The organism is Flavobacterium sp. CG_9.1 (assembly GCF_015751645.1).
GTDB classification, from domain to species: Bacteria; Bacteroidota; Bacteroidia; order Flavobacteriales; family Flavobacteriaceae; genus Flavobacterium; species Flavobacterium xanthum.
Genome location: NZ_JADOVC010000013.1, coordinates 1 through 105,029 on the forward strand (window position 1 = coordinate 1; position 105,029 = coordinate 105,029).

Annotated in this window: 88 protein-coding genes, 1 tRNA gene and 2 pseudogenes; 54 read left to right on the top strand and 37 right to left on the bottom strand. The window is 32.9% G+C overall.

Features of this window, described 5'->3' with window-relative positions; translation table 11 throughout:
- The first annotated feature begins 526 nt into the window (after positions 1-526).
- Entirely contained in the window at positions 527-4,813 is a 4,287-nt protein-coding gene (locus IWX83_RS08575; RefSeq protein WP_196829035.1) for a PKD domain-containing protein, read from the top strand.
- A 17-nt stretch (positions 4,814-4,830) separates the two neighbouring features.
- Positions 4,831-5,832 (top strand): PorP/SprF family type IX secretion system membrane protein, encoded by a 1,002-nt coding sequence (locus IWX83_RS08580; protein ID WP_196829037.1) that lies wholly within the window; start codon positions 4,831-4,833, stop codon positions 5,830-5,832.
- A gap of 113 nt (positions 5,833-5,945) precedes the next feature.
- Here IWX83_RS08580 and IWX83_RS08585 read toward each other — a convergent pair whose 3' ends face one another.
- The gene (locus IWX83_RS08585; RefSeq protein ID WP_196829039.1) at positions 5,946-6,815 is read right to left on the bottom strand and encodes a DUF808 domain-containing protein; all 870 of its coding nucleotides are present in this window, start codon (positions 6,813-6,815) and stop codon (positions 5,946-5,948) included.
- A 200-nt stretch (positions 6,816-7,015) separates the two neighbouring features.
- Between IWX83_RS08585 and IWX83_RS17210 the strand changes: the two are divergent.
- Positions 7,016-7,476, top strand: a pseudogene (locus IWX83_RS17210) (OsmC family protein).
- A 139-nt stretch (positions 7,477-7,615) separates the two neighbouring features.
- Here IWX83_RS17210 and clpB read toward each other — a convergent pair.
- A complete protein-coding gene (clpB, locus tag IWX83_RS08590; RefSeq protein WP_196829041.1) occupies positions 7,616-10,219 on the bottom strand; it encodes an ATP-dependent chaperone ClpB in 2,604 nt (867 codons plus the stop codon).
- A 143-nt stretch (positions 10,220-10,362) separates the two neighbouring features.
- Between clpB and ytxJ the strand changes: the two genes are divergently transcribed.
- The 6 genes from ytxJ to IWX83_RS08620 all read left to right on the top strand — a co-directional run bounded on the left by ytxJ (position 10,363) and on the right by IWX83_RS08620 (position 16,548).
- On the top strand, positions 10,363-10,752 hold the full coding sequence (gene ytxJ / locus IWX83_RS08595) for a bacillithiol system redox-active protein YtxJ (protein WP_196829043.1): 390 nt from the start codon (positions 10,363-10,365) through the stop codon (positions 10,750-10,752).
- A 431-nt stretch (positions 10,753-11,183) separates the two neighbouring features.
- Entirely contained in the window at positions 11,184-12,323 is a 1,140-nt protein-coding gene (egtB, locus tag IWX83_RS08600) for an ergothioneine biosynthesis protein EgtB (RefSeq protein WP_196829045.1), read from the top strand.
- A gap of 15 nt (positions 12,324-12,338) precedes the next feature.
- Positions 12,339-12,620 carry a DUF427 domain-containing protein gene (locus tag IWX83_RS08605; protein ID WP_196829047.1) on the top strand — a complete coding sequence of 94 codons (282 nt, stop codon included), beginning with the start codon at positions 12,339-12,341 and terminating at the stop codon, positions 12,618-12,620.
- A gap of 20 nt (positions 12,621-12,640) precedes the next feature.
- On the top strand, positions 12,641-14,008 hold the full coding sequence (locus tag IWX83_RS08610) for a mercuric reductase (RefSeq protein WP_196829049.1): 1,368 nt from the start codon (positions 12,641-12,643) through the stop codon (positions 14,006-14,008).
- A gap of 4 nt (positions 14,009-14,012) precedes the next feature.
- Positions 14,013-15,506, top strand: a complete 1,494-nt coding sequence (locus tag IWX83_RS08615) for a BCCT family transporter (RefSeq protein WP_196829051.1) — start codon at positions 14,013-14,015, stop codon at positions 15,504-15,506.
- Positions 15,507-15,555: 49 nt separating this feature from the next.
- Entirely contained in the window at positions 15,556-16,548 is a 993-nt protein-coding gene (locus IWX83_RS08620; protein ID WP_231379899.1) for an L-histidine N(alpha)-methyltransferase, read from the top strand.
- A 246-nt stretch (positions 16,549-16,794) separates the two neighbouring features.
- On the opposite strand, the gene argH is transcribed toward IWX83_RS08620, so the two are convergent.
- From argH to IWX83_RS08675, 11 genes are all read right to left on the bottom strand, one after another.
- On the bottom strand, positions 16,795-18,075 hold the full coding sequence (gene argH / locus IWX83_RS08625) for an argininosuccinate lyase (RefSeq protein ID WP_196829053.1): 1,281 nt from the start codon (positions 18,073-18,075) through the stop codon (positions 16,795-16,797).
- A 145-nt stretch (positions 18,076-18,220) separates the two neighbouring features.
- Positions 18,221-19,291: a M20 family metallo-hydrolase gene (locus IWX83_RS08630; protein WP_196829054.1), complete on the bottom strand. Its 1,071-nt coding sequence runs from the start codon at positions 19,289-19,291 to the stop codon at positions 18,221-18,223.
- An 84-nt stretch (positions 19,292-19,375) separates the two neighbouring features.
- Positions 19,376-20,161, bottom strand: coding sequence for an acetylglutamate kinase (gene argB / locus IWX83_RS08635; protein ID WP_196829056.1), 786 nt, complete (start codon positions 20,159-20,161; stop codon positions 19,376-19,378).
- A complete protein-coding gene (locus tag IWX83_RS08640) occupies positions 20,151-21,098 on the bottom strand; it encodes an N-acetylornithine carbamoyltransferase (RefSeq protein ID WP_196829058.1) in 948 nt (315 codons plus the stop codon). The genes argB and IWX83_RS08640 overlap by 11 nt, the downstream gene beginning before the upstream one ends.
- 57 nt (positions 21,099-21,155) lie before the next feature.
- Positions 21,156-21,917 (bottom strand): glutamate 5-kinase, encoded by a 762-nt coding sequence (gene proB / locus IWX83_RS08645; protein ID WP_196829060.1) that lies wholly within the window; start codon positions 21,915-21,917, stop codon positions 21,156-21,158.
- 143 nt (positions 21,918-22,060) lie between these two features.
- Positions 22,061-23,257: a glutamate-5-semialdehyde dehydrogenase gene (locus tag IWX83_RS08650; protein ID WP_196829062.1), complete on the bottom strand. Its 1,197-nt coding sequence runs from the start codon at positions 23,255-23,257 to the stop codon at positions 22,061-22,063.
- 64 nt (positions 23,258-23,321) lie between these two features.
- A complete protein-coding gene (locus IWX83_RS08655; protein ID WP_196829064.1) occupies positions 23,322-24,461 on the bottom strand; it encodes an aspartate aminotransferase family protein in 1,140 nt (379 codons plus the stop codon).
- A gap of 130 nt (positions 24,462-24,591) precedes the next feature.
- Complete coding sequence (gene argC / locus IWX83_RS08660) at positions 24,592-25,569, bottom strand: N-acetyl-gamma-glutamyl-phosphate reductase (protein ID WP_196829066.1); 978 nt, start codon at positions 25,567-25,569, stop codon at positions 24,592-24,594.
- Positions 25,570-25,825: 256 nt separating this feature from the next.
- Complete coding sequence (locus IWX83_RS08665) at positions 25,826-27,019, bottom strand: argininosuccinate synthase (protein WP_196829068.1); 1,194 nt, start codon at positions 27,017-27,019, stop codon at positions 25,826-25,828.
- 155 nt (positions 27,020-27,174) lie between these two features.
- Complete coding sequence (locus IWX83_RS08670; RefSeq protein ID WP_073354163.1) at positions 27,175-27,792, bottom strand: GNAT family N-acetyltransferase; 618 nt, start codon at positions 27,790-27,792, stop codon at positions 27,175-27,177.
- A 478-nt stretch (positions 27,793-28,270) separates the two neighbouring features.
- Positions 28,271-29,455: a hypothetical protein gene (locus tag IWX83_RS08675; RefSeq protein ID WP_196829069.1), complete on the bottom strand. Its 1,185-nt coding sequence runs from the start codon at positions 29,453-29,455 to the stop codon at positions 28,271-28,273.
- Between the two features lie 342 nt (positions 29,456-29,797).
- Between IWX83_RS08675 and IWX83_RS08680 the strand changes: the two genes are divergently transcribed.
- Positions 29,798-30,145, top strand: a complete 348-nt coding sequence (locus IWX83_RS08680; RefSeq protein ID WP_196829071.1) for an SdpI family protein — start codon at positions 29,798-29,800, stop codon at positions 30,143-30,145.
- Between the two features lie 105 nt (positions 30,146-30,250).
- Here IWX83_RS08680 and fahA read toward each other — a convergent pair whose 3' ends face one another.
- Positions 30,251-31,534, bottom strand: a complete 1,284-nt coding sequence (gene fahA / locus IWX83_RS08685) for a fumarylacetoacetase (protein WP_073354158.1) — start codon at positions 31,532-31,534, stop codon at positions 30,251-30,253.
- 108 nt (positions 31,535-31,642) lie between these two features.
- Between fahA and glyA the strand changes: the two genes are divergently transcribed.
- The 8 genes from glyA to IWX83_RS08725 all read left to right on the top strand — a co-directional run bounded on the left by glyA (position 31,643) and on the right by IWX83_RS08725 (position 39,034).
- A complete protein-coding gene (gene glyA, locus IWX83_RS08690; protein ID WP_073354156.1) occupies positions 31,643-32,917 on the top strand; it encodes a serine hydroxymethyltransferase in 1,275 nt (424 codons plus the stop codon).
- Between the two features lie 159 nt (positions 32,918-33,076).
- Positions 33,077-33,670 carry a tRNA-(ms[2]io[6]A)-hydroxylase gene (locus IWX83_RS08695; protein WP_073354155.1) on the top strand — a complete coding sequence of 198 codons (594 nt, stop codon included), beginning with the start codon at positions 33,077-33,079 and terminating at the stop codon, positions 33,668-33,670.
- A 176-nt stretch (positions 33,671-33,846) separates the two neighbouring features.
- A complete protein-coding gene (locus IWX83_RS08700) occupies positions 33,847-34,413 on the top strand; it encodes an AraC family transcriptional regulator (protein ID WP_073354153.1) in 567 nt (188 codons plus the stop codon).
- A gap of 22 nt (positions 34,414-34,435) precedes the next feature.
- Positions 34,436-34,888 carry a response regulator gene (locus tag IWX83_RS08705; RefSeq protein ID WP_175542105.1) on the top strand — a complete coding sequence of 151 codons (453 nt, stop codon included), beginning with the start codon at positions 34,436-34,438 and terminating at the stop codon, positions 34,886-34,888.
- 478 nt (positions 34,889-35,366) lie between these two features.
- Positions 35,367-35,867 carry a GNAT family N-acetyltransferase gene (locus tag IWX83_RS08710; RefSeq protein ID WP_196829073.1) on the top strand — a complete coding sequence of 167 codons (501 nt, stop codon included), beginning with the start codon at positions 35,367-35,369 and terminating at the stop codon, positions 35,865-35,867.
- A gap of 133 nt (positions 35,868-36,000) precedes the next feature.
- Positions 36,001-37,095, top strand: coding sequence for an efflux RND transporter periplasmic adaptor subunit (locus IWX83_RS08715; RefSeq protein WP_196829075.1), 1,095 nt, complete (start codon positions 36,001-36,003; stop codon positions 37,093-37,095).
- On the top strand, positions 37,095-38,351 hold the full coding sequence (locus tag IWX83_RS08720; protein ID WP_073354149.1) for an FtsX-like permease family protein: 1,257 nt from the start codon (positions 37,095-37,097) through the stop codon (positions 38,349-38,351). Before IWX83_RS08715 ends, IWX83_RS08720 begins: the two co-directional genes overlap by 1 nt.
- Positions 38,352-38,353: 2 nt before the next feature.
- On the top strand, positions 38,354-39,034 hold the full coding sequence (locus IWX83_RS08725; RefSeq protein WP_073354147.1) for an ABC transporter ATP-binding protein: 681 nt from the start codon (positions 38,354-38,356) through the stop codon (positions 39,032-39,034).
- Between the two features lie 6 nt (positions 39,035-39,040).
- Here IWX83_RS08725 and IWX83_RS08730 read toward each other — a convergent pair whose 3' ends face one another.
- From IWX83_RS08730 to IWX83_RS08745, 4 genes are all read right to left on the bottom strand, one after another.
- On the bottom strand, positions 39,041-39,610 hold the full coding sequence (locus IWX83_RS08730) for a pentapeptide repeat-containing protein (RefSeq protein WP_073354145.1): 570 nt from the start codon (positions 39,608-39,610) through the stop codon (positions 39,041-39,043).
- Between the two features lie 101 nt (positions 39,611-39,711).
- Positions 39,712-40,146 (bottom strand): DUF6526 family protein, encoded by a 435-nt coding sequence (locus tag IWX83_RS08735; RefSeq protein WP_073354143.1) that lies wholly within the window; start codon positions 40,144-40,146, stop codon positions 39,712-39,714.
- Between the two features lie 60 nt (positions 40,147-40,206).
- Positions 40,207-42,039 carry an adenylate/guanylate cyclase domain-containing protein gene (locus IWX83_RS08740; protein ID WP_231379901.1) on the bottom strand — a complete coding sequence of 611 codons (1,833 nt, stop codon included), beginning with the start codon at positions 42,037-42,039 and terminating at the stop codon, positions 40,207-40,209.
- Positions 42,040-42,113: 74 nt separating this feature from the next.
- On the bottom strand, positions 42,114-42,557 hold the full coding sequence (locus tag IWX83_RS08745; protein WP_073354140.1) for a hypothetical protein: 444 nt from the start codon (positions 42,555-42,557) through the stop codon (positions 42,114-42,116).
- Positions 42,558-42,927: 370 nt separating this feature from the next.
- On the opposite strand from IWX83_RS08745, the gene IWX83_RS08750 reads away from it, so the two are divergent.
- The gene (locus IWX83_RS08750; RefSeq protein WP_073354138.1) at positions 42,928-43,818 is read left to right on the top strand and encodes a YitT family protein; all 891 of its coding nucleotides are present in this window, start codon (positions 42,928-42,930) and stop codon (positions 43,816-43,818) included.
- Between the two features lie 128 nt (positions 43,819-43,946).
- A complete protein-coding gene (locus tag IWX83_RS08755) occupies positions 43,947-44,990 on the top strand; it encodes an NAD(P)-dependent alcohol dehydrogenase (RefSeq protein ID WP_073354137.1) in 1,044 nt (347 codons plus the stop codon).
- A 299-nt stretch (positions 44,991-45,289) separates the two neighbouring features.
- On the opposite strand, the gene IWX83_RS08760 is transcribed toward IWX83_RS08755, so the two are convergent.
- From IWX83_RS08760 to IWX83_RS08780, 5 genes and pseudogenes are all read right to left on the bottom strand, one after another.
- Positions 45,290-45,370 (bottom strand) — tRNA-Tyr (locus IWX83_RS08760).
- A 174-nt stretch (positions 45,371-45,544) separates the two neighbouring features.
- A pseudogene (locus IWX83_RS08765) lies at positions 45,545-45,931 on the bottom strand (TlpA family protein disulfide reductase); the annotation flags it as partial.
- A gap of 18 nt (positions 45,932-45,949) precedes the next feature.
- On the bottom strand, positions 45,950-46,708 hold the full coding sequence (locus tag IWX83_RS08770) for a DUF4369 domain-containing protein (protein WP_073354134.1): 759 nt from the start codon (positions 46,706-46,708) through the stop codon (positions 45,950-45,952).
- A 453-nt stretch (positions 46,709-47,161) separates the two neighbouring features.
- On the bottom strand, positions 47,162-47,602 hold the full coding sequence (locus IWX83_RS08775) for a KTSC domain-containing protein (RefSeq protein WP_073354133.1): 441 nt from the start codon (positions 47,600-47,602) through the stop codon (positions 47,162-47,164).
- A 173-nt stretch (positions 47,603-47,775) separates the two neighbouring features.
- Complete coding sequence (locus tag IWX83_RS08780; protein ID WP_073354131.1) at positions 47,776-48,021, bottom strand: hypothetical protein; 246 nt, start codon at positions 48,019-48,021, stop codon at positions 47,776-47,778.
- Between the two features lie 90 nt (positions 48,022-48,111).
- Between IWX83_RS08780 and IWX83_RS08785 the strand changes: the two genes are divergently transcribed.
- Entirely contained in the window at positions 48,112-48,657 is a 546-nt protein-coding gene (locus tag IWX83_RS08785) for a hypothetical protein (protein WP_196829079.1), read from the top strand.
- A gap of 58 nt (positions 48,658-48,715) precedes the next feature.
- Here the strand turns inward: IWX83_RS08785 and IWX83_RS08790 are convergent, their stop codons facing one another.
- Both IWX83_RS08790 and IWX83_RS08795 read right to left on the bottom strand, forming a co-directional pair.
- Positions 48,716-49,111, bottom strand: a complete 396-nt coding sequence (locus IWX83_RS08790; protein ID WP_073354128.1) for a response regulator — start codon at positions 49,109-49,111, stop codon at positions 48,716-48,718.
- Positions 49,108-51,951 (bottom strand): PAS domain S-box protein, encoded by a 2,844-nt coding sequence (locus IWX83_RS08795; protein WP_196829081.1) that lies wholly within the window; start codon positions 51,949-51,951, stop codon positions 49,108-49,110. The genes IWX83_RS08790 and IWX83_RS08795 overlap by 4 nt, the downstream gene beginning before the upstream one ends.
- 367 nt (positions 51,952-52,318) lie before the next feature.
- On the opposite strand from IWX83_RS08795, the gene IWX83_RS08800 reads away from it, so the two are divergent.
- The 15 genes from IWX83_RS08800 (at position 52,319) to IWX83_RS08870 (ending at position 69,581) form a co-directional block, all read left to right on the top strand.
- Positions 52,319-52,471: a hypothetical protein gene (locus IWX83_RS08800; RefSeq protein ID WP_139255648.1), complete on the top strand. Its 153-nt coding sequence runs from the start codon at positions 52,319-52,321 to the stop codon at positions 52,469-52,471.
- 11 nt (positions 52,472-52,482) lie between these two features.
- Positions 52,483-52,725, top strand: a complete 243-nt coding sequence (locus IWX83_RS08805) for a hypothetical protein (protein WP_196829083.1) — start codon at positions 52,483-52,485, stop codon at positions 52,723-52,725.
- Positions 52,726-52,732: 7 nt separating this feature from the next.
- Positions 52,733-53,122 (top strand): YchJ family protein, encoded by a 390-nt coding sequence (locus tag IWX83_RS08810; protein ID WP_196829084.1) that lies wholly within the window; start codon positions 52,733-52,735, stop codon positions 53,120-53,122.
- A 133-nt stretch (positions 53,123-53,255) separates the two neighbouring features.
- The gene (locus IWX83_RS08815; protein WP_196829086.1) at positions 53,256-54,374 is read left to right on the top strand and encodes a VWA domain-containing protein; all 1,119 of its coding nucleotides are present in this window, start codon (positions 53,256-53,258) and stop codon (positions 54,372-54,374) included.
- 125 nt (positions 54,375-54,499) lie between these two features.
- The gene (locus tag IWX83_RS08820; protein ID WP_196829088.1) at positions 54,500-55,963 is read left to right on the top strand and encodes an AAA family ATPase; all 1,464 of its coding nucleotides are present in this window, start codon (positions 54,500-54,502) and stop codon (positions 55,961-55,963) included.
- A gap of 719 nt (positions 55,964-56,682) precedes the next feature.
- Positions 56,683-57,963: an oligosaccharide flippase family protein gene (locus tag IWX83_RS08825; RefSeq protein WP_196829090.1), complete on the top strand. Its 1,281-nt coding sequence runs from the start codon at positions 56,683-56,685 to the stop codon at positions 57,961-57,963.
- A gap of 3 nt (positions 57,964-57,966) precedes the next feature.
- The gene (locus IWX83_RS08830) at positions 57,967-59,241 is read left to right on the top strand and encodes an O-antigen ligase family protein (RefSeq protein ID WP_073354120.1); all 1,275 of its coding nucleotides are present in this window, start codon (positions 57,967-57,969) and stop codon (positions 59,239-59,241) included.
- A gap of 109 nt (positions 59,242-59,350) precedes the next feature.
- Complete coding sequence (locus IWX83_RS08835) at positions 59,351-60,430, top strand: glycosyltransferase family 4 protein (RefSeq protein WP_196829092.1); 1,080 nt, start codon at positions 59,351-59,353, stop codon at positions 60,428-60,430.
- Between the two features lie 133 nt (positions 60,431-60,563).
- Positions 60,564-61,484 carry a glycosyltransferase gene (locus IWX83_RS08840; protein ID WP_073354115.1) on the top strand — a complete coding sequence of 307 codons (921 nt, stop codon included), beginning with the start codon at positions 60,564-60,566 and terminating at the stop codon, positions 61,482-61,484.
- A 38-nt stretch (positions 61,485-61,522) separates the two neighbouring features.
- Complete coding sequence (locus IWX83_RS08845) at positions 61,523-62,644, top strand: glycosyltransferase family 1 protein (RefSeq protein ID WP_084129625.1); 1,122 nt, start codon at positions 61,523-61,525, stop codon at positions 62,642-62,644.
- A complete protein-coding gene (locus tag IWX83_RS08850) occupies positions 62,641-63,735 on the top strand; it encodes a DUF1972 domain-containing protein (RefSeq protein ID WP_196829094.1) in 1,095 nt (364 codons plus the stop codon). Before IWX83_RS08845 ends, IWX83_RS08850 begins: the two co-directional genes overlap by 4 nt.
- Positions 63,736-64,284: 549 nt before the next feature.
- Entirely contained in the window at positions 64,285-65,433 is a 1,149-nt protein-coding gene (locus IWX83_RS08855) for a glycosyltransferase family 4 protein (protein WP_196829096.1), read from the top strand.
- A 46-nt stretch (positions 65,434-65,479) separates the two neighbouring features.
- Positions 65,480-66,235 (top strand): polysaccharide biosynthesis/export family protein, encoded by a 756-nt coding sequence (locus IWX83_RS08860; protein ID WP_196829098.1) that lies wholly within the window; start codon positions 65,480-65,482, stop codon positions 66,233-66,235.
- A gap of 18 nt (positions 66,236-66,253) precedes the next feature.
- Entirely contained in the window at positions 66,254-68,611 is a 2,358-nt protein-coding gene (locus IWX83_RS08865; protein WP_196829100.1) for a tyrosine-protein kinase, read from the top strand.
- Between the two features lie 376 nt (positions 68,612-68,987).
- On the top strand, positions 68,988-69,581 hold the full coding sequence (locus IWX83_RS08870; protein ID WP_196829102.1) for a 2OG-Fe(II) oxygenase family protein: 594 nt from the start codon (positions 68,988-68,990) through the stop codon (positions 69,579-69,581).
- A gap of 189 nt (positions 69,582-69,770) precedes the next feature.
- Here IWX83_RS08870 and IWX83_RS08875 read toward each other — a convergent pair whose 3' ends face one another.
- The gene (locus IWX83_RS08875; RefSeq protein WP_196829103.1) at positions 69,771-70,766 is read right to left on the bottom strand and encodes a metal-dependent hydrolase; all 996 of its coding nucleotides are present in this window, start codon (positions 70,764-70,766) and stop codon (positions 69,771-69,773) included.
- 257 nt (positions 70,767-71,023) lie between these two features.
- Between IWX83_RS08875 and IWX83_RS08880 the strand changes: the two genes are divergently transcribed.
- Complete coding sequence (locus tag IWX83_RS08880; protein WP_196829105.1) at positions 71,024-71,878, top strand: EamA/RhaT family transporter; 855 nt, start codon at positions 71,024-71,026, stop codon at positions 71,876-71,878.
- An 84-nt stretch (positions 71,879-71,962) separates the two neighbouring features.
- Here IWX83_RS08880 and IWX83_RS08885 read toward each other — a convergent pair whose 3' ends face one another.
- Both IWX83_RS08885 and IWX83_RS08890 read right to left on the bottom strand, forming a co-directional pair.
- Positions 71,963-72,676, bottom strand: coding sequence for a GYF domain-containing protein (locus tag IWX83_RS08885; protein WP_196829107.1), 714 nt, complete (start codon positions 72,674-72,676; stop codon positions 71,963-71,965).
- A 132-nt stretch (positions 72,677-72,808) separates the two neighbouring features.
- Positions 72,809-73,957, bottom strand: coding sequence for a saccharopine dehydrogenase family protein (locus tag IWX83_RS08890; RefSeq protein ID WP_196829109.1), 1,149 nt, complete (start codon positions 73,955-73,957; stop codon positions 72,809-72,811).
- Positions 73,958-74,506: 549 nt separating this feature from the next.
- Here IWX83_RS08890 and IWX83_RS08895 point away from each other — a divergent pair.
- A complete protein-coding gene (locus IWX83_RS08895; RefSeq protein WP_196829111.1) occupies positions 74,507-75,154 on the top strand; it encodes an SOS response-associated peptidase in 648 nt (215 codons plus the stop codon).
- Positions 75,155-75,240: 86 nt separating this feature from the next.
- Here IWX83_RS08895 and IWX83_RS08900 read toward each other — a convergent pair whose 3' ends face one another.
- Together IWX83_RS08900 and IWX83_RS08905 are read right to left on the bottom strand one after the other, a co-directional pair.
- Positions 75,241-76,341 (bottom strand): Fic family protein, encoded by a 1,101-nt coding sequence (locus IWX83_RS08900; protein ID WP_196829113.1) that lies wholly within the window; start codon positions 76,339-76,341, stop codon positions 75,241-75,243.
- 393 nt (positions 76,342-76,734) lie between these two features.
- Positions 76,735-77,637 (bottom strand): transposase, encoded by a 903-nt coding sequence (locus IWX83_RS08905; RefSeq protein ID WP_196829115.1) that lies wholly within the window; start codon positions 77,635-77,637, stop codon positions 76,735-76,737.
- 63 nt (positions 77,638-77,700) lie between these two features.
- On the opposite strand from IWX83_RS08905, the gene IWX83_RS08910 reads away from it, so the two are divergent.
- Positions 77,701-79,887: an ATP-dependent helicase gene (locus tag IWX83_RS08910; RefSeq protein WP_231379903.1), complete on the top strand. Its 2,187-nt coding sequence runs from the start codon at positions 77,701-77,703 to the stop codon at positions 79,885-79,887.
- Between the two features lie 218 nt (positions 79,888-80,105).
- Here IWX83_RS08910 and mnmE read toward each other — a convergent pair whose 3' ends face one another.
- Positions 80,106-81,506, bottom strand: a complete 1,401-nt coding sequence (mnmE, locus tag IWX83_RS08915) for a tRNA uridine-5-carboxymethylaminomethyl(34) synthesis GTPase MnmE (protein WP_196829117.1) — start codon at positions 81,504-81,506, stop codon at positions 80,106-80,108.
- A 177-nt stretch (positions 81,507-81,683) separates the two neighbouring features.
- Here mnmE and IWX83_RS08920 point away from each other — a divergent pair, with 177 nt between their 5' ends.
- The 3 genes from IWX83_RS08920 to IWX83_RS08930 all read left to right on the top strand — a co-directional run bounded on the left by IWX83_RS08920 (position 81,684) and on the right by IWX83_RS08930 (position 85,334).
- Positions 81,684-82,517 (top strand): universal stress protein, encoded by an 834-nt coding sequence (locus IWX83_RS08920; RefSeq protein ID WP_196829119.1) that lies wholly within the window; start codon positions 81,684-81,686, stop codon positions 82,515-82,517.
- 92 nt (positions 82,518-82,609) lie between these two features.
- The gene (locus tag IWX83_RS08925) at positions 82,610-83,443 is read left to right on the top strand and encodes a universal stress protein (protein ID WP_073354949.1); all 834 of its coding nucleotides are present in this window, start codon (positions 82,610-82,612) and stop codon (positions 83,441-83,443) included.
- Positions 83,444-83,561: 118 nt separating this feature from the next.
- Positions 83,562-85,334: a DNA mismatch repair protein gene (locus IWX83_RS08930; RefSeq protein ID WP_196829121.1), complete on the top strand. Its 1,773-nt coding sequence runs from the start codon at positions 83,562-83,564 to the stop codon at positions 85,332-85,334.
- A 249-nt stretch (positions 85,335-85,583) separates the two neighbouring features.
- Here the strand turns inward: IWX83_RS08930 and dnaN are convergent, their stop codons facing one another.
- The 5 genes from dnaN to IWX83_RS08955 all read right to left on the bottom strand — a co-directional run bounded on the left by dnaN (position 85,584) and on the right by IWX83_RS08955 (position 90,673).
- A complete protein-coding gene (dnaN, locus tag IWX83_RS08935) occupies positions 85,584-86,702 on the bottom strand; it encodes a DNA polymerase III subunit beta (RefSeq protein WP_073354952.1) in 1,119 nt (372 codons plus the stop codon).
- A gap of 290 nt (positions 86,703-86,992) precedes the next feature.
- Positions 86,993-88,678 carry a gliding motility-associated ABC transporter substrate-binding protein GldG gene (gldG, locus tag IWX83_RS08940; RefSeq protein ID WP_196829123.1) on the bottom strand — a complete coding sequence of 562 codons (1,686 nt, stop codon included), beginning with the start codon at positions 88,676-88,678 and terminating at the stop codon, positions 86,993-86,995.
- Positions 88,678-89,403, bottom strand: coding sequence for a gliding motility-associated ABC transporter permease subunit GldF (gene gldF, locus IWX83_RS08945; RefSeq protein ID WP_196829125.1), 726 nt, complete (start codon positions 89,401-89,403; stop codon positions 88,678-88,680). Before gldF ends, gldG begins: the two co-directional genes overlap by 1 nt.
- An 82-nt stretch (positions 89,404-89,485) precedes the next feature.
- Positions 89,486-89,782, bottom strand: coding sequence for a putative quinol monooxygenase (locus tag IWX83_RS08950; RefSeq protein WP_196829126.1), 297 nt, complete (start codon positions 89,780-89,782; stop codon positions 89,486-89,488).
- A 63-nt stretch (positions 89,783-89,845) separates the two neighbouring features.
- A complete protein-coding gene (locus IWX83_RS08955) occupies positions 89,846-90,673 on the bottom strand; it encodes an S-adenosyl-l-methionine hydroxide adenosyltransferase family protein (protein ID WP_073354959.1) in 828 nt (275 codons plus the stop codon).
- Positions 90,674-90,855: 182 nt separating this feature from the next.
- Between IWX83_RS08955 and IWX83_RS08960 the strand changes: the two genes are divergently transcribed.
- The 5 genes from IWX83_RS08960 to IWX83_RS08980 all read left to right on the top strand — a co-directional run bounded on the left by IWX83_RS08960 (position 90,856) and on the right by IWX83_RS08980 (position 96,511).
- The gene (locus tag IWX83_RS08960; RefSeq protein WP_196829128.1) at positions 90,856-91,806 is read left to right on the top strand and encodes a PhoH family protein; all 951 of its coding nucleotides are present in this window, start codon (positions 90,856-90,858) and stop codon (positions 91,804-91,806) included.
- 188 nt (positions 91,807-91,994) lie between these two features.
- On the top strand, positions 91,995-92,810 hold the full coding sequence (locus IWX83_RS08965) for a Cof-type HAD-IIB family hydrolase (protein ID WP_196829130.1): 816 nt from the start codon (positions 91,995-91,997) through the stop codon (positions 92,808-92,810).
- A gap of 48 nt (positions 92,811-92,858) precedes the next feature.
- Positions 92,859-95,207, top strand: a complete 2,349-nt coding sequence (locus IWX83_RS08970; protein WP_196829132.1) for a prolyl oligopeptidase family serine peptidase — start codon at positions 92,859-92,861, stop codon at positions 95,205-95,207.
- A gap of 114 nt (positions 95,208-95,321) precedes the next feature.
- Positions 95,322-96,275, top strand: a complete 954-nt coding sequence (locus IWX83_RS08975) for a phosphoribosylaminoimidazolesuccinocarboxamide synthase (RefSeq protein WP_196829134.1) — start codon at positions 95,322-95,324, stop codon at positions 96,273-96,275.
- 59 nt (positions 96,276-96,334) lie between these two features.
- Positions 96,335-96,511, top strand: a complete 177-nt coding sequence (locus tag IWX83_RS08980; RefSeq protein ID WP_175547763.1) for a hypothetical protein — start codon at positions 96,335-96,337, stop codon at positions 96,509-96,511.
- A gap of 680 nt (positions 96,512-97,191) precedes the next feature.
- Here IWX83_RS08980 and IWX83_RS08985 read toward each other — a convergent pair.
- Positions 97,192-98,283: a M42 family metallopeptidase gene (locus IWX83_RS08985; protein ID WP_196829136.1), complete on the bottom strand. Its 1,092-nt coding sequence runs from the start codon at positions 98,281-98,283 to the stop codon at positions 97,192-97,194.
- A 755-nt stretch (positions 98,284-99,038) separates the two neighbouring features.
- Here IWX83_RS08985 and IWX83_RS08990 point away from each other — a divergent pair.
- The 7 genes from IWX83_RS08990 (at position 99,039) to IWX83_RS09020 (ending at position 104,878) form a co-directional block, all read left to right on the top strand.
- A complete protein-coding gene (locus IWX83_RS08990) occupies positions 99,039-99,617 on the top strand; it encodes a hypothetical protein (RefSeq protein ID WP_196829138.1) in 579 nt (192 codons plus the stop codon).
- 254 nt (positions 99,618-99,871) lie between these two features.
- Entirely contained in the window at positions 99,872-100,177 is a 306-nt protein-coding gene (locus tag IWX83_RS08995; protein WP_196829140.1) for a hypothetical protein, read from the top strand.
- 328 nt (positions 100,178-100,505) lie between these two features.
- Positions 100,506-101,825, top strand: coding sequence for a hypothetical protein (locus IWX83_RS09000; RefSeq protein ID WP_196829142.1), 1,320 nt, complete (start codon positions 100,506-100,508; stop codon positions 101,823-101,825).
- A 63-nt stretch (positions 101,826-101,888) separates the two neighbouring features.
- Positions 101,889-102,413, top strand: coding sequence for a hypothetical protein (locus tag IWX83_RS09005; RefSeq protein ID WP_196829144.1), 525 nt, complete (start codon positions 101,889-101,891; stop codon positions 102,411-102,413).
- Positions 102,414-102,429: 16 nt separating this feature from the next.
- Entirely contained in the window at positions 102,430-102,909 is a 480-nt protein-coding gene (locus tag IWX83_RS09010) for a hypothetical protein (RefSeq protein ID WP_196829146.1), read from the top strand.
- A 7-nt stretch (positions 102,910-102,916) separates the two neighbouring features.
- Positions 102,917-103,885, top strand: a complete 969-nt coding sequence (locus IWX83_RS09015) for a DUF6175 family protein (RefSeq protein ID WP_196829148.1) — start codon at positions 102,917-102,919, stop codon at positions 103,883-103,885.
- A gap of 21 nt (positions 103,886-103,906) precedes the next feature.
- Positions 103,907-104,878, top strand: a complete 972-nt coding sequence (locus tag IWX83_RS09020) for a hypothetical protein (RefSeq protein ID WP_196829150.1) — start codon at positions 103,907-103,909, stop codon at positions 104,876-104,878.
- Positions 104,879-105,029 lie beyond the last annotated feature (151 nt).

A 105,029-nucleotide genomic window follows, 5' to 3' on the forward strand; every position in this document is an offset into this window, starting at 1 on the left:
AATATGTCTGCAATCAAGTAAATGAAGGGGCTAAGAAAGTAATTAACCAAAACAAAATCATATTTAAACCTGACTTATTTTCTCAATAAAAAAAAAAGACTCAACAAATACAATACCTAACAAAGTATTTTTAAGTTTTATTCAAAACTTTCGGATAGCAGTGATTTAATTTTTATAAAGAATTGAAAATATTGTCAATTGAAAATAGCGATAAAGTTATCAGCTACTCAGAAAAATAGAATTTAGATTGAAACAAGTGTGTTTAATGGGTTTGTTGTAACGTAATATGGACAATTGCGTGTGTATTGCTATCTTTTTTACTTATAAGATATGTATTATAAAAAAAAACTAAATAATATGAATTGAAATCTTCATAAGTTCAAAAAAAAATAGATACTTTTGCGCCATAATTAACGAATTTTATTACGTGAGGAATCTTTATCTTCTAGCACATATCTTTTTTTTATTAGTGGCTGTTTCGGTTTTTGCAAATAGTAAAACAGGTGATCCAAGCCATGACAAAAAAATGCACTCTACAACTTATAAAATTGAATTAGTAGCGCCTGTTGTTACTTTTGTTTATAATAATGATGGTAGTTGTTCTGGTACTCCAATAACATTTACTTCAAGTATAAGTGGCGATGCTCCTTATACTTACCAATGGGATTTTGGAGATGGAGGTGTATCTACTGTTGCTAATCCCACTCATATTTTTACAGCTGTTGGTTGTGGAACTCAAAATTTCAATGTAAAACTAACTGTTACTGATCGCAACGGCGTGAGTACGTCCCTCACAAAAGTTGTTTTGGTAAAGCAAAAGCCAGATTTGAAATTTGTAAATTTAAATCCATCTTCAGGTACAGGTGCTCCTTTCGAAAAATGTGGGGATAATAATTCGGATCCTAGATATACAATTAATGTAGGGAATTCTTCCAGTTCAATTTCATGTATTGCCTCCTATAATATAGAATGGGGAGATGGGACTGTTGAAACAAATGTTACCTTTCCCAGAATGCATACCTATATGCGTTTAGGATCATTTAATATGATTATAACAGCTGTAGGTACTAACGGCTGTACTAATGCAATCACGTATGTAGTTAAAAACTCAAATAATCCAATAGGAGCTCTCATCGCTCCTGGTAATACTACTAATTTTTGTATTCCAGTTGCTCCAATGGATTTTGCTATAGGTTCGTGGGCACTCAATCCTTCAGACACGAATTATACCGTTAATTATGGAGATGGCACCATTCGAAATTATACTCAAGCCCAACTGGAAGCCTCTGTTTATTATAATAGGATCAATCCGTCTGCCTCCCAAAACTTTCCTATTCCGCATACTTTTACACGCTTCAACTGTCCTTCAGGCAACACTGTTGGACTAACCATAACCACTTCCTGTGGTAGTACTTTCCTAACTGCTGGTCCAATCATTATTTTAGATGTGCCTATTGTAGATTTTAGCGTTACTAATATTGCTTGTGCCAATACGTCAGTTTTTTTTAATAATAATACGATTGCAGGATATACTAATGACTGTAGCACATTTAATGTGTATACTTGGAATTTTGGTGATGGAACTCCAATTTCAAGACAGGTCAATCCTAGTCATGTCTTCACAACACCGGGGACGTATACGATTTCATTGTTTGCAGAAACACCTTGTGGTATAGGAAGAACGGTTACCAGAACAATTTGTATAGAGCCTATTTTACAACCGACTTTTACTTTTGCTAGAGCGTGTGCAGGAACAGATTTACAGATCACCAATACCACGGATACGCGACAAAGTTGTGGTACGGAAAGTTATTATTGGGAAATCACTAATTATTTTGAAGGCTTTTGTGGTAAAAGACCTGAGCAATGGTTTTTTACAAATGGTACCAACTCCTTTTCAAAAAATCCAGTGATTAATTTTGTTACGCCTGGGACGTATTATCTTAGATTAAGAAGCCGAAATTCCTGTGGAATCGACCAATATAAAACGGAAATAATTGAGGTTAAGAAAAAGCCAGTTACTACTTTAAATCCCATATCAGATTTTTGTAATTCGGCAACAATTAATCCTGTAGGCACAGTGGTAGAAAGTTGTGCTCCAAGTTCTGAACTGACTTATCTATGGAGTTTTCCAGGTGGAACGCCATCGTCCTCGACCTTACTCAATCCAGGATCCATTAATTATGCTGTAAGTGGAAATTATCAAGCTATTTTTAGTGTTTCTAATAGCTGTGGAACGAAAACTCAAACGAGAAATTTCTCGGTAAATACGGTATTGTCTCCTATCATATCACCAAAATCAGCCGAAATTTGTAGCGGTGGATCATTTCTAATTCGGCCTACTACTAATGGCACTGATAATGTTCCATCCAATACTACTTACACTTGGTCAAACCCTGTTGTGAATCCTTCAGGTTCGGTAAGTGGTGTATCTTCACAAGCATCACCTACAACGAGCATTGGTCAAACATTAATCAACACTACGAATAATCCAGCAACAGTAACGTATACCGTTTCACCTATCGCAGGGAGCTGTTCTGGGCCTAATTTTACGGTTACAGTAACGGTCAATCCATTGATAAATGTGGCTGAAACCATTAAAAACGCAACTTGTTTTGGGTCTGATGATGGTGCCATCAGTATTGCTGTAGCCGGCGGTATCCTTTTTGTAACAGGGCCATCCTATCTTTTTTCATGGACTGGACCTAATGGCTTTACTAGTACGAATCAAGCTATTTCTGGTCTGAAACCAGGTATTTATAATCTAAGAGTTATTGATAATGGTACTTGTCCTTTTACAAGAAGTTACACGGTTAGAGAACCAGATAAATTTAGTTTTTCTGGATTTAAAAATGATATATCTTGTTTTGGATTAAATGATGGAAAGGTTTCATTAACAACTACGGGTGGAACTCTGCCTTATGCCTTTGTATGGACTAGAAATGGAAACCCTCTTGCCACAACTGAGGATCTTAGTAATTTGTCTCCAGGAACGTACAAAGTAACCATTACGGAAGCGAACAATTGTGACACCTTGTCCGAAATTTTTACAATTATTGAGCCACCTTTGTTAGAGGTAGAACTTGTAAGTCAAGTGAATATTTTGTGTTATGGTGATTTTACTGGTGAAATTAATATAGTTACAACAGGCGGTAGAGCTACAGAAGTTGCACCTGGTGCTTTTGATTATAGATACAATTGGTCGGGACCAAATGGATACAGCAATACAAATCAGAATTTACGCAATGTAGCAGCCGGAACTTATAATTTAACAGTTACAGATAATTCTGGCTGTACAGATAACTTGCAAGTAATTTTACTTCAAAATAATGAAATACGGTTAGAGTTTTCAAAAACAGAGATAGCTTGTTACAATGATGCAAATGCTTCGATTACGATTACCAATATTACAGGAGGAATTCCTTTTGCAACAGGCAATCCGTACCAAATAAAATGGAGTAATTTAGGTACGGGACGTGTTCAAAATAATTTATCAGCGGGTACATATACCATCACAATTACAGACGCATTAAACTGTGAAAAAGCTTTTATTATAACCATTGGCAATGCGCCGGTTTTTACGATAAATCCAACTGTAAAGCAGATTTCATGTTTTGGAGCAAAAGACGCTTACATTCGATTGAATCTTATTGGAGGGAAAGCGCCTGTTACTTTAGTTTGGGAAGATGATCCAACCGCTGGTATAGATCGAAATAACATAGGACCCGGAAAATATACTGTAACCATTACAGATGGTAAATTTTGTAAAATTAAAGAAACTTTCCTCATTGTTGAACCTTTAATAATAGAATTACGAGCTGATGTTTCAAATCCTTTAAGTTGTTTGGACGCGAATACTGGAGCAATCAATTTGGTTGTAACTGGCGGCGCGCCTCCATTTACATATTCTTGGTCTAATGGAGCTACAACCGAGGATTTACAGAATCTTCCACCTGAAAATTACACCGTAACGGTAACGGATGCCAAGGGTTGTAAAAAATTGCAATCTTGGAAGATTATTCGATTCGAACAATTGACACCTACCATTGAAGTGCGTACTAATTTTGATTGCGCTACAAAATATGTGAAAGAAACATTTATAGGAAATGTCAAAGGAGGTGTTCCTCCATACCAATTAAGCTGGTCTGATGGTGTAGTTACCGGAGTGAACAATGAAATAATGAACACAAATAATAATGGCTTGATTATTTTTACTGTCACGGATAGCTTTGGTTGCACTGCAAATAGTACCTATAATGTAGCTACACCAGTTCTAGGTATAGCTAATTTCGAAACTAGTTCGTACGGAAATGATGTTTATGGTTTGTATTCAATTTTTGATCCGATACTATTCACCAACCTAGCCACGGGAGATTTTACAAAAATTTCATGGGATTTTGGTGATGGTAATTTTTCCGACGAGGAAAATCCAAAACATATTTATACTAGAGTCGGAACTTACACTATTAAGCAAACGGTTACGTATCCTTTTGGCTGTCAATATGTACATACGGCTACAGTGAATGTTGAAAAGGGGTACAGCCTAATAATGCCAAATGCATTTACGCCTAATAATGACGGTACAAACGATTCATTTGCTCCTGTATTCTTGGGGTTTATAGAAATGACTTTAGCGGTTTATGACTATTGGGGAAGTGTCATCTACAGCGAAACTGGGCAAACTATAAAAGGATGGAACGGGAAGGTTAATGATTTAGATGCTGAAAATGGGAATTACTTTTTTAAACTTAGCGCCAAAACATTTTACAACCACACCATAATCGAAGATGGTGCTTTCACATTAATTAAATAAAAGTAACGAATCCACTAATGAAGATTAAACTATTTATCATACTTATTTTGTGTTTCTTTTACTCCACATTAAGAGCGCAAGATCCCGTTTTTACGCAATATTTTCTAATTCCTGAAACCTTAAATCCAGGTTTTTCAGGCTTCATGGAAACCACCTACACCGGTATAATCCATCGAGAACAGTGGCCGGATTTAGATTTAAAAATTACTACAGACTATGCTTTTATCAATACTTGGAACGAAAGTATGAATAGTGGTTTTGGTATCAGTGTTTTAAATCAAAGAGAAAATGTTACTAATTATAATTTTTCGCAAGTCAATGCGAATTATGCATACCGAGTAAGAATAAGTGATGATTGGGAATTTAGACCTGCTATAGAAGTTGGGTTTGGGCTTAAATCATTTGCATTTCAAAATTTACTATTGGAAGATCAGATTAACATTAGATCAGGGATTATAAATACCAGCTCTATAGATCCACTTTTGTTAAACGATAAAGTTAGCTTTTTTGATGCTACAGCAGGGATGGTTTTTAATACTGAAAATATGTGGATTGGCCTGTCTATGAAGCACTTAAATAAACCAAATATTTCCTTCACTCAAGATGGTAATATACCGTTGAACACCTTTTTCTCTTTAAGCACTGGATATGAATTTTTATTGGCTAATTATATCGATGTTCAATTCTTTCCATATGCGACTAAAATGTTTGTAACTGCTAATTATATGCAACAAGCTCGTTATAATCGCTTGGATATAGGAACATCGATCTTATTCGAGAAAATGTTTTTTGGTGCTACTGCTGTAACGAACCCTGCTAAAAATGGAATCAATAGCCATTTGTTAACATCGGTTAACCTTTTTACCGGCTTGCAATACGATCATCTGCGATTAGGAGTCTCTTATGATTTAAATACTTCTAAAATTGGAAAAACGGGTGGTATTTATGAATTATCGTTAACCTATCAGTTTAACCTAGATAAAAAATGTTTTGGCTGTCCTAACTATACAGGCAGGTAAAGTAAAAGCAAATACTAGTATTTCTAAAAAAAAAAAACACCAGCTGTTGGACTGGTGTTTAGGTACTGTTTATAAAGTGCTGCGCTTCGCAAAACGTGTTTTTTTTGTGCGACTTACTTTTTACTAAAAATCTTTTTGAACACGTTTACGATTCCCAAAACAAGAAATCCAATTACGAGCCCGATTATAAATTCGGTTATAATAGAAGGTATTTGAGGTAAAATATGATGTAAAAAATCGATGTTATGTACAAATATACCTCCTGCTACTAATAATAGGGCAATAGTACCTATAACCGATAAACTTTTGATCACTTTAGGTAACGCTTGTACCATTAAATTTCCTATCGTTTTAGTAAAACTATTCTCCTTGGAGCTCACTTGCATTAGTTTTAAACCAACTTCATCCATTCGTACAATAAGCGCTACAATGCCATAAACTCCTACAGTTGCTATTATCGCAATGATGGAAACTACCACTATTTGAGATGAAATGGGTTTGCCAATGACAGTTCCTAACGCAATAATTACTATTTCTACGGACAAAATAAAATCAGTTACGATGGCTGACTTTATTTTTTCTTTTTCGAATGCTAAAATTTGCTCTTCTGTTAACGGCTCTAATGAAATTTCAGGTTTCAAATGGGCATGTGGAAAGAAGAATTCGTATATTTTTTCGGCGCCTTCATAAGCTAAATAAAGTCCGCCAAGGACTAAGATTATAATTACGGCAATAGGCAAAAATGCACTTAGAAGAAAGGCAATGGGCAAAATGATTACTTTATTAAGGAATGAGCCTTTTGCTATTGCCCAAAGAACGGGTAATTCTCTAGAGGACATAAATCCTGAAGCTTTCTCTGCATTTACAGCTAAATCATCGCCTAGAATTCCAGCTGTTTTTTTTGCTGCAATCTTACTCATAACTGCAACATCATCCATCATTGCAGCGATATCATCTAATAATGCGAAAAAACCTGATGCCATTTTTATTGTTTTAGTAACTGCGGTGAACTATTTTTTTATGGAAAAAATTTTGTTCTAGCGCTTTGCTTGTTTATTCCTGCGAATCTAAAACTTTTTTTAATTACTCTATTTATAAAATGGAGAAATTTTAGTTTCGGTTCACTCAAAACCTTTCTTTTTTAATCGTTCCGTTTTTAGTTACTTTTGAAATAAAAATAATTATGTGGTTCAAACACATTTTTAAAGCCAAATTAAACTGGATTTTTCTAAAAATCAGGAGTCGACCTATTCTAAAAGTCATTCCATATCAATTGCTAGCAAGGCTGTTCTGCTTGTCTCGGCTGCCAAAGCTTTCAAAGGCGATCCTAATTTGTACAATGCTGAAGATCTTTTATTAAGTAGTGTAGTTTCCTGTCACATGATGTCTCACTTATATGTTTGCGGCCAAAACGGTATTGATGTCGTTTTCTATACAGACTAAGCGGAGGTAACTCAGGAGGTTTTGGACGACGGTAGCGTACGTTTTATTGCCATTAAACTGAATCCGAAAGTTTGTATCAGCAGCAAAGAAAAAATTGAACTAGCACTTAGCTTGCATAAAAAAGCAAACTAACTCTGTTTTATAGCCAATTCGTGTAATTTTCCAATTCTGCATTTTCCAACTTGTGAATTTGTAAATTAATTGTAATGCGTTTTTGCGTAGTTTTTTTGGGCTAATTAAAAAACAGCAATTGAATTAGTCAGTTTTTTCCAGAAGAAGTTGGTCATAAAAAAAACCAGCCTTTCGACTGGTTTTCATAAGCTTAAATATTTCTAGATTTTTAATAAATTAATTCCGTTTGATTTCTAAATACTAATTTCCCATCAAAGGCATCAATCAAAACGATGCTTTCCGTGGTTATTTTACCAGATAGAATTTCCTTTGATAATTCATTGAGCACCTCTCTTTGAATGACTCTTTTCACTGGTCTAGCACCAAATTGCGGATCATATCCTTTCTCTGACAAATAAGCGATGGCTTCTGGAGTGGCGTCCATAGTGATGCCTTGCAGTGCTAGCATTTTGGTCACACTTTTCAATTGGAGTCCCACAATTTTGGCAATATTTTCCGTAGTAAGCGGTGTGAACATAACAATTTCATCGATTCGATTGATAAATTCAGGTCGTACGGTTTGTTTCAATAATGCCAATACTTCGATTTTTGCAGCTTCTGTTGCGGCTTCCACACCTCCCTTTAAATTATCAAATTTATCTTGAATAATCTGACTTCCCATGTTAGAAGTCATGATAATGATGGTGTTTTTAAAATCAGCTAATCGTCCTTTGTTATCTGTCAAACGTCCTTCATCCAAAACTTGTAGCAAGATGTTGAACGTGTCTGGATGCGCTTTCTCAATCTCATCAAGCAAAATCACTGAATAGGGTTTTCTACGTACGGCTTCAGTCAATTGCCCACCTTCGTCGTAACCTACATATCCCGGAGGCGCACCAACTAAACGGCTCACACTGTGGCGTTCTTGGTATTCACTCATATCAATTCTGGTCATGGCATTTTCATCATCAAATAAATATTCAGCTAAGGCTTTTGCCAATTCCGTTTTTCCAACCCCAGTTGTGCCTAAGAAAAGGAATGTTCCTACCGGTTTTTTCATGTCTTGTAATCCGGCTCGGCTTCGGCGTACGGCATCACTCACGGCTTCAATAGCTTCTTCTTGACCTACGACTCTGAAATGCAATTCATCCTCCAGTTTCAATAGCTTTTCACGTTCTCCTTGAAGCATTTTCATCACGGGAATTCCGGTCCATTTAGCCACCACTTCGGCGATATCTTCGCGGGTAACTTCTTCTTTAATCAAGGATGTTCCTGACTGGTTTTCTTGCAATTGTTTTACAAGAACGTCTAATCTTTCTTGTGCTTCTTTTATTTTTCCGTATCGAATTTCGGCTACCTTACCATAATCGCCTTCGCGTTCTGCACGTTCTGCTTCGTATTTAAAATCTTCAATTTCAGTTTTAACTCCTTGGATGTTATCGACGACATCTTTCTCAGATTTCCATTTGGCGTAAATTTCGTTCCGATCTTCTTTGAGATTTGCCAAATCCATTCCTAAAATTTTGAGTTTGCTTTCGTCTTTTTCTCGTTTAATAGCTTCGATCTCAATTTCTAATTGCATGATTTTTCGATCTAAAACATCGAGTTCTTCGGGTTTAGAGTTTATTTCCATACGCAGTTTTGAGGCTGCTTCATCCATCAAATCAATTGCTTTATCAGGAAGAAAACGATTCGTAATGTACCGTTGCGATAATTCGACAGCCGCAATAATAGCATCATCTTTTATTTGGACTTTATGATGGGTTTCGTATTTTTCTTTGATACCTCGTAAGATCGAGATAGCACTTTCGGTATCTGGTTCTTCGACAACTATTTTTTGGAAACGTCTTTCGAGTGCTTTGTCTTTTTCAAAATATTTTTGGTATTCGTCCAATGTTGTGGCACCAATAGCACGTAATTCGCCACGAGCCAAGGCGGGTTTCAAAATATTAGCGGCATCCATAGCGCCTTCGCCACCGCCAGCGCCTACTAGCGTGTGGATTTCGTCAATAAATAAAACGATGTCACCTTCGGCAGCAGTTACTTCTTTTACCACAGATTTTAATCGTTCTTCAAATTCTCCTTTGTATTTTGCACCAGCAATTAGAGCGCCCATATCAAGAGAATATACAATTTTGTCTTTTAAATTATCAGGAACATCTCCATCTACAATTCTATGCGCTAATCCTTCGGCAATGGCAGTTTTCCCCACTCCAGGTTCACCCACCAACATTGGATTATTTTTAGTTCTTCGTGTTAGAATTTGCAACACGCGCCGAATCTCCTCGTCCCGACCAATAACAGGATCGAGTTTTCCAGCCCGAGCTAATTCGTTGAGGTTTTTGGCGTATTTGTTTAATGAATTATAGGTTTCTTCGGCAGAGGCAGAAGTTACCCGTTCTCCTTTTCGCAATTCCTCTATTGCAGCTTTCAATCCTTTTCCAGTCACCCCTTGATCTTTCAATATTTGGGCAGCCTTTGTTTTGGAATCAAAAATGGACAAAATCAAATGCTCGACAGAAACGAATTCATCATTCATTTTTTTGGCTATAATTTCCGCTTCATTTAGCGTGGTGTTTGCCGTTCTGGAAAGCATTATTTCGCCACCAGAAACTTTAGGAAAACTCTGAATGGTGCTATCCAATATTTGGAGAAATAAGGGGACATTTACATTGAGTTTTTTCAAAATAAAAGGAGCTACATTCTCATCTACTTCAAAAATGGCTTTAAAAATGTGCTCATTTTCTATTTGTTGCTGGCCATAACTTTGAGCCAATTGTTGCGAAAGTTGAATGGCTTCCTGAGATTTTATTGTAAATTTATTTATGTTCATGATGCTAGATGCTTTGGGGTTATTTGACTAACTTTGTATTCAATAATCAATTTATATTCCATTACAATAATACAGACAAATTGACGGAAATTTCATGATTTTTATCATGTTTTAAAGTCAAAATTTCTTAAAACAAGACAATTATGAGTTTTTTTAAAAATATGTTTACTAGTTCAGATGATAAGGATTCCAATGAAAACAAAATCAACTGGATTGAATTAACTGATTTGGGGCAGTTGAATGAAATTATTACAATTTCGAATGAAAAACCAGTAGCAATTTTCAAACACAGCACGCGTTGTAGCGTGAGCAGAATGGCGTTGAAGCAATTTGAAAAGGAATTTGATTTATCAGATAAAGTTACGCCTTATTTTTTAGACTTAATAGCGCATCGTGATATTTCCAATGAAATTGCAAATCGTTTTGGAGTGACACATCAGTCGCCACAATTGCTTTTGATTAAGGATGGAAAAGCTATTTATACTGTTTCGCACAGCGATATTAATGCGGAAGCTTTAAAAGATAAAGTATAGTTCTTAAAAACTATAGCTAGCAAGCCACGAATTCATTAATTATTAATTTAATTAGTGAATTCGTGGCTTTTTAGATTAAAATTATAATAAACTTCAGTTATTATTTTGCTGTTTAAATCCTTTTTTAAAAAGGTTTTTTTGCATTTAAACGTGTTCTTTTACTTCTATAAATTGTATTGCTATTTCTAAGTAGCTTTAAAAGTATAATCAAATTTTTACAGGCAATAAATTAATCAAATACATGTTCTTCATTATTCTAAAATCTTCGCTTACCAAAATTCCTAAAAACAAAATTTATACACCTTTTCAGAGTTAAACAGTCAGGAAATTAAATCGTAATTATATAAATAATACTTTTAAAAATGTAATTTTAAAGGAGACTTATTGTGTTAACTTACATCTAATTAAGTTAATATGTAATATGGGATCTTATGATTGATCGTTTTTTAAGGATAAGACAAATTTCAGAACAGCTTTGCAAACCTTTACTTATCGAGGATTATTCGCTTCAAGCGAGTGAATTTGTATCTCCTCCAAAATGGCATTTAGCTCATACTACTTGGTTTTGGGAAGAATTTGTGTTGACAAAATATGTCGAAAATTATGTTCTTTACGATGAGGATTTTCATTTTTTATTCAACAGCTATTATAATAATGTAGGTAAACGTGTTTTGCGTCCTGCGCGGGGTTTAATGTCTAGGCCTTCGGTTGCAGAAGTCTATAACTATAGAAAGTATGTCACTGATGCTATGGTCGCTTTTTTAAATACAAATCCAAAGAAAGAGATTTTAGCTATTATCGAAATTGGTATCAATCATGAGGAACAACATCAAGAACTTTTGGTTTACGACATTAAATATATCCTAGGAAACCAACCTACTTTCCCCGTATATCAAGATAGTTTTAAAACTAAAGTTGAAACTCAAGCAGCTGATTTTATCAAGATTAACGCTGGTTTATATGAAATAGGGTATCAAGAACAGGGTTTTTGTTTTGATAATGAGTTAGAGAGTCATAAAGTATATGTAAATGATTTTGAAATTAGTAATACGCTAGTTACCAATCAAGAATATTTAGATTTTATTTTGGCTGGAGGCTATAAAAATTTCAATTTTTGGCATGATGACGGCTGGAGTTGGATAAATAGCAATAAAATTGAAGCGCCGTTATACTGGTACAAAATCGATGGTGAATGGTGGAATTATACTTTGAATGGTTTAGAGAAAGTAGTTCCTGGTGTGCCTGTGATGCATATTAGTTTCTATGAAGCTTTTGCCTATAGCCAATGGAAAGGTTACCGTTTACCAACCGAATTTGAGTGGGAAATTGCCAGTGATAAATTTCAGTGGGGGCAACTTTGGGAATGGACAAATAGTGCCTACTTGGCTTATCCAGGATTTAGTAAAGCACCCGGTGCGCTGGGAGAATACAACGGTAAGTTTATGGTCAATCAAATGATACTTCGAGGTGGATCGGTAGCAACTCCTGAAGGACACAGTCGAAAAACATATCGCAACTTTTTTCCTCCAGATATGCGTTGGCAATTTGGCGGTTTACGATTAGCAAAATAATTAAAAATTACAAGTATGAAAGCAATATTTAATAATATCGTGATTGCTCAAAGTGAGCATCCTGTGGTGATAGAAGGAAATTATTATTTTCCGCTAGAAAGTGTAAATAGTGATTATTTGAGCGAAACGAGTCATCGTTCAACTTGTCCCTGGAAAGGAGAAGCTTCTTATTACACTATAAAAGTTAATGATGAAGTTAGTGAAAACGCGGCTTGGTTTTATAAAAATCCTAAAGATGCGGCTAAGGAAATAAAGAATCATGTAGCATTCTGGAAAAACGTGTCGGTTAAGGAATAGATTTCTAATTTATAATGCAGATGAAAAAGTTTGATTTTATAATTATCGGTAGCGGGCAAGCGGGAGTACCTTTGGCATTTAGCCTATCAAAAAAAGGAACGGTAGCACTTATTGAAAAAAGTTTTTTAGGTGGAACTTGTGTCAACAATGGCTGCGTTCCTACAAAAGCGTATGTGGCCAGCGCACGCAGAATATGGGATAGCTTGCATGGTGAAGAAATGGGAATCGAGATTCCAGCTGGTGCAAAAGCTAATCTTGAGAAAATAAAAGCTCGAAAAGATACTTTGGTAAAAGGTTCCCGAGAAGGAATTGAGAAAAGTATTTCTAGCAATGATAAGATTACTCTTTTTAGAGGTGAAGCTCATTTTATTTCCAATTATGAAATTGCGATTAACGATGATAAAATTACTGCAAAGCAAATCTTTATAAATGTGGGAGCAAGAGCAATTATTCCCAAAGAGTTTTCGAAGGTAGATTATTTAACCAATGTCGAAATTTTAGAGCTAGCAAAATTACCTGAGCATTTAATAATTATTGGTGGCAGCTATATTGGATTGGAATTTGGTCAAATGTTTAAGCGTTTTGGCACCAAAGTAACAATTATTGAAAGCGGGGATCGACTCATTAGTAAGGAAGATGAAAATGTAAGCGACGCAATTGCCACAATTTTACAAGAGGAGAATATAGCAATAGAGTTCAATGCGAAAGAAATAAACGTGACTCAGGATGGTACTAAAATTCTATTAAAAATAAATGGAGCCGATAAAGAAATTACTGGCACTCATTTACTGCTTGCTGTAGGTCGGGCACCAAATACCGATACTTTACAGTTAGAAAACACCTCGATTATGTATGATGAGGAAGGATATATTACCGTAGATGATTATTGCAAAACTAACACAGCAGGTATTTTTGCGATAGGCGACTGTAACGGAAAAGGTGCGTTTACGCATACCTCTTACAATGATTTCCAAATTGTAGAGGAGTACATCCTTGGAGATGAAAAAAGAAAAATTAGTGACAGAATTACTACGTACGGATTGTTTATTGATCCACCATTAGGAAGAGTAGGGATGACAAAAGCCGAAGCTAAGGAGAAAGGTTTCTCTATTTTAATTGGGCAAAGGCCAATGGATAAAATAGGTCGCGCCAAAGAAAAAGGAGAGACAAAAGGGTTTATGGAGGCGATTATTGATGCTAAAACAAATCAGTTTTTAGGAGCTTGCGTTTTAGGTGTTGGTGGTGATGAAATCATTAGTGGAATTACAAATTTAATGTATGCAAAACAACCATACACGATCTTCAGAGATGCAATTCATATTCATCCTACAGTTAGCGAACTTATACCTACCATGTTAGAAGACCTACAACCAACCACTAAAGAATAATATTTTGATTACAAAACTGTATGGTTATATTCGACCCAATAGCTTATTATTTTATGGGTCAATTTTTAGTTTTTTTTTCTTTCTGACTGGTTTATTTGCACCAGCATTTTTAACGCAAGTGTTGAATAAGGTAAACCAAAATTTATTAACTGTCTTTGGCACCTATTATTTATGGGTTGGCTTGATCACCGTTGTTGCAGCTGTAGTTATTTTGTTTCTGCCTTTGCGCAAGCAGCGTTTAGGAGATGAAAAACCCGGTTTTTCTTATTTCAGTTGGGTTGCCCTTTTGTATAGTACTGGCATGGGTTCGGGATTGTTGTTACGAGCAGTTCAAGAGCCAACTTACTATCTCAATAATCCTCCGGTTGCCACCGCTAATAGTAAGGTAACGGCTTTACAATACACTTTTTTTCATTGGGGTTTTACACCTTGGGCTATGTACAGTTTATTTGGTTTGATTGTGGCTTACAATCTTTATGTAAAAAAAGTGCCTAATCTATTAGATGCCATTGTGCCTTATGCTAAAAGTAAAATTGTAAAATACATTGCCTCAATATTCATTATATTGATTACAATAACGGGTGTTATAGCTTCATTAGGATTAGGAACTGCACAAGTTGTGAATGGCATTGAATATACTTTTAAAGTCACTTATGGTACTAATTTTTTATTACTAATGGTTGTTTTTATTGGAATTGTAGCAACCTATTCGGCATTGACAGGAATAAACAAGGTGATCAAATTTTTAGCTGATTTCGATTTTACATTTTCAATTATACTTATGCTGTTTATTGGTTTTTTTCTGAATTTTAACACTTTTTTGTATCAAACTGCTTTAGCTTTTTATAATTATGTAATTCATTTTTTCGAAATGAGCTTGTCATTTGGAAGCTATAAAACTGCCCCGAGCTTTACACAAGAATGGACCGTTTTTTATTGGGCTTTTTGGTTAGCTTGGGTTCCATTCACTGGAATTTTTATCGCTAGAATATCTAAAGGTAGAACAATAAAAGAGTTTTTAATCACCACTATTTTTATTCCAACACTAGCTACCGTAATATGGTTTTCCGTATTTGCAAATTCGGCTTTCGATATAATTACCACAGATGACAATACACAATTTAATGATGTTTTCAGTTCATTATTTGTTTTTTTAGAGCATTTTCCATTTCATTATATTACCTTTTTTATCGCTGGATTATTGGTGCTTATTTCTATAATAAATTCTGTTGATTCGGCCATATTCGTATTAGGAATGTTCAGCGATAATGGAAACGAAAATCCTTCTAAAAAGCATAAACTGGGATGGGGATTTATAATTACAGCTACCGCTATTGGACTTACCGCTATTGGAACTACTGAACTACTTAATGGGATTAGCAATTTATTGGTCATTATGGCTCTGCCTTTTAGCTTTTTATATGGCTATATCATTTTTATGTTTTTTAAAAATACTATTGTAAAGAAAAAAGCGCTCAGTGATAGATACAAGTCTTGAGTTTATACTTTAAGCATTTCTCATTTTTAAAAATTGATATCAAAACCAGATGAAAGAGACAAACACTATGAACAAAATAGAAAATACTAGTACTATGATTGACCAACTTAAAAAAGAAGTTGATCACGGATTAAGCACTGTAGAAAAATTCTTGCCTTCAAAATATTTTTATGATAAATCAGGAGATGCTCTATTTGTAAAAATCATGAATTTACCAGAGTACTATGTAACACGAGCGGAGCATGAAATTTTTAAAACGCAAACCTACGCAATTATAAAAGCTTTGCAACTCGACCCTGATATCTATTTTGACCTAATAGAACTTGGCGCGGGAGATGGTTTAAAAACTAAAGAACTTTTGAGAGAACTAGACCGATTAAACTATAGGTTCGATTACATGCCAGTAGATATTTCGCAAAGCGCTCTAGACAACTTAAAAGTGGATGTAAACAAGGAATTACCTAGCCTATCAATACAGAAAAAACACGGTGATTATTTTGAGGTTTTAGAATTATTAAAAGAAAATAAGCATCCAAAAGTGATTCTGTTTTTAGGATCGAATATTGGAAATATGTCTGATGACGTTGCTACTGATTTTTTGTCGAAATTAAGTGATAATTTACAAAAAAAGGATAAGTTATTTTTAGGAGTGGATTTAATTAAACCGGCCTCCATAGTGCTTCCTGCTTACAATGATAGCCAAGGAATTACAGCGGCTTTTAACCTAAATTTGCTAGATAGAATAAACAGGGAGTTAGAAGCCAATTTTGATTTACAATTTTTTAAACATCAACCTGAGTATAAAGAGAGCGACGGAATTGCTAAAAGTTATTTGGTTAGTACCAAAGCGCAACAGGTTTACATTGCTAAAATCAATAAAAGTTTTGATTTTTTCGAAGGCGAAAAGATATTGATGGAAATATCCAGAAAGTATAATGATAGCATTCTAAACTCCATTTTAAGCAAAACTGATTTTATAATCAAAGGTAGAATAACAGATAGCAAAGCGTATTTTGCTAATTATATTTTAGAACGCAAATAAAAGGGAGAATTGCATAAATGCAGTTGTTAAATTTGCAAGTTGAAAAGCTCTTTTTTTAGTTTAAATGTAATCTAGTTTTACTTTTTTAAAGTTGATTTTGTTTGCTTAACCAAAAAAGTTTTCAAGCGATATATTTTGATTTCGTTTCTATAAATAGCACTCGTAAAATTTAGTTTCGTTTTGAAGTTATAAATGAAAAAAGCACTGTTATTTATAGTGCTTTTTGATATGATGAGGTTATTACTTCTAATAGGCTATCTTCATCTTTTCTTTTATTTCTGTTAAACATAAATTATTGATACTTCCTTCGTGCGTGTGTCTGGTTTCTTTAGGGGCTTCAAAGGTTCCGTTTTTCAGTTGTTCCGCGACCGCCTTGTAAGCATCTCTAAAAGGAATTCCCGCCACAACCATTTCGTTTAAGGAATCTACAGTAAACAAATAATCGTATTTTTTATCAGCCAGAATGTTGTCTTTGACTTTGATGTCTTTGATTGCAAAAATCGCGATATCTAAACACGCTTTCAGGTTTTGGATGGCTGGAAACAATCCTTCTTTCAACAACTGTAAGTCCCTGTGATAGCCACTTGGAAGGTTATTTGTTATTAATGTGATTTCGTATGGTAAGGCTTGAATCTTGTTGCATTTCCCGCGAATCAGTTCAAAAACATCAGGATTTTTCTTGTGAGGCATAATACTTGAACCCGTCGTAAGATGCGAAGGCAAAGTGATAAAATCAAAATTCTGACTCATATACAAACAAACATCCATTGAGAATTTAGACAAAGTTGCTGCGACGGTGCTCATGGCAAAAGCAACTATTTTCTCTGATTTTCCGCGACTCATTTGCGCAGCAACTGAATTGAATTTTAAAGTTTCAAATCCCAATTCTTTTGTGGTGAAAGCTCTGTTGATTGGAAAGGAGCTTCCGTAACCTGCTGCTGAACCTAAGGGATTTTGATCTACAATTTTTAAGGCGGCATTCAACATTGTGATATCATCAATCAATGTCTCAGCATAAGCGGAAAACCACATTCCAAAAGAAGATGGCATTGCAATTTGTAAATGCGTGTATCCTGGCAAAAGCACATTTTGATGCTTTTCAGCCAATTCCATGAGCAAATCAAAAAGACCTTTTACTTGTGATTTAAAGTCTTTTACAACGTCTTTTAGATATAAATTCACATCTACTAATACTTGGTCGTTACGAGAACGAGCGGTGTGAATTTTTTTCCCCGCATCACCTAGTTTTACCGTCAATAGATATTCGATTTTAGAATGTACGTCTTCAAAACTGTCTTCGATTTCGAAATTTCCATTTTCGGCATCTTTTATAATTTCTTCTAAAGCCAAAACCAAAGAAACGGTTTCAGAGTCTGTTAAAAGACCTATTTGGCCTAGCATTTTTGCATGTGCAATAGAACCTAATGCATCATATTTGGCTAGAACTAAATCCAGCTCTCTGTCGTTTCCAACGGTGAAATGTTCGATTTGCTTATCGGTTGGTATTCCTTTTTCCCAAAGTTTCATATATGGATAATTAGATTTTTAGACTTTTTAGATTTTTAGCCCCGATAGTAGTGGAAATCCTTTTATTTTTTTCTTTAAAAAATAAAAGATTGCAACGTATAGCGGGATTAGCTCCTGAAAATAATCAGGATAAATCCAAATTATTTTATTGTTTGAAAAAATCAGTTAGTATTTTGATATACAATTGAATTCCTTCTTCTATTTCGTTTATAAATATAAATTCGTCTGCCGAGTGTGACCGCAGGGTTTCTCCAGGTCCTAATTTCAAGGATTGACAGCTCAAAACCGATTGATCTGAAAGGGTAGGCGAGCCATAAGTAGTTCTTCCCAGTGTAATTCCGGCTTGTACTAATCCGTGTGTAACAGAAATCGAAGATGCGTTTAAAATCATCGAACGCGGATTGATTTCGGCAGTTAAATGTTTTCTCACGGTGTCTAAAATTTCCTGATTGTTGTAACAATCATTCACTCGAATATCGACAACCAGGTGACATTCGGCAGGAACTACATTGTGTTGTTTTCCGGCAGAAACCTGTGTTACGGTCATTTTTACGGGACCTAAAACTGCTGATATTTTTTCGAATTGGTAGCTATTGAACCATTCCATAATAGGTATCGCCTTGTAAATAGGATTGTCAGGATTATGGTGTGCGGCGTGACTGGCGGTACCTTTTAGGATAACATCGAGGACCAATAACCCTTTTTCGGCTACAGCCAATTGCATTAATGTGGGTTCGCCTACAATGGCACAATCCAATGTTGGTAAATGTTTTAGAACGCTGTTTAATCCATTTTTTCCACTACTTTCCTCTTCAGCAGAAGCGACCATGACTATATTGTACGGCAGATTTTCGTCCCAATAAAAATGTACAAAAGTCGCTAAAAGGGATACCAGACAACCGCCGGCGTCATTACTTCCTAGGCCAAACAATTTACCGTCTTTGACAATAGCTTCAAAGGGATTGTTAGTATATCCTTGATTCGGTTTTACCGTATCGTGGTGCGAATTGAGCAAAAGTGTTGGCTTAGACTTGTCAAAATTCTTGTTGTAAGCCCAAACATTATTATTTTCTCTTTCGAAAGGAATATTGTTTTGTTTAAACCAATTTTCGATTAAAAGGGCTGTTTGATCTTCTTCACTTGAAAAGGAAGGCGTTTCAATCAGTGCTTTTAACAGCGAAATGGCTTCTTGTGTAAGGGTTTGTATGTTTTTCATATTTATTTTAGCCACAGATTCACAGATTTTTTAAAATTGACAAAGAAATTTTTTCCAAATCGGTAAGACTTGTGTTTTACTTTTTTATAATTTGATAGTTGTACAAATTTCCGATGCATTATGCAACATCCTGTGATGTCCAATTTTTATTTTTTGAACTCCTTTGGACAAGCTGTTGAAACAGTTGTCTAATTTAGGAATCATACCAGAATGAATCGCTTTTTCGGCTTTTAATTTGGAATACAATTCTTGATTGATGTTTTCAATTACGGAAGAATCATCCTCAGCATCATATAAAACACCGGGTTTTTCGAAGCAATAATTCAAAGTGACATCAAAAACGGTTGCTAAAGCAATGGCTAATTCGCTTGCAATCGTATCCGCATTTGTATTTAATAATTGCCCTTTTCCATCGTGTGTTATTGCACAAAATACAGGAACAATCTCATTTAAAAGCAACGTTTCCAATAATTGGGTATTCACTTTTTTTACATCACCCACAAAACCATAATTGATTGTTGGGTGGTTTCTTTTATTCGATTGAATTAAATTCCCATCTGCCCCAGAAAAACCCATGGCATTGGTTGAATTTGCTTGCAATTGAGCAACGATATTTTTGTTGATTTGACCTGCATAAATCATTACAACTACATCAAGCATAGCGGCATCGGTGATGCGTCTTCCATCAATCATTTGAGGAACTAAACCAATGCTTTCGGCCATTTTAGTAGCTGATTTTCCGCCACCGTGAACCAGTATTTTGTGCCCTTCAATCGCAGCAAAATGAGATAAAAATTGTTTTAATTCCGTTGGATTATCAATAATGTTTCCACCAATTTTAATGATCGATACCGGTTTTTTATTTTCCATTTTCCAATATTTTTTGTAACACTAATTGTACCGCATACGTTCTATTATTGGCTTGTTCAATTACAATTGAATTCTCACTGTCAATCACTTCATCCGTTACAATTACGTTACGTCTTACAGGCAAACAGTGCATAAATTTAGCATTATTGGTCATTTTCATCTTCTCTGCAGTAACAGTCCAATTGGGATCAGAATTTGTAATTTGACCATATTCCTTGTAATTACTCCAGTTTTTCGCATAGATAAAATCGGCGTTTTCAAAAGCCTTATCTTGGTCGTATTCAATCTTGGAATCTTTCGTGATTTCAGGATTCAATTCGTACCCTTCAGGATGCGTAATAACAAAATCAGCTTCTTGTAACTGCATCATTTCCACAAACGAATTGGCAACTGCTTGAGGCAATGCTTTAGGATGTGGTGCCCAAGTTAATACCACTTTTGGTCGGTGCGCTGTTTTGTGTTCGGCCATAGTTATCGCGTCCGCTAAGGATTGCAAGGGATGTCTTGTGGCACTTTCCATATTTACAATTGGGACTGTAGCGTATTTTAAGAATCCAGAAAGTACGGTTTCGGCATTGTCTTTTTCTTTGTCTATCAATCCTGCAAAGGCTCTAATAGCAATAATATCGCAATATTGAGAAACGACTTCAGCGGCTTCCTTAATATGCTCTGATGCACCTGAGTTCATGACAGCACCATCTTCAAATTCTAATGTCCAGCCCTCACTGGTAAAATTCATGACCATAATGTTCATTCCTAAATTCAGCGCGGCTTTTTGGGTACTCAAACGCGTTCTTAAACTGGAATTGAAAAACAACATTCCAAGCGTTTTGTTCTTTCCCAGTTTTTTGTTTTTAAGTGGTTTTTTCTTAATTTTCAAGGCTTGCTTCACCCATTTTTCAAGTGAATCTATATTTTGTATGGATATGTAGTTCATTACAGTTAAGAATTGTGAATTATGAATGATGCGTTGTTTGAAAATTCAATATTCGAATTAAATTATTTTTGTAAAAGGAATTTCATTTTTTAAAGCTTTCAAAATAAAATTGTCATCCAAGCCGTTTACAATCCAAGTTTCAATATTGGCAGCCTTAGCAATTGCCGAAGCTTCAATTTTAGATTGCATACCGCCAGTTCCGTGAGAGGATTTTGAATCGGCAATTTCTTTTTCTAATACTTTTAAATCACTTACCAAGGAAATCGTTTCTGGAACGGCATCATGTAAAGAGTCTTTGGTGTAAATTCCGTTTGTATTAGTGGCAATAATCAGAATATCAACATCTAATAAAACGGCTGTTAAAGCGGCTAATTTATCGTTGTCACCAAAGCGAATCTCATCAGTTGCTACCGTATCATTTTCATTAATAATAGGGATGTAATTATTTTTGACTAAAACGTTGATAGTGTTCACAATGTTGACCTTAGATTGTCCCCTCTCAAAATCCGAATACGAGAGTAAACATTGCGAAATTAGTAATCCTAAATCACTGAAATTCTCATGGTAAATCCGCATCAAATGAGGTTGTCCTATCGAGGCCAGCGCTTGTTTTACAAACACATCTTGGTCTTGATTTTCTAGTTTTACAAATTGTTTGGCTGCAGCAATTGCACCTGAACTTACAATGATAAACTCGTACTCCTCTTGTAAAGCAGCGATTTGTATGCCAATATCCTCAATCTTTCCTCTCGAAATATGATTGGTTTCCTTGGTTAAGGTATTACTACCTATCTTTAATAAAATTCTTTTTTTAGCCATTTTTTTAACCGCAAAGTGCGCAAAGTTAATTTTTAAACTAAACGTTTATAAACGCTAAGTTCGCAAAGTGTTGTGTTAATATTTTGTATTCTTACTTTTTCAATCTGCAATCAAAAATCGTTAATCTTCAATCAAAAATCTTTTTACCTGACTTGCCCATTTCCATAAATATACCACTTATTAGTAACTAAATGTTGCAAGCCAATTGGTCCGCGTTGGTGTAATTTGTCTGTGCTTATCGCCAATTCGCCTCCAAGACCAAATTGTCCTCCATCAGTGAATCGGGTTGAGGCGTTTTGATACACGGCTGCCGTATCTACATTTTCCATAAACTCTTGCGCAATGCTATCATTTTTTGTGATTATCGAAGCAGAATGTCCGCCACAATATTTGTTGATTTTATCAATCGCTTCTTGATCCGAATTGGTTGTTCCAATTACAATTTTGTAATCTAAAAATTCTTCATGCCAAATCAAATCCGACTCAATCTGCGGTATATTACCTATTTTTGAAACGCTTTCATCGCCTAGAACAATGACGTTTCTTAATTGTAATTCGGTGATTACTTTCCTGGCAAATACTTCCCAATTTTCCAGATTAGTATCAATCAACACTTTATCTAAAGCATTACAAACCGATATATTTGAGGTCTTTCCGTTAATAATAATTTGGAGAGCCTGATCTAAATTAGCTTCAGCATTTACATACACAAAATTATTTCCACGACCACTTATAATTACCGGGCAAGTAGCGTGCTTTTTAACAAAAGCGATTAAGTTTTCACCACCACGAGGAACAATTAAGTCGACCTTTTGTGTTGGTTGCTCTAGGAATGCTTGCGTTTCTTCTCGGTTGTAATTCAAATATTCTACCCAGTCAGCAGCAATTTCATTATCCTTTAATGCTTGATGCCATAATTCGATAATTTTTAAATTGGACAGTACAGATTCTTTTCCACCTTTTAGCAGAATTTTGTTACCTGATTTTAAGGCAATTCCTCCCGCTTCAACGGTAACATCTGGTCTGGATTCATAAATAATCAGGATAGTACCAAAAGCGGCTGTTTTATTGCTAATTTTCATACCGTTTTCATGCGTAAAATGAAATCTTTCCACACCAACAGGATCATCTTGATCAGCCAATTGATTCAAGGATAGAATCATATTATCAATCTTTGTATCATCAACTAATAAACGTTTCTCCATTGCCAGGTCATCTCCAGAATAATTACTTAAATCCTGTTGATTTACTGTCTTTAAAATGGCTCTTTCTTCTTCGAGAAGAACTGCCATTCGCTTTAAAACTGCATTTCGCTTTTCTATAGTTAATAGTTTGTTCATACATTTGTTTTAGACGGTCAAAGACCGGTATTCACTTCCTCAAAGTCGGAGACTTTGCGGAGCATTATCGTTTTATTTCTACTAAACTTTCTTTTAAAGCTGTAATGAAAGTATCAATCGCTTCTTTCTTGATTGTCAGTGGTGGTAGGATTCTTAATAAATTTTTATTGCTGGCACTTCCTGTAAAAATATGTTTTTCAAGAATTAGTTTTTTTCGCAAGGCACTTACATCAAAATCAAATTCGACACCCAGCATTAAACCTCTTCCTTTTACCTGGATAACCTCGGGAATGCTTTTTATTTGTTCCTGAAAATAGGCAGAAATAGCGATGGCATTATCCATCAATTTCTCTTTTTCAATAATATCTAAAACGGCTATTCCCGCTGCACAGGACAGATGATTTCCGCCAAAAGTAGTTCCTAACATTCCATATACTGCTGGAATATGATGACCAATTAAAACGCCTCCAATAGGGAATCCATTTCCCATACCTTTTGCAATGGTAATAATATCGGGTTTGATGTTATGATGCTGAAAACCAAAAAACGCACCTGTTCTGCCATACCCAGCTTGAACTTCATCCAAGATTAAAACTACATCATAGGTTTTGCACAATTTTTCTAGCGTTTGAAAAAACGCTGTTGAAGCTTGATCTAAACCGCCAACACCTTGAATGGATTCAATAATGACTGAGGATACATCTCCTTTTTTTAATTCATTTTCCAAAGCAGTAGCATCATCGAATGCTAAGAAAGTAACTTTTTGTTGCTTGTTTAAAGGCGCATTAATTTTTTCATTGTCGGTTACAGCAACCGCTGCAGAAGTTCTTCCGTGGAAAGAGTTTTTGAAGGCAATTACTCTTGATTTACCATTGACAAAAGAAGCTAGTTTCAACGCATTTTCATTGGCCTCAGCTCCAGAACTACACAAGAATAAATCATAGGCTTCGCAGCCGGAAAGTTTTCCAAGCTTAGCTGCTAATTCTTCTTGAATTGGATTTTGAATCGCATTGGAATAAAAGGCCAAATGATCCAATTGATCTTTTAGTTTGGCGACATATTCTGGATGAGTATGACCAACTGAAATGACAGCATGTCCGCCATAAAGGTCTAAATATTCGATTCCTTTGTCATCGGTAATGATGCAATCCAGTCCTTTTACTGGAGTGACATCGTATAAAGGGTAAACGTTAAATAAGTTCATTTTATTAAAATTTAAAGATTTAAAGATTGAAGAATTTAAAGATTTTAGAATAGTCTAAAATTTCAAATTTCTATAATTAGAATTTCATAATTTTTCAATCATTAAATCCTTCAATCTTATAATTTTTTTTTTAAAACCCGCTTGGTTTCAAATATAATCCTGTTGTTTCTTCCAGTCCAAACATCAAATTCATGTTTTGAATCGCTTGGCCAGAAGCACCTTTTACTAAATTATCAACTACGGATGTAATCAATAACCGGTTTCCTTTTTTTAGCAAACTTATAATGCACTTGTTTGTTTGAACCACTTGTTTCATGTTGATTTCAGTTGTAGTGATTGTTACAAATGGTTGGTCTTTGTAAAAATGGTCATATTTTGCAACAACAGCCTCTAAACTTTCTTCTATTGTGGTGTACAATGTGGCAAAAATTCCTCTGGCAAAATCTCCTCTGTTGGGTACAAAAATTAATTCGTTTTTGTAATCGATCTGCAATTGACTGACACTTTGATTTATTTCTCCCAAATGTTGGTGGTCAAATGCTTTGTAATGCGACATATTATTGGATCTCCAACTAAAATGCGTTGTCTCTGAAGGGGAAACTCCAGCGCCAGTGCTTCCTGTTGTAGCATTTATATGAACATCAGTAGTTAGCATTCCGGCTTGCGCTAAAGGCAATAATGCCAATTGAATAGCAGTTGCAAAACAACCTGGATTGGCAATAAACTGAGCGTTTTTAATGGCTTCTTTATTTAATTCTGGTAAACCGTAAACAAACGAATTTCCTTCAAATGTTGCGTCTTTTGTCAAACGAAAATCATTTCCTAAATCGATGATTTTAGTGTGCGCGGCAAATTGATTTTGTTCTAAAAATGATTTGGATTTTCCGTGTCCCAAACAGAGGAAAACAACATTTACAGTAGGATTTACAGTATCAGTAAAATTCATTTGGATATCACCCAACAAATCATGATGTGCCACTGATAACGGTTTTCCAGCATTAGTTGTGCTGTAAACAAAATCAATGGTTGCATGGGGATGAAACATCAATATTCTGATTAATTCCCCTGCTGTATATCCCGAACCACCTATTATTCCAACGTTGATCATACTCTTTATTATTTATTTTAGACCTATATCTCTTTTACTATTCTTCTGCAAGGTTTTTAAATATTTTAAATCAGACCTACAAGTTTTGAGAAAGACCTTGCACGTACAAACTAAATATTCTCAAACTATTTTAGGTAGGCGAGTGCGTGAGGGATAGAAGCGGCATCCTTTTGTGAAGCGTTAGCGGAACAAAAGATACAGCAGATAGCCCGACCCGTAGTTTTTACGGAGGGTCACGCCCAAACACTAAGAATTATTACACGTACGTTTCCTTGTTTACCGATGAAAATATGTTTTGCGCATTGCCTAAAATTTTGATAAATCCTTTAGCATCGTCAGCGGTCCAGGCATTGTTCATTTCGCCATATTGACCAAAACCAGTGTTCATTAAATCATTATCCGACTCGATTCCGTCCAACGTAAAGTGATACGGTTTTAACGCCACGGTCACCGTTCCATTCACTGTTTTTTGTGTGTCTTCCAGAAAAGTTTCGATATTTCGCATCACTGGATCCAGAAATTGACCTTCATGAAATAGCATTCCGTACCAGTTTCCTAGCTGTTCTTTCCAATGCTGTTGCCATTTGCCCAAGGTGTGTTTCTCTAATAAATGGTGTGCTTTGATAATAATTAAGGGTGCAGCAGCTTCAAAACCAACTCTTCCTTTAATCCCAATTATCGTATCGCCAACATGAATGTCTCTCCCAATGGCAAAAGCGCTCGCTAATTTTTCAAGTGCAACAATATTATTTGAGGGTTTATCCTTCTTGCCATTTACGGCAATTAATTCTCCTTTGTTAAATTCTAAAGTCACTTTTTCTTCACCTTCTTTTTGCAATTGTGAGGGATACGCTTCACTAGGCAACGGAAGGTTCGAAGTCAAGGTTTCTTTACCGCCAACACTAGTTCCCCAGAGTCCTTTATTGATTGAATATTGCGCTTTCTCCCAAGAATATTCCACTCCATTTGCCTGTAAATAAGCTACTTCCTCTTGTCTGGATAATTTTAAATCACGAATTGGCGTGATGATTTCAATTTCGGGAGCAATGGTTTGAAAAATTAAATCAAAACGGATTTGGTCATTTCCTGCACCCGTACTTCCGTGAGCAATTGCATCAGCACCAACCGATTTGGCATATTTTATCGCTTCCATAGCTTGAAACACGCGTTCAGCGCTCACAGAGAGTGGATACGTATTGTTTTTTAGCACATTGCCATAAATCAAATACTTGATCGCTTTATCATAATATTTATCTACGATGGTAAGGTTCGTGTGTTGTGCACTTCCTAACTCGTAGGCTCTTTCTTCAATTGCGGCTAGTTCGGCTTCGTCAAATCCTCCTGTATTCATAAGAACGGTATGAACTTGGTATCCTTTTTCGTTCTTCAAATATTTCAGGCAATACGAGGTATCTAATCCTCCACTATAAGCTAATACTACTTTTTTCATAATTATTATTTTTTACCATCCTCTCCCGATGCTTCGTGACCTTCCGAAGGAAGGGAAGCCAAAACTGGCGAAAGAGAATTTTATTTGTTCTTCTACTTAATTTGTTGCTTTTTCTTTCTTGACTCCCTTCTCTTCCGGTAGGATTGGGAAGGGGATTACTTTTCTAAGAAAATAGCTTGTTTAATTTTTTTCAAACGATTCCAAATCCGGACATTAAACGGATGTTTGGGAGGGTCTTTCTGTTTTTCTTTGGGATCATATAACATGCCGGTGCACAAACACATTTTGTTTTCTTTGCTTTTTAGGATTTCATAATTGGTGCAGGTTTGACAACCTTTCCAAAAACTTGGATCATTCGTCAATTCTGAAAAAGGAACGGGCTTATAGCCTAAATCGGAATTGATTTTCATTACCGCTAAACCAGTTGTGATTCCAAATACTTTAGCGTCTGGATATTTCTCTAAGGAATAATCAAAAACAAAGGATTTTATTTTTTTGGCTAAACCTAAATTTCGGTAATCTGGATGTACAATCAGTCCTGAATGAGCCACAAATTTGCCGTGTTGCCAACTTTCGATATAACAAAAACCGGCAAATTTTCCATTATCTAAGGCGATAACCGCATCTTTGGTTTCCATCTTTTTTTTGATGTATTCTGGAGTTCTTTTAGCAATTCCAGTACCTCTTAAAAGGGCGGATAATTCTATAGTTTCGCATATTTCCTGCGAATATTTATAATGTTCTTCCTGAGTTGTTGTGATAGAAATATTCATTTCAAGAGCTGAATTTTGAGTTAAACAAAGAGCAATAGGTTTGTATTTGAAATAAATTTTCAGCAAAAGTTAGTACAATAGACCTATAATCTATTGCATAACAACGAATTGAATAACAATACGATGTTGAAAAATTAATAGTATTTTTTGGATGGATAGCTCCAATAATAAATAGCGGTGATTTCAAAACAAGAAAAAATAAAAAATGAATAAAAATATATCAGAACACTTGAGGAAACTATACTAATAGCATCCGTACTTCGGGAGAAGTACTAGGTCTGTTTGTCCGTGAGATAGGAGTTATATTTAAATTGCTGTTATTCATTGAGCCAAAAGTACACTATTTTTTATAACACAAGACCTATTTTTCTTTTTCTAACAAAATTTTAATGGATTGTTGATTTAATGTAGAACAAAAAAACTCCTTGATCAATTGATTTATCAAGGAGTTCGATGAAAAGATATTTATTTTTGGAGCCTAATTTCTAAATCGGTTTCGGCTTATAATGTCTTTAATTTTAGCTTTCAAGTCTTCTCCGGTATCATAAACCATCTGTTCACTATTAGGAAAAGGAACTGGATTTCTGTCAAAATAAGAGTAGTAATTGTCGTCAGAAGCGCGTCGGTCTCCTTTGTAAGTTGCGTAAATATTCTCAAAAATGAACTCGCTACTGATTGGAAAAGAGTGTAACAATTGATTGCTTCTTAAATTCAAATAGTCAATCTTAGCGGTAATTTGGCACAATTTAAACTGTCTGAATTCATAAATCCTGGCCGTTACGGTTTTAAGATTATCCACCATAACTACTTTTCCTTTTTCGTCAACGACTTCTTTTCCATTCGCGTCAATCAGTTTTTTGACACCATCTTTTATGATGCGTTCTTTCACAAATTCCCTTTCTTTAATTTGCTCTGGTGAAATAAAGATTTGGCGAAAATTGATTACCATTCCATAATCATAATCAATTCCTTTTTGCTTATTGCTGTGGTAAACAGTCCATTTGTCATTTAATCCCAATGTGCTGAAGTCCAATAGATCATTTTGAAGCCGAACAGGAATAATCATGTTGGTTTCATTTTTGGTATACACCGAAACATAATCAGAACCTTTAAATTGTGCTTTTTGCAGCAGCTGTATTACGTTTTTGTAATTTGGATTTATTTGGTTCAAATACTCTAAGTCATCATACGCTTTCCTAAAGTTCATCTTGTCCGTTGTTGCCATTAATTTTTTAGCATTGGCATATAAATACCCTGATAATGCATTTTTGCTATCTATAATTTGATCGTTGTAATTGTCAAACGGAAAAATAGCGTTTCTGCCTTCTCTAAGTAGCTTTAGCGGAAGCAACGGTTTGATGGTTTCCTGCCGTTGATTCAATTGTAAATACATAGTATACATTTTCTCCAATTGCGCTGGATTGGCATCTTTAGCAAGCAAATTTATGGAATTCAAATCCCGTTCTTTTGCTTTGGCGAAAGCCTCTTCTAGCAAATAAACATAGTCTTGTTTGCCTTTTTTATCTTTATTAGTACGCAAATTAGACACTGCATTTTCGATAGCCTGATCATAATTGCCAGAACTTAATAAGTTTTGGATTTGCTTGACACCGCATGCTGAAACAAGGATAAACAAGAATAATAACAGCGTAATTTTTTTCATAAGCATTCCTTTTTAGCAAGTTTGTATCAATTTGTATCTTTCAAAAGTGGTTCAAAAATAAGAAAATTATTAGAGGTTCATAATTTTATTAGTCAAAATATAACGAAAACGATTCTAATTTTAATGGAGCTACTTCCAGCTATTCGTTGCAAGTTTATTGGCATCAGGCTGTTTTTGTAAGCCCTAAAAGGAGCTTCCTTTGGTCGCTCTTTTAGAGCAACAAAAAACAAACCTTCGGCTGCATAAAGCTTTTCGCTGCTATCTGGGCTCTGGGGTGATGAATTAAGTAGTACATTTGGATTGTTGCAAGCGAATTATCGAGAAATACAAAATAAATATTCCATGTTTGAAAACCCTTTATTTTTAATTCCATTTATGACGGGACTGATTTTTACAGTAGTGGGTTTTATTATGCTGAAATTTCCACCAACTAAAATAAATTCGCTGTATGGTTACCGATCGGAAAACGCCATGAAAAGTCAAGAAAGATGGGATTTTGCTCAAAATTATTCCTCAAAAGAAATGATTAAGTTGGGATTACTATTAAGTGCTTGCTGCATTTTTAGTTTCGTAACAAACTTTAATCCTACTACAAATCGGAATATTGGTTTGAGTCTTTTGATTGTAATGGTAATTGCGCTTTTGTTGCGAGTGGAAAGAGCGATCAAGAACAAATTTGGTACGCAATAATAACCAGATTCAACTGATTTTAGCAGGTTATTTTGGTGTATAGTTTAAAATAAAAAACTCCAAAAGTGTACACTTTTGGAGTTTTATTTATAGTTTTTTAGAATTTCATTTTCTAACGAATGGAGGCAGTAGTTTACTGGAAACTTCTCCAAAACCAATTCTTACATGTCCGTTTTGACAAAAACCTTTCATAATAACAGTGTCATTGTCATTGATAAACTTACGTTCTGTTCCATCATTTAGTTTAATTGGGTTTTTTCCTCCCCAAGTAAGTTCTAGCATGGAACCAAAACTATCTGCAGTAGGTCCTGAAATAGTGCCTGAACCCATCATGTCTCCTGAATTTACACGACACCCATTAGAAGTATGATGTGCTAATTGCTGGCTCATTGTCCAGTACATGTATTTAAAATTTGAACGTGAAATTACCGTCGGTTCTGCTTTTTCAGGTTGAATGGCTACTTCTAAATTAATATCAAAAGAATGCTTTCCTTTTTGTTGTAAATAGGGCAGTGGAGTTGGTTCTTGTTTTGGTCCTTTAGTTCTAAATGGTTCCAAAGCATCCATTGTCACAATCCAAGGAGAAATTGAGCTTGCAAAACTCTTAGCTAAGAACGGTCCTAGTGGCACATATTCCCATTTTTGAATATCGCGCGCACTCCAGTCATTCAGTAAAACCATTCCAAAAATATAATCTTCCGCTTCTGTAACGGCTATATTTTCACCCATTATATTGACATCAGTGGTAATAAAAGCGGTTTCCAATTCGAAATCCACTAAACGAGAAGAGCCAAAAACTGGTGTAGTTTCGCCATTTGGTAACGTTTGTCCCATGGGACGGTGAACCGGAATACCAGATGGAACTATTGTAGAACTTCTACCGTGGTATCCCACAGGAATGTGAAGCCAGTTAGGTAGCAATGCATTTTCTGGATCACGAAACATTTTCCCTACATTAGTTGCGTGCTCTTTACTGGAGTAAAAATCAGTGTAATCACCTATCAATACAGGCAACTGCATTTCAACATCCTCTAAATTGAAAATGATAATGTCTTTGTCTTTTGCATTACCTTGTAATTTAGGATTGGTTACATCAAAAATTTCTGCAATTCGATTTCGAACCAAACGCCATGTTTTTTGTCCATCAGAAATAAAGTCATTCAAAGTGTCCTGCATGAACATATCATCGGTCAGTTCAATACCTTCAAAATAATGTAATTGTTGCAAAGCGCCTAAATCAATGGCGAAATCTCCTATTCTAGTCCCTACGGTTACGACGTTTTCTTTTGTAAGAAAAACACCAAACGGAATGTTTTGAATGGGAAAATCACTGTTCGGATCTACTTCAAGCCATGATTTTCTATTGGTATCGTTAGCTGTTATCGGCATATTTTGTTAATTAATTTGTTAAAAAATTACTCGTCAAATATATTATAATCTAACTATTAACCAAACGTTTTTTTGTATTTTTGCATCAAATTAACGAAAATCAAAAAAATGCAACGCGACGAACAAATTTTTGACCTTATTCTGGAAGAACAAGAAAGACAAATTCACGGATTAGAACTTATTGCCTCAGAAAACTTCGTAAGTGACGAAGTAATGGAAGCGGCTGGTTCAGTTTTAACGAACAAATATGCTGAAGGATATCCTGGCAAAAGATACTACGGCGGTTGCGAAGTAGTTGACGTTGTGGAGCAAATTGCAATTGACAGAGCCAAAGAATTATTTGGAGCTGCTTATGCTAATGTGCAGCCTCACTCTGGTTCTCAAGCTAACACAGCGGTTTACCACGCGTGTATTAAACCGGGAGACAAAATTTTAGGTTTTGATTTGTCTCATGGTGGACACTTAACTCACGGTTCTCCAGTGAATTTTTCGGGACGTTTGTATACTCCTTCATTCTATGGTGTAGACAAGGAAACGGGAAGATTAAATTATGATAAAATTCAAGAAATAGCAACAAAAGAACAACCAAAATTGATTATTGCAGGTGCCTCGGCATACTCTCGTGATATGGATTTTGAGCGCTTCAGAGTAATTGCTGATAGTGTTGGAGCTATTTTGTTGGCTGATATTTCGCATCCAGCGGGACTAATTGCCAAAGGTTTGATGAATGATCCATTGCCTCATTGCCACATTGTAACTACTACAACACACAAAACATTACGTGGACCTCGTGGAGGTTTAATCTTGATGGGTAAAGATTTTGAAAATCCATTTGGTTTAACAACTCCAAAAGGCGAAATCAGAATGATGTCTTCTTTATTGGATTTAGCTGTTTTCCCTGGAAATCAAGGAGGTCCATTGATGCACATTATTGCTGCAAAAGCAGTAGCTTTTGGTGAAGCATTGAAAGATGAATTTTTTACCTATGCTTTACAACTGCAAAAAAATGCTAATGCGATGGCAGATGCTTTTGTAAAAAGAGGATACGAAATCATTTCTGGTGGAACGGATAATCACATGATGTTGATTGATTTAAGAAATAAAAATATTTCTGGAAAAGATGCTGAAAATGCATTAGTCAAAGCAGAAATAACAGTTAATAAAAACATGGTTCCCTTTGATGATAAATCTCCATTTGTGACTTCAGGAATTCGTGTAGGAACAGCAGCAATCACCACTCGAGGTCTAGTTGAAGAGGATATGGAAACTATTGTTGCTCTTATCGACAGAGTATTATTGGACCACACTAACGAAGAGGTTATCGAAGCAGTAGCCAATGAAGTAAACGAAATGATGAGCGAAAGAGCTATTTTCGTATACTAATTTTTTTAGTTTAAGGCTTAAGGTTTAAAGTTTAAAGTTTTGGAATCAACAATTATTAAATACTATTAGGTATTTAAATAATGTAATTGGTCTCTAAATTTTAATTTTAAACCTTTTTCTTTAAACCTTAAACTTTTTTAAACTTTAAACAAATTTTCAATGTCTGTACTAAGATTAAAATTACCTACGGATCCTAGATGGGTTAATATTGTAGAAAAAAATATCGAAGAGATCTTAACCGATCACGCTTGGTGTGAACAAAAAGCTGCTACAAATGCCATAACGATTATAACAAACAATTCAGAACATCAAGATTTAGTAAAAGATTTATTGGCTTTAGCCAAAGAAGAAATTGATCATTTTGAGCAAGTACACAACATAATTATCAAACGTGGATTGAAATTAGGACGCGAGCGCAAAGACGATTACGTGAATGAACTGTATTTGTACATGAAAAAAAGTGGTACAGGAAGTAGAGTTTCGGCTTTAGTGGAACGGTTATTGTTTTCCGCTATGATAGAAGCTAGAAGCTGTGAACGATTCAAAGTGCTTTCAGAAAATATTCAAGATGAGGAATTAGCTGTATTTTATAGAGATTTAATGGAAAGTGAAGCAGGACATTATACCACTTTTATTACTTATGCTCGGAAATATGGAGTAGGAATTGATGTAGAAAAACGCTGGAGAGAGTGGCTGGAATTTGAGGAATCGGTTATTGCAAATTATGGTAAAAATGAAACGATTCATGGGTAAGTAAGATAAGTTTTATTTTTAATTAGTCAATTTATACTACTCCTATTCTGAAATTGCGCTTCGCTTGTTGGCTTAATTGTGACTTTCTTTTACTAATATGTATTAAAAGGTATCGATTCGTGATTTTTGGTCTACTTTTATAAAATTTAATTAATGTTCAATAACTTATTCACTTAATGAAGCTCAATTATAATTATGATGGAAATATTGCTTGCAAAAGAATATTAGAAGACCACTTAGATAAATTAAAGATAGAATACCATATTTTAGGCTTAAGTCAAATTGAGATTAATGATGATGTATCCTTAGAGACTTTCGAAAAACTACAGTTGGAACTCGATCAATATGCCATTCACATTATTAATAATCCAAAAGCACAATTGATACAAACCATTAAAGATAGCATTGTCGAAATTATTTATGAAAAAGATAAATTTCCAAGTACGACGATTTCGCAGTATTTATCTGAAAAGCTAGATTTACGATACGGATACATCACCACTCTTTTTTCGGAGTATACTTATACATCAGTCGAGAATTTCATTATAATTCAAAAGATTGAAAGAGCCAAAAAATTAATTTTAGCTGAGAAATTAAGTTTAACAGAGATTTCTTATGAATTGAATTATAGTAGCGTGGCCTATTTATCAACACAATTCAAAAAAGTAACTGGATTAACGCCTTCCATGTTTAAAAGAATAGTGGATAAAAAAAGACTTTTATCAAAGAAAAAGATTAAATAGAATATTCCAAACCATTAATTTTATGATTAATAAAATAGATAGAATTCATATTTTGATTGCAGATGACGACGAAGAGGATTTGCAACTTTTTAATGAAGCTTTAGCCGAACTAAAAATGGACTATAAACTGACCTCGTTTAAAGATGGTAAAGTTTTAATTGATTATCTGGAAAATCTGGAAAATAAGTTGCCTCATATTTTATTCTTGGATTTGAACATGCCTTGTAAAACAGGACATGAATGTCTTAAAGAAATAAGATCAAATTCGCGGTTCATAGATGTTTCCATTGCAATATATTCAACCTCCTCGTCAGAAAAAGATATTGAAGATAGTTTTGTACAAGGCGCTAATATTTATATAAAAAAGCCGAATGATTTTTCTAAACTTAAAAAGGTAATTAAAGACGTAGTAAATATGGACTGGCAGTATCAGTCTTCAGGTTTAAACAAAGAAACCTTTTTTTATAGTTTGTAAATACGAACACATCAAAATTTTAGATTATTTTAAAATTGGCGATGATTCAAAATGGGCTAGGCTATGTAGAAACTTTATAAAATAGTTTTCTGGATGGTAAATTTTATTAAATTCCACTTAATGCTTAAAACTGTTTTTGGTTTATAGTACTTATAAAACTAATTGGATTAGTTCCATATTTTTAGAAGAGAACTAGCGTCAAAAACGAGCACTTTTTTTAAATAAGTGTAAAAATCGAAATGCAAGGATTATAAAATAAGCAGCAAATGTCATTTTTGTGGCGTGTACTTTCAGCGATTGAAATGTGATTCTAAATGGTTAAATTTAAAATTGAGACTAGCAACTTGTAATCGAATTGTCGACCACCAACTTAAGATTTTAAATACCACAGGAAAACCAAATGCAGTTGCAAAATTTTATACTTTCACAACAAAAGCAAAGCTGCTTTAAACTTAATTAATCCGCTACTTCTATTACAATGTTATCAATATCTGAAGCTACTTTTACTGATTTTAAAACGATTCAAGACATCGCAACTAAAACTTGGCCTGTCACCTATGGTAGTATTTTGTCAAAGGAACAGATTCATTATATGCTTGATTTGTTCTATTCCGAAAAAGCTTTACTCGAAAATTTAAACCAAAAAGGACATCTTTTTCTATTGGTAGAGGAAGATGGAGTTTGTCTTGGATTTGCTTCTTATGAACACCGTTATTTAAACCAAGAAGTAACAAGGCTCCATAAAATTTACTTGCTTCCGGAAGCTCAAGGAAAAGGAGCAGGGAAGTTCTTGATTGATACAATTGAAAATTTAGCAAGACAAAATCATTCGGTTGCTATTTCTTTGAATGTCAATAAATTTAACAAAGCACTCTCTTTTTACAAAAAAATAGGTTTTGAAATCGTCGCCGAGGAAGATATTGAGTTAGGGTATGGCGGTTATAAAATGGAAGACTACAAAATGGAAAAAGCGCTGTAGGTTAACGTTTTCTTATTCCTACGCATTTATTTTTGTATGTAATTAGTACCTAAAAAATTTACTTAAAAATAGATAATTTCGTATATTTATAGCAATAATAGACCATAATCTATCAAGTTAAATTAGAAACGAAATGAGTTTTAAATTACGACTACTATTTTACCTACTAGCTTTTAGTTTTGTTTCTTGTTCTAAAGAAGAAACGGAAAAAATTAAGCCAACCATTGGAGAAGTGACCGAAAGTGTCTATGCATCTGGCGTTATCAAAGCGGATGGCCAGTATACTGTTTATTCCACTGTAAACGGAACATTATTAAAAGTAAATGTTGTTGCGGGTCAATCTATTAGCAAAGGACAACGACTATTTGAGTTGGAAAGCGAAAAAGCGGAACTGAACACTGAAAATGCACGACTGGCTTACCAATTAAGTTTAGAAAGCAGCCGCTATATTCAAGATAAAATGGCTGAAATGGAAATGAAAGTTCAGTCTGCTAGAGATAAATTAACGGTAGACGAATCCATTTACCGCCGAAATAAAAATGTCATAAACCAAGGTGGGATTTCAGAAGTTGATTTTGAAAGAATCGAATTAGCGTTTAAAAGTTCGAAAATCAATTATGAATCGACTAAAAAACAATTGACGCAACTTAGAGCTCAATTGAAAAATGATCAAAGTAAAAATGCGATTAACTTACAACTCAATCAAAAATCTCAAAATGATTTCAGTATTAAGAGTGCGTTCTCAGGACAGTTATTTGATGTTTTGGTAAAAGAAGGGGCTTTGGTTACACCTCAAATTGCCTTAGCGATAATAGGTCAAGCCAATTCTTTTTTGTTGGAGTTGGAAGTTGACGAAAATGATATGGTTCGCATACAAACAGGTCAGAAAGTTCTTGTAACGATGGACAGTTACAAAGGAAAAGTTTTTGATGCAATTATTGATAAAATTTATCCCATCATGGATGAGCGTTCCCGTACTTTTAAAATCGAAGCCCATTTCATGAAACCACCTTTAAAACTCTATCCAAATCTTACAGCAGAAGCTAATATTATTATTCAAACCAAGAAAAATACCATTACCATTCCAAAACTGTTCTTAATTGAAGGTAAATATGTTTTAGTAAATAAAGATGAAAAAAGAGCAGTAAAAACAGGTCTGAGCGATTATCAGAAAGTAGAAATAGTATCGGGATTAAATGCGGATGAAATGATTTACAAACCTCAATAATGAACTTTAAACTTATTTTAAATATTGCATTTCATTTGCTTCAAGCTCGTTTAAAGCAAACCATTGTTGCGGCAGTTGGAGTAACTTTTAGCATTGCTATGTTTATTGCTTTAGTGAGTTTTATGAATGGACTCAATGATTTATTAGATGGATTAATGCTCAACAGAACACCACATGTGCTGTTGTATAATGAAATAAAGCCTTCAGAAAATCAACCTATTTTTTTGTCAAAAGAATTTAAGAACAAAACCAATTTTATACGTTCTATAAAACCAAAAGATATTGGTAAGTCCATCTACAACAGCAAAACAATTATAGCTGTTTTAAAAAAAGATACCCGGGTTATAGATGTTGCGCCAAAAGTGACTTCCCCTGTTTTTTTTAATTCTGGAACAATCGAAATCAGTGGTGTAATTAACGGCATTGATGTGCTTTCTGAAGAAAAATTATTTAAAATAAGTGATTATATAGTAGACGGTAATGTGACGGATTTGCTTCAGAACAATAGTATTATTATAGGAAAGGGTTTGTCTGATAAAATGTTACTTTCCAAGGGTGATATAATTAAAATTACCACCTCCAAAGGAAATCTAGCTTCGCTAAAAATCGTTGGTATTTCTGAAATTGGAATTGCGGAGATTGATAATGTAATGAGTTATACCTCATTGGCTACAGCTCAAAAAATAGTGGGAGAATCTACGAATTACATCACGGATATTCAGATAAATTTATACGATAGGACTTCCGCGCCTGCTGTCGCAAAAGAGTTTAGGAATACCTTCAATCTTGATACAATTGATTATCAAACAGCCAATTCTCAGTTTGAAACTGGAAGTACAGTGCGAAGTATTATCTCCTATGCCGTTGGTGTTGTTTTACTTATTGTTGCCGGTTTTGGAATTTATAATATTCTGAACATGATGATTTATGAAAAAATGGATAGTATTGCCATTTTAAAAGCTACAGGATTTTCTGGTAATGATGTGCAATGGATTTTTATTTCACTTTCTATAATTATTGGACTTGCTGGTGGCTTATTTGGTTTATTATTTGGCTATATTTTCTCTTCGATTATCGATATTATTCCATTTGAAACCGCTTCGCTACCTACCGTGAAAACATATCCTATTAATTACAATCCACTGTATTATGGAATTGGGATTACTTTTGCTTTATTCACAACAACTATTGCTGGACTTTTTCCTGCGCTAAAAGCCAGTAAAATAGATCCAGTTGAAATTATCAGGGGAAAATAGAGATGGAAAATAATGTTATATTAGAGACAAAAGGCTTGAGTAAATATTTTTACGATCCCGTAAAATTTCAGGTCTTAAAAGAAATTGAAATGCGTATCAATTATGGTGAATTTGTGTCAATAGTAGGCAAGTCTGGTTGTGGGAAATCGACTTTATTATACTTGCTCTCCACGATGGATACAGCGTACGACGGTCAAATTTACATTCATAACCAACTTGTAACAGGAAAGACAGATCGAGAATTAGCCTTGATCCGAAATGAAAAAATAGGTTTTGTATTTCAGTTTCATTATTTATTGGCAGAATATAATGTTCTAAAAAATGTCATGCTTCCAGGGATGAAATTAGGTAAATATTCAGATCAAGAACTAGAAAATCGTGCGATGAAGCATTTAAAAACGCTCGATATGGAAGATCAAGCACTGAAAATGCCCAATCAGTTAAGCGGTGGTCAAAAGCAACGGGTGGCAATTGCTCGCGCATTGATTAATGATCCTTTGATAATAATGGGGGATGAGCCGACTGGGAATTTAGACAAGAAAAATAGTGACTTGGTATTTGATATTTTTAATAGGCTTACCCAGGAAGAAAATCAGACTTTATTAGTAGTTACACATGACACTGATTTTGCTAATAGGACCACAAGAATTATTACCATGGAAGATGGAAAAATAATTTCTTAAGCAGATTTATTCAACTACAATATCATGTTTGTATAATAATCCTTTCAGCCCTTCTGTAGAAAAAAAAGCTTTCTTTAACTTTGTTATTTTGGGATCAATTGTGTAATTATAGCTAGTTTTAAAATCAGCTTTGTTGGCAATTGCTTTTGCAAATTCGGAACGGTATAAATCACAATTTTCAAAAAGGACTTCAGTTAAATCTGTTCCCATAAAATCTACCGCTATAAGGCTACAATTGATAAAAGAGGTTCCTTTTAGTTTTAGCGTATAAAATTTAGAGAAATCCAAAGTACAATTGTTAAAGGCGATTTCGAAAATTAATTTATCGCACATCGAAAAATTAACGTCTTTGATTATACAACGATTGAAAGTGACGGTTCTAAAAGCTACGTAATTAATTTTTGCATCGCTAAAAACACAATCAGTAAAAGTGCAATCAATAAAAGTTACTGCTACGAAAACACAGCTGGAAAAATTACAATTGGTAAACGTACAGCACTCAAATTCCTTAAAATTGACTTCTTCCTCGCTATAAGTAATCTTACTGTATTCAATATCTAGAAAATATGCTGGCATTTAGGAGTTTTAAATTCGAGTTTGTATGGAGAGAATTTGCAACAAAGTAACAAAATTCTAAACCGTCATTCTGGATAAATTTGTAGTATTATTTTAGAATATTAAACTCTCTCGTAGTCTCCTTTCCAATGTTGAATCGCTTTTTTGATTTCTTTTCCTGAAATATTTTCATTGAGTGCTCTTTGCATTAATGCTATAAACTCCATGTCAGGTGCAAAGCGTAAAGCAAATAATTGATCATCATTTAGTTGATGTTCAAAATCCTCTAATCTTTTGCCTGTTATAGAAAAATAACGGTACCTCATTTCCAAACGTACAATTCGGTTTTGTAGCGTTAGTGCGTAATGTTGTCGTAACATAAAGGCAAGGCAAAAAAGGACTATAAAAATAATGCTGATAAAAGCCCAAAGGAGTTGATCCTGAGTGGTAAAGGTAAAGTAGATGCTGAAACCCAATAAAGTCATAATTATTGGATAATAGACAAAATGATGTGGAGGATAGAACTTAATGTGATTTTTATAGGATTGAGTTTCCATTTTATTTTTTTTTAAAGGTACTCAAAACTAACTATTTTTATAAACTTTAATGATTATAAACTAAAATTCGTTAGGATCATTAAGGACAAGTTCATTTGTGAAGGTATAATTTTTAAGAGAATTCAAAGGATCATTTACAAAGTACATTTTCATCATTCCTTTGTTTTTTACTTCAATTTCCCCTCTGTATTTGCAATCAAAATCATTTTTAATAATGTTATATGTAAAATCGGATATGTTTATTTTTCCAGCTTCTGAGTTAGATTCCATACGGGAGGCGATATTCACAGTATCACCCCAAATGTCGTAAGAGAATTTTTTTATGCCGACCACTCCTGCAACTAAAGGACCTGTATTGATTCCGATGCGAATTTCAAAACGAGTTTGATTCTCTGAATTCACATTTTTTGAAGCTTCTACAAATTGGGCGATTTCCAGTGCTGCAAGTACTATTTTATGAGCATGATCTTTAGTAGGGAAGGGCAGTCCTCCTGCGCACATATAGGCATCCCCAACGGTTTTAATCTTTTCTAAATTGTATTTATCCATTATTGTGTCAAATTTTGAAAAATAAAAATCAATGCTTTCTACTAATTTCTCAGGAGATAAATTTTCAGAATACTTTGTAAATCCTTCAAAATCAGCAAATAAAACGGTAACAGAGTCGAACTTTTTAGCTTGAACTTTTCCGCTTCGTTTTAGTTCAAGCGCAGTTTCTTCCGGGAGAATATTCAAAAGTAATTGGTTAGAACGATTTTTTTCTTCTTCAATAATACCATTCGTTTTTTTAATAAATTTATATCGTCTATAAAAACCTATGGTAATAATTAAGATTAGCAATAAAGAGATTGCTGAAGCATAAATGATATTTTGTTGTTTTTTCTCTTTTAATTTCTGAATTTCTGAATCCTTCTCGAGTAGGTCTACTTCAATTTGCTTTTGGGAAACCTCATAATTTGTCCTTATGTCAGCCATTTGCTGAACGGATTTTAGATTAGTGATACTATCCCGATAAGCAATATGATTTTTATAGAATTTAAGGGATTCTTTTGGGTTTTTGGCTATTTGATAGAGTTCAGAAATTTTTAGATTCGAATTGCTAATTTGTTCCTTTAATCCATATTGTTCTGCCAGTTGCAGACTACGCTTCGCATAACGAAGCGCTGCAGGCCAATTATTCTGCATCAGGTAGATGTCAGACATGCATAACAAATAGTCTGAAATGGCATAATAGTCTTTTAACTCTTCTAGAATATTTATGGCTTTTGTAATGTAAGACTTAGCAAGCTCACTTTTGCCTATTTTGGCATAGACCATTCCAATATTTCCCAAAGTGTATGCCGTGCCACTTGAATAATTAATCTTCTTAAAAATAGCACCAGCCTCTTCAAAATTGGTTAAAGCTAAACCAAATTTTTTGTTCTTCGAATATTCATCTCCAGCGTTCAATAGTGCACTAGCTAGAGATATGGAATCATTGGACTTTCGTAGCAATTGTGTGGACTTATTATAGTAAATTTCGGCATTATTGGAGTTTCCCATTACGGAGTATACATCTGCTATTGCCATGTATGATATTCCTTCTCCATTGATCGACTTCGCTTTAATCGCTGCTTTTCCCCCATTGAAAAAATCGTTTAAAGCTTCGTTTAAATTTCCTATTAGTCTATTTTTAGTCCCTTTTTGATAATATCCTCGATACAGATATAAGTTGTTTTTCTCTAATTTTGATAATGTAATTAATTCATCTGCGTAGTGTATTGATAACTCTAAATTATTCACTTCATTAAATGATAAATTCCGCAGTAATTCTAATTTTTCCGTATTTACAAGTTCATTTGTTTGATAAATTTTCAAAAGGCTATCAGCCACTTTTTGATTCTGAGCCCGCATAATTAAGTTCAGAAAAAGTGAAAAAACAACCAGAAATAAGATTTTGACAAAAATTGTGAGATCTTTTGCAAGTATCATGGGTTTGCCGCTAATTTTGGATCGATTTGGAAAGATTTAAAGGTATTCCCATTGTCATAAATACTAAAATGAATACTGTATTTATCTATTTTGTTAAGCAAATTGGAATCATCTTTAACCTTAGCTGTTATATTGCCTGACCTCCCGCCAGTCCCTTTAATTGTTGATGAATCAAAAAAATTGACATCACTAAAATTTGGTTCATAAACGATGCTGTCAATCGACACTGAAAATCCAGTATCGCTTGTCAAACCTATCCATCTCACATCTTGGTTGATATAAACAGTAGACTTAAAGTCCTCTAAAGTGCCATTTGCAGAACTTCCGGAGTTATCATCTGATAGCGAACATTTAGCATTTATATCAGCTGGAGAAGGGTTATTCATCGTGTAAAGACTATTCGCTTGAACAGTCAATGCAATTACTACTTTTTTGCCCATAATTAATATATTTATTAGTTAATAATATTAATTTAATTAGACCAATTTAGAATGAGGCAGAGCAGTTAAGATATTGATTTTTAGTATTTTGTTCTATTTATTATATCAAATTTAGTTTATTTTTTGCAGATTTTATTCAATTTATCTTGTTTTGATTTGTAGTGGAATGGAGAGAATGTAAAAAATAGGAATCGAATTCTCACAGGAAGGAGTACAATTAAATGGAATCAAAAGCAATCCTATTTATTTAGAGAAGTTAAAAAACACAAATAATTGAATAAATATAAATTACAACTGTTTATTAACCAATTAATTAAGCTTATTTTGTTACTTTAGTAAAGCGAATGGATTATAATTAAAATAAATCCTTATGATTACTGATCACAATTCAATCAACTGGAAAAAAATTTTTTATTTTAAAAATATTATTTTAAATTTAGTAGGAGTAGCCTTGATAACCTTAGCATTAAAGGGATTTATGATACCTAATAAATTTTTGGATGGCGGTATAATTGGTATTGCAATTTTAGTTCATGAAATTACCAAATGGCCTTTTGGGATTTTAGTATTAGTATTTAATATTCCTTTTTTATTTATCGGGAAGCAAATGCTGGGTAAAACTTTTGCTATTCAAAGTTTCCTTACTTTTTTGCTGATTGCTTTAAGTATGACTTTTTTTAATGTTGCTCCCGTCACGTCAGACCCACTATTGATTGCTTTATTTGGTGGTTGTCTTATTGGTGTGGGCATGGGTTTGTGTATTCGTAGTGGTTCGACAGCTGATGGCGTAGAAATAATAGCACTATTGACAACTAAAAAAATTGGTCTCAATGTATCAGAGGTCATTTTCGCCATGAATACGTTATTGTTTCTCGCAGCAGCCTATTCTTTTGGTATTTCTACGGCACTGTATTCTATTGTAACTTATTTTTCAGCTATAAAGTCGCTAGATTATATTTCTCACGGATTAGAGCAGTACACTTCATTACACATCATCTCTTCTAAAAGTGAATTAATAAAATCGTTAATCGTACAAAAGTTAGGAAAAGGAATTACTATTATCAAGGGCGAAAGAGGCTATTTACCAGATAATTTCGACATCAAAAAAGATTGTGATATCATTGTCACTGTAGTTACCCGACTCGAGCTTTTGCGAATCAAGGAGGAAATTAGTAAACTAGATCCCCATGCATTTATGTTTATTCAATACATTAAAGAGGCTAGCGGTGGAATTTTAAGGAATGGCAATAAACACAGCTAATACTCCAGAATGTTGTATCTGCAGCACTTGATCTCAAATTCAAAAAAAACGGAAAGAAGTGGGAATTATATAAAATCTTTAAATCGAGAGCTACAATATATTTCATAATTTTATAAAAAATAATAAATATGATACCAACGAAAGGATACGCAGTAAAAGATTCTAAAACAGATTTAGCTCCTTGGAACTTTGAAAGACGTGAAGTAGGACCGCATGATGTTCAATTTGACATTCAGTTTTGCGGTGTTTGCCATAGTGATCTTCACCAAATAAAAGACGATTGGGGAGGAGCTATTTACCCGATGGTTCCTGGACATGAGATCGTAGGGAAAGTGATAAAAGTAGGTAGCCATGTCAAAAAGTTTAAAATTGGAGATTTAGCTGGTACAGGTTGCTTGGTAGATTCTTGTAGAACCTGTGAAAACTGTCAGGAAGGACTAGAGCAGTTTTGTTTAAATGGAAGTACGGCAACCTATAATGCTTTAGGACAAGATGGAAAAACACCTACTTATGGTGGCTATTCTAACACGATCGTGGTACATGAAGATTTTGTATTACGCGTTTCTGAAAAATTAGATTTAGCCGCTGTAGCACCGTTGCTTTGTGCTGGAATAACAACCTATTCTCCACTGAAGCATTGGAAAGTAGGAAAGGGTCATAAGTTAGCTGTTTTAGGACTAGGTGGGCTAGGACACATGGCTGTTAAATTTGGTGTGGCCTTTGGTGCTGAAGTTACCGTTTTGAGTACGTCTCCCGAAAAAGAAGCAGATGCAAAAAAACTCGGCGCTCACAAGTTTATTGTGACCAAAGATGCAGAACAACTAAAAAGTGCCACTGGATATTTTGATTTTATTCTTGATACTGTTTCTGCGCCACATGATTTAAATTTATATTTGTCCTTATTAAGAGTAAATGGTGTGCATATATGTGTGGGCGTACCACCAACACCTTATGAAATTCATGCTTTTAGCTTAATTGGTGGTAGAAAAAGTCTAGCAGGATCTTTGATTGGCGGTTTGCCTGAAACTCAGGAAATGCTGGATTACTGCGCTGAGAATGGAATTGTTTCAGAAATTGAAATGATTGATATCAAAAATATTAATGATGCTTACGACCGCATGATAAAAGGGGATGTACGGTATCGCTTTGTAATTGATATGGCGACTTTGTAATAGACAGTACGTATCTAACTAAATCCCTATCATTTTTAAATGATAGGGATTTTTTTATGTCGTATCCCTTAAATTCTCTAATACGAGTGAAAACTAATAGAACTACTTAAACTAAATTTCTTTTGGCCACTATAGTAAAAAGTAAATTCCAAATGTGAGAGTGCATAATGACTTAGTAGTAACGGACTATTTAATTTTAAAAGTCATGCAGACAAGTAAGTCAGACAATGACAATCAGGGGCTAATTTTGATTAAGTAGTGCTATAAAAAAAACGCTGCAATTACTTGCAGCGTTTTAGTGGGGAGAGCAGGATTCGAACCTGCGAAGTTTACACAGCAGATTTACAGTCTGCCCTCGTTGGCCGCTTGAGTATCTCCCCAAGACTCAATAAGCATTGCTTATTGTGCTAACCGGGTGCAAATATAGAAACAGTTTTGAAGTTTCCAAACTAAATTTGCACTTAATTTTAGTATTATTTTTAATGTATTGGTATTGAATAAAATATAAAAATCTCCACTAGGGAGATTTTTATATTTTCTATCAAAGAAGTTGTTTATTTTGCTAAAAGTTCTACTATTTTAGCTCGAAGCGCATCACCTCTCAAATCTTTTGCGACTACATGTCCTGAAGCATCTAAAATAAAAGTAGCAGGAATAGATTCCACTTTGTATTGTGCTGCAATGGGTTCATCCCAAAATTTTAAATTTGAAACTTGGTTCCAAGTTAATTTATCTTTTGCAATGGCTTCTTTCCAAGCTTTGGCATCTTTATCTAAAGAAACACCAATAATGTTTAGCCCTTTGCTGTGTAATTCTTTATAAAGTGCTACAACATTTGGGTTTTCTTGACGGCATGGACCACACCAAGATGCCCAGAAATCAATTATTGTTACCTTACCTAAACTTTCTTTTAAAGATATTATTTTTCCTTCCGGATTAGGAGCGGAAAAATCGGCTCTTCATTTACCGTCCGTTGTTGGGGCAGTTGCTCCAACAGCCGCAGGTGCTTTGATTTCAGCTAGTTTAGTTTTGATGGCTAAGCCTGGTTTTGTCTTTTTCAATGACTCCTCTAATCCGTTGTATAATTTTTCAGATTTTGCAACATCAGCTGTTGGGTCATTTAACATTCCTTGAATAATTAAAGCTGAAATAAATGATTTTGGATGCGTTTCAGCATAAGTAACATATTTTGCTTTTGAAGCTACACCAACTTCTTCTTGAATCTTTGCAAATTCTTTCATCAAACCATTGATAACAACAGTATCTTTAGTTTGTTGTGCAGCATTCATAGCTTCCATATTTTTATTTTGAAAATCCATTAGTTTCTTTTGAACTTTAGTGATTTCCTCATTGAAAGTTACATACTCATCATTATTGTAAGTTCCTGATACTTTCGATTTTTGAATACTATCTTTATTAATAGCAATAGTTACTTCGCCATTTTCTAATATAAAAGGTATTTTAGCTTGCGCTCCTTCTAATTGAATAGTGTAAAATGAAGGTTCAGTTATTGTTCCTTTCATTTCAAATTTCCCATTTTCAACTTTTACAGTATCTTTTGGTAACATCATTCCCGTTGCATCTTGTGTTTCTAAGATAATTGTTTTACCATTTTCAATTCCTGTTGCAGTTCCTGAAATGATGTACTCGTCTTTGCCAACTTTGTTACAAGAAATTAAAACAACAGTTGCCGAAAGTAATAGAATTATTTTTTTCATTATTAATTAGTTAATTGAGTTAAGTCTGCAAAAGTATTTAAAAAATATAAAATATAATTCATTTTAGAACCTAAATTTTTGTTATAATTTATAATTATTTATGTATCGTTTAGAATGAATTGATTAGCCAGTTTTAGATGCTGTCCGTTGTTAATAATAACACTTACAACCATTACCAATGGTAGAAGTTACATATTTTAATGGAGCGGTAAAAAAGATTTAATACTGAAAACTGAATCTGTTTTGGTATGATTTGTTCGTTGTTGAATCGGTAAAAACAGCATTTTTTTAAAAGGATCATAAATAGTGATGCCGAAACATTTTAAAAGGTGTCCGTAGTATCAATCGAAGTAAAAATTCTTTAAAAAAGTAATAGTAGAAGAAAAGAAGTGCTTTGAAGTCAAAAAAAAAGCATCCTATTAAGGATGCTTTTAAATTTTATGTGGTAAAGAATTAATCTTGATTGATTGTTTTTCTCCAAGTAAACGAATTCAGAATGTGTCTTTTCGCAAATCTACCAGGAGAATCAGCGTTGACCATTTTTACGTAAGTTGCTTTAGGAACACTTATGTATTCGTAAACACTACCGTTTGAGAAATTGATGATTAATCTTCCTTCAACAAACTTATAGTCTGAAATTGTAGCTGTTGCTATTGTTTCAGTATATTCTGGTAAGTTTAATTTCAATGTTTCAGGATTGATGCTAACCAAGAAATGATAAGCTTCAATGATTTTTTTACTATTTTCTTCAGCAGCTTTCAATCCAGCTTCATCGCCCTGAAATTTATCAGGATGCGCTTCTTTCATCGCATTACGATAAATCGTTTTCAAATCTTTTAGCTCTGCAGTTTTGTCTACATTTAGCAGTTTGCGGTATTCAACTATTTTTTTCATAAATAAGGTAACTACTTGTCTTTTACTATAAAATCAATATAATTTGATTTCAAAATCGACAAATTTTTTGCAAAGGTACACTTTTTTTTATTTTTTTGGTTTATGACCAACAAATTTTAAAAAAAAGTCTTTTCTAAGGGTTGGATTTCAAAGAATTAAAACTCTTAAACAGGCTACTGTTGTGGCTTATTATTTGCTTTATCGAAATTTTTTGATTTTTTTGGATATTTGTTGTGGCTGATATCGCTAGGATTTTCGATGATGGATTTTATAGTTATCCAATCTCCTACAGTATATTTTGTAGCCATTTGGTAGTCTAAAAGATATTGTCCACAAAAAAAGTTGTTATTTTCATCTTTTTCCATGATTCCGGTATAAACCCCTTTTTGCAACATTCTTTCTTCAGAAGCTTTAGTCATAATAATTTTTTTAAAGTAAATCTTGTCGGCAAAGTTAATCAATTATAGTTTGTCTTGCTAGGATTTGCGCTTTCTGATTATCTTTGCTTGATGGAAAAGTTTTTTCGCCCCAACCCAAATTCTTTTAAAAATACTTTTTGTGTATTTAGTGAAATGCCTGTAGAGACTGTCAATGGCATGAAACTGCAATACGATAGTAAGTCGGGAAGTAAGTATTATTATACTAATTTAGGAATGTATCGTGTATCCAATCATTGGGGACGATTAGCAAATAGCAAATGGCGTTTAGAGCCATTAGACCCAGCAACTCCCTCTAAAATTAAATTAGGTTTCGCTCCTTGGGACCACTTTTATCCAGATAATGCTTTGGAAGAACTCTATTATTTAGAAGTAAATTTCTCAAATAAAACCGTTAATTATCAGCATAAAAACAATCCAAACTATGATAAAAAAGCAATTTTGCGAACTAGTTTTGAAACTACCAAGCGCATCAAACAAGTTCGAAATTTACTTACTTTAACGTCGTGGGCTCGATATTTTGATTGTAATGATATTGATCTTTTGAGACAACAAATCATCAATGAACTCCTCTTTACTACTAAAACATTAGAAGAAATAAAAAAAGAATTTCACTGATGTTAGTTCTGACAGTATTGTTTGCTATTTTTTTATGAAGCTTCATTGCATCCTTTTATTAATCATTTGAAGCAATTAATACCAAATCATTTACAGTGATGGGTTTGGAGAGGTATCCTAAAATATTTTCATACGATTTTGATTTGTTTTTATCTTCAATGGCAATCGAGGAACTGACAATATAGACGACGATTTCTTTTTGCAATTTAGGTTTTATAAGTGCCATTGCTTCCATAAATTCCCATCCATCCATTATAGGCATATTGATATCCAATAAAATGATGTCCGGAAGATCACCATTAATTGCTGCAGCATGATGCAAGTTATCAATTACTTCTCTACCATTTTTGAAAGAGGAAATCGCCGAAAACATCGCTGACCTTTGAATTATTTTGTTTACTATAATTTGGTAAATGGCATCATCGTCAACTATCCAGATTGCTTTTTTTGTCATTGAATATAAATTTTAAAGGTAGTTCCAACATTGGGTTCGCTTTCCACAGTAATATTTCCTCCCATCGCATCAATTTGATTTTTGGTTATAAATAGTCCAATTCCTTTGGAATCAGAATTGTTCGTGAAAGTCTTGTACATACCAAAAATTTTGTCAGCGTTTCTCACAAGATCAATACCTATGCCATTATCTGAAATTTGAAGGACTTTCCTTCCGTTATCAACTGCTAAAGAAATGTTTATGCAGGGTTTACGAGAAGGATGCCTGTACCGAATTGAGTTTGAAATGATGTTATAAAGTATACTTTCCAGATAAGCTGGGTTATAATTAATGAAGGTATCCTCAGGTATATCAGATGAAATAGTTACTTCATGACTAGTGATTTGTTCAGAAAGCACACTTTTTACAGTTGTAATATAATGTGCTAAATTCAAAGATTCAGATACTAGTCCAATATTATTTCTAATATTTATGACTTCATTTAAGTGTACCATGGTTTCGTTAAGAGAACCGGAAACGGTTTTTAATAACTGTATCATTTGTTCTCTTTCTTCTTCGGATTCAGAGGATTCAATCAAAGAAACGATAGAGGCGATATTGCTGGTGTGTGATCTTAAATTATGGGAAACAATATAGGAAAAATTCAATAATCTTTTATTTTGTTCGGTGACCATAGTAAAGGATGTATTCAACTCTTTTTCCGCTTCTTTAGTTTTAGTTATGTCAATCATAATACCACGTAAACTAACTGCTTTGCCATTTTCTAAAACTACGTTTACGATGTCTCTGAGCCAAACAATAGAATGGTCTTTAGCAACCATGCGATATTCAAAATCATGGTTTAAATTTTGTTCTGTTTTCAGTTTGCAATAATTCCGAACCCTTTCTAGGTCTTCCGAGTAGATATGATCCTGCCAAAATGTAGGTTCTGCAAGCCATTCCTCAGGCGTATATCCTAATATAGTTTCTACCTTTCTGCTTATAAAATTAAACGAAAAGCTTTTAGCATCGCATTCCCAAACTATTCCGTCAATGGTATTAATTAAAGATTCTACTCTTTGTTTTGTGTCAAGGATAATTTTTTCGCTGGCAATGCGCTCTGTAATATCTTCTGTAGAAACAATGATTCGCTCCAATGATTTTTCATAACCACGGATTGTATTCCATCTTAAATTTACATCTATATTTTCACCTTTTGAATTTTGTACGATGGAATCAATAAAAACTTGTTTTTGGCCTTGCGTAATCGCTACTACTATTTCTACAAAAGCCTTTGCAAAGTCGCAATTTATTAATTTTGGATAGTTAGCGGCTATTTGCTCTTTGGTGTCAACTTGATATAGCTTTAGGCACGAATTATTAACAGCAATAATTTTAACTAAAGAAATACATTTCACCAAAACTTTAGGATGTTTATTAAAGTAGTTAGAAACTATTTCTGGTGCTTTGTTGATCAGATTTAGTTCTTGTAAATAATTTTTCACCTCAGAGAAATCTTTTTCCCATAATGGTATTGGCGAATCTTCGAATAAGCTTTTAAAGCGTATTTCACTTTTCTGAATTAGTTTTTCAGCTTCTTTTTTTAGAGTAATATCTTCAACAATAGAGATATGACTTGTCACTTTGTTATTTTTTTTCAGGAGTGGCGATACTGTAAGATTCACCCAAACAATAGCACCCTCTTTTGTAATGTAGCGTTTTTCGAGTGAATACGCTTTTATTTTTCCATTCCGTAATTTATGAAGATTAATCAGATCTTCTTCTAAATCTTCAGGATGGGTTACGGAATGAAAGGTACGATCTTTCATTTCTTTCTGTGAATAACCTAACAATTGGCAATACTGGTTGTTGATTTCAATAAAAGTTCCTGTAAAGGAATCTATATGAGCAATTCCTACCGCTGCTTGATCGAAAATAGCTCCAAATTTTATTTCAGAGTTCAACAGTTTAGTAGCCTGAATGTTTACTAATGATTGCAATTCTTTAGGTATTTTTAAAAGCGTAAATATTAAGACACCAAAAAGTCCGGCGATAATGATTCCAATGATTCCAGGAATTAAAATTTGAGAATACAGATAATTTTGATTTTTATAGATGATGTGTAACTTCCAATTACCATCTGGAATTTTTATTGAAACGTTATATTTATTTTCAAAATCACTTTTATTAGGTAAATAAAAAATTTCTTTCTGCTTTGCGTGATCATATTTTGAAAATTGAAAATAATATTTTGAATCATCTATATTATTGATACCCGATGATTTTAACAGCGTTTCTAATTTGATTATAACGGCTGAAAAACCCCAAAATTTATTGTTCTTAAAAATTGGAAACCTTCCTACAATTCCCATTCCGCCTTGCTTTAATTTTAAAGGCCCTGCAAAATACATTTTTTGAGTTGCGATTGATTTTAAAGCTTCCTCCTTAAGATAAGGATCCGTTAGAATATTTAAATTCATAGCCGCTTCATTCCCTTTCATGGGATATATGTATTTTATAATTCCTTTTGGAACTAACTGTACCGCATTAATATTAGCATTTGAGGCCATTAGTGTTTTGCCAACACTGTCAAAATTTTCAGGAATCCCGTTGCTATCGATAGTGAGTGCTAAAGTCAGTGTAGTGGTATAACAATTTTTAAGCGATTGTTCAATGTTTTGATGCACGACATGAAGAATCGTGTTCATTTCGTTCTGCTCGTCTTCTTTTATCAATTTATATTGCTGTACTACGATAAAACCGGCAATAAAACTCAAAAATAAGAACGTAATTACTCCCGTTATTTTTGGCCTTTTAAAGAACCATTTGGTCAATTTAGTGTGTTTTTTTTCAGAGTTCATATAGGGAATAATATGTTTTTGATCACTGCATCATTAAAAAACTAAATATATAAAAAAAATGTTCAGGAGGAAACTTTTTGATATTTAGTTATCTCTTTAATTTTCAATGTTTTACATCATTTTTTCTTGCAACGCCAATAATTATGATCTTTTTAATAGTTTTAGAATTCGAATTTCTTTAAAATCATCTTGAAAAATTAGGAATACACATTCTGATTTGGGGAACGAAAATTGACAATCATAGCTAATGCTATTTAAAAGAACAAATTGTCAAATTAAAAACAACTTGAATTTCAATAAATAACCCGAACTTTGCAGGACATTTTTGAATCAAATAATTGAATTCATAATTTTTTAGCGTAAGACCATGAGTAGAAATAACGAAAGAAATATTAAAAAACACAACGACAAATTGCATAAAGCACAAGATAAAGTAAAGCAAGCGGAAATTGTGCGCAAAGAAAAGTTAAAGCAAATTGTAAAGAAGTTTAATGAAAATAACGCTTCGGAGAACAACTAAAAAGACACATCATGGAAATAAATAAATTTGACCAAGTAAAAAGTGGTGTTCAAGAAATAATTGATTTTATAGCTGAAAAAAATGCCAAAGGAGCCAACAATAAATTAGTTGAAGTTAGTGAAGAGCTAGATGAATTACTCGATTTTGCCGAAGAAGATGAAGACCTGATAGAAATAAGTAGGTATCAAGTTTTGTTGAATCAATTACACCAAAGAATAGTAGGACTTAATGGCCAAGCAACAACTTCTCTTTAAAAGTAGCATGCTAAATAGCAACCAGAATACTTGTTTTTGCGGTTTGGGTAAATCCTATCAGGAATGTTGTGAACCCATTATTAATGGCATTCAAAAAGCAACAACAGCTGAATTGTTAATGCGTTCTCGTTATTCGGCCTATGTGACGCATCAAGCTGATTATTTGGTAGCAACAACCCATGTCTCCAAAAGAAGTTCCCATTCTAAATCAGAAATTCTTAATTGGGCGACCAGAAATAAATGGCTTCAATTAGAAATTATATACGTCACCGAATATACGGTGGAGTTCAAAGCCTACTTTTTGGACTCTAAACGGCAGCAGCAAATTCATCATGAACTTTCCTCTTTTAAACTTGAAAATGGAAATTGGTTTTATGTGGATGGAGAATTCATTTGATTTTTTGAGATCACGTTACAAAAAGCATTCTTGGTTCCAAAATTCTACCACATAATTCATATTAAAACGCTTTTAACTAAAAATTAATAAACGTTTGTAAAGAGTCATTTGAAAATAATGTAATTTTAACAATATGAAAAATGACAATAGAAAAGGTTTTTATTTCAAGCAATACGAAGCGCCAAATCAATCTCCGTTTGATAAACTTTTTGGGATTTTCAAGGAATTAATCACGCATACCTCTGGAGATTTTGATGAAGCAATCGATTGGTTGCGAGAATTAGACAAAGAATATAAATTGACGGATGAAAATTACACCATTGATAATTTTATCGAAGATTTAAAGAAAAAAGGATATATCCGTGATGAACTTAAAGAAGATGGAAGTTCAGGAATTGGAATTACATCAAAAACAGAGCGAGCTATTCGGCAGCAGGCTTTAGACACTATTTTTGGGAATTTAAAGCGCAGTGGCAGTGGAAATCACAAGACCAAACATGCCGGAAATGGTGACGAACATACTGGTGCATTTCGCGAATTTCATTTTGGTGATGGACTAGAGCGAATCTCATTGACAGAAAGTTTGCGAAATGCTCAAATCAATAATGGAGTCGACAGTTTTATGCTGACCGAAAATGATTTGGTTGTTGAAGAAACACAATTTAAATCTCAGATGAGCACTGTCTTGATGATTGATATTAGCCACAGTATGATCTTGTATGGTGAAGATAGAATTACACCAGCTAAAAAAGTGGCAATGGCTCTTGCTGAATTAATTACAACACGTTATCCAAAAGATACTTTAGATATATTAGTTTTTGGAAATGATGCTTGGACGATTGCTATTAAAGATTTACCTTATTTAAAAGTAGGACCATTCCACACTAATACAGTAGCAGGCTTGCAACTAGCAATGGACTTACTTCGTAGAAAACGAAATACCAATAAACAAATATTCATGATTACGGATGGGAAACCAAGTTGCGTTCGGGAAAAGGACGGTTCGTATTATATGAACAGCAATGGTCTGGATGAATATATTGTAGATAAATGCTACAGTCAAGCGCAACAAGCCCGTAAATTACACATTCCGATTACTACTTTTATGATTGCTAATGATCCTTATCTACAGCAGTTTGTCAATAAATTTACCGAAGCCAATCAAGGAAAAGCGTTCTATACTGGATTGAAAGGTTTGGGCGAAATGATTTTTGAAGATTATGAAACTAATAGAAAGAAGAGAATTAAATAAAACGGTAGAAACGACTTTAGAGCAAAAAAAATAAAGCGAACAGGATAATTAATCAAGATAATAGATAGCAAGAGCAGGAAAACAATTTTTAAAGTAGTCCCTCTTTCAATCGTTAAATTTCAAACATGAAAATAGAAAATATAAAAACATTAGGCGAATTAAAAAAATCAGGATACGAAAGCAAAAGCATAAAAGATGAATTGCGTTTGAACCTGAGAGAAAAAATCAAATCAGGAAAACCAACATTCGAAGGCGTTCATGGATTTGAAAATACGGTAATTCCAGAGTTGGAGCGCGCCATTTTATCACGTCATAACATCAATTTACTGGGACTTCGTGGTCAAGCCAAAACGAGGTTAGCACGTAAAATGATTGAATTATTAGACGAATACATTCCGTTTGTAGCGGGTTCAGAAATTAATGACGATCCTTTGAAACCAATTTCTCGTTTTGCCAAAAACTTAATTGCCGAAAAAGGGGATGAAACTCCCATTTCTTGGCTGCACAGAAGCGATCGGTTCTTCGAGAAGCTAGCTACGCCAGACGTAACCGTTGCCGATTTAATAGGAGATGTAGATCCGATAAAAGCCGCAAATCTGAAATTATCCTATTCTGATGATCGAGTGATTCACTTTGGGATGATTCCAAGAGCGAATCGCTGTATTTTTGTAATTAATGAATTACCTGATTTACAAGCAAGAATCCAAGTTGCTTTGTTTAATATTTTGCAAGAAGGTGACATTCAAATCCGTGGTTTCAAATTAAGAATGCCCTTGGACATGCAATTTGTCTTTACGGCAAATCCAGAGGATTACACCAATCGTGGAAGTATTGTAACACCATTGAAAGACAGAATTGGTTCTCAAATTTTGACACATTATCCCGATACGATAAAAATTGCGAGAACAATTACAGAGCAAGAAGCTAAATTAGATAAAGTGCAGAATGATATGGTCTATGTTCCTTCATTAGCGAGGGACTTATTGGAACAAATCAGTTTTGAGGCTCGTGAGAGTGAATACATAGACAATAAAAGTGGTGTAAGCGCCAGATTGAGCATTACTGCTTTTGAGAATTTATTAAGTACAGCGGAACGCAGAGCATTGAAATCAGGAGCGGATCTCACTACTTTACGTTTGTCTGATTTTATGGGAATCATCCCTGCGATTACTGGAAAAGTAGAATTAGTATATGAAGGAGAGCAGGAGGGTGCAGCCGTTGTAGCACAGCACTTATTAGGCGATGCAATCCATACCTTTTTTCCAGCTTATTTTCCAAAAATTGAAAAACTGGAAAAGCAAGATGAAAAAACAGCTTATACAGATATCATCGAATGGTTTTTTGCCGAAAGTGGTTTCGAATTACTAGATGATTGTTCTGATGAAGAATATGAAAGAATCTTGGGAAGTATTGTTCCTCTTGAAGTTTTAATCAAGAAATACCAACCTCAACTCGCCAAGGAAGATAAATTTTTCATGAAGGAATTTATACTTTGGGCTTTGGTTGAATACAAAAAACTAAGCAAAGATCGTTTTTCTGAAGGCTATCAGTTTAAAGATATTTACGGAAGTTATATCAGCAAATTATAAACAACCTACGGTTTTTTAACATATAAGTCATTTAAGGAATTGCTATTTTGTAGTTTCTTAAATGACTTATTTGTTTAAAATTAAAATCTTGCTTTTACAATTATACATAGTTTCTCTTCCTTTATTTTATACTTTGGGACTCTTCAAATTCCATCATATTTCCTTTAAATTTATAAATCTCCTTTTATTATTTGTTTATTAAACATATAGACCAATAAACATCTGGATTTGCTATGTTGTTGATAACATGTGTTTTGAGGTACATTTAATTATGTTTGTAGATGTTTTTAAAAAAATAAATACTTACATTTGATAGAGTGTAAAAAATGAAGCATAGTTTTTTAATTAAAAAGTTGACAGCATTTATGTGACTTTCAACTGCGAAGCCGTAAAAGAAATTTTCTATGAATTATTTTTTTAGTAAAATTATCTTTCCCCATTTAATTATTCAGCCATCTTTTCAAAGCAAAGCATAATGAATATTTCAAAAAAATTTTTAGGAATTATCTCAATTATAATTTTAGCATTCTTTTTAATTGCTATGGCTGGATTTGTAATGTTTGCTTAGATTAAGATTTAGAAGTATTTACTTTTTAATGCAGCAATGCGATAGAGTTAAACTGAAAATACCTCGATTTTGTTTTTAAATAATCATTTTATTTATTTAAAAAATTGAAACCTTAGCGTTTGTTGAATTTATAATTAACTAAAAAAAAATAATGATTGAAAAATTAAAAAGAGCGGAGAACAAAAAGTTGTTTTCTAATCTTATATCATTATCATTTTTACATGCAGTTAACTTACTATTACCATTAGTAACATTCCCCTACTTGGTAAGAACACTAGGAATAGAAATTTACGGACTTGTTATTTTTGCACAAGCATTTATTAGCTATTTTTCTGTTATAGCTGAATACGGATTTAATTTTTCCGGAACTAGAGAAATATCACTGACAAAGAATAATATCGAGGAATTAACGACAACTTACAATTCAATTATGACAGCACGTTTTGTATTAGTTATTTTGTGTTTAATTATAATGGCAGCTGTAGTTTTTAGTTTTGAAAAATTTTCAATGCATTGTGAGTTGTATTTTTTTACCTTCGGTAGTGTCATTGGAACATTTTTATTTCCAACTTGGTTTTTTCAAGGAATGGAAAAGATGAAATACATCACAATTTTATCTGTAATTTCAAAAGTTATTTTTACAATTTCGATTTTTGTATTTGTAAAATCACCAAATGATTATTTATTAGTGCCATTATTAAATTCTGGAGGATATATTTTTGTAGGGATTATTTCAATGATTTTGATAAATAAAACTTTTAATGTTCCTTTTAAAATTCAAAATTATAAAAATGTACGGAGGCATGTTCAAGAAGGGTATTATATTTTCATTTCTACAATCTCTACTAGTTTTTACACAACTACGACCACAGTTGTTTTAGGTTTGGTTACTAATACAACGATGGTTGGTTATTATGCAATTGCAGAAAAAGCTTTACGAATAATTGTAGCCATGTTTTCACCCTTTACTCAAACACTTTATCCTCATATTATTCAATTAGTCAGAAAATCATCTGAAGAAACTGTAGTTTTTTTGCAAAGAATTTTAAATTTTATAATTATCATTTCAATTTTTATATGGATAATCGGAGTCATTTTTGCCGAACCAATTTTTCATTTGTTGTTTAGTCAAAATGTAAATCATTCAATAGTAATATTTAGAATTTTATCTCCTTTAATAGTAATACTGCCTATTGCTTCAATATTATTTAATATTGTATTGTTACCTTTTAAAATGGATAAATATTTTTCTAGAATCTATATGACAGGCGCAATTTTAAATTTGCTTGTCTTGGGAATTTTACTTTTTGGATTCAAACTATCAACTACTGGGGCAGCTATATCTTTATTAATTTGTGAGTTTACTATAACAATTTATGCAGCAATAGTACTTCAAAGAAACAATATAAAAGTATTTACGTTTTATAAATAAATCATGGAAAGATTTCTAAAATCAAATAAAAATGACCCCGCTCTCTGGTATACTGCCCTGTTACTGGTTCTTTCTCAAACAGACTGGGATCAAGCTGTAGTTTTTTTGTCAATTCCTTTATTGATTCATCTTGAGCTAAATAGGTCTGTAAAAGCGTCTCGTGGGTTAAAAAATATTTTTTTTTTGAAGATGATTGTTTTTATAGGATTCTTTGTGGGGCTAGTCCGTTTGGCAGACTTTAATTTGTATTATTTTACAAGAGATATAATGTACTTTATTCAAGCTCCGCTATTTATTATTATCGGGTTTTATATGTCTAAAAAAATAATTGATTTTAGAGAGCTAATAAAAGTTATTGTAATAAGTTCACTTGTAATAACTATTTATAATTTGATAGAGTTGGTTTTAAATCCGGCATTACTTGCCCAGCTAGGTCTTGAGACAAGATATGGGTATAGCTTGTCAAATCCAACAGCATTGTTAGCATTTACAATATTGTTTTATGCAAGAATATGCAAATTCAAGTTATTTGAAAATTTTCAGGAATGGTTTATAATGGGGATTTCACTATTCTCAGTTGCGATATCATTTTCGAGAACAGATTATTTTTTATTATTGGTAATGATTTTAATTCCCTTTATTGACAAATATATTACTATTTTGAAAATCTACTGGGCAACCGTATTTGTGGTACTATTAATTATTTTTGGAGGGTTTTTCATAAAAGTTGAATCCAGCGCAATAGAAGAAGACACATTTCAATCAAAAATAAATCATTCTTTCAATGAAATCCTTGTTCAAGATTACGAAACATCATTTGAAATTAGCCAGAATTGGCGCGGTTATGAAGCTTTCTTAGGACTTACAAAATTCAGTGAAGGGAATTTTATTGAGATGTTAATAGGTCAGGGTTTCGGTACTGTTGTTTATACTCCTAATTGGATTTTTAATGGTGAAATGGATTCATTAGATGTTTTGCCTATGTTCCATAATGGTTTTATTACGGTACTACTAAAAACCGGATTACTTGGAATAATTTTTTTCTTTCTTTTTTTATTCAAACTTTTACAAGTCGCCTCAAGAGTCACTTTTCAAGAGTGCAGTAAATTAGAAAAATTAGCATCCATGCTCTTACAGGCAGCTGTATTTACGGTTATGCTTATAACTTTTGTAGTTCATGGAATTTTTACAACAACAACGCCCGTGCTACTATTGATTTTAATTGGAGCTACACTTAAAATGAAATCAGTGAAAGCAAAAATTATAAAGTTAAATTAATTTTAGCTCAAACATGAAAGAAAAACTTACAGTTGGGTACCTCACCGCAAAAAATCCAAAGGATAAAAGAAGTTGGTCCGGAACTCATTTTAAGATGTATGAATCCTTAATGAAAGAAGTTGATGAAGTTTATTTAATTGCGCCAATAAAGCATAATTTAATGATTAAATCAATGCTTTTAATAAACACTGTTATAAATCAGCTGTTTTTTTTTAAAAGATATGATAGATCCCACAGTTTGATACTAAGTAAATTTTATGCTTCTCAAATCAAAAAAAAACTTGAAAATAAAAAAATTGATGTAATTTTTGCTCCAGTAGCAGCCACAGAAATAGCTTATTTGGAATCGTCAATACCAATATGTTATTTATCGGATAGTTCTTTTGGTCAACTGAATAATTATTATGACTATTTTTCAAATATTTCCGATTTTTCTTTTAAAGAGGGTGATTTAATTGAAAAATACGCAATAAAAAAGGCCGTCACTCATGTTTATTCTTCCACTTGGGCAGCTGAATATGTAATTAATAATTATAAAGTTGATAAAAGTTCTGTTTTCACAGTGAAATTTGGGGCTAATCTAGATTTTATACCGCAACGAGCAAACTTAAACAAAGAATTCAATAGTACGATAAATTTTCTTTTTTTAGGAGTGGATTGGGAAAGAAAAGGCGGAGCAATTGTAGTAGAAACATTCCGTATTTTAACTAATAAAGGGTATGATATAACCTTAACAATATGCGGCTGTATTCCTAATTTATTGACAAATGACGATAAAATTAAAATAGTGCCTTTTCTTGATAAGAATAAAGGGGAAGAATGTGATGTTTTAGTAAATATTTTACACAATACACATCTGTTGTTTGTTCCTACCCGTGCTGATTGTACTCCTATAGTGTTCTGTGAAGCTAATGCTTTTGGGATACCGGTTATCACTACAGATACGGGCGGTGTAACCTCAATTATTGAAAATGGTATCAACGGTTTTACTTTGCCGTTGACCGCCACACCAGCTGACTATGTGGCAATTATACAATCTCTTCTGGATGATCGGGGACAGTTAAGTACGCTATCTTTAAACGCCCGCAAGAAATTTGAAAACGAATTAAATTGGGATATTTGGGGCAGGAAAATGAGAGAAATACTTCGACTGACAAAGTATTCAAGCAAAAAGAGCGAAAACACATAGGAGTTTAGCATCTAAATAATTTACATATTTTTTACTAAATGTAACTTCTGTCTATTATAACTTTTTAAGGCTAAAATTTCTGTATAACAGGCGCTTTTTAAATTAATTTAAAGTGATTTTAAAACAGTATTAAATGAAAAATACAGATCAATTAGACTCTATTTATGTTATAATATTGAATTATCAATCCTATAAGGACACGATTACATACGTCGACTGTTTACAAAAACAGGAAAAAATAGATTTAAATATCCTAATAGTTGATAATTGCTCGCCTAATAAATCATATGATATATTAAAAGATACATTCTTAGCAATAAAAAATATTGAAGTAATTCTTAGCGAAAGAAATGGAGGTTATGCCTACGGTAATAATTTTGGTTTACATTATCTAAAGAAAAAGGAGATAGATTTTATTGTAATCAGTAATAATGATATTTCGATTAACGACACATTATTATTATTTAAAATGACTAAAGAGTATAAAAAGTTAAAAAACCCGGCTTTTGTCGCTCCTATAATGCGTGATAATGGAAAGATATCAAAAATGTCAGCGTGGAAAACCCCCAGATTTATAGATGATATAAAAGGCTCACTAATCGCATTAGAATTTATTTTTCGTAATGAATACTTCTACAGAGGGAGGCAAATTTATAATACGGAACATCTTTCAGAAATTAAGCCAGTTGATTGTTTAGCGGGATCTTTTTTTATGGGTGTCAAAAAAGTGTTTTTTGATATAGGTTTATTAGACGAAAACACCTTTTTATATATGGAAGAATCTATAATAGGCATTAAAGTTAAAAGATTGGGCTTGAATAATTACCTTTTATATAACTTAAATTATGATCATTTAAGCTCGCAAACAATTTCAAGTAATTTGAGTTTTATTAACATGCATAAATATGCTTTTCAAAGTAAATTGTACTATCATAAAGAATATCTTAACTCCAATAGCTCAAGAATTTTTTTATTAAAATCGTTGTTCGAAGTATGGAAAATTGAAAGTTCTATTGTCCGTAAGATAAAATTATATTTGAGTGAAAAGAGTTAACTCGATGCATATCGTGATTTTTTTAAATTAATTTAAGTATGAAAAACTATAAAATTTTTGTTGATGCACATATTTTTGACGGTGAATTTCAAGGTACGGTAACGTATGTCAAAGAATTGTATTTAAAGGTTTTATTTCTAGACCCGAACATCACCTTATATTTTGGTGCAAATAAACTTGAAAATATTAAGGAGTATTTTGTAAATCAACCTAATGTGAAATACATTCAGTATTCATCAAGAGGAAGTTTCGAAAGAATTTTTATAGAAATACCTCAAATAATCAATAGATTAGGTTGTACACATGCTCATTTCCAATATGTTATTCCTTTTATTAAAAATAAAAACTGCAAATATATTGTTACAATACATGATATTCTTTTTAATGATTTTTCTAATGATTTTTCTTTTTTGTATCGATTGCAACGCAATATATTATTTTTTTTAAGTGCTAAAAGGAGTGATTATTTATTGACCGTCTCAGATTATTCCAAACAAAAAATTGCCAAACAATTTAACATTAAAGCAAATGAAATAATAATAACACCCAACGCTGTTTCAGATGATTATTTTCAATTTAAAACAGCCAAAGAGGTGTCAAAAAAATATATTAGTGACCGCTATGCCGTCCAAAAGTTTATACTTTATGTAAGCCGCATAGAACCGAGAAAAAATCAAAATTTATTAGTTAAAGCTTTTGCAAAGGAAAAACTGTATGAAAAAGGATTTTCTCTCGTTTTAATTGGAGACAATACATTGCATAGTGGTCTTTTTGATGACATAAATGATTTAAAAAAAGAAGTTAAAAAATCCATTTATTGGTTTAGAAAAGTTACTGATTTAGATTTGAAAAATTTTTTAAATGCAGCAGAATTTTTTGTATATCCTTCTAAAGCTGAGGGGTTTGGCATCCCTCCACTAGAAGCTGGGGCATTATCTACACCTGTTGCATGCTCTAATACTACGGCTATGGCTGATTTTGATTTTTTTAATCCCTATTTTTTTGATCCGAATAATTACGAGGAGTTTGTTAGAATAATTAATCAGATGGCACAAAATGTAAAAAATATAGATTTAAGCGCAATACAATCAACAATTAAGGGGAAGTATTCGTGGGAAGAAAGCGCAAGAATCATGCTTGAAAAAGTAATTTTAGCATGATACAAAAAAAAATAGCCATTATCGGCACTGTTGGTCTTCCTGCTAAATATGGTGGCTTTGAAACTCTTACTGAATATTTAACGAAACACTTAACTGATTCATTTGATGTGACGGTTTATTGCAGTAGTTTTTTTTATCCTAAAAAGCTTAAAAGTCACAACAATGCTCAGTTAAAATATATCCCATTAAATGCAAATGGTATGCAAAGCATTTTATACGATATAATTTCCATTTTTAATGCGTTATTTTATGCAGATGTCCTTTTGATACTGGGAGTTTCGGGCTGTGTAGTTTTACCGTTTATTAAATTGATATCTAATAAAGTTATTATTGTTAATATCGATGGGTTAGAGTGGAAACGTACAAAATGGGGGAAAGCAGCTAAAATATTTTTAAAATTTTCCGAAAGAGTAGCAGTAACTTATGCTGACAGAGTTGTTTCAGACAATAAAGTAATCCAAGATTATGTGAAATATGTTTATAATATCAATAGTGAATTAATTGCTTATGGTGCTGATCATACAAAGAAAGAAGCATTAAGTTCCGGTGTTGTATCTGAATATCCTTTCTTGGCTAAAAAATACGCATTTAAAGTTTGTAGAATTGAACCAGAAAATAACATTTATTTGATACTGCATTCCTTTTCAGAACATCCAAGTTTAGATATTGTTGTTATAGGGAATTGGAATAATAGTAACTATGGTAAAGAAATGAAATTGAAATTCAATAATTATGAAAACATCCATTTATTAGACCCTATTTATGATCAAAACATATTAAACCAGATTAGAAGTAATTGTTATTTCTATGTTCATGGCCATAGTGCAGGAGGAACTAATCCGTCATTAGTGGAAGCAATGTATCTGGAGTTGCCTATTATAACTTATGGCATAAATTATAACTTGGAAACTACAGCAAACAAAGCTAAGTACTTCAATAATAAAAATGAATTACTAAAGATTGTATCAAATATTAAGCAGGAAGAATTAAATGAGATTGCTAAAGACATGAAAAACGTTGCAAATAAAATATACACTTGGAAAGTAGTTTCAGCCGGTTATGCTAATCTATTCCTCCTAAATTCAAAATAATTTTAGATTAGTAACAAAGAATTAATTTTTTTAACAATTTATTTAAGTTGATCTCTTTTTTCTGCAAAACACCTTAAAAATTTAATTTTGAGGTGTTTTTTTTTGTGAAATAATGATTGTTAATTTATTTATAAATTACTTTTTTTATAATCAAAAATTACTTTTATACCTAGTATTTAAAATTGACCATATAATATTTAGAACTTTAATTAAAATTTAACGTGCTTTAAATCAAAATTTTAAAGAATTATACCTTTAAACGAATATTTTGGTTAATGGTAGTTAAATTTTTTTAGGACCGGTAATTATATTTAAATTTAATCTGGAAATATAACCTTATTTATAACTGCCAATAAAAAAATAATTACCTACCGTATTTTTTTATTTTATAAAATTTAAAAAAGTCTTTTTCAACTTTAATATTCTTTAATCCCCGAAAAAGAATGGTTGTAAGATTAAAGTTAGACTTGAATTATTTAGCCGTAGCTTACAGTAAGAACAACTGTTTTATTGTAAAAAAATATTTTATAATTTTAAAAAAATAAAGAAATGCTCAAAGAAATCATGTCTAATTTTACAGTATTAAGTTTACTGATAGTGATAATTTCATTTCTGTTAGTATACACTATTATACCAAAAATATATGGGATAATAAAAATTCGGAATTTAAGTGATGAACCTAATAACCGAAGTTCTCATTTTTGTTCAACACCTACTATGGCTGGTGTAGCCTTTTATATAACGATTATAATGACACTTTTTTTTATAAAAAATTTTGATGTAGAAAATATTGGTCTAAATCTAATAGCTGCGATAACAGTTGTATTTATAATAGGTTTAAAAGATGATTTGGTCGTCACCTCTCCAATAGCCAAATTAACGATGGAAACCATTGCTATCATTTTTTTGCTAGTTTCTAATTCTATGAATTTCACAACGCTGAATGGTTTTTTAGGAATACATAAATTACCTGAATTATTAGAGTATTTTGGAATTATTTTTATTTTATTAACCATTATTAATGCATTTAATTTTATTGATGGAATAGATGGTTTAGCTTCCACAATAGCAATTGTAATATTTAGTGTGTTTTCTTTAATTTTTTATGCTTGTGATTTACACTTTTACTTTTTAGTTAGTTTGAGTATCATAGCAATGCTGCTGGCCTATCTCTATTATAATTTTTCAACAAGACAAAAAATATTTATGGGAGATACAGGCTCATTGCTTATAGGATTTTTTATAGGATTTTGTACTTTGAAATTCCTATCTATGGATGCAACATTATTAAGCAATTTCACATTTAAAGCTGAAAATAAATTGATAATTATTTTTGCTATACTGTTCATGCCATTATTTGATATGTGTCGAGTAATTGGGATAAGATTGGTATCAGGTAAAAGTCCGTTTAAAGCAGATAGAAATCACATTCATCATATTTTAATTGATTCAGGACTTTCACACTTTAAAGTTGCAATGACTTTAGGATTTCTAAATTATGTAATTATTATAATTTCTCTCTGGCTTTCATCATTCCTCGATAGTTTTCAAATGTCTTTTTTTCTAATGTTTTTAAATGTTGTAATGTTACTTTTCTTTAGTTTATTAAAAGAACTGACAGTGTTTAATGTAGGTAGAATTTTTACAAGTAAATTCAATTATTTTCTTTTAAAGAAAAATGAAAAAAGTGAATTATGAATGCTAGTATCTCAGTTTAAAATAAATTATAAACAACAACAATTATATGAAAAATAAAAACATTAAATACTTATTAATAGTGTGGTTAACTGTAATTTTAACCAGCTGTGTTTCTTCTGAAAAAATGGTATATTTTCAAGGCAATCAGGATAATCTCTCTCATGAAGATTATGAGATTTATGAACCAAAAATTCAAAAAGGAGATATTTTAAGCATTAATGTTTCAGCAATTGATAAAGGAGCAGCAGTTCCTTTTAATTTATATGAATCGACTAGTACAACGGAACCCATACCCTTAACTTATATTGTGGATAATGATGGTGAAATTACTTTTCCGGTTGTTGGGATTCTTAAAGTGGAAGGAATTACCACCAAAATATTAAAACAGCAATTAACTAAGACTTTGGCAGAATATCTTGCAAAACCTATTGTAAATATTCGATTAGTAAATTTTAAAGTAGCTGTTTTAGGTGAAGTAAAAACTCCAGGCACTTATCTTATACCAAACGAGCGAATTAGTGTAATAGAAGCCATTAGTTTAGCAGGGGATCTAACTATACACGGCAAGCGAAAAACCGTAATGTTAATACGAGAACAGGGAGGGAAAAGAGCTTTTATTACACTCGATCTAACTGATAAAAAAATCTTTAATTCTCCTTATTTTTATATGGCACAAAATGATGTAATCTATGTAGAACCTAATAAAACAAAACTCAATTCATCAGCTGTTGGCGCTAATGCAGGTATTATACTTTCATCAATTTCATCATTAATTTCAATAATATTAATTCTTAATCGCTAAAACTTTAAAATCAAGATTATGCAAAATGAGAACCCATACAATTATATGTTTGAAGACGATGAAGCCGTTAATTATCGTGAAAAATTTGAAAAATATGCCTATAATTGGAAATGGTTTTTTATTGGTATAATTATTTCTGCTATAGGCGCATCTGCATATTTAAAATTTATACCTAAACAATATACTGTTACAACTACCATTTTAGTTAACGATGAAAACAGTAAAGGGTTGCCTTCAGTGCTTTCAGCTTCTGAAGATTTAGGATTGACCACTTTTGGCATAACAACTGTCGATAATGAAATTGGTATGCTAAAATCGTTTAGTTTGATGGAAAGTGTGGTGAAAAAATTAGGAACAAACATTACTTTTTATGAAAAGGGAATATTTGTAAATAGAGAACTGTACAAGAATGATGTTCCATTTAAAATCAATTTTTCATTAAAGGATTCCTTAGTGTACAGTAAAGACACTATTTTTTCAATTCAGGCTTTATCTCCCACACAATTTGTTTTAAAAAATGGTAGGGGTACTGCCAGCAAAGTATATTTGTTTGGTGAAAATGTGCAAACAGATTTTGGGAATATTACTGTAACGCCCACTGTATTAAAAAACGTAAGAAAAGATGAAGAAATAGTAGTTAAGGTGGTTCCATTAGAAAATATTGTTGAAGATTTAAGAAAAGATATTGAAGTTAAGGTACTGTATAAAAAGTCTAGCTTAATTCAATTAACTTTAAAAGCACCCATTAAGGTAAAGTCACAAGATATTTTAAATAATCTAGTGCAGCAATATAATAAGGATGTCGTTGCGGATAAAGAATTTATCGGTAAAAGAAATAATATATTTATCAATGAACGTCTGGAACTTATTAAAAATGAATTATCAAATGTAGATCAGGGAGTCGAAAATTTCAAAAAGAACAATCAATTGACCGACATTGATTCTGAATCTTCATTAATATTAGCGAGCAATGCAGAATTAGAAAAGAAAATTGTTGATTTAAATACTCAAGTAAGAGTTGCTGAATATGTTACGGATTATGTAAACAAAAACAATGAGCAAATCATACCTTCAAATTTAGGCTTGTCAGATGATGCAGTTAGCACAAATAGTGCCAGATATAATGAATTATTAATGGAACGTAACCGGATTTTAAAAAGTTCAAGCAAAAAAAATCCAGTTATTATTAATTTAGATGAGCAACTGCAGCAACTGAGAACAAGTATATCACATGGCTTACAAAATTTAAAAGCATCTCTAAATATCGCTTTAAATAATACGAAAAGGGAGGAAGACAAAGTGTTTTCAAGAATTTACTCAGCGCCAAAACAAGAACGTCAATTTAAAGAATTTCAACGTCAACAACAAATCATTGAAACATTATATTTGTTTCTATTACAAAAACGGGAAGAAAATGCTATCTCCTTGGCAGTTACTACACCTAATGCAAAGATAATTGATTTTGCTGATGGAAGCAGTAGACCTGCAAGTCCAAAATTAATTCTTGTAATTATTACAGCGCTATCTTTAGGTTTACTATTACCATTCATAGCCTTGTATATTAAATTTTTTTTCGATAATAAAGTCCAATCTATTAAAGATATTGAAAGCGTTATAAAAGCACCTATTATTGGAGAAATTCCAAAAATGGTCACAGGTAATAAAATTGGAATTCATGACAATAATAATGAGGGAATCTCTGAATCTTTCAGGATGTTGCGAACAAATATTAATTTTATGCTTTCTAAAATAAAAGGTCGGGCAAAAATAATATTTATTATGTCTACAACAGTTGGAGAAGGTAAAACCTTTACCACATTAAATCTCGCATCGGTAATTGCCCTATCTAATAAAAAAGTATTATTAATAGGTGGAGATATTAGAAAATCAAATAGGAATGAATATCTTAATCAAAATATAGGAAATGGATTGTCCGATTTTTTAATGGATAATTCTTTAAAAGTTTCGGGTGTAGTAGAACCTTCTTTAGAAGGAAACTATGATATTTTAAATTCAGGGACAGTACCTCCTAATCCATCTGAGTTACTAATGAATGGTCGTTTTGATGAAATTTTCGATTACGCTAAAGATAACTATGATTATGTTGTTGTAGATACAGCTCCTGTAAAGATGGTTACAGACGCGTTGTTGTTAAGTCACCATGCTGATTTATGCTTGTATATAATTAGATTTAATAATTTAGACAAAAGGCTTTTAGAAATTCCAAAAAAGATGTTCAATGAAAAGCGATTGCCTAATATGGCGATTCTAATTAACGGGGTTGATTTAAAAAGAGGCTACGGTTATGGACAAAGTTACGGGTATGGGAAATCTATTTCAAAAACAAACTGGTGGAAAAAAATTATAGCAGGATAATATTTTTTTTCCATTACCATCAAGGATTATAAATAGCCTTATGAAGTTACTGATGATTCTATTACAATGTTTTAGAAAATGAAATAATGCATTTATAAGTAAATTATTATATTTTATTACATTAGTTAAATTTAGTTTTTTATTATTTAAAGGTTTTACTGGTGTAAAATAATAGCTTGAATTATACCTTTTACACTTTAATAATAAAGTGTTTTTCTTTTTCTAAAGAGGAGTCAAATTAAAAATTACATGTCCGTTATAGCAATAAAAAGAGGAATTATAAGTAAATAATCTTATTTATTTCAGATTCAGTCTCTAACGAATTTTATTAGTCTATCTTGTCCCGTTGGCGGTATATTCAGTCAATATAAAAGACATGGAAAATAGCTTTGAGGATTTAATTGCCTCCTATATTGAAAATAAAGTAGGGATATCGGAACATTTTTTGAGTACTACTTTAGCCAATAATTTAAAGCAGAACTTAATTGCTTTAAATAAGCAAAGTTTATTGTTGGAAGCAGGAGTTGGGAACTCAGAGAAGGTTTCTTATGACGGAGCGATTCGAAGCGATTCTATTTATTGGCTTGACAAAAAACACAATAATGCATTCGAAAATGAATTCTTTGCCCAAATTGAAGCCTTTATTGTTTATTTGAACCAAAGTTGTTATGCCGGAATAACAGGTTATGAATTTCACTATTCACTTTATGAATCGGGTGATTTTTATTTAAAGCATTTAGACCAATTCAAAAATAATCCTAGTCGAAAATATTCCATGATTAGCTATCTCAATAGCAATTGGCAAGAAAGTGATGGAGGAGAATTATTGATTCATCAAGTAAATAACAATCAAAAAATTGCTCCAACTCAGGGTAAAACTGTTTTCTTTAAGAGTGATGAGTTAGTGCATGAAGTTTTAGTAACTCAAAATACTAGAATGAGTATTACGGGATGGTTGAAGAGCGATTGATGTTTTAAATTGAAAAGTAAGATTACTATTTAGTTGTATTTTATATTAAATAATCACATTGAATGGTTTGATTTTAATTTTATCACCTATAATACAAATGGATTTGATCTAGGAAAAAATAGTAACTGCCGAAAGCTTTTTTCGTTTTCATTCCTTTAATGTAGCTTATAGTACAAAATAAAGGGTGTCTTAATTTCCTTTGAGTCGATTAAATATTTTATGTAAAAGTCGTTTTCCATCTCTTTTGCTTTTAGGGACTTCAACTGCATTCAAGTCGCCTTTGTTGGCAATAAATTGATAACTAAAAGCAAATTGAGGGTTTGCAGGATTATCATTCAATAACCCAAAGCGTAAATCATTAAAGTATAAAGTTTCTTTTTTTCGAGAAATAATGTACCAACCTTCGCTGGCTTTTTTTAGTTTTTCAAAATCGGTGTTTCTTGTCAGCTTTGATTCTAAAATTTTATTTTTGTTGTAAGCTACAAATGAAATGGGTTGGGTATCAAATAATGAATAGTTGGACAATAAATAAGAATTGGTCGTCGCCACATTGGCATTCCACAAAATCAGATTCAAAGGCGTAGGTTTTACGATAATTTCAGAATAATGAATTCCCTGGTTTAGTAATGCTTTTTCAAATTGGTGCAAGGCATACAATTTTATAAAGCAGGATAAAATTAGATAGGCAGTACTAAAAAACAATCCTTTATAATTGTACTTTTTACGAAGCAAAGGATCTTTGGTTCTCCATACCCAAAGCAATGCAATCAGCAGCGGAATGGTGTACACCGGATCAACTACAAAAATGGTTTTAAAGGCAAAGCGATGATCCAGCGGCCACAAAATTTGTGTACCCCATGAAGTAAACATGTCTAACAATACATGAGTTAAAAGGCACCAAAAAACCATAGTAGTGGCCAGAATGAAGCTAATTTTGGCTCTTTCAATTTTTGAAATAAACCAACCTAAAATAGGGGATAAAATCAAAAAAAGAAAAATCGAATGGCTTATGCCGCGGTGTATGAGAATTGCATCTATTGGATTTAAAAAAAGGCCAACTACAACATCTAAATCGGGAATGGTACCAAGAATAGCACCATACAAAAAAGTCTTATTCTTTAATTTTTTGCCGGCGCATACTTCAGCTATTGCAATTCCTAAAGCGATTTGAGTAAAAGAATCCATGACACAAAAGTAGCTGAAATCAAATAATATCTTGGTAGTGTTAGTGTAAATGTTTGTGCTGTAAGTTCAATTTCTTAATACTGCTATATAGTAAGAAATAGCGTTGCAACAACTCTAATAAATCATACTAAAGACAAGGATTTCTATTTAGAGGATTTTTTAGTTACGTCTATGAACCTATTTTTTATGTTTTTTAATTTTCAAAAAGGGCAATTGGAGCAACAATAAATGGTAGTTTTGCACTCTAAAATTGTACTATGCTATTTCTGATTTTGAGTATTATTTGCAGTGTTACTGTGGGAATACTGTTTAAATTTTCTCGTCATTACAACGTTAATAATGCACAAATTGTTGCAGCTAATTATCTGGTTGCTATTATTTTGTGCTATTTATTCTTCAATCCAAATTTAAATGAAGTAAACACTTCGTCGCCATGGCATATTTATATAGCGCTTGGTATTTTATTACCTTCAGTATTTCTATTTCTGGCAATTTCCATTAAGCACATGGGAATTGTAAAAACAGATGCCGCTCAGCGACTTTCATTATTCATTCCGATTTTAGCTGCTTGGTTAATATTCAAGGAGGATTTCAATGTATTTAAAGTTACGGCACTTGCAGTTGGGTTCCCAGCGCTAGTACTAATTTTGTCTAAACCCTCACAAAATACCAAGAACAAATGGATTTATCCTACTGTAGTTCTGCTGGGTTTTGGGATTATAGACATCCTTTTTAAACAAATCGCTCTGTTTACAACGCTGCCTTATACCACTTCTCTATTTATAGTTTTTAGCGTAGCATTGGTAATCATGTTTGCCGTTGTCAGTTATGAAGTGCTAGCCAATAAGGTTCAACTAGCGCTTAAAAACATAATTTTTGGTGGGCTAGTGGGTATTTTTAACTTTGGTAATATTCTTTTTTATCTTAAGGCGCATCAAGTATTTGCTAAAAATCCGTCAACAGTTTTTGCAGGAATGAATATGGGCGTGATCATAATAGGGAGTCTTGTTGGTATTTTAGTTTTCAAAGAAAAACTAACCAAAATAAATTACGCGGGTCTTTTTATGGCGTTGGTAGCGATTGTTTTAATAGTGTTTTCACAAATAAAATAGAAAAGTAAAATATATTTTTTAAAGTCAAATAATGGCACTAACATGGAATTGTAATTGGGTACGATTGCCATTTAGCTTTGTTTTTTAAGCCTTAATTTTTTCTAATTCTAAGTAAAGCTGATCCATTTCAATTTTTAAATTTTCAATCTCGGTACTTAAATTTTCAATTTCATTTTCGATTAAACTAATGTCTTCATTTCTCTCCTTGTCAGTTCTTAAAAATTGAAAATCTTTAGCTTTTACCAACTTATCTTTAGCTTGATCTAAAGCACTGAAATCAATAGCAAGTTTTTCCTTAATTTCAAAAAGCCTATTATTGAGGGTTAGTTTTCTCTCTTTTAAAACTCTTTCAAATTCCTGTTTTTCTTGTTCAATTATGCGATTCTTTTGTTCTTCAATTTCTTTTTCCTGTAATTGAAATTGTAGATTATTCCTTTCCGTAATGCTGTTTTTTTGTTCAAGTTCAGCACTTCTGCCTTCTTCAAAATAATTAAATATAAGAGTTCCAACTACTAAAATCAAAATTCCGGAGAGCATGTAAAAAAGCGACTTGTCAATCCCTATTATCTTAGTATTTGCCTCTTCGGTACTAAGTTTTGGAAGTGCTGTAGTAGTATTAATAGGTGGCGGCATCACTCTGAAAATAGATTGTAATTCCGCTATTTCACCTGCGGTTTTCCAATCTTGCATTCCTTCACACCAAACCGGTGTTGTTTTTAAAATTGATTTGGCTTTCAATTCGGTTAAATTAAATGGACCGCTACTTTCCGTGCCGTTGTGTAAGTAATAGGAATTCATTGCGTGCTTCTTATTTATTGCTTTTCGATTGATTTTTGAAGTTTCAAAAGTACAAAACAATTTGCTTTTTTCAGTAGTGTATTTTACCAGAAAACTACTTATCGAAATTATAAAATAAATGATTAATTTGGATTAAGAGGTTGTTTTTCCATAGACCTGGACGATATAATTTCCGTTTAAAAAGGATGCGGGATCAATTTTGCTTTGAAGTACAACACCACGTAGCGATGATTCTAACAATAGTTGCGCTGCTTGGGCTAATGGTGCCGCAGTGGTTGTTTGTATAGCTCTCAATTTGTGCTTTCCTACTATTTGGGGTGCAATGCGCTTTGCAATTTCACGTCTTCGCAAAATACCAGAAGCATCTTTACCTTCAACCGCAGCATATAAGATAATTTGATCATCCTCGACATGTGGAATTACTTGCTCCATTTTTTGCTGCAATATTTTTATAGCTTCTTCTGTATTTTCCAAAATAGAAAGTTGCTCTTGAATCCATGCATAGTGACCGGGATGACGTAACGTTTTGTAATCTAGTGAACGCACTTTTCCAGAGAGCGCTTCTGGTAAATCTGCTGCTCCGCCAGAGGTAAGATCTTCTTCATAGGTTATACCGTCAATAACAATAGAAGCTCTTTCTGATAATGGAGGGAGCGTTGTTTTTATGAAATCTCGAAGCACTATAGTATCTTTCAAATACTCTGTAGCTACTCCTACAGGACTCCAAGTAAATCCGTAGTAATGTGGAGCAACGGCATGATTGGTCAAGGCGCCAACTTTAAATTCTAATTTATCTACTTTGTCCACTTCAAAGTCCATGCAAAATTGTTGAAAAAGTCCATTTGCTAGTAAATCGATGTACCCTGGAGCCAATCCTGTTTGAAGGATAAAACCCGTTTCGGCATTTTTTGCCAGAGCTACTATTTGGGAAGTTTCGGTGACATATTCGGTGAGATTGGCGTAATGCATATCAAAATCTTTAGCAAATTGCGCCATACGGGGTGCTTGACTACCAGGAAGGCAGTCGAGAATGATATCGCCTCGACGCAAAATGGTCTCCATTTCATTCGTAAGTTCTAATTCATCAAGATGAAAGTCTTGAATAGATCCCTTTTTCGATGTTCCTTCTTGAATCCAATGCGCTACCTTTTTTGCTTTGGCGTGGTTTCTGTCACCAATAAATAACGTTGGAGTCACGTCACTCCATTCCATTAACAATAAACCAACGGCTTCTGCAATTCCGCCGGCTCCCGCTATAATGATAGTGTGATGCTTTTTCATATTTTAAAGATACTATTTTTAATTGGTTCCGCATTTTAGTTCGTGTAACAATTTATTATTTCTTGAAATGAATTTCCTGCCTCCGATAGCAACGAAAAGCCCGTAAGGGAAGCGCCCATTAAAAAACAAAACCCATAAAGCGACCAGCGGAAGCTTGTTTTGGGTTTCTGTTTTTAGGGCAATGACTGCGGACTTGTAGTGTATAGCGGAAAATGGCAGCCTAATTAAGGCACACAGCAACTGCTGATTGAATGCTAAATTACTTACCAATACAGAAGTTCATTTTCTTAGTGGTGGCGGGCTCTAGCGTTTGAAGGTACAAAATAGGTACAACTATTTTTTAGCCTGCTATTTTTGCTTACGGAAATTAGCATAGTCAAAAATAAGCCTTTTTTTGGTGTTTTTAAGCATAAAAAATAAAATTTATATTTGTAAGAAAATAAGTTATTTTATATTTTGATATTATTTTTAAAAATGAGAAAGTAGCTCTTAGTATTACTTGTTTTTTCATTAAATTTGATTAATTAAAGCAATCATAAAAACAGAATTATGTGTTTCCACACGATCCAAAACAAACTCTCCAAACAAATCGAAAAGCGTTTTAAAGCTAAAATTAGTGAGAAAACGTCATTTGCGACGCAAGAGCATTTTAATGGATTTGCTTTTCCTAAAACACCAATTATCACAAATAACCATCCTGAAATTATTGAACACTATAATTGGGGGTTAATTCCAAGCTGGGCAAAAAATGATCAAATCAAAGCAATGACGCTCAATGCCAGAATTGAAACGGTAGAAGACAAGCATTCCTTTCGGGATGTGATTCACCAGCGCTGTTTAATTATTGCTACTGGTTTTTATGAATGGCAATGGCTAGATGCCAAAGGGAATAATAAAATGAAGTATCAAATAGGTATCAAAAATGATGCGCTTTGTGCTTTTGCAGGACTGTATTCCCATTGGACGGATACAAATACGGGTGAAATAAGAAATACGTATACCATGTTAACCACTGTAGCTAATCCTTTGATGGCTGAAATTCATAACCATAAAAAGCGCATGCCTATTATTTTGAATCCTGAAGATGAAAACAGATGGCTAGATCAAACACCAATTCAGGAATTTGCCTTTCCTTACACTGTGGATTTAGTGGCAAGAAAAATTGACACTGATTTTCCTCCGCTTTTATTGTTTTGATTGATGTTTAAAAAGTTTGACAAGCAGCATTACGCTATTTATAAAAAAATGAGCCGATTAAATGATTTAATCGGCTCATTTGTAAGCTAAGAATGGTCTTTCAGGATATAATGGGTACTTCTTCCTCCTGAATCAGCTTTAATCAAGATTCCTTTGTTTACTAAGTCAGTAATATCTCTTAATGCAGTATCTGGAGAAGTTTTTGCCATTTTAGCCCATTTACTGCTAGTTAAGTTGCCTTCAAAATGATCCATTAGTTTAGTAAGCATTTTGTGCTGACGTTCATTATTGATTAAACCTGAATTTTTTGCCCAAAACTGATGTTTTTTTACCACTTTGTCAACAATGATACTCGAAGACAGCATACTATTTTTTAAACATTCTAAGAACCAAATAATCCACTCTGTTATATCTAAGTCTCCCTTTTGAGTTCGCTCTAAAATGGTATAATAACTTTTCTTTTGTAGGTTTATTTCAGTTGACATACTGTAAAACCTTTGATTGACACCATCCGCTTTAGAAAGTTGCATGTCCGTAATAGCCCTAGCAATCCTTCCATTTCCATCGTCAAAGGGGTGTATCGTTATAAACCATAAATGTGCTACAGCTGCTTTGAGTATGGGTTCTAGATTTTGTTCGTTATTGTACCAATTTATAAATTGTTTCATTTCGGATACTACATTCTCGGCTTTTGGAGCTTCATAATGTACTGTTTCTCTACCCATGCCTCCTGAAACTACCTGCATAGGTCCTAAACGCCAATTGGCAACTTCAATTTTATACATACCGCTTCTTCCTGTTGGAAACAAGGCGGCGTGCCAATTAAACAAACGTTCCTCTGTCACTATTTTGTTATCGTTTTGAGTCGCATCCAGCATTAATTCTACAATTCCTTCAACGTGCCTATCAGACTGTTCTAAACCAGAATATTCTAATCCTAATCTTGTGGCAATAGAAGAACGAACGAGTTCTGGGTTTAATATTTCTCCTTCTATGGCAGAAGTTTGTAGTACATCCTGAATCAAGGTTTCAAAATTGGCTTCGTCTTTTAATTCGAAACCTAACAATTCTACTTTGCCCATAAGTTTACCTTGCAAGTGACGTACTTCGCTTAATAACGATATAAATTCCGGCTCATTCCACTGTAAATGCGGCCAATTTTTAAGCTGATGGATGTAGATTGCCATTGTTTTTTTCTTTAATGCGGTAAATATAGTAATTATTCTCCGCAAAAAATGCGGTGATTAAACTGTTTTTTCACCGCATTTTTTAAAAATTGGAGTTATTGGTAGAGAAGGGGAAGGACGAAGCGCGAAGTATAGGTGCATTGGGAGTGAAATTTCTTTGTATTTGGTGTGATGTTTTTATTTACTACAAAGCTGTACTTCTACAGATTTTTTTTAGTAGGGTAATTCATTATTAATTTCTACTTTTAAAACCATAAAATTAATCAACGAAACGAAAAGTAAAAATGAATCATTTTGAAGAATTCCTTCCGTAATTAAAAATACAAAAAGGTTATATGAATTTAATAAACGTGGCGCTTCTTGATGATAATATTGAACAATGCGAATCAAGGGTTAAAAAATTAAATTTATAAAAGCTGATGCTATCTTTCCAAAAATATGGACTAGCAATCCTTTGCTTGACCTTACTTTATTAGCTCTTTGAATATCAGTTTTTTGTATTAGCCAATTAAATAAAGATTCGATAGGTTGTCTAATTCTTGACACTGCAGCTGAAAATAAATCATCAGCAGCTTTATCTCTATTTTTGATTTCTTGACATTCTCCTTTAACACCTTTTACAGGTGTCATCATTATTGAGTTTTTTTCTTTTTCTAAATCTGAAAAAAAGTCTTGATTGATGTAAATTTTATCTCCAAAAAAACATCTATTTGTTTTATTAGACCAAGTTTCTTTGAATACTGTTAAGTCATTTACCGAAGCTGGTGTTATTTGAATTTCTTCTGGAAAAGGAATGGTTTTATCTCGTCTAAAGGCTAATGTGTGAAGCTTTACTTTAAAATAATATAAGCTTTTAGTAGAACAGTATCCTTTATCTGTAAGGTCATTAGCTACTTTACCTAAACGTTTTCCAGAACAAGTAATTATCGGCATAGAATCAAGTAAACTTTGATTTAGATGACAATCTTGCGGCATATAATCTTCAAAAAGTGAACCAGTAAGATTCCTAAAAGCTTCAGATAATTGATTTAGTCTATTTGAAAATCCTGAATAAGAGCCCAAATTAGGAAACCAAGAACGTAAATAATCCGACGCAAATTTATGTATCTGTTTAACGGAAAATCTTTGTTCTTCCTCAATGACGAATAAATAAATGGTCATAATCTCTTGGTCTGTTAAATCCTGTCTGTTGTTATTACTAAATCGTTCACAGCTATATTTTAAATCTTTTTCAAATTTCTCACAGATTGTTGAATAGATTTTTATTAATTTTAATGCTTTAGTCTGAATAGTCATATGTTTAAATGTGCGTTAAATACACTTTAAATGTACTGATTTTCAGACTATTAATCTAATTTTTTGAAAGATATTTCTTTCTTTTTTTTATCATTCCCTCAACCCTTGATTCGCATTATTAATAATTTAAATGAAAAACAAAAAGCATCTGTCCTTTCAGATGCAAAGAGAGTGTTAGTTCTCGCAGGTGCAGGATCAGGTAAAACGAAAACGGTTATTTCAAAATTGTTACACTTAGTAAGTGAAAAGAGTGTGAAATCATCCTCTATTTTGGCAATAACACTTACTAAAAACGCAGCAAATGAGATGACAGATAGACTACTAATTTCTAGTGATCTTACGTGCGAGTATGAGGCTTTTATTCAAAATAAATTTACCACAGCTATTCAAAAAGAACTTGAAAGAAAGAAAAGAATTAGCAACGAGCCATGGATATCTAATTTAACAATCAAAACGTTTCATTCCTTGTGCTATAAGATTCTACGAGATAATGGTAATCCAGTTTTTGATAATAAGTTCAAATTAATCACGGATAATTCTGCTGAAGATGTTGATTTAAAAAATCATGAATTGATTTCAGTTGAAAAGCCGAAAGAGATTTTAGGTAAAATGCTAATTCTGGCTTGCAAGGACAGAGATTATATCCTGAAGTTAAAGAGGTATATTCTCGATTTTTATGTTGACAAAGTTGCGATTGAACGAGAGATGAAACTGTATACAAATGAGGGGCGAACTACCTATACAACGCTTAAGGGCGAAAAAGTTAAATCTAAATCTGAGCGTGATATAGCCGATTGGCTTTATAGACACAATATTAAATATGTTTACGAGAAGGTAACAAACTTCAAAGATTTTAATTTTAAGCCTGATTTTTTTATACCTCAAGCTAATCTATATCTTGAACACGTAACTGATAAAAGTTACAAGATGGCAGATAAAGAGAGACAATTTATTGAAGGAGGTAAAAACTGTGCCGTTACCTATGAATCTATCATGAACAATTCTATTCTATTTAATCTGGCAATGGAGAGAATTGTTAAAGGTAAAATTACAGAAGAAATATCGTCCAACATCTCTTTGAGTTACGAAGAAGAATTCAATAGATATCACAATAAAATAGATGAGTTTCTAAAAATGACAATGCGGTTACAGTCTATGATAAAGGGTGAAGATCTAGATCTAGATATACTTTTAGAGAAATCATTCAAAAACGATCATGAAAGAGTACGGGTATTTTATGAGTTGGCAATCCCAATCATTAAATCATATAAAGATTATTGTACAAATAAGTCATTTGTAGATTTTGACGATTTAATTATTCTAACAGTTAAATTACTTAAAGAGAATGATGACATTAGAGAATTTTATCAAGCCAAATTTAAATATTTGATGGTAGATGAATTTCAAGATGTTAACGGACTACAAGTAAAACTTCTTGATCTATTAGTAAAAGATGACAGCCAGTTATTTTGCGTAGGTGATGATTGGCAGAGTATTTATGGTTTTAGAGGATCAAATGTCGATTATATAGTAAATTTCGAATCTCATTATAAAAACTGTGAAATACACAAATTGGATGTAAACTATAGAAGTACTCAAACCATAGTTGGCGCAAGTAACGAAGTAATTAAACACAATAAGAATCAAATTAGCAAGGAGATTAGAGCATTTAAAGAAGCTCCAACTAAAATTGATATATACAGAGCCAAAAGGTTAGACCTTGACGGGGTAGACTATTTAGTTGATAAGGTAAAAGAATTGTACAATAGAGGATTTGGTAAAGATGATATACTTGTTTTGTATCGAAGATCAAAAATGTTTACACCTTACCTTGATGCATTAAAGGCAAATAAACTTTTTGTATCATGTAAAACCATACATGCTTCAAAAGGATTGGAAGCGAAAGCGGTTTTTATCATCGGTTTAACGGAGGGTAATGGTGGTTTTCCTGATATTTGGTTGGATGATGCCATCTTTAGGGTTGTAAAAGATGTAAAATATGATATGCTTCTAGAAGAGGAACGACGATTGTTTTATGTTGCAATTACAAGAGCTAAAGATGAATTATTTCTTATAACTGAAATAGGAAATGAGTCTTCATTTGTAGACGAGATTCCACATCATTTTTACACTGTTAAAAAGCCAATTTTCAGAGACGATTTGGATCAAACAAAAAAATGTAAAGACTGTAATGATATGATTAGTTTGTCAGATCGCTTCTGTAAAAGCTGTGGTGTTAAACAGAATTAAAATATTATTTAAATTATTAATATCCTTTCTTAAAGATTATTACAAAAATCACAAAGTAAATATCTTAAAAAGCAATACCCAAAACAGCATGTAAAAGTGGCTAGTTTTGGGTATTCATTTTATGTTATCATAACTCTCCCTGAGACTATATAGTGTCAAATTAGAATAAGATCAATAGCACCTTTGATAAATTGGAAACGGCTATCGATTACTATATTTTATTTACCAATACAAAAGTTAGCAAAAATATTACCTAATAATTCGTCGTTTGAGACCTGACCAGTAATAGTTCCAAATTGATACAACGCCTCCTTAATATCGAGCGCCATAAGGTCACTAGAAAGATTTGTTTCTAGCCCAAATTTCACTTTCGTTATTTCATCTAACGCTTTTAGTAAAGAGTCGTAATGTCTTGTATTTGTGATAATTGTTTCATTATTACGCAACGCTCCAGTATTTACAAAAGATAGTAGCTGGTTTTTCAGTTCATCAACACCAATCTTTTGTTTAGCGCTTAGGAAAATGAGTTTAATGTTTAAGTTTGAAAGTTCTTGTTGAATGGCTGTAATTTCATTTTCGGAAAGTAAATCTAATTTATTGATGACAACAAGTAAAGGTTTCAACGGAAACTGATTTTTGATTTTCTCGATTTCAATGATGTATTCTGAACTTTGAACTTTAAACTTTAAACTATCAAACAAATATAAAACTACTTGTGCTTGTTCAATTTTCTCAAAAGTTTTTCGAATCCCAATGCTTTCTACTACATCTTCCGTTTCGCGAATTCCAGCCGTATCGATGAATCTAAATCCGATTCCGCCAATCACTAATTCATCTTCGATAGTATCACGGGTTGTTCCTGCAATTTCTGAAACTATGGCACGCTCTTCATTCAATAAAGCATTCAATAGGGTGGATTTTCCCACGTTTGGTTCACCCACAATAGCCACAGGTATTCCGTTTTTAATAACATTTCCAACGGCAAACGAATCGATTAATCGTTTAAGGACAAATTCGATTCTGTTTAATAATTCATGAAATTGTGTTCTGTCAGCAAATTCTACATCTTCTTCGGCAAAGTCCAATTCGAGTTCAATCAAAGAGGCAAAATTCAATAATTCTTCTCTCAGTTTAGCTATTTCATTCGAAAAACCACCACGCATTTGTTGCATAGCGATTTGGTGCGACGCTTCATTATCGGATGAAATTAAATCGGCAACAGCTTCTGCTTGGGACAAATCCAGTTTGCCGTTTAGGAAAGCTCTAAGCGTAAATTCACCTGGATCTGCCATACGGCAGCCTTTCCGGAGGAGTAATTGTATGATTTGTTGCTGAATATAAGGAGAGCCATGGCAGGAAATTTCGATTGTGTTTTCGCCCGTATACGAATTTGGACCTTTAAAAATGGACACTAATACTTCATCTAAGGTTTTGGAAGCATCCATAATATGGCCTAAATGCAAGGTGTGGGTTTTTTGAGTGGTTAAATCTTTATTTTTAATAGATTTAAAAACAGAATTTCCTATCGTGATGGCATCTTGGCCCGAAATCCGAATTACGGCTATAGCTCCTGCTCCCGATGGAGTTGCAAGCGCTACTATGGAATCGTGAGGTATCATATTTGTATTCAATTTTATGCAAAAGTAAGGAAAATTGATAAGGCAGCAAGTCTCGATTATCAAACCATTAACTTTATTTTTTTGTTAAAAAATTACTCAAACTGACATTTATCATGCTGTTTTGTTTTTTAGTTTCGTAAATTTATATAATTAATTGATTTGCAACAAAGTAACATTATGTCCAAAAAAATTCTATTTCCAACCGACTTTTCAGATGCCTCTAAAAACGCATTTATTTATGCCTTGCAATTAGCTGAATCTATTAAAGCCGAAGTAATTACCATTCATGTCTATCAGTTACCGCAAGCAAATTACATTAATATTTCAGAGTATTTACATGAAATTTATGATGTTACTGAGCTTAGTAATTTTGAAAATTATAAAGATGAGGTGCCGAGTTTAAGAAGGATAGCAGAACAAAATAATTTGGGACATATCAAGATAAGTCATGCTCTAATTCTAGGAAATTTAGTTCCTGAAATAAAAAAAATAACGGAGAATGAAAAAATTGATTTCGTGGTTATGGGTACCAAAGGGGCAACTGGACTAAAAGAAACTTTTTTTGGTACCGTGGCAACCAAAGTGATGAATGATGTAAAAGTATTAGTTTTAATTATACCGGAACATTGCCTTTATCAGCCAATAAAAAAAATGCTTTTCCTGACGCAATATAAATCGGAGGATACTGCCGCTTTTAAAACCGTATTGTCGCTATCCGCGATCTTTCAAGCTCCTGTTGATTGTTTGCGTGTCGCGCACTTAAAAGATGAAAGTCAACACGATTGCAGGGCAGATTGGAAGGTAGTGATGGAGGATAATGAAGTTGTTTTTCATTCAATCGAAGGGGACGATGTAGAGGGTATAATCTTAAATTTTATTGCGTTGCACAAAATTAATTTGATTGCAATGCATGTATACCATCGAAATTTCTTTGAAAAATTATTTGAAATTAGTCTTGCTAAAAAATTGGCATTTCATATTAATGTTCCTATTCTAGGCATCCACGAATAAAATTAGTGTTGCTGAATTGCGCTATTTGTTTTAGAAAAACAAAAAACCAATAGCTTCGTAAAATAAATGAACTATTTTAAATTAAACGACAAATGAAAAAAATTTTATTTCCAACCGATTTTTCTGAAGTGGCAGCAAATGCTTTTATACATGCTTTGGAATTTGCAAAAATAGTTCATGGTGAAATCGTTTTATTGCACACCTTTGAACTACCTATTTATGACAATCAGTTTTTTCCTGAAAATTATGCTCTCATTTACAATTCAGTAGAATTAGCGCAATTTGGCATGTTTAAGGATGAAATTCCAAAACTCCGTGCGTTGGCAGAAGAGCGTCATTTGGATAAAATTAAAATGACACATCGACTTATGGATGGCGATTTACTTCATAATATTAAAAAATCGATTAAAGAAGATGCTATCGATTTTGTTATTATGGGTACGTCAGGAGTCACGGGATGGGATGCTTTTTTTGTGGGTTCTAATGCAGGATCTGTTATTTCTGGAATTGAAATTCCAATGCTGTGTATTCCAATTGAAGCCAAGTTCAAGAAAATAGAAATTATTGGTTTTACCACGCGCTTTAGAACGAAAGACAAAAAAGCCTTAAAAATGGTGCTAGATATTGCCAAAAAAACAAAAGCAAAAGTCAAATGCTTGTATGTGAAAACGAGTGAATCGGATGTTTCAAAAGATACCGTGGCGCATTGGGAGGAAGAATTTATTAATGAACCCGTAGAGTTTTTTGTGATTTCGAGTGATGAAGTAAAGGAGACTATTTTAGATTTTATTCTATATAAGGAAATTGATATATTGACTATGCTGACCTATAAAAGAGGTTTTTTTGAAGGAATTTTTAAACCTAGTTTAACCAAAAAAATAGCGAATAATTTTGACATTCCTATTTTAGCAATACACATGGATTGATGCAGTCACAATTTTAGTTGAAGTTTCGAATACTATTTAGTTTGGCATTGCCATTGCCTTTTAATTTAGACTTCTCAGCAAATCTATTTCGTTATATTTGCAATTCATCAATTGAATTATGGAAATATACAAAGTAAAAAAGATTCGCTTTTCAACAGCGTTAACTGCAATCAATAAAAAGTACAATAGTATAAGTGTTTTAAGACTTCTTACTATTGTACTTTTTTTTATATCTAGTTATTATTACCTTAAAACTAGTGATATTATTTTTGTAGTTGCCTCGATAGTTTTATTTGGTGCTTTCGTGATATTGATGCGTATTCATTCCAAGTTAGTTTTTAAAAAGCAAGTCAATCAAGCCTTATTTGATATTAACGAAAATGAAATATCCTATTTGGAAAGAAATAAAATTCCTTTTGAAAACGGACAAGAATTTAACGATTTTAATCACCCTTATGCGTATGATTTAGATGTCTTTGGAGAACATTCCTTATTTCAAAATTTGAATAGAACGGCTACTTTTATTGGAAAAAAAACATTGGCAAACCAACTTTTAGCTCTGGCATCAAATAACGAAATCATAAGAAATCAGCAAGCGGTCAAAGAATTATCTATCAAATTAGATTGGCGTCAGGAGTTCTTAGCTTTCGCCAAAATTGGAAAGGATAGCCAATCGAATTATGAGACTTTGCTGAAATGGAGTACATTCAATAGCACGCCATTATCTAAAATTAGTGTTTTTATTTCTTATTTTTCTCCACTTCTTTTTCTAGGATTTTTGATAGCTTATGCAGTCACATTTAATATTGTTTTTGTTTCTGTTTTGTCGTATTTGTTTGTGTTTCACTTGATCGTTTTAGGTCGGTTTATAAAACGTATTCAGAGCGAAATAGCAAATTCTACTAACATTGATAAAACCATTCACCAATACAGTTTGTTGTTGCAAAAGATTGAAGAAGAAACTTTTCAGTCTGAAAAGTTAATCGGCTTGCAACAAAAACTAGTATTCAAAAAAGAAAAGGCTAGCGTTCATTTGAAACAATTAGCTGGTTTGTTTTCAAAAATGGACAGTATTTCTAATTTTGTGACAGCCATCGTTTTTAATGGTACATTTCTTTTTAATTTGCATGTGCTACAATCATTAATTCAATGGAAAAACGATTATGCCGAAGCACTGGAAGAGTGGCTCGAAGTAATTGGGGAATTGGAGCTGCTAAATAGTTTAGCAAATATGTCTTATAATAATCCAGAGTTCGTTTATCCAACATTGAACACTAATTTTGAAATTGATTTCACGGACCTAAGTCATCCTTTATTAATTGAAAAAACAAGAATAGGGAATGATGTTCGTTTTCATCCAGAAAGCTTCATGATTTTGACGGGTTCTAATATGTCTGGTAAAAGTACTTTTCTACGCAGTTTGGGAATTAATATGGTTCTAACTGGTATGGGGTCTTCCGTTTGTGCAAGCCAAGCTAATGTGCATCCATTACCGGTTTTGGTTTCGATGCGATTGTCTGATTCGTTGTCAGATAGCGAATCGTACTTTTTTGCTGAAATTAAACGCTTAAAGCAAATTATGGATGAATTGGAAAACAGACCTGCGTTTGTTTTATTAGACGAAATATTACGAGGAACTAATTCAGATGATAAACGAAATGGAACAATAGAAGTGGTCAAAAAAGTGATTGGTAAAAAAGCCATTGGTGCAATTGCGACACATGATATCGAAGTTTGTCTCACGACAAATGAATATCCTGCTATTTTAACCAATAAATGCTTTGAAGTGGAGATTGTCAATAATGATCTCCACTTTGATTATAAATTACGGGATGGAATTTGTAAAAATAGGAGCGCTACTTTCCTAATGAAAAAAATGGGAGTGATTTAGTTTGGAATTTTAGACTTCTTTGATTTTTAGACCATTTAGATTTTAAGGTTCAGTTTGTCTTTGCGAGGAACGAAGCAAACCCACTAACATGAGCCATAGTTGTAATCAATTAAACGGAACACTAAAGAGATTTCTCACTCGTTTGAGAAATAAAAGAGAAATGAATAAAAGCAAAAAACCGTCTCGTAATTAAACGAGACGGTTTTAAAATATAAAAATGGTTTGGTTAATAGCGTATTTTAAACTGAACTAGCTGTTCAACATTACTGGCATAACCAGCATGGTAACTGTTTCACCTTCTTCTAATCCATCAACAGGAGTAAGAATTCCGGCTCTATTTGGCAATGACATCTCTAGCATAATCATGTCTGATTGTAAGTTCGTCAACATCTCTGTCAAAAAACGAGAATTGTATCCTATTTGCATATCATCACCTTGATAATCACAGGTTAATCTTTCTTCGGCTTTATTTGAGTAATCAATATCTTCAGCAGAAACATTCAACTCAGCTCCAGCAATTTTCAAACGAATTTGGTGTGTTGTTTTATTCGAAAAGATAGCCACACGACGTACTGAACTCAAAAATTGAGAACGGTCAATCATTAATTTATTTGGATTTTCTTTTGGAATTACTGCTTCGTAATTTGGATATTTACCATCAATCAAACGACACATTAAAACATAGTTGTCAAAAGAAAAAGTAGCATTCGAATCGTTGTATTCTATTTTTACTTCAGCATCCGAAGTACCCAGAATGTTTTTTAAAATGTTCAAAGGTTTCTTTGGCATAATAAAATCAGCCACTTGAGAAGCCACTACGTCAGTTCGAGCATATTTCACTAATTTGTGTGCATCCGTCGCAACAAAGGTTAATCCTTGTGGTGAAAACTGAAAGAATACACCAGACATAACTGGACGTAAATCATCGTTTCCGGCTGCAAAAATAGTTTTGCTTATGGCTGTTGCCAAAACATCAGCAGGAACTAGTGTAACCGATGGATCGTCTAAGTTCACTGATTTTGGAAATTCATCTCCAGAAGCATAAGCTAATGCATATTTCCCCGAATTAGAACTGATTTCTATCGTACTATTATCCTCAATGGTGAAAGTTAAAGGTTGTTCTGGGAATGTTTTAAGGATTTCCAAAAGCAATTTTGCAGGAACAGCAACGCTTCCTTTACTTTCAGAATCAATTCCTAGAGTAGCAGACATTGTAGTCTCTAAATCAGAAGCAGAAACGGTCAATACACTATGGTCTAAATCAAATAAAAAGTTATCTAAAATAGGTAAAGTATTGCTACTGTTGATAACGTTTCCTAAAACTTGTAATTGTTTCAATAAGTACGAACTCGATACTATAAATTTCATCTGTTTTGTTTTATTTTTTAAGGTATTTCTCTAAATCCGAAATACGATACATTTTACAAATATATCGTAAACTATTCTAGTTTGGAAACTTTTTTATTAACATCTTTACTTTAGTCTGAAAGTCAAAAGTCGAAAGTCTGAATGCAAATTCTATTTATTATATTATAAAAAATGGTTGTTATATTTTGTTTCGAAAAGTTGGATGTTAACGACTTAAATAACTAAAAAATTGATTTAGACAGTATAAAATAAATTTCACTTTTAGACTTTAAGACATTAGACTTTAGGACTTATTTACTGTATTTTCTTTTTCGAAGATAAGTAAATAGGATTCCAAAAAGGGCTAAAAAAAGCAATGGAAGCCCAATCGTCAAGAGCTGTGTTCTCGTGTAGTTTTCATAAACTTTTTCTTTATCCAATAAAGGTAAATCAAGATCTTTGCTTCGAATGTTAATAAGTCCCGTGTCATCCAATAGATAATTGACACAATTTATGAGGAAATCTTTATTATCGTATAAATTGCCAGATCTTTGATCGTAGCCCAATTCTACGGGTTGAAAGTTTTTATCCAGTTGGTTTTTGATCAAATCCCCATCTGATATGACAATCATTTTGTTCTCTTTTCCCTTTCCTTGAAATGTTTTTTGTTCAAAGGGAAGCACTCTGTTTTCAAACATGGATTGGAAGGAACCTTCTAATAATACTGATAGTGGAATATTCCCTTTGTTTAGATAATCATTTGGCGAAGTTTCTTCGGCAACGCTATTCAGGTTTATTTCTGCTGGTGTTCCTATTTTTTTTGAATATTGTGACGATTGCAACAATATAGTTTTCTTGATACCGTTTTTTAAAGTATCGATGGGATTAGCAAAGTCAAACTTGATTCCACCTAAATTTTTCACAATGGGATGCGCACTGTTTGGATACACTTGTGGCGCAAATTTCCAATTGAATTCTTGATATTGAGTAGCACTTCCTTGTTCTCCGGTAGCTAATTTAATGGGACTTCCTTGCTCGTCTTTTACTAAATCAGGATTAATACGGATGCCATATTTAAAAAACAGATCATTCAAATTCAGATCTCTTGGATACGCTAGCGTGGCTCCAGACGCATTGTATAAACTATCCATTTCAACTGAAACTTGATCAAGCAACCACAAAGTTTTTCCGCCATTCATAATGTATTGATCCAAAACCTGTTTTTCTTCATCGGTAAACGTTTCTGTAGGTTTTGCAATAACAGCCAAGTCATATTTTTTTAAAGTTTCTAAACTTCCTATTGGATTTTTGGCCACTGAATCCAAAGTAAAAGGTCCAATAAAATAACTTTCGCGAACTTGTAAAAGGAATTTGGCCATCAAAACATCTTGCAATTCTCCGTTCCCTTTGATTACAGCAATTTTCTTTTGCTTGGCTTTGGTAATCTTATTCAAACCTTCGGCAATAGAGTATTCTAAATGCTGCACAGATCCAATTACTTTCTGGGTAGTTGAGGCGCCCATTATGTTTTTTAACAATGGAATATTAACTTCCTTATTGTCATAAACGGCAATCGCCCAAGGAAAAACCATCGCTTGTGATTGCTTTCCTTTGTCGTCTACGGTTATATTGATTGGCGTAAGCCCTTTTCGATACAATTCTTTAATATTGTCCATGCTGGCGTCTTCGTTTTCCAAAGGATCTACGAATTCAAAAATAATATTGGAGTTGTACGCCTGAAATTCTTCTAGTAATTGCTTTGTTTCCTGCTGTAATCGTTTGAATTCAGCCGGTAAATCACCTTGCATGTATACCTTTATATACAATGGATTCTGAACTTGTTTAATAATATTTAAAGAAGTAGGGGAGAGCGTGTATCTTTTATCTTTTGTTAAATCAAAACGATGAAAAAACGAACTTCCCAATGCATTTAAAACCAATACAATTGCAAGTATAATCAATACGGATTTTAGGTTGTTTTTTTTAGAAGCTGTCATTACGATTTGAAAGATTTTAGATTATAAACAGTAAAGGAGAGAAATAGCACAGTTACGCTCGTAAAATAAAGAATATCTCTTGTGTCTAATACGCCACGACTCATGCTTTTAAAATGATCCTGCATTCCTAATGAAGCAATTATGGAAGAAACATTTGGAACAACAGAAGCCAAACCTTCAAAACCAAAATAGAAGAAAAAACATAAAAACACGGCTACAATAAAAGCTACAATTTGGTTATCCGATAGTGTTGATGTGAATATTCCTATGGCGGAATAGGCTGCAATTAAAAATAGTAATCCAAAATAAGAACCAATTGTGCTCCCCATATCGAGATTGCCTTCCGGCATTCCTAAATTAGAAATAACGGCAACATAAATGAAGGTTGGAATAATGGCCATTACTATTAAAAGTAACGATCCAAGAAATTTTCCATTTACAATTTGCCAAATACTTAATGGTTTTGTCAGCAATAATTCTAGTGTTCCCTGTTTTTTCTCATCTGAAAAACTGCGCATGGTTACGGCAGGAATTAAGAAGATCAAAATCCATGGCGCTAAGGTGAAAAACGGAGTTAAATCAGCAAAGCCAGTATTCAATATATTATAATCTCCCTCAAAAACCCAAAGAAACAATCCATTGATAATTAAGAATATGGCAATAACTAAGTAGCCTATGGGCGAACCGAAAAAGGATTTTATCTCTCGTAAAACTATTGATTTCATTTATTTTTTGTTTAAAGTTTCAAATGTTTAAGGTTTAAAGTTCCAATCCAACAACTTTAAACCTTAAACTTTAAACTATTTTTTATTCTAAAGTAACTAATTTATCCACGCTCCACGCTTCCGGTTTGTCGTTGAATAATTTCTTAGTGAATGTCCAAACATCGTAAAAAAGTTCCGAATTTCGGTAATTCTCTAAATCGGCTTCGGTTTCCCAATAACTGTAGGTAAAGAAAATACTTTTATTGTTTTTATCCTGATATAGTTCTAAGAAACGATTTCCGGGAGCATTTCGTATCTTATCTTTCATTAACTCAAAGTTTTCTAAAAAAGCAGGAATATTTTCCTCGTGAAAACTCAATTTTACTATACGTACAAACATTTTTTTTTGTTTAAAGTTTAAAGTTTAATACGTTCAAAGTTGCTCAACTTTAAACCTTAAACTTTAAACGAATTTTATAATAATACTATCTCTATAATTTAATCCCAGTAAACTATTAGCTGAGCCTACTTTAGAAGGATTACTCCTAAAAATGGCTATTTCCAGAAAACCGGCTTCGTTGAAAATAGCTAATTTTTCCCCTTCATAAGACTTTATCGGATATTTATCGGAACTCGCAATAGCGGAATAGTTTGGCAATATGGTTTTGATATTTTTGGTTTTCAAAACAATTTCATACGGCCTTCCTTTGGCAACTTCGATAAAATATTTTTTAGAAATATTTGTGACTACATTCCCAAAATGGTCGATGTAGATGACATGACCTTTCAATGAATTGCCATCAACAGCCAGTACAGCTTGTAAATCTGTCACTTGTTTTATGCTATTTATTTCTTTGCCAATGACATTCATTAAACCTCCTTTGGCTAAATGACACGCCACTTTTACAAATACATCAAGATCCACAGCCTCACTCAGCAAACGGTCATGGATGTTAATCGTAACCATTTTTTGAGGAACAATTTTTTGTGAAAGCATGCTTAAAATACCATTATCGGCAGCAATAAAATAATGATCATTCCATTGCATCACAATATGTTGATTTTCTTTGTTGGATTCCATATCTACTCCTATAAGATGAACAGTGCCTTTTGGAAAGCTCGCATACGATGCTCCAATAATGTAACTTGCTTCTACTGTGTTGAATGGATCAATATCATGTGAAATATCAATAATCTTCGCCTCGGAATATTCAGATAAGATTTTCCCTTTCAACGCTCCTACAAAGTGATCTTTCAAGCCGTAATCAGTAGTTAGGGTAATTATTGACATAATTTTGTTTATAACTATTGGTGTTATGTAAACCTAATTTTATTAAATTTGAGAAGTGCAAAGCTAATAATAGTTAACACAAAAAACGAAAAAGAAAAAACAATTTCTAATTAAAAACAAGAAATACACCCGACAGCCAATTGATTGACAAAAAAATGAATTTTAATTAAAAACTACCTCATTTGAACGAAAGAATAATCGAGCTCATAGACATCGCTCCAAAAGACTTTTGGGGCGCTCAAGACACTCATCTTGAAACAATTAAAAAATACTATCCAAAATTAAAAATTGTCGCTCGGGGAACCACCTTAAAAGCTTTTGGAGAAAAAGAGGTTTTGGACGAGTTTGAAAAACGTTTTCAACGATTAATGTTACACTTTTCAAGATACAATAATATTGATAATAATGTAATCGAGCGTGTTATTCTTGGCGATGTTCAGGAAGACAGAAAATTTCAAGGACAGGATAAAATATTAGTACATGGAGTAGGTGGCAAAATCATAAAAGCCATGACACCCAATCAGCAATTGTTGGTGGATACCATGGAAAAAAATGATATGGTCTTTGCCGTTGGACCTGCCGGAACCGGAAAAACCTATACAGGTGTTGCTATGGCCATAAAAGCACTTAAAGAAAAGCAAGTCAAAAGGATTATACTGACTCGTCCAGCAGTAGAAGCAGGGGAGAACCTAGGTTTTCTTCCAGGTGATATGAAAGAAAAATTGGATCCGTACATGCAACCTTTGTATGATGCTTTACGAGATATGTTGCCGAATGAAAAACTAGAAGATTATATTCTAAAAGGAGTTATACAAATCGCTCCTTTGGCATTCATGCGTGGAAGAACGTTGGATAATGCTTTTGTTATCTTAGACGAAGCTCAAAATACCACACATTCCCAAATGAAAATGTTTTTGACACGTATGGGAAAAAGTGCTAAATTTATGATTACTGGAGATCCTGGTCAAGTCGATTTGCCACGAAGAACCATTTCTGGACTTAAAGAAGCCCTGTTAGTTTTGAAAGATATTGATGGAATTGGAATCATTTATCTGGATGACAAAGACATTGTACGCCATAGATTAGTCAAGAAAGTGATTGATGCGTATAAGATGATTGAAAATAACGATTAGCAAATACACAAAATTATTGAAGCGGAAAGCGAGTTCATTTTCTATAGAGAATGGATTTCCTTTCCGCTTCATTATTTTAAAAAATGACATCTTTTTATTTAACGATTTAAATAATATTCAAATGAATCCTTTTGTTTCTCTTAGAAATACAATAAATTTGGAATTAATAAAATCTCAGTTAAAAAGAAATGATTTTAAAAGAAAAAATTAAAGTAGTTATTAGCGATTTAGACGGAACTTTACTCAATTCAGATCACAAAATATCTCAATACACTAAAACTGTTTTTCAAGAACTTCACAATCAAAACTACTTAATAATTGTTGCTACCGGACGCCATCACTTGGATGCAATGCCTATTGTAGCAGGTTTAGACATTCCTCTTTATTTAGTTACTTCTAATGGAGCACGTATACATTCCCCTGAAAAAGAACTTTTATTTTCCTTTGATATGGAAAGCGATGCCGTTAAATCGGTTTTATCTTTAGACATTGATCCTGAAATTACAACAGTTTTGTTTAGAGAAAATGTTTGGCAAACCAACAAGCATAACGAAAAATTGAATGAGTTTCAACCAGAAGTGAATTATCATCCTGAATTAGTAAATTTTAATAACCTAGAGGATTTGAGTGCCATAAAAGTGTTTTTCACGCACAATAAACATTCGAAATTAATTGCATTAAGGGATCAGATTTTAGAAAGTCATTCTGGTCTTTTTAGTCATGCTTTTAGTTTGCCATTTTGTTTGGAATTTATGGACAAATCAGTAGATAAAAGTGTTGCAATTGCCAAAATTCTAGAAAAAGAAAATTTTGTTTTCGAAGAATCTATTTCTTTTGGTGATGGATATAACGATGAAAACATGCTAAAATCCTCCGGTAAAGGATTAGTTATGGGAAATGCGCCGGACAGTCTGAAAAATAAATTGTCTCATTTAGAAGTAATTTTGTCCAATGATAATGACGGAGTTGCACAATATATAACTCAGGAATTATTTAATAATTAATTTTTTAACCCATCCTATTTTCCCATTAACACATTAAACTTAAACCAAATGAATAAAAAAATAATCCTTGTTATCTGTATTTTATTTTCCATTGCAATTCAAAGTCAAACCTTAAAATTGGAAGAAATAATGAAAGGAAATGCTTTCATTGGAGTTTCGCCAGAAAATGAAAGGTGGTCTTTGGATGGTAAAAAAGTTTATTTTGATTGGAATCCAAATAATGAATTGGGTAACAGTACTTATTTTTGGAAAAACGGATTATCAAAACCAGAACTGGTATCTCCAACTGAAGCTGTTTTTTCAAAATTAGATTTCAAAAAAACAGCCAATCCAGATTTGTATTATTATATTGATAAAGGAAGATTGTTTTCGTATTCCTTAAAAAGTAAAACCTCGAAAAAACTCTACCAACAAAGTAGTCCAATTGCTAATTTACAAATGGGTGCTGTGCCAGGAATTCTTTATTTCAGACAAAATGAAAATCTTTTTCAGTTCAATACCAATGAAGGTTCTATTATTCAAATCACGAACTTTCGTAAAGGAAAATCGGATGAGAAAGCCAGTAATAAAGAATCTTTTTTGAAAAGTCAACAAGAGGAATTATTTCAATTTGTCAGAGATCAGGAAGCGCTGAAAAAATGGAACTTGGCAAAATCAAAAACTACAAAATCTGATTTTCCAAAACCGTACTATTATGGAAAAAATACTTTTGGAAGCTTGAAAGTGGATCCAAAAGGAAATTTTGCCACCTTCAGACTAATAGAAGATTCAGAACGTAAAAGTGAAAAAATGGAACTATTCATCACTGCCGATGGTTACAACCAAATTGAAGATACTAAGGAAAAAGTTTCTGTAGATAATTTATTGGCTACTAAATTTGGTATTTATAACATCGCCAAAGATTCTGTTTATTTTGTGAATTTTTCATCGTTGAGTCACATTCAGGATGTTCCGAAATACTTTGAAACCTATGAAAAATCAAAAACTGCAGAAAAAAAGAACAAACTAATTGTAGTTCAGGAACCTATTTACAATGAAAGTGGTTCATATGCAATTAGTGAAATTAGAAGTCAGGACAACAAAGACCGATGGATTGTTAGTTTGAATTTAGAAAATGGAACTTTTCAAGAATTAGATCATCAACATGATGAAGCTTGGATTGGCGGACCAGGAATTCCTTCTAATTCTTATGGAAGAGGAACGCTTGGATTTTTAGGTGACAATGAAACGGTCTATTTTCAATGCGAAGAAACCGGTTATTCTCATTTGTATAGCTATAATTTAAAGTCAAAAAAGAAAACACAGTTGACCAAAGGTAATTGGGAAGTGCGTAATGTGACTTTGGCCAAAGATAAAAAGTCTTTTTATTTAACCACAACGACTACGCATCCTGGTAACAGAAACTTTTATAAATTGGACCTTACAAATCCAGTTTTACAACCTATTTTAACTAAAGATGGTGCTCATGAAGTGAGTTTATCTCCAGACGAAAGTACTTTATTGGTACGCTATTCTTATAAAAATAAACCTTGGGAATTGTATGTAGCACCTAATAAAAAGAATACGAACTTAAATCAAATAACGACTTCAACAACGGAAAGTTTCAAAGGATATTCTTGGCGTGAACCAGAAGTAATTACTTTCAAAGCGCAAGATGGAACTCCTGTAAATGCCCGATTATACAAGCCAGAATCTGCCAATGCGAATAAAGCAGCAATCTTATTTGTTCATGGAGCTGGTTATTTGCAAAACGCACATAACTATTGGAGTACGTACCACAGAGAATATATGTTTCATAATATGTTGGTCGATTTAGGATATACCGTTTTGGATATTGATTATAGAGGTAGCGATGGTTACGGACGTGATTTTAGAACTGGAATTTATCGTTTTATGGGCGGGAAAGATTTAACAGATCAAATAGACGGAAAGAAATATCTAGTCGAGAATTACGGAATTGATGCTTCAAAAGTTGGAATTTATGGAGGTTCTTATGGAGGTTTTATCACGTTGATGGGAATGTTGACTACTCCAAAAGAGTTTGCTTCGGGAGCAGCATTACGTTCTGTTACAGATTGGGCACATTACAATCATGGCTACACCGGAAATATTCTTAATTTCCCTGAAACGGATCCAGATGCGTACAAAAAAAGTTCTCCAATCTATTTTGCAAATAATTTAGAAGGAGATTTATTGATGCTCCACGGAATGGTAGATGACAATGTAGAATACAAAGATATTGTTCGTTTGTCTCAGCGTTTTATCGAATTAGGCAAGAAAAAATGGAGCTTGTCTAGTTTCCCGGTGGAAGCTCATGGTTTTAAAGAAACCTATTCTTGGGTGGATGAATACAGCCGAATCTTAAACTTGTTCAACGATACATTACTTGAAAAATAGTTTTAGAAATAAAAATAATATTTTAGAGTTACACTATTTTTCTTTGCGAAACTCTCTGAAATAGTTTTAAATTTGCAGGAACAAAAATAAACACACACACACACAACTAGTATAATGAGCAACACCATCACAACTACTAATTTTAATTTTCCAAACCAGAAATCTGTTTACCGCGGTAAAGTAAGAGAAGTGTACAATATTAATGATGCGCTTTTGGTGATGGTCGCTACAGACAGGCTTTCAGCTTTTGATGTAGTTTTGCCAAAAGGAATTCCATACAAAGGTCAAATCCTAAACCAAATTGCTACAAAATTCATGGAATTGACGGAGGATATTGTTCCGAACTGGTTAATTGCAACTCCTGATCCTAATGTTGCTGTAGGTCATTTATGTGAGCCTTTCAAAGTAGAAATGGTAATTCGTGGCTATCTTTCGGGTCATGCTGCTCGTGAATATGCTCTTGGCAAAAGAGAAATATGCGGCGTAAATATGCCTGACTATTTGAAAGAAAATGACAAATTCCCCGAACCTATCATTACGCCGACAACCAAAGCGGATAATGGAGAACATGATGCTGATATTTCTCGTGAGGATATTTTATCAAAAGGAATTGTTTCTGAAGAAGATTATGTTGTTTTAGAAAAATTTACGAGAGATTTATATCAAAGGGGAACTGAAATTGCTGCTAGTCGTGGTTTAATTTTGGTGGATACCAAATATGAATTTGGAAAAACGAAAGAAGGGGTTATTGTCTTGATTGATGAAATTCACACACCGGATTCTTCTCGTTATTTTTATGCTGAAGGATACCAGGAACGTCAAAACAGCGGAGAAGAACAGAAACAATTATCGAAAGAGTTTGTTCGTCGTTGGTTAATCGAGAATGGTTTTCAAGGATTGGAAGGGCAACAAATTCCAAATATGACCGATGAATACATTGAAACCGTTTCAGAAAGATATATCGAATTATACGAAAATATCTTAGGAGAGAAATTTGTTAAAGCGGATATTTCTAATATTGATGAACGAATAGAGAAAAATGTCGTGGAATACCTTGCTAATATATAAAAACAGTAGCTTTTATTTAAAACATATAGTTACCTTCAGTTGATAAAAAAACATACACTATGAAAAATTTAATTTACAGTATTAGTCTTGTTATGATATCGATTTCCATTTATCTACTTATTGAGTATCCAAACTCTGGAAGAGCAGGTCTAATTGCTGGAGCATTAATTTTTATTGGGTTTGTACTTAATATTGTTGGATTTTCTTTAAATGCTAAAGCACTACTTGAAAAATAGATAATTATACAATACAGTTTAATAAAAGCCGCAATTCACTTTAGAATTGCGGCTTTTTAATGAATATCACCCATCCTAAATTATTTTTCGGGTCAGTTATTTGTTGCTAGGTGACCAATCTTGTGCCGTTATTTTTGAAATAAGTACTGGAATTAAATCAAATGGAATTGGATTCATCTTCTAAAAGTGGACACAACATTTCGTTTTGCCTCATTTTTGGGAGATGTGCTCTGGTAATTTAGTAATAAGTTAATTCAGTTATTCTGGATTGGTAGAATTACCCGCCTGGTGCATTTTCATAAAATTTTTCTACGAAGCAATATTTATAAGGAGGCACTAGTTGTTGTGCGCATTGTTATCCAAAGGGATCAATAGCATTTGGAAGTACATAATCAGTCATTACAAACATAGTGGTTCAACAATTTTTCTGGAATATTTTTAAAATTGTTTGACGAAGTCTTGTAAAACTTCTTTTTTTCCTTGGGAATTTGTTTTAAATGCGCTTCGGTTAATGTTGTCCTTGATTATATTTTAAAATGTACGGAAGTCAGTTTAAAAAAAAAACGCAATTCAAAATTTCGAATTGCGTTTTTTTAGCCCCGATAGTAGTGAAAATCCTTTGTGTCCTGATTTTTTCAGGACACAAAGATTGCAGCGAATAGCGGGATCAGCTCCTAAAACTATTTGAAATAGGAGAAGGTTTCTTCGTTTTCTAACTTGATTAATGTTTCATATATTAATTTGATCACATTTTCAACATCGTCACGATGAACCATTTCAACCGTAGTGTGCATATAACGCAACGGCAAGGATATCAAGGCCGACGCTACACCACCATTACTATAAGCAAAAGCATCAGTATCCGTTCCAGTCACACGAGAGGAAGCTAAACGTTGAAATGGAATTTCTTTCGCCATAGCTGTTTCTAAAATTAATTCTCTTAAATTATTTTGAACAGCTGGAGCATACGTTATAACAGGACCTTTACCAATTTTAGTGTCTCCTTCAATTTTCTTATCGATCATTGGAGTAGTGGAGTCATGACAGACATCCGTAACAATTGCTACATTTGGTTTGATAGTTTTAGTAATCATTTCTGCACCACGAAGACCTACTTCTTCCTGAACCGAATTAGTAATGTACAATCCAAAAGGTAGTTTGATATTATTTTCATGTAACAAGCGAGCTACTTCGGCAATCATAAATCCACCCATACGATTATCTATCGCGCGACAAACAAATTTGTTTTCGTTCAAAATCATGAATTCATCAGGATAGGTAATCACGCAACCCACATGAACACCCATTATGTCAACCTGTTCTTTTGTTTCGCAACCAATATCAATAAATAGATTATCCACTTTGGCTACCTCTTCGTCTTTCTTTCTATTTCGAGTATGTATCGCTGGCCAGCCAAAAACACCCTTAACAATTCCATTTTTAGTATGAATATTGACTCGTTTTGAAGGAGCAATTTGATGGTCAGAACCGCCGTTTCTAATCACATAAATTAATCCATCATCTGTAATATAATTGACATACCATGAAATTTCGTCTGCATGGCCCTCAATTACAACCTTATAAGTAGCATCTGGATTTATAATTCCCACGGCGGTTCCATAAGTATCCGTTATAAAAGTATCCACATAAGGTTTCAAATAGTCCATCCATAGTTTTTGCCCTTCACTTTCGTAACCTGTCGGTGATGCATTATTAAGGTAGTTTTCTAAAAAGTCAAGTGATGACTTCTTTAATATTGATTTAGTGCTCATAAAATTATTTTTTGCTAAATTATAAATTCAAGTATTAATATACTCATTTAAACGTGATTTTAACGTCCTGTTTTAAAATAGTACTAATTGTCATTAAATGGGTTTTAGGATTTCAATAGTCATTTTTAATTAGTAAAATCAAAGCATTTAAGAAGGCAGTAGTAAATATAAAGTATCAGAAAGATACTGAGATTTTTGGTTGATATTTTTTTTGGATTTGATTTTACCAAAAGTTTTTTTTATCATATTTCGCAACTTTTCTCTGATAAAAAATAAAGAATTGTTTCATAATTTTTTATGCTGGCTGAGCCGTCCGATCCACAAATTTTATTTTGAAATATCATTAAAAGTGGGTATTGTGCAAGAATAATAATAAAACGTTCTTCGTCAAAAAATATTTACTAATGATGATATTTTATACAGTTGTTCATTTGCTTGATAATGCTTTTTGTAAAGAAATTTTTTCGGTAGAATTAATAAAAGAATTTCCGATTAAATCCTGCTGAGTTTTATCTGGAGATAAACAAATCAAAGTTTTTTGTGGAACTTAAAAATCTGTTATGTTAAAATTTAGTCAAATTCAATGATATTAAATATTTATTTTCAAACAATGTGGAAAACCGTAAAACTCATAAAATTCCAAGGTATACATTTACAAAATTAAGAATTACTGATAAAAGTGGAGTTCAAAAATCACATCAAATGACGGGCGTATTCTGAAAAGCCTTATAATTTGGAAACTAATAAAATTAAGATTGAAAAAGTTATTTGTTTTAATCGCGGTTTTAGCAATATGTAGTAGTCATTCTCAGTCTAAAATAGTGAATCGCCGGTTTACTAAATTTATTTCTCAAATTGAAGGAGATTTAAATAAAGACAATATTAAAGACATTGTCAAAGTTCAGAAAGATCCAAAAAATGGAGATTATAAAACGGCTGTTTTCTTTGAAACACCTGATGGAAAATACAAATTAATATGCTACAATAGTTCCCTTTTGGCTTACTCAGATGATAGAACGGAAGTTGAAAATCATCCTTATTTAGAAATTAACAAAGAAATATTAATTTTAAATTATGAGTTGCTTAGAGGTCAACATAATTATAAATTTAGATATCAAAAAGGCAGTTTTGAGATGATAGGTTACAACAGTACATCTTCTGATGGTTATGGTTATTTGGAAAAACAAGATGCAAATTTATCTACTAAAATAAAAATCAGAACTGTTGAACAATGTGATGTAGAAAACATAAAACCTAAAGTAACGACAGAGCGGTTGATGATTAATAAATTACCTATTTTTCAGACTTTCAATCCCCAAACATTTAATTATTAAAGTTTTGTTGTGGACAATAAACGAGACAAGAGGCAAAATTTACAACTAAAAAGAAATGCGATGCGAAAATTATATAACCACAAAAAAATAGTGAAAACAGGAATAATCTAAAGGTAATTTTCGGAACAATTCTATTTAGCTCGTTTAGTTATGGACAGCTTCCAGCGATAAAGGCTAAAATAAATGGTGAAAAATTTATATCCTGGGGTGTACGGCCAGTGGAATCTAATGATGTTCCGACTGAACAATGGACAATGCCCAATCAGATGTGCGAGGGGCCTGAAAGAGGCAATATTAAAACCTCTACAATTTTATCATCACAGGGGAAAAGTAAATATTTAGCCAGTTATGTTTTTGACCATGATCCTACGAATGCTTGGGTGGAAGGCAGTTCCGACTATGGAATTGGAGAGTTTTTAGAAATAAATAATTGGCAAATAATGGGTGGCAATGTAAGAGAGTTACCAATTTTAAATGGATATCAATCTTCAAAAACTGCATTGCAAAATAATTCAAGAGTTAAAAAATTCAAGGTTTCTTTGAACGGAAAAGACATTTGAATTTTAGATTTGGCAGACGTGATGGGTGTTCAAACTTTTAAATTACCAACAAAATGGGGCCGAGGTATTTTTAGATTTACAATAGTAGAAGTATATAAAAGAGACAAATATAAAGACACTGCGATCTCAGGAATATTTAGTTGTGGTGGTTAATTGTGAATAATCTATTGTTTTAGAGAAAAATAGAAATAGTAGGCTGGAACATATTATAGGAGATTAAAATAAAAGATTGATAGTGTTGTCATGTTGACAGCCATAAAGAAAAAGTGGAGTTCAGAAACCACTTTAAAAAACGAACGTATTTAAAAAAGAATAACAAATTACAAAAATGAAGAAACATTTACTAGTATGGGGGCTAATAATCAGCTCGGGAACATTTGCTCAAGCACAAGACAAACCTGCAGATTTAAAATTTAGAAGAAGTTCTTTACATACAATGGTCATCGAATCGGATAAATTTCCCAAAAAGGAAATTGTTCTTAAAGCATTTAATAATGCTCCTTTTCCTGAGAAGTATAATGATCATCAAATAAGCCAAAAATCCTTCAATCCAATTAATTATCCTTTGACCTCTGAAGAGAAGGCGTCTATGTACAAACCTTCAAAACTTGGTGCATTTGCCACTGGTTTACTTGAAATAGAAATGGATTCCGTTTCAAAAGAGATGCCACTCAGAATTGAAAAGTATCTAAAAAAAGAAAAAATCGCTAACAAATTAGTAGCTAAGTGGTTTGATAGGCAAGCTGATGGAAGTTTTGATTCTAAGTTAGTTGAGGACAGAGGTGTGTTTAACGCCTCATTTCTTGAAACAAAGGCGGCTCAAAATTCGTCTGACGGTGAAGCACTTCTCAGAACTGCTGGAGAATCATTAATTGACAATACATTTATAGTAATAAATAAATTTAATTTTGTGGCTAATGAACCAATAGCCCGAGCAATCAGAGATGCAGCAAAAACTGTCGCCGCGCAAAAAATTCCGGCGATGCTTTTAGATAAAGCGAACAAAGGAATTGATGCTGTTTATGAAAAAACAAAAGAGGGTTATTCTATTTGGGCTACATCATATTTATATAAGTTAGTATGGGATAAAACTACTTCTGATACCTTTTACAAAGATCTTTGGATAGATAAGACTGCACTGGATCCAAAAAAGAAAGTTGCATTTGATACTTCTGATTTGTTTAAACTAGAATTTGTTGGTGAAGAAAGCGCAACTGGTCTGGTGACATTTTCATTATCTGAAAAAAGAACGGAAGATCAAATTATTGAACTTTCTACCGTAAGGATCATTGACAACGTGTATGCTAAACTTCAGAAAAAATATGACGTGTTCAAAACAAAAACTCCGCTTTACTCAGGTGATCCAATTACTGCTAAAATTGGTAAAAAAGAAGGCTTAGAGGGTGGTGAAAAGTTTGATGTTCTTGAGCAGAATCAAGATCCTAAAACAGGATTGATCACATATAAAAGCGTAGGAACTATAAAAGTTGAAAAAGATGCGGTGTGGGATAACACATTTAATCCAGATGATACCTTGGTTCCTGTTGCTGGTAACGTTGAAACTGAAAATAAAACTAATATTGATCGTACCACGTTTTCTGGAGGGAAAAAGTTTTATGCAGGTATGCTTATTAAACAAATAAAATAATTAGCGAGCCCTTTCAATTAAAAATTATGGTTGAAAGGGTTCTTTTCTATTAAAAATAAATAAATGAAAGATATTTTGAAGAAAACTGTAATTGTGTTTTTAATGATTTTTGGTTTTACATTATCGAGTACCGCACAAGCTAAAAAAAAAGCAGATAAAGCAACTGAAGAATGGCGTTATGAAATTGATGCCGTTCAGACTGGCACTCAAGGAAACTATTTAATTAAAGTTTGGTCCTATTCTAAAAAGCCTGAGGTTGCAATTGATCAAGCCAAAAAAAATGCCGTTCATGGTATTATTTTTAAAGGGTTTACAGGTACTCAGTCTGTCCCAGGTCAGAAACCATTAACCAACAATGTGAATCTAGAAGTAGAAAAAGAAGATTTTTTTAAACCTTTTTTTGCTGATGGTGGCAAGTATATGAAGTTTGTTTCCATGTCTACTGACGGTGCCGTTGCAGCAGAGGATAGAATGAAGGTAGGAAAAGAATATAAAATAGGAGTTATAGTTTCAGTAAATGTTGCTAACCTAAGAAAAGATTTAGAGGAAGCAGGGATTATCAAGTCTTTAGGTGCAGGTTTTAATTAATTTAAAATAATTAAAAATGAAAATTAGTATAAAACTGATTTACGGTTTAATTGGCGGATCACTTTTACTTTCAAGTTGTAACTCATCAAAAATAACTGCAGGCAATTATCCATTAAAAACCGAATGTATTAGAATTGAATTAGATGGTTCTCAATCTTTGATAGCATGGGGAAATGGCAGTAATAAAGCATCTGCTATGGAAAATGCTAAAATTAAAGCAATTAGGGATGTTCTTTTTTATGGAATTAATGATGGTAAATCAGGTTGTAATTTAATACCAATAATATTAGAAGTAAATGCACAAAATAAAAAGGAAGCCTACTTTAGTAAATTTTTTGCCTACAAGGGTGAATATGATAATTTTATTTCTATAAAAAAGGAATTAAAGTCACTGAAAGTGAGTGTTGATAAAAGCGTAACCTTTGGATTAGAAGTTCGCGTGTTAAGGGCAGAATTAAAACAAAAAATGATTTCTGATGGAATACTTAAAATTTAATTGTAAAATGAAAAATAAATATTTAAAAAATGTTATCACTATAGTAATGTTTTTATTGTCAACAACATTAGTGTTTTCACAAGCGATAAACAAACCGTCTATAATGGTTTTTCCCGATGATATCTGGATGAACTCAAACGGATACATGAACGAAGTGGATAAACAAGGAGAAAAAAAAATGGTACCTGATTATTCTGCGGCGTTGTTAAATGTTGAGCTAGGTCAAGTTATAACTAATGTCGAAAAATTAATGTTGGAAAGAGGATATCCACTTGAGAATTTGTCTCAAACATTAAAAAGTATTCAAGACGGAAATGCCCTAAAAAGTATGGAAACGAGTGAAGATGGAAATAGTGTTCAACAGGGAGATAAAGATTTAATATTGAATACAGCACGACCACATTTGATTTTGTATGTATCATGGTCTGTTGAGTCTAAAGGACCAAAAAAAGCGGTTACTTTTTCATTAAAAGCTGTCGATGCTGGATCTAACAAGCCCGCAGGTGCAGCAAGTGGTACTGGAAATGAATTGATTGGAGCTTCGTTACCTGTAATGTTAGAAACAGCTGTTTTATCTCATATTGACAATTTTAATTCCCAATTAATGATCTATTTTGAAGAAATGTTTACAAAAGGTCGAGAAATCACAGTTGAAATTCAAGTTTATGAAAATTCTACTAAAAAAATGAATAGTGAAATCAACGAGGATGGAGATGAATTATCTGACGATATAAAGAAATGGTTTAAATCGAACACTGTAAATGGAGCCTTTACATTAGGGCCAAAGACTTCAACTTTAATGCAGTTAACAAGTGTAAGGATACCTTTAAGGGACGGGGAGGGATCAGCTTTTAGTGTAGATGATTTTGGAACAAAATTAAGAAAATATATGAAAAAAACACATCAATTGCCTTGTTCTACGTATCCAATTGGAACTGGAAAAGTTGTTATGGTGATTGGAGGTAAAAGTCTATAATTATATAATCAAACAAATAATATGAAGAAAATTATTTTATGGAACATTCTTATAATGTGTTACAGTTTTTCCTTTGCTCAAAATGAGAAAGGAAGTGCAAATGACATTGCTAGAATAACTTTAGCAGCTTTTGTGCCGCAACAAATAGATAAAATGCCTGATGCAGCGCGAAGTATTTTAGCAAATAAGTTAAGCCAAATCGTCACGCAAAACGGAATGGGTGGATCGGCATATAATCAACGGTTTATTATTACTACTAATGTAAATGTTATTAGTAAGGATTTGACTCCAACCGCTCCCGCAATGACGGCTTTTGTTTTGGAAGTAACATTATTTATTGGTGATGGAATAGAAGGCACTAAATTTTCAAGTACGTCAATCAGCGTCAAAGGAGTTGGTGAAAATGAAACCAAAGCATATATTGCTGCAATAAAGAAAATTAGTCCAAGTAATATCAATATTCAAAGCTTTGTAGAAAATGGTAAATCAAAAATTATAGAATATTACAATAGTAAATGCGACTTTATTATTAAAGAAGGTCAAACCCTAACTAGTCAAAATAAATTTGAGGAAGCTATAGCTTTATTAATAAATGTTCCTGAAGTGTGCAAAGGTTGCTATGATAAAGCTATGGATGCCGTAGGGCCAATTTATCAAAAACAAATTGATAGAGATTGTATAATAAAATTACAAGAAGCAAATACAAATTGGAATGCCTCTCAAGACACATACGGCGCTGACATTTCAGGACAATTTTTAGCTCAAATTGATCCAAATGCTGCTTGTTATAAACAGGCTCTTGCATTATCAAACAAGATTGCACAAAGAGTTAAAGAAATTGATCAGAGAGATTGGAAATTTCAATTGAAAGAGCAACAGGATGACATAGACCTTAAGAATGCATCGATGAACGCAGCTCGAGATATTGGTGTTGCTTATGGGAATGGACCTAAAGCCACTATTGTTAGATATAATATTAACGGTTGGTGGTAGTAGGAGAATAGCGTTTATCAAATCTTGTCAAAAAAAGAGTTTAACTTTTGTTTTAAAACTTGAATTCAATTAATAAATGCGAGAGTCAGGAATCGCAAATGAAGATGAAATATTTTTTCAGAACAAAGAAAAGAAAATTAATTCTTTTCCC

Bases quoted from the DNA above. Each gene is read 5' to 3' on its own strand.
- IWX83_RS08575 (WP_196829035.1), top strand. From the start codon at position 527: ATGCACTCTACAACTTATAAAATTGAATTAGTAGCGCCTGTTGTTACT.
- IWX83_RS08580 (WP_196829037.1), top strand. From the start codon at position 4,831: ATGAAGATTAAACTATTTATCATACTTATTTTGTGTTTCTTTTACTCC.
- IWX83_RS08585 (WP_196829039.1), bottom strand. From the start codon at position 6,815: ATGGCATCAGGTTTTTTCGCATTATTAGATGATATCGCTGCAATGATG.
- clpB (WP_196829041.1), bottom strand. From the start codon at position 10,219: ATGAACATAAATAAATTTACAATAAAATCTCAGGAAGCCATTCAACTT.
- ytxJ (WP_196829043.1), top strand. From the start codon at position 10,363: ATGAGTTTTTTTAAAAATATGTTTACTAGTTCAGATGATAAGGATTCC.
- egtB (WP_196829045.1), top strand. From the start codon at position 11,184: ATGATTGATCGTTTTTTAAGGATAAGACAAATTTCAGAACAGCTTTGC.
- IWX83_RS08605 (WP_196829047.1), top strand. From the start codon at position 12,339: ATGAAAGCAATATTTAATAATATCGTGATTGCTCAAAGTGAGCATCCT.
- IWX83_RS08610 (WP_196829049.1), top strand. From the start codon at position 12,641: ATGAAAAAGTTTGATTTTATAATTATCGGTAGCGGGCAAGCGGGAGTA.
- IWX83_RS08620 (WP_231379899.1), top strand. From the start codon at position 15,556: ATGAAAGAGACAAACACTATGAACAAAATAGAAAATACTAGTACTATG.
- argH (WP_196829053.1), bottom strand. From the start codon at position 18,075: ATGAAACTTTGGGAAAAAGGAATACCAACCGATAAGCAAATCGAACAT.
- IWX83_RS08630 (WP_196829054.1), bottom strand. From the start codon at position 19,291: ATGAAAAACATACAAACCCTTACACAAGAAGCCATTTCGCTGTTAAAA.
- argB (WP_196829056.1), bottom strand. From the start codon at position 20,161: ATGGAAAATAAAAAACCGGTATCGATCATTAAAATTGGTGGAAACATT.
- IWX83_RS08640 (WP_196829058.1), bottom strand. From the start codon at position 21,098: ATGAACTACATATCCATACAAAATATAGATTCACTTGAAAAATGGGTG.
- proB (WP_196829060.1), bottom strand. From the start codon at position 21,917: ATGGCTAAAAAAAGAATTTTATTAAAGATAGGTAGTAATACCTTAACC.
- IWX83_RS08650 (WP_196829062.1), bottom strand. From the start codon at position 23,257: ATGAACAAACTATTAACTATAGAAAAGCGAAATGCAGTTTTAAAGCGA.
- IWX83_RS08655 (WP_196829064.1), bottom strand. From the start codon at position 24,461: ATGAACTTATTTAACGTTTACCCTTTATACGATGTCACTCCAGTAAAA.
- argC (WP_196829066.1), bottom strand. From the start codon at position 25,569: ATGATCAACGTTGGAATAATAGGTGGTTCGGGATATACAGCAGGGGAA.
- IWX83_RS08665 (WP_196829068.1), bottom strand. From the start codon at position 27,019: ATGAAAAAAGTAGTATTAGCTTATAGTGGAGGATTAGATACCTCGTAT.
- IWX83_RS08670 (WP_073354163.1), bottom strand. From the start codon at position 27,792: ATGAATATTTCTATCACAACAACTCAGGAAGAACATTATAAATATTCG.
- IWX83_RS08675 (WP_196829069.1), bottom strand. From the start codon at position 29,455: ATGAAAAAAATTACGCTGTTATTATTCTTGTTTATCCTTGTTTCAGCA.
- IWX83_RS08680 (WP_196829071.1), top strand. From the start codon at position 29,798: ATGTTTGAAAACCCTTTATTTTTAATTCCATTTATGACGGGACTGATT.
- fahA (WP_073354158.1), bottom strand. From the start codon at position 31,534: ATGCCGATAACAGCTAACGATACCAATAGAAAATCATGGCTTGAAGTA.
- glyA (WP_073354156.1), top strand. From the start codon at position 31,643: ATGCAACGCGACGAACAAATTTTTGACCTTATTCTGGAAGAACAAGAA.
- IWX83_RS08695 (WP_073354155.1), top strand. From the start codon at position 33,077: ATGTCTGTACTAAGATTAAAATTACCTACGGATCCTAGATGGGTTAAT.
- IWX83_RS08700 (WP_073354153.1), top strand. From the start codon at position 33,847: ATGAAGCTCAATTATAATTATGATGGAAATATTGCTTGCAAAAGAATA.
- IWX83_RS08705 (WP_175542105.1), top strand. From the start codon at position 34,436: ATGATTAATAAAATAGATAGAATTCATATTTTGATTGCAGATGACGAC.
- IWX83_RS08710 (WP_196829073.1), top strand. From the start codon at position 35,367: ATGTTATCAATATCTGAAGCTACTTTTACTGATTTTAAAACGATTCAA.
- IWX83_RS08715 (WP_196829075.1), top strand. From the start codon at position 36,001: ATGAGTTTTAAATTACGACTACTATTTTACCTACTAGCTTTTAGTTTT.
- IWX83_RS08720 (WP_073354149.1), top strand. From the start codon at position 37,095: ATGAACTTTAAACTTATTTTAAATATTGCATTTCATTTGCTTCAAGCT.
- IWX83_RS08725 (WP_073354147.1), top strand. From the start codon at position 38,354: ATGGAAAATAATGTTATATTAGAGACAAAAGGCTTGAGTAAATATTTT.
- IWX83_RS08730 (WP_073354145.1), bottom strand. From the start codon at position 39,610: ATGCCAGCATATTTTCTAGATATTGAATACAGTAAGATTACTTATAGC.
- IWX83_RS08735 (WP_073354143.1), bottom strand. From the start codon at position 40,146: ATGGAAACTCAATCCTATAAAAATCACATTAAGTTCTATCCTCCACAT.
- IWX83_RS08740 (WP_231379901.1), bottom strand. From the start codon at position 42,039: ATGCGGGCTCAGAATCAAAAAGTGGCTGATAGCCTTTTGAAAATTTAT.
- IWX83_RS08745 (WP_073354140.1), bottom strand. From the start codon at position 42,557: ATGGGCAAAAAAGTAGTAATTGCATTGACTGTTCAAGCGAATAGTCTT.
- IWX83_RS08750 (WP_073354138.1), top strand. From the start codon at position 42,928: ATGATTACTGATCACAATTCAATCAACTGGAAAAAAATTTTTTATTTT.
- IWX83_RS08755 (WP_073354137.1), top strand. From the start codon at position 43,947: ATGATACCAACGAAAGGATACGCAGTAAAAGATTCTAAAACAGATTTA.
- IWX83_RS08770 (WP_073354134.1), bottom strand. From the start codon at position 46,708: ATGAAAAAAATAATTCTATTACTTTCGGCAACTGTTGTTTTAATTTCT.
- IWX83_RS08775 (WP_073354133.1), bottom strand. From the start codon at position 47,602: ATGAAAAAAATAGTTGAATACCGCAAACTGCTAAATGTAGACAAAACT.
- IWX83_RS08780 (WP_073354131.1), bottom strand. From the start codon at position 48,021: ATGACTAAAGCTTCTGAAGAAAGAATGTTGCAAAAAGGGGTTTATACC.
- IWX83_RS08785 (WP_196829079.1), top strand. From the start codon at position 48,112: ATGGAAAAGTTTTTTCGCCCCAACCCAAATTCTTTTAAAAATACTTTT.
- IWX83_RS08790 (WP_073354128.1), bottom strand. From the start codon at position 49,111: ATGACAAAAAAAGCAATCTGGATAGTTGACGATGATGCCATTTACCAA.
- IWX83_RS08795 (WP_196829081.1), bottom strand. From the start codon at position 51,951: ATGAACTCTGAAAAAAAACACACTAAATTGACCAAATGGTTCTTTAAA.
- IWX83_RS08800 (WP_139255648.1), top strand. From the start codon at position 52,319: ATGAGTAGAAATAACGAAAGAAATATTAAAAAACACAACGACAAATTG.
- IWX83_RS08805 (WP_196829083.1), top strand. From the start codon at position 52,483: ATGGAAATAAATAAATTTGACCAAGTAAAAAGTGGTGTTCAAGAAATA.
- IWX83_RS08810 (WP_196829084.1), top strand. From the start codon at position 52,733: ATGCTAAATAGCAACCAGAATACTTGTTTTTGCGGTTTGGGTAAATCC.
- IWX83_RS08815 (WP_196829086.1), top strand. From the start codon at position 53,256: ATGAAAAATGACAATAGAAAAGGTTTTTATTTCAAGCAATACGAAGCG.
- IWX83_RS08820 (WP_196829088.1), top strand. From the start codon at position 54,500: ATGAAAATAGAAAATATAAAAACATTAGGCGAATTAAAAAAATCAGGA.
- IWX83_RS08825 (WP_196829090.1), top strand. From the start codon at position 56,683: ATGATTGAAAAATTAAAAAGAGCGGAGAACAAAAAGTTGTTTTCTAAT.
- IWX83_RS08830 (WP_073354120.1), top strand. From the start codon at position 57,967: ATGGAAAGATTTCTAAAATCAAATAAAAATGACCCCGCTCTCTGGTAT.
- IWX83_RS08835 (WP_196829092.1), top strand. From the start codon at position 59,351: ATGAAAGAAGTTGATGAAGTTTATTTAATTGCGCCAATAAAGCATAAT.
- IWX83_RS08840 (WP_073354115.1), top strand. From the start codon at position 60,564: ATGAAAAATACAGATCAATTAGACTCTATTTATGTTATAATATTGAAT.
- IWX83_RS08845 (WP_084129625.1), top strand. From the start codon at position 61,523: ATGAAAAACTATAAAATTTTTGTTGATGCACATATTTTTGACGGTGAA.
- IWX83_RS08850 (WP_196829094.1), top strand. From the start codon at position 62,641: ATGATACAAAAAAAAATAGCCATTATCGGCACTGTTGGTCTTCCTGCT.
- IWX83_RS08855 (WP_196829096.1), top strand. From the start codon at position 64,285: ATGCTCAAAGAAATCATGTCTAATTTTACAGTATTAAGTTTACTGATA.
- IWX83_RS08860 (WP_196829098.1), top strand. From the start codon at position 65,480: ATGAAAAATAAAAACATTAAATACTTATTAATAGTGTGGTTAACTGTA.
- IWX83_RS08865 (WP_196829100.1), top strand. From the start codon at position 66,254: ATGCAAAATGAGAACCCATACAATTATATGTTTGAAGACGATGAAGCC.
- IWX83_RS08870 (WP_196829102.1), top strand. From the start codon at position 68,988: ATGGAAAATAGCTTTGAGGATTTAATTGCCTCCTATATTGAAAATAAA.
- IWX83_RS08875 (WP_196829103.1), bottom strand. From the start codon at position 70,766: ATGGATTCTTTTACTCAAATCGCTTTAGGAATTGCAATAGCTGAAGTA.
- IWX83_RS08880 (WP_196829105.1), top strand. From the start codon at position 71,024: ATGCTATTTCTGATTTTGAGTATTATTTGCAGTGTTACTGTGGGAATA.
- IWX83_RS08885 (WP_196829107.1), bottom strand. From the start codon at position 72,676: ATGAATTCCTATTACTTACACAACGGCACGGAAAGTAGCGGTCCATTT.
- IWX83_RS08890 (WP_196829109.1), bottom strand. From the start codon at position 73,957: ATGAAAAAGCATCACACTATCATTATAGCGGGAGCCGGCGGAATTGCA.
- IWX83_RS08895 (WP_196829111.1), top strand. From the start codon at position 74,507: ATGTGTTTCCACACGATCCAAAACAAACTCTCCAAACAAATCGAAAAG.
- IWX83_RS08900 (WP_196829113.1), bottom strand. From the start codon at position 76,341: ATGGCAATCTACATCCATCAGCTTAAAAATTGGCCGCATTTACAGTGG.
- IWX83_RS08905 (WP_196829115.1), bottom strand. From the start codon at position 77,637: ATGACTATTCAGACTAAAGCATTAAAATTAATAAAAATCTATTCAACA.
- mnmE (WP_196829117.1), bottom strand. From the start codon at position 81,506: ATGATACCTCACGATTCCATAGTAGCGCTTGCAACTCCATCGGGAGCA.
- IWX83_RS08920 (WP_196829119.1), top strand. From the start codon at position 81,684: ATGTCCAAAAAAATTCTATTTCCAACCGACTTTTCAGATGCCTCTAAA.
- IWX83_RS08925 (WP_073354949.1), top strand. From the start codon at position 82,610: ATGAAAAAAATTTTATTTCCAACCGATTTTTCTGAAGTGGCAGCAAAT.
- IWX83_RS08930 (WP_196829121.1), top strand. From the start codon at position 83,562: ATGGAAATATACAAAGTAAAAAAGATTCGCTTTTCAACAGCGTTAACT.
- dnaN (WP_073354952.1), bottom strand. From the start codon at position 86,702: ATGAAATTTATAGTATCGAGTTCGTACTTATTGAAACAATTACAAGTT.
- gldG (WP_196829123.1), bottom strand. From the start codon at position 88,678: ATGACAGCTTCTAAAAAAAACAACCTAAAATCCGTATTGATTATACTT.
- gldF (WP_196829125.1), bottom strand. From the start codon at position 89,403: ATGAAATCAATAGTTTTACGAGAGATAAAATCCTTTTTCGGTTCGCCC.
- IWX83_RS08950 (WP_196829126.1), bottom strand. From the start codon at position 89,782: ATGTTTGTACGTATAGTAAAATTGAGTTTTCACGAGGAAAATATTCCT.
- IWX83_RS08955 (WP_073354959.1), bottom strand. From the start codon at position 90,673: ATGTCAATAATTACCCTAACTACTGATTACGGCTTGAAAGATCACTTT.
- IWX83_RS08965 (WP_196829130.1), top strand. From the start codon at position 91,995: ATGATTTTAAAAGAAAAAATTAAAGTAGTTATTAGCGATTTAGACGGA.
- IWX83_RS08970 (WP_196829132.1), top strand. From the start codon at position 92,859: ATGAATAAAAAAATAATCCTTGTTATCTGTATTTTATTTTCCATTGCA.
- IWX83_RS08975 (WP_196829134.1), top strand. From the start codon at position 95,322: ATGAGCAACACCATCACAACTACTAATTTTAATTTTCCAAACCAGAAA.
- IWX83_RS08980 (WP_175547763.1), top strand. From the start codon at position 96,335: ATGAAAAATTTAATTTACAGTATTAGTCTTGTTATGATATCGATTTCC.
- IWX83_RS08985 (WP_196829136.1), bottom strand. From the start codon at position 98,283: ATGAGCACTAAATCAATATTAAAGAAGTCATCACTTGACTTTTTAGAA.
- IWX83_RS08995 (WP_196829140.1), top strand. From the start codon at position 99,872: ATGCCCAATCAGATGTGCGAGGGGCCTGAAAGAGGCAATATTAAAACC.
- IWX83_RS09000 (WP_196829142.1), top strand. From the start codon at position 100,506: ATGAAGAAACATTTACTAGTATGGGGGCTAATAATCAGCTCGGGAACA.
- IWX83_RS09005 (WP_196829144.1), top strand. From the start codon at position 101,889: ATGAAAGATATTTTGAAGAAAACTGTAATTGTGTTTTTAATGATTTTT.
- IWX83_RS09010 (WP_196829146.1), top strand. From the start codon at position 102,430: ATGAAAATTAGTATAAAACTGATTTACGGTTTAATTGGCGGATCACTT.
- IWX83_RS09015 (WP_196829148.1), top strand. From the start codon at position 102,917: ATGAAAAATAAATATTTAAAAAATGTTATCACTATAGTAATGTTTTTA.
- IWX83_RS09020 (WP_196829150.1), top strand. From the start codon at position 103,907: ATGAAGAAAATTATTTTATGGAACATTCTTATAATGTGTTACAGTTTT.